The organism is Delftia sp. WSY_16, assembly GCF_043104415.1.
Classification (GTDB): Bacteria; Pseudomonadota; Gammaproteobacteria; order Burkholderiales; family Burkholderiaceae_C; genus Comamonas; species Comamonas tsuruhatensis.
The window spans coordinates 164,880-276,465 of the sequence record NZ_JBICKS010000005.1 but is presented as its reverse complement, the minus strand read 5'-3'; the positions used below and the strand labels follow the sequence as shown (position 1 = coordinate 276,465).

Annotated in this window: 108 protein-coding genes, 5 tRNA genes and 1 pseudogene (2 of these 114 only partly in view); 41 read left to right on the top strand and 73 right to left on the bottom strand. The window is 63.9% G+C overall.

Features of this window, described 5'->3' with window-relative positions; all coding sequences use genetic code 11:
* From ACF8O7_RS04460 to ACF8O7_RS04435, 6 genes are all read right to left on the bottom strand, one after another.
* Positions 1-321, bottom strand: the start of a protein-coding gene (locus ACF8O7_RS04460; RefSeq protein ID WP_236884656.1) for a YCF48-related protein. 588 nt of this gene lie to the left of the window's left edge; 321 of the gene's 909 nt are visible here — the first part of the coding sequence; it begins with the start codon at positions 319-321; its stop codon lies off the left edge, out of view.
* 83 nt (positions 322-404) lie between these two features.
* On the bottom strand, positions 405-2,786 hold the full coding sequence (locus ACF8O7_RS04455) for an RND family transporter (protein WP_016445432.1): 2,382 nt from the start codon (positions 2,784-2,786) through the stop codon (positions 405-407).
* Between the two features lie 13 nt (positions 2,787-2,799).
* Entirely contained in the window at positions 2,800-4,434 is a 1,635-nt protein-coding gene (locus ACF8O7_RS04450; protein WP_126312318.1) for a DUF1302 domain-containing protein, read from the bottom strand.
* A gap of 37 nt (positions 4,435-4,471) precedes the next feature.
* Positions 4,472-5,848: a DUF1329 domain-containing protein gene (locus tag ACF8O7_RS04445; protein WP_016445430.1), complete on the bottom strand. Its 1,377-nt coding sequence runs from the start codon at positions 5,846-5,848 to the stop codon at positions 4,472-4,474.
* 49 nt (positions 5,849-5,897) lie between these two features.
* Positions 5,898-7,079, bottom strand: a complete 1,182-nt coding sequence (locus ACF8O7_RS04440) for an MFS transporter (RefSeq protein ID WP_392442520.1) — start codon at positions 7,077-7,079, stop codon at positions 5,898-5,900.
* A 25-nt stretch (positions 7,080-7,104) separates the two neighbouring features.
* Entirely contained in the window at positions 7,105-9,168 is a 2,064-nt protein-coding gene (locus ACF8O7_RS04435; protein WP_016445428.1) for a PQQ-binding-like beta-propeller repeat protein, read from the bottom strand.
* A 727-nt stretch (positions 9,169-9,895) separates the two neighbouring features.
* Between ACF8O7_RS04435 and ACF8O7_RS04430 the strand changes: the two genes are divergently transcribed.
* Together ACF8O7_RS04430 and ACF8O7_RS04425 are read left to right on the top strand one after the other, a co-directional pair.
* Positions 9,896-10,756 (top strand): phytanoyl-CoA dioxygenase family protein, encoded by an 861-nt coding sequence (locus tag ACF8O7_RS04430; RefSeq protein WP_016445427.1) that lies wholly within the window; start codon positions 9,896-9,898, stop codon positions 10,754-10,756.
* A 226-nt stretch (positions 10,757-10,982) separates the two neighbouring features.
* Positions 10,983-11,654: a TetR/AcrR family transcriptional regulator gene (locus tag ACF8O7_RS04425; RefSeq protein WP_080649903.1), complete on the top strand. Its 672-nt coding sequence runs from the start codon at positions 10,983-10,985 to the stop codon at positions 11,652-11,654.
* A gap of 254 nt (positions 11,655-11,908) precedes the next feature.
* Here the strand turns inward: ACF8O7_RS04425 and ACF8O7_RS04420 are convergent, their stop codons facing one another.
* Positions 11,909-12,052 carry a hypothetical protein gene (locus ACF8O7_RS04420; protein ID WP_193615983.1) on the bottom strand — a complete coding sequence of 48 codons (144 nt, stop codon included), beginning with the start codon at positions 12,050-12,052 and terminating at the stop codon, positions 11,909-11,911.
* Positions 12,053-12,255: 203 nt separating this feature from the next.
* Between ACF8O7_RS04420 and ACF8O7_RS04415 the strand changes: the two genes are divergently transcribed.
* Positions 12,256-12,387 carry a biotin/lipoyl-containing protein gene (locus ACF8O7_RS04415; RefSeq protein ID WP_080650034.1) on the top strand — a complete coding sequence of 44 codons (132 nt, stop codon included), beginning with the start codon at positions 12,256-12,258 and terminating at the stop codon, positions 12,385-12,387.
* Positions 12,388-12,435: 48 nt separating this feature from the next.
* Here the strand turns inward: ACF8O7_RS04415 and ACF8O7_RS04410 are convergent, their stop codons facing one another.
* Positions 12,436-14,610: a TonB-dependent receptor gene (locus ACF8O7_RS04410; protein WP_280047845.1), complete on the bottom strand. Its 2,175-nt coding sequence runs from the start codon at positions 14,608-14,610 to the stop codon at positions 12,436-12,438.
* Positions 14,611-14,698: 88 nt separating this feature from the next.
* Positions 14,699-15,058 (bottom strand): DUF2946 family protein, encoded by a 360-nt coding sequence (locus ACF8O7_RS04405; protein WP_016452463.1) that lies wholly within the window; start codon positions 15,056-15,058, stop codon positions 14,699-14,701.
* 203 nt (positions 15,059-15,261) lie between these two features.
* Between ACF8O7_RS04405 and ACF8O7_RS04400 the strand changes: the two genes are divergently transcribed.
* The 10 genes from ACF8O7_RS04400 to ACF8O7_RS04355 all read left to right on the top strand — a co-directional run bounded on the left by ACF8O7_RS04400 (position 15,262) and on the right by ACF8O7_RS04355 (position 25,497).
* Positions 15,262-15,621: a hypothetical protein gene (locus tag ACF8O7_RS04400; RefSeq protein WP_016445422.1), complete on the top strand. Its 360-nt coding sequence runs from the start codon at positions 15,262-15,264 to the stop codon at positions 15,619-15,621.
* A 312-nt stretch (positions 15,622-15,933) separates the two neighbouring features.
* Positions 15,934-17,772, top strand: a complete 1,839-nt coding sequence (locus ACF8O7_RS04395) for a TonB-dependent receptor (protein WP_275826210.1) — start codon at positions 15,934-15,936, stop codon at positions 17,770-17,772.
* Positions 17,773-17,806: 34 nt separating this feature from the next.
* Positions 17,807-18,298, top strand: a complete 492-nt coding sequence (locus ACF8O7_RS04390; RefSeq protein ID WP_126312321.1) for a copper uptake system-associated protein — start codon at positions 17,807-17,809, stop codon at positions 18,296-18,298.
* A gap of 42 nt (positions 18,299-18,340) precedes the next feature.
* On the top strand, positions 18,341-20,401 hold the full coding sequence (locus ACF8O7_RS04385; protein WP_126312322.1) for a TonB-dependent receptor: 2,061 nt from the start codon (positions 18,341-18,343) through the stop codon (positions 20,399-20,401).
* 99 nt (positions 20,402-20,500) lie between these two features.
* Complete coding sequence (locus ACF8O7_RS04380; RefSeq protein WP_013803107.1) at positions 20,501-20,968, top strand: copper chaperone PCu(A)C; 468 nt, start codon at positions 20,501-20,503, stop codon at positions 20,966-20,968.
* Positions 20,969-20,978: 10 nt separating this feature from the next.
* A complete protein-coding gene (locus ACF8O7_RS04375; protein WP_017404965.1) occupies positions 20,979-21,464 on the top strand; it encodes a DUF2946 family protein in 486 nt (161 codons plus the stop codon).
* Between the two features lie 149 nt (positions 21,465-21,613).
* Positions 21,614-22,561: an MbnP family copper-binding protein gene (locus ACF8O7_RS04370; RefSeq protein WP_392442513.1), complete on the top strand. Its 948-nt coding sequence runs from the start codon at positions 21,614-21,616 to the stop codon at positions 22,559-22,561.
* Complete coding sequence (locus ACF8O7_RS04365) at positions 22,561-23,760, top strand: methanobactin export MATE transporter MbnM (RefSeq protein WP_133072683.1); 1,200 nt, start codon at positions 22,561-22,563, stop codon at positions 23,758-23,760. Before ACF8O7_RS04370 ends, ACF8O7_RS04365 begins: the two co-directional genes overlap by 1 nt.
* A gap of 1 nt (position 23,761) precedes the next feature.
* On the top strand, positions 23,762-25,000 hold the full coding sequence (locus tag ACF8O7_RS04360) for a hypothetical protein (protein WP_392442508.1): 1,239 nt from the start codon (positions 23,762-23,764) through the stop codon (positions 24,998-25,000).
* Positions 24,997-25,497 (top strand): copper chaperone PCu(A)C, encoded by a 501-nt coding sequence (locus tag ACF8O7_RS04355; RefSeq protein ID WP_374005492.1) that lies wholly within the window; start codon positions 24,997-24,999, stop codon positions 25,495-25,497. The genes ACF8O7_RS04360 and ACF8O7_RS04355 overlap by 4 nt, the downstream gene beginning before the upstream one ends.
* A gap of 85 nt (positions 25,498-25,582) precedes the next feature.
* On the opposite strand, the gene ACF8O7_RS04350 is transcribed toward ACF8O7_RS04355, so the two are convergent.
* Positions 25,583-26,485 carry a LysR family transcriptional regulator gene (locus tag ACF8O7_RS04350; RefSeq protein WP_016445413.1) on the bottom strand — a complete coding sequence of 301 codons (903 nt, stop codon included), beginning with the start codon at positions 26,483-26,485 and terminating at the stop codon, positions 25,583-25,585.
* Positions 26,486-26,616: 131 nt separating this feature from the next.
* Here ACF8O7_RS04350 and ACF8O7_RS04345 point away from each other — a divergent pair, with 131 nt between their 5' ends.
* The 3 genes from ACF8O7_RS04345 to ACF8O7_RS04335 all read left to right on the top strand — a co-directional run bounded on the left by ACF8O7_RS04345 (position 26,617) and on the right by ACF8O7_RS04335 (position 28,946).
* Positions 26,617-27,480, top strand: coding sequence for a pirin family protein (locus ACF8O7_RS04345; RefSeq protein WP_074923520.1), 864 nt, complete (start codon positions 26,617-26,619; stop codon positions 27,478-27,480).
* 139 nt (positions 27,481-27,619) lie between these two features.
* Complete coding sequence (ycaC, locus tag ACF8O7_RS04340; protein ID WP_126312327.1) at positions 27,620-28,246, top strand: isochorismate family cysteine hydrolase YcaC; 627 nt, start codon at positions 27,620-27,622, stop codon at positions 28,244-28,246.
* Between the two features lie 10 nt (positions 28,247-28,256).
* Positions 28,257-28,946 carry a hydrolase gene (locus ACF8O7_RS04335; protein ID WP_016445410.1) on the top strand — a complete coding sequence of 230 codons (690 nt, stop codon included), beginning with the start codon at positions 28,257-28,259 and terminating at the stop codon, positions 28,944-28,946.
* Positions 28,947-29,051: 105 nt separating this feature from the next.
* On the opposite strand, the gene ACF8O7_RS04330 is transcribed toward ACF8O7_RS04335, so the two are convergent.
* The 16 genes from ACF8O7_RS04330 to ACF8O7_RS04255 form a co-directional block, all read right to left on the bottom strand.
* Positions 29,052-29,465, bottom strand: coding sequence for a type IV pilin protein (locus ACF8O7_RS04330; protein WP_174538912.1), 414 nt, complete (start codon positions 29,463-29,465; stop codon positions 29,052-29,054).
* A gap of 80 nt (positions 29,466-29,545) precedes the next feature.
* Positions 29,546-34,024 (bottom strand): pilus assembly protein, encoded by a 4,479-nt coding sequence (locus tag ACF8O7_RS04325; RefSeq protein ID WP_227472586.1) that lies wholly within the window; start codon positions 34,022-34,024, stop codon positions 29,546-29,548.
* Between the two features lie 46 nt (positions 34,025-34,070).
* Positions 34,071-34,664: a PilX N-terminal domain-containing pilus assembly protein gene (locus ACF8O7_RS04320; RefSeq protein ID WP_126312329.1), complete on the bottom strand. Its 594-nt coding sequence runs from the start codon at positions 34,662-34,664 to the stop codon at positions 34,071-34,073.
* A complete protein-coding gene (locus tag ACF8O7_RS04315; protein ID WP_074923523.1) occupies positions 34,661-35,455 on the bottom strand; it encodes a prepilin-type N-terminal cleavage/methylation domain-containing protein in 795 nt (264 codons plus the stop codon). Before ACF8O7_RS04315 ends, ACF8O7_RS04320 begins: the two co-directional genes overlap by 4 nt.
* Before the next feature lie 28 nt (positions 35,456-35,483).
* Positions 35,484-36,005 (bottom strand): type IV pilus modification protein PilV, encoded by a 522-nt coding sequence (pilV, locus tag ACF8O7_RS04310; RefSeq protein WP_227472587.1) that lies wholly within the window; start codon positions 36,003-36,005, stop codon positions 35,484-35,486.
* Between the two features lie 23 nt (positions 36,006-36,028).
* Complete coding sequence (locus ACF8O7_RS04305; protein WP_126312331.1) at positions 36,029-36,541, bottom strand: GspH/FimT family pseudopilin; 513 nt, start codon at positions 36,539-36,541, stop codon at positions 36,029-36,031.
* Positions 36,542-37,005: 464 nt separating this feature from the next.
* A tRNA-His gene (locus ACF8O7_RS04300) sits at positions 37,006-37,081 on the bottom strand.
* 255 nt (positions 37,082-37,336) lie between these two features.
* Positions 37,337-37,412, bottom strand: a tRNA-His gene (locus ACF8O7_RS04295).
* 74 nt (positions 37,413-37,486) lie between these two features.
* Entirely contained in the window at positions 37,487-39,382 is a 1,896-nt protein-coding gene (locus ACF8O7_RS04290) for a SurA N-terminal domain-containing protein (RefSeq protein WP_126312332.1), read from the bottom strand.
* Between the two features lie 57 nt (positions 39,383-39,439).
* A tRNA-Val gene (locus ACF8O7_RS04285) sits at positions 39,440-39,515 on the bottom strand.
* A 14-nt stretch (positions 39,516-39,529) separates the two neighbouring features.
* Positions 39,530-39,802 (bottom strand): HU family DNA-binding protein, encoded by a 273-nt coding sequence (locus ACF8O7_RS04280; RefSeq protein WP_012204727.1) that lies wholly within the window; start codon positions 39,800-39,802, stop codon positions 39,530-39,532.
* A gap of 452 nt (positions 39,803-40,254) precedes the next feature.
* Positions 40,255-40,824 (bottom strand): CDP-diacylglycerol--glycerol-3-phosphate 3-phosphatidyltransferase, encoded by a 570-nt coding sequence (gene pgsA / locus ACF8O7_RS04275; RefSeq protein ID WP_026062576.1) that lies wholly within the window; start codon positions 40,822-40,824, stop codon positions 40,255-40,257.
* 77 nt (positions 40,825-40,901) lie between these two features.
* The gene (gene uvrC, locus ACF8O7_RS04270) at positions 40,902-42,854 is read right to left on the bottom strand and encodes an excinuclease ABC subunit UvrC (protein WP_312839951.1); all 1,953 of its coding nucleotides are present in this window, start codon (positions 42,852-42,854) and stop codon (positions 40,902-40,904) included.
* A gap of 58 nt (positions 42,855-42,912) precedes the next feature.
* Entirely contained in the window at positions 42,913-43,899 is a 987-nt protein-coding gene (locus ACF8O7_RS04265; RefSeq protein ID WP_392442501.1) for a Bug family tripartite tricarboxylate transporter substrate binding protein, read from the bottom strand.
* A gap of 51 nt (positions 43,900-43,950) precedes the next feature.
* Entirely contained in the window at positions 43,951-44,940 is a 990-nt protein-coding gene (locus tag ACF8O7_RS04260; protein WP_043789697.1) for a hydroxymethylglutaryl-CoA lyase, read from the bottom strand.
* The gene (locus tag ACF8O7_RS04255) at positions 44,937-46,154 is read right to left on the bottom strand and encodes a CaiB/BaiF CoA transferase family protein (RefSeq protein WP_392442498.1); all 1,218 of its coding nucleotides are present in this window, start codon (positions 46,152-46,154) and stop codon (positions 44,937-44,939) included. Before ACF8O7_RS04255 ends, ACF8O7_RS04260 begins: the two co-directional genes overlap by 4 nt.
* A gap of 168 nt (positions 46,155-46,322) precedes the next feature.
* Between ACF8O7_RS04255 and ACF8O7_RS04250 the strand changes: the two genes are divergently transcribed.
* The 5 genes from ACF8O7_RS04250 (at position 46,323) to ACF8O7_RS04230 (ending at position 51,295) form a co-directional block, all read left to right on the top strand.
* Positions 46,323-47,207, top strand: a complete 885-nt coding sequence (locus ACF8O7_RS04250; RefSeq protein WP_392442495.1) for a LysR family transcriptional regulator — start codon at positions 46,323-46,325, stop codon at positions 47,205-47,207.
* A gap of 5 nt (positions 47,208-47,212) precedes the next feature.
* Entirely contained in the window at positions 47,213-48,346 is a 1,134-nt protein-coding gene (gene earP, locus ACF8O7_RS04245; protein ID WP_392442493.1) for an elongation factor P maturation arginine rhamnosyltransferase EarP, read from the top strand.
* 163 nt (positions 48,347-48,509) lie between these two features.
* On the top strand, positions 48,510-49,064 hold the full coding sequence (gene efp / locus ACF8O7_RS04240) for an elongation factor P (RefSeq protein WP_016445346.1): 555 nt from the start codon (positions 48,510-48,512) through the stop codon (positions 49,062-49,064).
* Positions 49,065-49,217: 153 nt separating this feature from the next.
* Positions 49,218-49,826, top strand: coding sequence for a DUF2239 family protein (locus tag ACF8O7_RS04235; RefSeq protein ID WP_016453014.1), 609 nt, complete (start codon positions 49,218-49,220; stop codon positions 49,824-49,826).
* Between the two features lie 47 nt (positions 49,827-49,873).
* Complete coding sequence (locus tag ACF8O7_RS04230) at positions 49,874-51,295, top strand: MATE family efflux transporter (RefSeq protein ID WP_392442492.1); 1,422 nt, start codon at positions 49,874-49,876, stop codon at positions 51,293-51,295.
* A gap of 64 nt (positions 51,296-51,359) precedes the next feature.
* On the opposite strand, the gene adhP is transcribed toward ACF8O7_RS04230, so the two are convergent.
* Positions 51,360-52,388, bottom strand: coding sequence for an alcohol dehydrogenase AdhP (gene adhP / locus ACF8O7_RS04225; protein ID WP_016445343.1), 1,029 nt, complete (start codon positions 52,386-52,388; stop codon positions 51,360-51,362).
* A 150-nt stretch (positions 52,389-52,538) separates the two neighbouring features.
* Positions 52,539-53,933, bottom strand: coding sequence for a 30S ribosomal protein S12 methylthiotransferase RimO (rimO, locus tag ACF8O7_RS04220; protein ID WP_034368655.1), 1,395 nt, complete (start codon positions 53,931-53,933; stop codon positions 52,539-52,541).
* Here rimO and ACF8O7_RS04215 point away from each other — a divergent pair.
* The 5 genes and pseudogenes from ACF8O7_RS04215 (at position 53,932) to ACF8O7_RS04195 (ending at position 57,016) form a co-directional block, all read left to right on the top strand.
* Positions 53,932-55,587 carry a recombinase family protein gene (locus ACF8O7_RS04215; protein WP_392442491.1) on the top strand — a complete coding sequence of 552 codons (1,656 nt, stop codon included), beginning with the start codon at positions 53,932-53,934 and terminating at the stop codon, positions 55,585-55,587. The genes rimO and ACF8O7_RS04215 overlap by 2 nt on opposite strands.
* Before the next feature lie 114 nt (positions 55,588-55,701).
* The gene (locus ACF8O7_RS04210) at positions 55,702-56,007 is read left to right on the top strand and encodes a hypothetical protein (RefSeq protein ID WP_155524686.1); all 306 of its coding nucleotides are present in this window, start codon (positions 55,702-55,704) and stop codon (positions 56,005-56,007) included.
* 189 nt (positions 56,008-56,196) lie between these two features.
* A complete protein-coding gene (locus tag ACF8O7_RS04205; protein ID WP_392442488.1) occupies positions 56,197-56,457 on the top strand; it encodes a hypothetical protein in 261 nt (86 codons plus the stop codon).
* Between the two features lie 154 nt (positions 56,458-56,611).
* A pseudogene (locus ACF8O7_RS04200) lies at positions 56,612-56,716 on the top strand (hypothetical protein); the annotation flags it as partial.
* 48 nt (positions 56,717-56,764) lie between these two features.
* Complete coding sequence (locus ACF8O7_RS04195; RefSeq protein WP_016445339.1) at positions 56,765-57,016, top strand: hypothetical protein; 252 nt, start codon at positions 56,765-56,767, stop codon at positions 57,014-57,016.
* A 288-nt stretch (positions 57,017-57,304) separates the two neighbouring features.
* Here ACF8O7_RS04195 and ACF8O7_RS04190 read toward each other — a convergent pair whose 3' ends face one another.
* The 31 genes from ACF8O7_RS04190 to ACF8O7_RS04040 all read right to left on the bottom strand — a co-directional run bounded on the left by ACF8O7_RS04190 (position 57,305) and on the right by ACF8O7_RS04040 (position 85,254).
* Positions 57,305-57,763: a hypothetical protein gene (locus tag ACF8O7_RS04190; protein ID WP_080650032.1), complete on the bottom strand. Its 459-nt coding sequence runs from the start codon at positions 57,761-57,763 to the stop codon at positions 57,305-57,307.
* Positions 57,760-59,097 carry an AAA family ATPase gene (locus tag ACF8O7_RS04185; RefSeq protein WP_392442485.1) on the bottom strand — a complete coding sequence of 446 codons (1,338 nt, stop codon included), beginning with the start codon at positions 59,095-59,097 and terminating at the stop codon, positions 57,760-57,762. The genes ACF8O7_RS04190 and ACF8O7_RS04185 overlap by 4 nt, the downstream gene beginning before the upstream one ends.
* Before the next feature lie 191 nt (positions 59,098-59,288).
* Positions 59,289-59,822, bottom strand: coding sequence for a DUF2514 family protein (locus ACF8O7_RS04180; protein WP_392442483.1), 534 nt, complete (start codon positions 59,820-59,822; stop codon positions 59,289-59,291).
* On the bottom strand, positions 59,823-60,272 hold the full coding sequence (locus ACF8O7_RS04175; RefSeq protein ID WP_392442480.1) for a D-Ala-D-Ala carboxypeptidase family metallohydrolase: 450 nt from the start codon (positions 60,270-60,272) through the stop codon (positions 59,823-59,825).
* Complete coding sequence (locus ACF8O7_RS04170; RefSeq protein WP_139223868.1) at positions 60,269-60,595, bottom strand: hypothetical protein; 327 nt, start codon at positions 60,593-60,595, stop codon at positions 60,269-60,271. Before ACF8O7_RS04170 ends, ACF8O7_RS04175 begins: the two co-directional genes overlap by 4 nt.
* Before the next feature lie 60 nt (positions 60,596-60,655).
* Positions 60,656-61,090, bottom strand: a complete 435-nt coding sequence (locus ACF8O7_RS04165; protein WP_392442478.1) for a hypothetical protein — start codon at positions 61,088-61,090, stop codon at positions 60,656-60,658.
* Positions 61,087-61,860 (bottom strand): glycine-rich domain-containing protein, encoded by a 774-nt coding sequence (locus tag ACF8O7_RS04160; protein WP_016445332.1) that lies wholly within the window; start codon positions 61,858-61,860, stop codon positions 61,087-61,089. Before ACF8O7_RS04160 ends, ACF8O7_RS04165 begins: the two co-directional genes overlap by 4 nt.
* Positions 61,857-62,888, bottom strand: coding sequence for a hypothetical protein (locus tag ACF8O7_RS04155; protein WP_392442475.1), 1,032 nt, complete (start codon positions 62,886-62,888; stop codon positions 61,857-61,859). The genes ACF8O7_RS04160 and ACF8O7_RS04155 overlap by 4 nt, the downstream gene beginning before the upstream one ends.
* The gene (locus ACF8O7_RS04150; RefSeq protein ID WP_392442473.1) at positions 62,888-63,823 is read right to left on the bottom strand and encodes a hypothetical protein; all 936 of its coding nucleotides are present in this window, start codon (positions 63,821-63,823) and stop codon (positions 62,888-62,890) included. Before ACF8O7_RS04150 ends, ACF8O7_RS04155 begins: the two co-directional genes overlap by 1 nt.
* Entirely contained in the window at positions 63,820-68,880 is a 5,061-nt protein-coding gene (locus ACF8O7_RS04145) for a phage tail length tape measure family protein (RefSeq protein WP_392442470.1), read from the bottom strand. Before ACF8O7_RS04145 ends, ACF8O7_RS04150 begins: the two co-directional genes overlap by 4 nt.
* A 2-nt stretch (positions 68,881-68,882) precedes the next feature.
* Positions 68,883-69,251 (bottom strand): DUF1799 domain-containing protein, encoded by a 369-nt coding sequence (locus tag ACF8O7_RS04140; protein ID WP_373785915.1) that lies wholly within the window; start codon positions 69,249-69,251, stop codon positions 68,883-68,885.
* Positions 69,252-69,319: 68 nt separating this feature from the next.
* Positions 69,320-69,640: a hypothetical protein gene (locus ACF8O7_RS04135; protein ID WP_183017373.1), complete on the bottom strand. Its 321-nt coding sequence runs from the start codon at positions 69,638-69,640 to the stop codon at positions 69,320-69,322.
* Positions 69,641-69,720: 80 nt separating this feature from the next.
* Positions 69,721-70,641: a phage tail tube protein gene (locus ACF8O7_RS04130; protein ID WP_392442467.1), complete on the bottom strand. Its 921-nt coding sequence runs from the start codon at positions 70,639-70,641 to the stop codon at positions 69,721-69,723.
* Between the two features lie 50 nt (positions 70,642-70,691).
* Positions 70,692-70,874, bottom strand: a complete 183-nt coding sequence (locus tag ACF8O7_RS04125) for a hypothetical protein (RefSeq protein WP_392442464.1) — start codon at positions 70,872-70,874, stop codon at positions 70,692-70,694.
* Entirely contained in the window at positions 70,871-71,266 is a 396-nt protein-coding gene (locus ACF8O7_RS04120) for a hypothetical protein (RefSeq protein WP_392442462.1), read from the bottom strand. The genes ACF8O7_RS04125 and ACF8O7_RS04120 overlap by 4 nt, the downstream gene beginning before the upstream one ends.
* Entirely contained in the window at positions 71,263-71,895 is a 633-nt protein-coding gene (locus ACF8O7_RS04115) for an HK97-gp10 family putative phage morphogenesis protein (protein WP_392442460.1), read from the bottom strand. Before ACF8O7_RS04115 ends, ACF8O7_RS04120 begins: the two co-directional genes overlap by 4 nt.
* Positions 71,888-72,202 (bottom strand): head-tail adaptor protein, encoded by a 315-nt coding sequence (locus ACF8O7_RS04110; RefSeq protein WP_392442458.1) that lies wholly within the window; start codon positions 72,200-72,202, stop codon positions 71,888-71,890. The genes ACF8O7_RS04115 and ACF8O7_RS04110 overlap by 8 nt, the downstream gene beginning before the upstream one ends.
* A 43-nt stretch (positions 72,203-72,245) precedes the next feature.
* Positions 72,246-72,758 carry a hypothetical protein gene (locus ACF8O7_RS04105; protein WP_392442455.1) on the bottom strand — a complete coding sequence of 171 codons (513 nt, stop codon included), beginning with the start codon at positions 72,756-72,758 and terminating at the stop codon, positions 72,246-72,248.
* Positions 72,759-72,793: 35 nt separating this feature from the next.
* On the bottom strand, positions 72,794-73,138 hold the full coding sequence (locus ACF8O7_RS04100; protein WP_392442454.1) for a hypothetical protein: 345 nt from the start codon (positions 73,136-73,138) through the stop codon (positions 72,794-72,796).
* A 50-nt stretch (positions 73,139-73,188) separates the two neighbouring features.
* On the bottom strand, positions 73,189-74,502 hold the full coding sequence (locus ACF8O7_RS04095) for a phage major capsid protein (RefSeq protein ID WP_392442451.1): 1,314 nt from the start codon (positions 74,500-74,502) through the stop codon (positions 73,189-73,191).
* A gap of 68 nt (positions 74,503-74,570) precedes the next feature.
* The gene (locus ACF8O7_RS04090) at positions 74,571-75,524 is read right to left on the bottom strand and encodes a S49 family peptidase (protein WP_392442448.1); all 954 of its coding nucleotides are present in this window, start codon (positions 75,522-75,524) and stop codon (positions 74,571-74,573) included.
* Positions 75,524-76,795 carry a phage portal protein gene (locus ACF8O7_RS04085; RefSeq protein WP_392442445.1) on the bottom strand — a complete coding sequence of 424 codons (1,272 nt, stop codon included), beginning with the start codon at positions 76,793-76,795 and terminating at the stop codon, positions 75,524-75,526. The genes ACF8O7_RS04090 and ACF8O7_RS04085 overlap by 1 nt, the downstream gene beginning before the upstream one ends.
* A 3-nt stretch (positions 76,796-76,798) precedes the next feature.
* Positions 76,799-77,014 (bottom strand): hypothetical protein, encoded by a 216-nt coding sequence (locus tag ACF8O7_RS04080; protein ID WP_392442444.1) that lies wholly within the window; start codon positions 77,012-77,014, stop codon positions 76,799-76,801.
* Positions 77,011-78,768 carry a terminase large subunit gene (locus ACF8O7_RS04075; RefSeq protein WP_392442441.1) on the bottom strand — a complete coding sequence of 586 codons (1,758 nt, stop codon included), beginning with the start codon at positions 78,766-78,768 and terminating at the stop codon, positions 77,011-77,013. Before ACF8O7_RS04075 ends, ACF8O7_RS04080 begins: the two co-directional genes overlap by 4 nt.
* Positions 78,769-78,775: 7 nt before the next feature.
* Complete coding sequence (locus tag ACF8O7_RS04070; protein ID WP_392442439.1) at positions 78,776-79,300, bottom strand: P27 family phage terminase small subunit; 525 nt, start codon at positions 79,298-79,300, stop codon at positions 78,776-78,778.
* Between the two features lie 681 nt (positions 79,301-79,981).
* Positions 79,982-80,419 (bottom strand): hypothetical protein, encoded by a 438-nt coding sequence (locus ACF8O7_RS04065; protein ID WP_392442436.1) that lies wholly within the window; start codon positions 80,417-80,419, stop codon positions 79,982-79,984.
* Positions 80,420-80,421: 2 nt separating this feature from the next.
* Complete coding sequence (locus ACF8O7_RS04060) at positions 80,422-80,703, bottom strand: hypothetical protein (protein WP_392442434.1); 282 nt, start codon at positions 80,701-80,703, stop codon at positions 80,422-80,424.
* A 460-nt stretch (positions 80,704-81,163) separates the two neighbouring features.
* Positions 81,164-83,896 (bottom strand): VapE domain-containing protein, encoded by a 2,733-nt coding sequence (locus tag ACF8O7_RS04055; RefSeq protein WP_392442431.1) that lies wholly within the window; start codon positions 83,894-83,896, stop codon positions 81,164-81,166.
* A 73-nt stretch (positions 83,897-83,969) separates the two neighbouring features.
* Positions 83,970-84,149, bottom strand: a complete 180-nt coding sequence (locus ACF8O7_RS04050; protein ID WP_392442429.1) for a hypothetical protein — start codon at positions 84,147-84,149, stop codon at positions 83,970-83,972.
* Positions 84,150-84,259: 110 nt separating this feature from the next.
* A complete protein-coding gene (locus ACF8O7_RS04045; RefSeq protein WP_392442427.1) occupies positions 84,260-84,784 on the bottom strand; it encodes a hypothetical protein in 525 nt (174 codons plus the stop codon).
* An 11-nt stretch (positions 84,785-84,795) separates the two neighbouring features.
* A complete protein-coding gene (locus tag ACF8O7_RS04040; RefSeq protein WP_158528318.1) occupies positions 84,796-85,254 on the bottom strand; it encodes an ATP-binding protein in 459 nt (152 codons plus the stop codon).
* Between ACF8O7_RS04040 and ACF8O7_RS04035 the strand changes: the two genes are divergently transcribed.
* A complete protein-coding gene (locus ACF8O7_RS04035) occupies positions 85,253-85,570 on the top strand; it encodes a hypothetical protein (protein ID WP_183017390.1) in 318 nt (105 codons plus the stop codon). The genes ACF8O7_RS04040 and ACF8O7_RS04035 overlap by 2 nt on opposite strands.
* Positions 85,571-85,774: 204 nt before the next feature.
* Here the strand turns inward: ACF8O7_RS04035 and ACF8O7_RS04030 are convergent, their stop codons facing one another.
* Positions 85,775-85,984, bottom strand: a complete 210-nt coding sequence (locus ACF8O7_RS04030; protein WP_392442599.1) for a Cro/CI family transcriptional regulator — start codon at positions 85,982-85,984, stop codon at positions 85,775-85,777.
* Positions 85,985-86,055: 71 nt separating this feature from the next.
* On the opposite strand from ACF8O7_RS04030, the gene ACF8O7_RS04025 reads away from it, so the two are divergent.
* From ACF8O7_RS04025 to ACF8O7_RS03995, 7 genes are all read left to right on the top strand, one after another.
* Positions 86,056-86,739 carry a S24 family peptidase gene (locus tag ACF8O7_RS04025; RefSeq protein WP_392442425.1) on the top strand — a complete coding sequence of 228 codons (684 nt, stop codon included), beginning with the start codon at positions 86,056-86,058 and terminating at the stop codon, positions 86,737-86,739.
* 546 nt (positions 86,740-87,285) lie between these two features.
* The gene (locus ACF8O7_RS04020; protein WP_392442423.1) at positions 87,286-87,579 is read left to right on the top strand and encodes a hypothetical protein; all 294 of its coding nucleotides are present in this window, start codon (positions 87,286-87,288) and stop codon (positions 87,577-87,579) included.
* A 252-nt stretch (positions 87,580-87,831) separates the two neighbouring features.
* A complete protein-coding gene (locus ACF8O7_RS04015) occupies positions 87,832-88,170 on the top strand; it encodes a hypothetical protein (protein WP_052155259.1) in 339 nt (112 codons plus the stop codon).
* Positions 88,163-88,492, top strand: coding sequence for a hypothetical protein (locus ACF8O7_RS04010; protein WP_207444396.1), 330 nt, complete (start codon positions 88,163-88,165; stop codon positions 88,490-88,492). Before ACF8O7_RS04015 ends, ACF8O7_RS04010 begins: the two co-directional genes overlap by 8 nt.
* Complete coding sequence (locus ACF8O7_RS04005) at positions 88,489-90,999, top strand: ParB/RepB/Spo0J family partition protein (protein WP_392442420.1); 2,511 nt, start codon at positions 88,489-88,491, stop codon at positions 90,997-90,999. Before ACF8O7_RS04010 ends, ACF8O7_RS04005 begins: the two co-directional genes overlap by 4 nt.
* Entirely contained in the window at positions 90,996-91,526 is a 531-nt protein-coding gene (locus ACF8O7_RS04000; protein ID WP_392442418.1) for a hypothetical protein, read from the top strand. The genes ACF8O7_RS04005 and ACF8O7_RS04000 overlap by 4 nt, the downstream gene beginning before the upstream one ends.
* Positions 91,523-91,789, top strand: coding sequence for a hypothetical protein (locus ACF8O7_RS03995; protein WP_392442415.1), 267 nt, complete (start codon positions 91,523-91,525; stop codon positions 91,787-91,789). Before ACF8O7_RS04000 ends, ACF8O7_RS03995 begins: the two co-directional genes overlap by 4 nt.
* A 77-nt stretch (positions 91,790-91,866) precedes the next feature.
* Here the strand turns inward: ACF8O7_RS03995 and ACF8O7_RS03990 are convergent, their stop codons facing one another.
* Complete coding sequence (locus tag ACF8O7_RS03990; protein WP_183017398.1) at positions 91,867-92,127, bottom strand: hypothetical protein; 261 nt, start codon at positions 92,125-92,127, stop codon at positions 91,867-91,869.
* A 246-nt stretch (positions 92,128-92,373) separates the two neighbouring features.
* Here ACF8O7_RS03990 and ACF8O7_RS03985 point away from each other — a divergent pair, with 246 nt between their 5' ends.
* Together ACF8O7_RS03985 and ACF8O7_RS03980 are read left to right on the top strand one after the other, a co-directional pair.
* Entirely contained in the window at positions 92,374-92,661 is a 288-nt protein-coding gene (locus ACF8O7_RS03985; RefSeq protein ID WP_183017399.1) for a hypothetical protein, read from the top strand.
* Complete coding sequence (locus ACF8O7_RS03980; RefSeq protein ID WP_183017400.1) at positions 92,651-93,469, top strand: hypothetical protein; 819 nt, start codon at positions 92,651-92,653, stop codon at positions 93,467-93,469. The genes ACF8O7_RS03985 and ACF8O7_RS03980 overlap by 11 nt, the downstream gene beginning before the upstream one ends.
* A 344-nt stretch (positions 93,470-93,813) precedes the next feature.
* On the opposite strand, the gene phaR is transcribed toward ACF8O7_RS03980, so the two are convergent.
* The 7 genes from phaR to ACF8O7_RS03945 all read right to left on the bottom strand — a co-directional run bounded on the left by phaR (position 93,814) and on the right by ACF8O7_RS03945 (position 101,877).
* Positions 93,814-94,353 carry a polyhydroxyalkanoate synthesis repressor PhaR gene (gene phaR / locus ACF8O7_RS03975; RefSeq protein ID WP_016445296.1) on the bottom strand — a complete coding sequence of 180 codons (540 nt, stop codon included), beginning with the start codon at positions 94,351-94,353 and terminating at the stop codon, positions 93,814-93,816.
* Positions 94,354-94,598: 245 nt separating this feature from the next.
* Positions 94,599-94,675: transfer RNA gene (locus ACF8O7_RS03970), tRNA-Val, on the bottom strand.
* Between the two features lie 70 nt (positions 94,676-94,745).
* Positions 94,746-96,014: a Zn-dependent hydrolase gene (locus ACF8O7_RS03965; protein WP_047217671.1), complete on the bottom strand. Its 1,269-nt coding sequence runs from the start codon at positions 96,012-96,014 to the stop codon at positions 94,746-94,748.
* 24 nt (positions 96,015-96,038) lie between these two features.
* Positions 96,039-97,499 (bottom strand): dihydropyrimidinase, encoded by a 1,461-nt coding sequence (gene hydA / locus ACF8O7_RS03960; protein ID WP_280047844.1) that lies wholly within the window; start codon positions 97,497-97,499, stop codon positions 96,039-96,041.
* Positions 97,500-97,529: 30 nt separating this feature from the next.
* On the bottom strand, positions 97,530-99,023 hold the full coding sequence (locus ACF8O7_RS03955) for an NCS1 family nucleobase:cation symporter-1 (protein WP_392442411.1): 1,494 nt from the start codon (positions 99,021-99,023) through the stop codon (positions 97,530-97,532).
* 132 nt (positions 99,024-99,155) lie between these two features.
* Positions 99,156-100,475: an NAD-dependent dihydropyrimidine dehydrogenase subunit PreA gene (preA, locus tag ACF8O7_RS03950; protein WP_013803150.1), complete on the bottom strand. Its 1,320-nt coding sequence runs from the start codon at positions 100,473-100,475 to the stop codon at positions 99,156-99,158.
* A gap of 34 nt (positions 100,476-100,509) precedes the next feature.
* Entirely contained in the window at positions 100,510-101,877 is a 1,368-nt protein-coding gene (locus tag ACF8O7_RS03945) for an NAD(P)-dependent oxidoreductase (protein WP_392442409.1), read from the bottom strand.
* Positions 101,878-102,202: 325 nt separating this feature from the next.
* Here ACF8O7_RS03945 and ACF8O7_RS03940 point away from each other — a divergent pair, with 325 nt between their 5' ends.
* Positions 102,203-102,883 carry a TetR/AcrR family transcriptional regulator gene (locus tag ACF8O7_RS03940; RefSeq protein WP_160852597.1) on the top strand — a complete coding sequence of 227 codons (681 nt, stop codon included), beginning with the start codon at positions 102,203-102,205 and terminating at the stop codon, positions 102,881-102,883.
* 4 nt (positions 102,884-102,887) lie between these two features.
* The gene (speG, locus tag ACF8O7_RS03935; protein WP_016445275.1) at positions 102,888-103,418 is read left to right on the top strand and encodes a spermidine N1-acetyltransferase; all 531 of its coding nucleotides are present in this window, start codon (positions 102,888-102,890) and stop codon (positions 103,416-103,418) included.
* 146 nt (positions 103,419-103,564) lie between these two features.
* Here the strand turns inward: speG and ACF8O7_RS03930 are convergent.
* The 3 genes from ACF8O7_RS03930 to ACF8O7_RS03920 all read right to left on the bottom strand — a co-directional run bounded on the left by ACF8O7_RS03930 (position 103,565) and on the right by ACF8O7_RS03920 (position 106,962).
* Positions 103,565-103,641 (bottom strand) — tRNA-Val (locus ACF8O7_RS03930).
* A gap of 67 nt (positions 103,642-103,708) precedes the next feature.
* Complete coding sequence (locus tag ACF8O7_RS03925) at positions 103,709-105,958, bottom strand: bifunctional (p)ppGpp synthetase/guanosine-3',5'-bis(diphosphate) 3'-pyrophosphohydrolase (RefSeq protein WP_016453022.1); 2,250 nt, start codon at positions 105,956-105,958, stop codon at positions 103,709-103,711.
* Complete coding sequence (locus ACF8O7_RS03920) at positions 105,955-106,962, bottom strand: alpha/beta fold hydrolase (RefSeq protein WP_392442597.1); 1,008 nt, start codon at positions 106,960-106,962, stop codon at positions 105,955-105,957. Before ACF8O7_RS03920 ends, ACF8O7_RS03925 begins: the two co-directional genes overlap by 4 nt.
* A gap of 69 nt (positions 106,963-107,031) precedes the next feature.
* Between ACF8O7_RS03920 and ACF8O7_RS03915 the strand changes: the two genes are divergently transcribed.
* Positions 107,032-107,826, top strand: coding sequence for a 3-hydroxybutyrate dehydrogenase (locus ACF8O7_RS03915; RefSeq protein WP_016445272.1), 795 nt, complete (start codon positions 107,032-107,034; stop codon positions 107,824-107,826).
* 73 nt (positions 107,827-107,899) lie between these two features.
* On the opposite strand, the gene ACF8O7_RS03910 is transcribed toward ACF8O7_RS03915, so the two are convergent.
* The gene (locus tag ACF8O7_RS03910) at positions 107,900-108,646 is read right to left on the bottom strand and encodes an SIMPL domain-containing protein (RefSeq protein WP_074923012.1); all 747 of its coding nucleotides are present in this window, start codon (positions 108,644-108,646) and stop codon (positions 107,900-107,902) included.
* Between the two features lie 305 nt (positions 108,647-108,951).
* Here ACF8O7_RS03910 and ompR point away from each other — a divergent pair, with 305 nt between their 5' ends.
* Together ompR and ACF8O7_RS03900 are read left to right on the top strand one after the other, a co-directional pair.
* Positions 108,952-109,689 (top strand): two-component system response regulator OmpR, encoded by a 738-nt coding sequence (gene ompR, locus ACF8O7_RS03905; RefSeq protein ID WP_017404718.1) that lies wholly within the window; start codon positions 108,952-108,954, stop codon positions 109,687-109,689.
* Positions 109,690-109,931: 242 nt separating this feature from the next.
* Complete coding sequence (locus ACF8O7_RS03900) at positions 109,932-111,434, top strand: ATP-binding protein (RefSeq protein ID WP_012204699.1); 1,503 nt, start codon at positions 109,932-109,934, stop codon at positions 111,432-111,434.
* Between the two features lie 102 nt (positions 111,435-111,536).
* Here the strand turns inward: ACF8O7_RS03900 and ispF are convergent, their stop codons facing one another.
* Positions 111,537-111,586, bottom strand: partial view of a 2-C-methyl-D-erythritol 2,4-cyclodiphosphate synthase gene (gene ispF, locus ACF8O7_RS03895; RefSeq protein WP_013803157.1) — the final stretch only. It continues 430 nt past the right edge of the window; 50 of the gene's 480 nt are visible here — the last part of the coding sequence; its start codon lies beyond the right edge, outside the window; its stop codon occupies positions 111,537-111,539.

Sequence of the window (111,586 nt, the reverse complement as noted above, 5' to 3'; positions counted from 1 at the left end):
CACGGAGAACAGCGGCCGATCCTCCGTCGTGACGACCCGCTGAACGCGCCAAGTTTCTCCGCCATCGCGCGTCACGATCACCGACCCGCCGTGCCCTACGGCCCACCCATGCTGCGCATCGGCAAAGCTCACCGATGTCAGCGTGAAGGAGACCGGCACCGACCGCGCCTGACGCCACCGTGCGCCGCCATCGTCCGAAAGCAGCACAACGCCGCGATCGCCGACCGCCACGGCCCGTGTTCCCGCCCAGGTGCTGCCCAGGATGGCCGCCTGAGTCGCGATGGCAGATGTCATGGCCGGTACGGGTTTGACTTCGTCCATTGCCCAGGCCGCGGAGGCAATGGCCCCTGCCAGTCCCCAGGCCGCCCACTTGTACAAACGTCTTGTCATCGTCATCCCCGCGTTCAATGCGCCATCAGGCCCACGGACCGGACCGGCCCCCGGCGCGGCAGCGCCCTCTCAAGCCATACCGCGAATGCCGGCAGCACCGTCATGGCCATCACCATGTTCACCATGAACATGAAGGCCAGGAGCTTGCCCATGTCCGACTGGAACTTCAGCGACGAGAAGCTCCACGTCGCCACGCCGATGGCCAGCGTGATCGCCGTAAAAATGGTCGCTGCCCCGACCTCAAGGATGGAATGCTCCAGCGCCTTGACGATGCCTTGCCCGCTGGCCATGTGCAGCTGCAGCCGGTTGTAGATGTAGAACGCGTAGTCCACGCCAATCCCTACCGCGAGCACCATGACAGGCAACGTGGCAACGGTCAGGCCGATCTGCAGCTCCTTCATGAACCAGTAGCCGATGAAGGTACTGATCGCCAAAGGCAGGCAGCACACCAGCACGGCCCGCACATCCCGGTAGACCAGCAGGATCAGTCCGATGATGGCTGCGTAGACGTACAGCATCATGGGCAGTTCGCTGTGTTCGATCTCCTCGTTGACTGCGGCCAGGACGCCGGCGTTGCCCGACGCGAGGCGAATCGCGACGCCTGGCAGCTGTTCGCGCTGGCGGAACGCCTTGACCGCCGAAACCACGCCTTCGATGGTGGTGGCCTTGTGGTCCGAGAGGAACAGATGCACGGCCGTCATGCTGCAGTCCTTGCGCATGAGCCCTGGACTGCGCGCGATCTCCACGGCCAGCGCTGCGTAGTTGCCGCCGTCGATGGGGACCGCCCCCATCTTCGGGTTGCCTTCGTTGTAGCCTTCGTTGTACTGGCGCAGCGCCGACGAGAATGAGTTGATCGACAGCACGCCCGGCACACCTTGCATTGCCCAGACGAAACGGTCCTGGTACTGGCCGACAGCGACGTTGTCGCACGACTGCGGAGGCGCCTCGAAAATCACGCTCATCCAGTCCAGTCCCAGGTCGTATCCAGATGCGATCGCCAATGCATCGCGGTTGAACCGGGACTCGGGACGCAATTCGGGGGCGCCTGCTTCGAGCGTACCGACGACACGGTCGCGGCTGTTCCAGACTGCGGCCCCCAGCACCACAGCTGCAATGGCCAGCACCACGACCGCATTGCGCGGAACGGCTACTTGCGCCAGCAGGCGCAACCAACGCTGCCGGCGTACCGTCAACTGCTCGACGCGAAGCGCATAGGCCTGATCGACCTGCATCAGCGAGGCTGCCACGGGCAGCATCACCAGGTTGGTCACGATCTTGAATGCCACGCCCAGCGCAGCGGTGATGGCCAGCTCGCGAACCATGGGGATCGGGATCATCAGCAGCGTGATGAAGGTGACAAAGGCCGTCACCAGGGCCAGCGTCCCGGGGATCAACAAACCCGTGAAGGCCGAGCGGGCTGCTTCGTCGCAGCTCTTGCCATGGGCCACTTCACGCACGATGTGGTTGATCTGCTGCACGCCGTGCGACACCCCGATCGCGAACACCAGGAAAGGGACGAGCACACCCAGGGGATCGAGGCCATAGCCCAGAATCCGCAGGGCCCCGAACTGCCATACCAGCGAGGAGAGCGAACAGACGATGGGCAGCAGGGTCAGCCGCCATGAGCGGCAGTAGCCATACACCGCCAGTGCAGTGAGCAGCAGCGCCACACCGCAGAACAGCAGAACCGCAGAGGCACCGTCGGCAATGTCGCCGATCTGTTTGGCAAAGCCGATGATCTGGATCTCGAAGGCGTCGTCTTCAAATTTCGCACGCAAGACGCGCTCGAGCTCATGGTTGAATTCGACATAGTCCATGTGCCGGCCCTGGGCATCGACTTCGGACAGATCGGCCGTCACCATGGCACTGGACTGGTCGCGTGAGACCAGGGTTCCCACGAAGCCCCCCTGGGCCGTCGAACGCGCGATGGCCTGGATGGTTGGCTCGTCCAGCCGGTCGGGCGTCACGTCCCCTGGCACCAGGGGGTCGGCGCGGAAGCCCTCTTCCGTGATCTCGTTGACAAAGGCGTTTGGCGTCCACAGGGACTGCACGCTAGCGCGCTCGACGTAGGGCATGAACGTCACCGCCTGCGTCACGTCATACAGGCGCTGCAGTGCCGCCGGGCTCCATATGTTCCCCTTGCGGACCTTGACCGCGATGATCAGTCGGTTGGCGCCGAGCAGGTCGTTGCGGTAGTCGTTGAACGTCCGCACATACTCGTGCCCGATCGGCAATTGCTTTTCGAAGCCCGCATCCATCCGCAGCTGGCTGGCGAACCAGCCCATGCCTACCGTCAGCAAGGCAAGCACACCCAGCACCGCTACGCGCCGCTGAAACAACCAGCTTTCCAAACGCTTCAGCAGGCCGCGTTTGGAATTTCGCTCGGCAAAAGTCACGTTCGGCTCCCCATCAGAAATTTCGAGTCAGCACGGCGCCGACGAAGGCGCGGTCGCGCAAGGGCTGATCGAAAGGCGAGGAGCCGCCCCAGAAGCGTGCATAGTTGACGGCGAACTGCCATTTCGCGGGGTTTTGGATGAACGTCACGATCAGGTTCATCTGTTGGGCCCCCTTCATGAACATCGCCGACGCGTTCGGCGTGCGGCCCGTCAGTGCCCGCGAGTAGTAGATCTCCGGGATGACCTGCCAGCCTGGGATGAGGGTTCCGTCGTAAGTCACGCTAAAGTCGAGCGCGATACCCGCCGAGGTACGCGTTCCGCCGGTGAGCGGCGCCGCCGTGGGATCGGTTTCCTGGCCCCATCCCCAATAGCCGGCGGACACGGGATCCCCGCCATAGGATCGCCGCATGCCGGGGTAGTGCACCACGACGGTCTCGACCATCAGGTTCGCCGCCTGGGCGCGGATCAGCTTCAGAAAATCCGGCGTATTGGCGGGCGAGAAGGCATAGACCCCGGTCAGATGCCACTGAAAGCGCTTCTCATCCACCCAGCAGCGGCCGTCACGGTCAGCGCAGCCAGCCAAGGGGCTCAGGGCCACGGCATCCCGGGGCCGATACGACAGCTCGGTGCCCACGGCCCAATCGCCCACGGGGAAATTCGCGCTGATGCCGTACAGCCTGCGGTTCTCCGGATACACCCAGGACGGTGCGAAGGTCGCTTGATCAATCTTCAGCGCGGGCAGTTTGTCGTGGTAGTTCAGGGCATAGAGACCCAGGTTTAGCTCCGACCCCGGCGGCTGCCAGCGCAGCGACGCCCCCCATTGGCCACCATTGCGAGCCTTGCTGCCTGCGTATCCGAAGTCTTCCATCCCCTTGCCCAGGGAATTCGTCGAAGACCAGTAGCTCCCCACCGGAGGGAGATAGCTCTTGTTCCAGCCGAATTGCGCATAGGTTTCCAGATTAAGCCCGTGCCCCAATCCAGTCGCGAAGCTGGCCATGGGCGCCGGCAGCACGGCTTCCTTCAACTGCACGCCAGGCTGTGCCAGGCGCATGTAGTCCAAAGCGTTGGTGGCGTTGATACCACCAGGGAAAAAGAGACTCTCTCCCCAGTTGATTACCTGGTTGCCGACACGGACGCGCGCCTGCCGCTCGCCGATGGCAAAGGACTTGCTCACCCAGAGATCCAGCAAGCGGGCCTTGAAACGCAGATCCTCGCTTGCACTGCCGGTGAGGCCACCCATGCCGGGCGGCGTGGTCGCGCTGAGCACGCCTGTCGTATGTGTCGCGGAGAAATCACGCACCCAGTTGGCCCGCGCCATCACCGTGACATCCTCCGGGAACTTCAACAGCAGTTCGTGGCTGCCTTTAAGGTAGGTGGTGAAGGCATCGCCCCTGCCATAGTTCAGGTTGCCTTGATCGCCGATCCCGGATGTGGGCGAGAGGCAGCCCGAAGGCGCGCCGTTGCCCGTGGCCCCGGCAACGACCAATCCACAGGCCGACGACTGGGCGCGCACTCCCGTGCCCAGTGAAATGGAAGAATCGAAAGACCCCCTCAGACCTTCGGTCTCGAAATTGATAGCGTAGGCCCTGTGGCCGGTACCGGCGGCCATCAGGCCCACCAGAGCCGCCAGTCTCCAGTTGTGATGCATCGCAGTTCTCCTCGTTGCGCGGCGTGTTGTCGCCTGCTCAGCGTTCGCTGATGGCACGGAGGTTGTCCGAGGTGTAGAAGTCGCGCTTCAGGCGCGGGTTGCCCGCAGCCTCGGTGTAGTACTGGATGTCACTGCCTGCCCCAAGCGAGGTGTAGTCCAGGAAGTAGCGCTGGTCCGCCAGGTTGTATTGGGAGTACGCCGCGACGTCGCATGTGCCTGTCTCGTAGACAGGCATCGCGTAGCCCTCGCGCACCTTCCAGACCTTGCCCTGCGCATCCTGGTCCACCGCCAGCAATGGCGCCCAGCTGTCCTCGTCGAGGTAGAACGTGCGCTTGGGTGCCAGATGGCGCACACCTTGCTTGACGGTGGCCTCCACGATCCAGACGCGATGTGTCTCATAGCGACGAACGGCCGGCGCAGGCGCATCGCGCAGCAGCACGTCGTCCGCCTTGGCCGTGAAGTCGAAGATGCCCAGGGCGTTGTAGGGGACGATCAGTTCCTTCTTGCCGACGAGCTTCCAGTCGAAGCGGTCCATCGGTCCGCTGTATACGTACGACTCGTCGACCGTGACCTGGTTGTCCATGCCGATCTGGGGCGAGTCATAGGAATAGGTGGGCATGCGCCGCACGCGGCGCTGGCCGGGGAAGTAGTAGTGCGCCTCCTGGGGCTTGCCTGCGATGGTGGTCACCACCGCGGCCTGCCCGGCAAGCGCCGCCGGTGCGTTGTAGGCGAAGTAGACCGCCGCCTCCATGCGGTCCACCTTCGAAAACAGCGTGCTGCCTTTGACGCCCCAGGGGACGAACACCGTGATGTCGTTTGCCGCCTTGATCCATTCGTCGCTGCCCTTGCGTGGAGAGACGATGGTCTGGGAATTGCGCATGCCCGACGCCAGCCCGCGGTAGCGCAGCTTCATATTCCACATGGCCTCCGCGCCATTGCCCGGCATCGGAAAAGGGAATCCCGGAACATGGGCCTCTTCCAAGGAAACCCCGTCGCTCGCCATCCTGGCGAAGCCGACGTTCTTCCTGGTGTTCTCCGCCACAAAGTCCGGCGTGCCACAGGTCCTTCGGCTGGGGTACACGTCCATGCGGAAGCCCTTTGTGGACTTGATCAGTTCGACCTGGCCCGGCGCCAGCTTGTCGGCGTACTTGTCAACGTTGCCCGCATCAATGGCATACAAGGGCTTGTCGTCTTTGTATTTGAAGAATTCGATGCGCCGCTTGCCGAATGTCCAGCCTGCCCCCTGAGGCTCCGGCTGAGACCAGACCGGCACAGCACCGTCGGCAGAGGCGCTTTTTTCAGCGCCCGAGGGCGACAGGGTTGTGCCCAACTTGCCGGCATCGTCCGCGTAGGCAAACGACATCGACATGGCCGCGGCAATGGCAACCGCGCGGTGACAGTTCATGGGGTTCATGCTGAGGGTCCTTTCGAGCAGGGATGAAACGCAGGGCTGCGCTGTTGCGTCAGTTCGTTGAATCGCGAAGCGGGGCCTCGCCAATGACACTTCGTTGTGCGCCCCACCGGTGGGCCGCCAGCATCGAGACGATGGCCAGCACGGCGAAGATCGCGGAGATGTCGTACGCCACACCGAAGGCGGAAGAGGAGTCGATCAGCCCTCCTCCCACCAGCGATCCGACCGCAGAACCGATGCCGACGCAGGCAGGGATCAGCGCGATATGCCGGCCCACAGGGTCGAACCCCGGCAGCATTGCGTACTGCGCCACCCCGCTAGCCATCCAGGCGCCGGTGAACGCCGTTGCACCGACGGCAAACGTCCATGGGGTCAAAGGTGTGGCCAGCAGCAGCGCACCCGCCGCGCAGACGCTCAGAAGTACCGTCCCTGACGACAAGGCCCAGCCGCGACGAAGCAGTGCCGGCATGCACAGGCAGACCAGTACGGTAGGCACGGCAGACGCGCCAATGGCTTTGTGAACCTGGTCTAGCGCAAGACCCGAAGCAAGGCCCACGGCTTCCAGAAAGGTCCATGCCAGGCCGGCGCAGGCCGACACCAGAAAGATGGATGCAAGCACCAGCCACGCGGCGCCGGCGTTCACTGCGGGAAGCTCGCCATCTGGCGACTCCCCGACCACCCTGCATCCATCCATGAAGAAGAACAGCACGAACAAAGAGACGCCCGCCGTCGCCGCGCAGTAGATGAGTGAAGCGCCGATCGAACCCAGCCCCGGCACGATGACCGAGGTCAACAAGGTCATGCCGAGATACTGGCAAACCACCATCAGCGGCAGCAAGGTGTCGGCGCGCGGGTTCAACGACACGTAGCGAATGGCCGTGCCGAAGACGATGCCGCCGCCAATGCCTGCGAATACCCGCTCGCAGCAGGCGAGCCAGAACGCGGGGTCGCCATACATCGCCGCATTGCCCGCAAGCTGCATCAGCAAGCCGCAGGCCAAGGTGAAGCGCGCCGTTCGGCTGTGGATCACGTAGACGAGCAGCAGGGAGCCGATGGCATTGCCGACCACCTCGGCCATGGCGATCACGCCCTGTTGCGTCGCCGTGTAGTGCCAGTCCGCGGCCATCTGGACGACAAAGGCGGGCATACCTCCAAAAAACACATAACCCGCACATGCCAGCCAGAGCAACGCAGCGGCAAAAAGCTTGGGGAATCGTTCGCGTACCGTCATCATGGATCGCCTCCTCGATCTGTGCGGTTCAGGGCTTCGACTTGCCGGCATCGAGGTACCCGGCCCAGGCACGGTCGAGCACATACGCATGCAACGCGTTGACCTCTTCGATCGTGATGTCCTGGAATACCGGCATGCCCTGCTCTTTGCGCAGGCCGCCGATGACGATGCCGGCGAACAGTCCGTGCGTTTCAGCCGAACTGAATCTCAGGTCTTTCACGTTGCCGTTGGCACTGCCAGCTTCATGGCCGTGGCAGTACACGCACCCCTTGCCCTCCCACAGAATCGCCCCGGCGTGGATTTGCGCCTTGTTCGCAGGCCGCGGAAGAGGAGGTTCGGGAACCACTTGGGGTTCAGCCTTGACAAGCGTCGCGGTCCCTCCCAGCTTGAATGCCAGAAGGCGGGAAGGCGATGCACGGGTTTGTGCAGTCGATGCGACGCGCGTCAGGATCTGTCCGATGGACGCCGCGCCGCCGTTACCGATCGGCATGAGGACAATCTGTTCGCCATCTTGCGAGACAGTCGTGGGCGCTGCCATGCCCACACCTCCCGTGTCGAACGACCACAGACGCTTTCCGGTGTCTGCCGCAAAGGCCTCGAACTTGCCGTCGCCCGTTCCTTGGAACACCAGATTGCCCGCCGTGGTCAGCGTGCCGCCGCTGTACGGGATGTCGCGCCGAACCCGCCAACGGGCCTTCTGGGCAACAGGATCCCAGGCAATCAGCTCGCCATAAGGACGGTATTTCGCATTCGCGGCCTCGTAGCCGAAATAATCGTGCGTGACCAGACCTCCGATCATGTCCGGCTTCATTTCCGCCAGGGATGGCACCACGGCAGCGCCGAGATAGACCAGTCCGGTCTGCTCGTTGTAGGCCATCGCATGCCAGTTGTGAGCCCCTGACGTCGAAGGAATGATCACGGCCTTGCCATCCTTCTTTTCCCAGTAGCGTGCCTCGGCCTTGAAGATCGGGCGCCCGGTCTTGGGATCGATGCCGCTTGCCCAGTTGACCGGGACGATGTTGTTGGCCGAGATGAACTTGCCCGTCTTCGCATCAAGCACATAGAAGAAGCCGTTCTTCGGGGCCGTCATCACCACGCGCCGCGAACTGCCACCGATGGGCAGTTCGGCCAGCATCAAAGGGGCATTGGGCGAATAGTTCCAGCCGTCGTTCGGCGTTTGCTTGTAGTGCCAGAGGTATTTGCCGGTGCTCGCGTCGAGCGCGACGACCGAGTTCGTGTAGAGCTCGTCGCCCGCCCCCTTGCCCCGCAGCGTGGGGATCCAGGGCGCCGGGCCATCGACGGCGATGTAGAGCTGATGGAGCTTGGCGTCGTAGGTCATGCCGTCCCAGACGCTGCCGCAGCCGTTGGTTTTGGAGTGCCAGTCCTTCCCCCAGGTCTTCACGGCCCTTTCGAGCTCGGGCGTCTTCTGCTTGCCCTTCGCCGGATCGTCCGGCACGGTGTAGAAGCGCCAGACCGGCTTGCCCGTTTTCTCGTCGAAAGCATCGACGTGGCCGCGGCCGATGCCGCTGTCGCCGCAAGCGTTGCCGACGAAAACCATGCCACCGCCTATGCGCGGCGCCATGGTCATGGCATACCAGCCCGTCTCCTGAGAGGCGTCGCAGGCCTCCACCGACCAGGCGAGCGCGCCCGACTTGCGGTTGATCGCATAAAGCCTGCAGTCCGCCGAGGCGTAGAAGACATGGTCGCCGCTAACCGCGACGCCCCGGTTCACGTTGTATGCCCAACGCGGAACACCCGTTTCGTCAGGCATCTTGACTGGGGCTTCGAACTTCCAGAGCAGCTTGCCCGTCTTCAGGTCGTTCGCGAACACCTGCGTGCGAGGTGCGCTCTGATAGACGACCCCATCGACCACCAGCGGATTGCCGACCATGCCGTCCTTCGTCGGCATCTCGGCCGACCAGGCTAGGCCAAGGTTCGCCACGTTCTTGTCGTTGATCGCTTGCAAGGGGCTGTTGTGCTGCATGTCCGCATTGCGGCCGAGCAGCGGCCAGTCCTGGCTCTCGGCGGCTGGAGCGCCCGCCGCTGCCAAGGCGCCAATCGCAGCCACCACGAATCGTGTTGCTGGGGTCACGTGAACTACTCCTGTGATGTGTGGTTGTACGGAGGTCTCAGTCATCGAACGCGCCATCTGCGCGTCCACTCACGCTCTCTTCGGCGCATCTACGCAAGCAAAGTGAATAAATTATTGGTCACATGACCACATAAACAACATAGGGGAAATGCGGTTAGTGAAACTACCCCCCACAAGCGAACGGCAGGGAGCGTGGGCGTCCAGATTCATGCTGGTGCCGCTGCGGAAAAGTAGGTGGATGAGACGGCGCGCGCCCAAGCTTTTCCCGGGTCAGGGAGATCCCATCGAGAACAGCGCGGGGATCGACCCGGATCACCCACGGCAAGAAAAAATGGATCGACAGGTGGCTCCTCGCAGGCCTGCCTGTCCAAGCACGGTCAAGGTGAAATCACCGTTTTTCTCTCTCGAGAAGCTGTAACGAACACAGGTCAGGGAAACCCTTGCTGACAATTTCATGCGAGGCGAAGCTGACGTGCAAACGGGCGTCTCCATCGATCCGAGCCGCCTCGGCCGTTGGAGAAAACGTGCCGACAAGGAAGACGCGGCGGCCCTTCCCGCTGATGGGTGGGACGTCCGTTGTGCCCGGCACCGGAGCAGGTCCACCACATGCCTCAAGAGGGGTGTGGCCACCCTTGACAGCGCGGTGCGATGTATCCCATCATTTCAGAAGATTGGTCATATGACCAATCAAATTAATCAATACCAGCCGGCACAAAGGAGACGCTTCATGACCCCGACAATCAGCGCATTGCGCACCGCCACGACCTCGACGCCCATCGCCGAGATCCTCCGGATCCTCAAGGAAGACGGCGGCGTCATCATCAAGAACTTCCTTACCCAGTCACAGATCGACAGCTTCAATGCCGAGATCCAGGGACCGATGGACGCCCTCGCGCCGGGATCGACGCACGAAATCGAGTTGATTGCCGAGTTTCACGGCGCAAACACCAAGCGCCTGACAAATCTGGTCACGCACAGCAAGACCTTCCGCGAGGAAATCCTCGACCGCGACCTGGTGCACAACCTGCTCGATGCGATCTTCCTCGAGGAATCGGGCTCGTACTGGATGACCACCGCGCAGGTGATCGAGATCGGCCCTGGCAACAAGGCCCAGATGCTGCACCGCGACCTCGAGAACTGGTATCCGTTCATCGGCATGGGCCCCAAGGGCCCCGAGGCCGCCATGAATTTCATGATCGCCTTCACCGACTACACAGAGAAGAACGGCGCCACCCGCGTCATCCCCGGCAGCAACCACTGGGAAAATTTCGAAGATCGCGGTACGCCGGAGCAGACCATCCCGGCCGAAATGAATGCAGGAGATGTCCTCCTGTTCAGCGGCAAAACCGCCCATGGCGGTGGCGCCAACCTGACCACCGACCAGTACCGCCGAGGCGTTGCCTTCGCCTTCAACCCAGGCTTTCTCACCGGCGAAGAGGCCTACCCCTTCCTGGTCAGCATGGACATCGTTCGGCAGTTGTCGCCGCGCGTCCAGCGCCTGCTCGGGTTCCGCTCGCAGTACCCTATCGGATCGCCCGGCCTCTGGCAGGTCAACTACAGCGAACTGGGCGACCACCTCAAGCTCTGACACAGGACAAACATCACTTGCACGCTTCTTGACGCCCCGCTTGCCAGGCGTGTCGGCGGGGTTCGCCACGAGCACAAACTGAAGCCAACTCTGCTCGGCAAAAAGCGCTCGTTTCAAGCCCCGCATGCAGACCATGCGGGGCTTGAAACCTTAAATCAGACAGGAGGTGGGCGCTATCGAAGCGTCTCCATAATCACCAGAGATCCGACAGACTTCAATCCATGCCATGACAAAACCCAAAAACGAAAACGCCCCGTCCGCTGCCTCCGAAACAGGCGCGCCGGGCGTGCGAGCCGTACAGTCAGAACGTAGGCGTGCGGATATCCTGAAGGCGTCGAAAGAGGTCCTGGCACAAGGCTATGCAGATTTCTCGTTGCGCAAAGTGGCTTCAGCAGCAGGCGTTCGGCTCAACACCGTTCAGCATCATTTCGGCGATCTGGAATCGCTCATTCTTGCAACGATCACTTCCTCGACCGAGGAATTCATGCGGTACTCCAGGCAGTTGGCGGAAGGCCAGTACGAGTCCCCAACAGATGACCTGAAAGTTTTCCTCGACGACGCCTGGACATTTGTTCGCGACGTCAACGTGCGAAACCTCTACTTCGAAGTGTGGGCGATGGGCCGCCACCGTCCCATCGTTGCGGACTGGCTCAAGCAAATCTACGCGGAATACATCCAGGCTTTGGCCCCGATCCTGCGCAGAATCAACCCGAACTTGACGGAGGCCGAAGCGCACACGACAGCCACGCTGATCTCCTGCTTGACGGAAGGTGCGATTGTGATGGCCCACTGGAGTAACCAGGACGCAGCCTCTTTAGGCCTCCTGGGAGTTCGCTTGAAGGCTGCGTGCCTGGCACTTGCAGAAACCGCGAATGGGAGCAGCGGGAAGCTCACTTAGGTTCTGACTGCCTGTCATCGCTGCCTGGACTGCCCTCGCTCTGCTAGAAAGGCTACAACCTCAAGTCAAGGTGCTTGGATGCGCACTTTTTTCATGTTATTGAAGAATGGCTAGGCAACGGCATTGCCCCTGCAGCTGTCGCGCCGGCTCATGCTCCACTCAAGGTTACGGGCGACTCAGAGGCGCTTAAAGACGTCGCTTTCACAAGGGCCGCCCTGGCCCCAAGAGGGCAAGAAGTGCGGCCGAGGTTTGCGTCACCAGACCGCCATCAACAAGGCCTCGAGCGCCAGCTCTCTGCCCAGCGCTGCCTTCATAGACCGGCCCACGATCTTGCGAATGTAGAGGACCAGCACAACGGCCAGGTACAGCCAGCAGACAGACAGGAAAGCTGCTTTCATTTTTGTTGGTATTTATGTTGGTACTTTTTTTCTAAACTGATTTATCCGTAGATTTTTCCCTAGAAACAATCGATCAATTCGAGCCCCTCCGGGGGCCATCCTGGCATCCCAAGAAATCCCAATAGATCCAAAGAAGTCCAAGAGCCCGCGCTGGTCTCGGGCTTCAGGTACATCCAGCTTAGGACGTCGTCCATCGGCCAGCGATGAAGATGGAGTTCCAGGTGGTAGCCAGTCAGGCAGGCAGGATTGCTGCCGCGCATTGCCAAGCTGGAAAGGCTGTGGCTGCGGGAGATGCGTTGATGGAGCTGGAAGCGTCGCAACCGGCCGGCTCCTGAAGTCCTGTGCGGCATTCAAGGAGACCGACCTTTTCGCCAGCTACGCCTTCAGAAGCGGTGATGCAACGTGATCTCCGCGCGCCGCCCCTCGCCCACCAGCCACTGCGTCGTGGTGTAGTAGGCCGTGGAGAAATAGTGCTTGTCCAGAACGTTGAACCCGCGCAGCGTCAGCGTGGTATCTGCAGTGGCCTTCCATTGCAGTGCCATATCGAAGGTGGTGTACGCCCCCAGCTTCAAGGTATTGGCGTTGTCGGCATAGCGTTTGCCGACATGGCGCAGCCCTCCTGACAGTGTCCAGTTCGAAGCGAGGTTCCAGCCCACCCAGACATTGGCGACACGTTCAGGCACGTCGGTGGGCACGTTGCCATTGCGGGACACGGTGACGCCGCCAACCGACTCGCTGAAGTCGTCGTACCGCGCCTTGAGCAAGGCCAAGTTGGCATCCAGCCGGACCGTCTTGGCGACCTGCATCGACAGGGTGCTCTCCATGCCTTTGGATGACCGCTGCCCCACCTGGATGCGCAGCGCGGGGTTGGCAGGGTCACGCGTGAGCAGATTGTTCTTGGTGATGGAGTACATCGCCAGCGTCCAGTCGCCCTTGCCTTCCCAGAACGATTGCTTGAGGCCGATTTCGAACTGCCGCCCTGTGGACACGTCGAAAGCGGCGTTGGCTGCAGACAGCATCAGCAGGCCGCTCACCGGATCCGCCGCCTTGGATGCCTGGGCATACAGTGACAGGCCGGGGTGGAGTTGGTAGACCGATCCCAAGCGCCACCCCGCATTGGAGTAGCTGCGCTTGAAGGCCTGCGTACCAGCCACCAGGTCCTGGCGCGAGAGATTTGCATGGTCAAACCGCGCACCTGCCACCAATGACCAGCGGTCCGTCATCTCCAGGCGGTCCTCGGCGAACAGCGCATATTGCTCGGCCTTGTTGCGATAGCGGGGAATGAAGGGAATGGAGCTGGTGTATTGACCGGGATCGGGGTTGTAGGGGTCCACCGGACCGGAGCTGCCCGCATAGGTGTTGTTGGAATGCCGGAATGCCGCGTGGTTGACATCGAAGCCCAGGGACACTTGGTTCTTGCGGCCGAAGAGACTGCCGCTGAAGGTCGCATCCGTGGTGTTGCCGGTCTGCGTCTGGTCATGGGCGATCTCGGTGTTTCCGGATCGGTCGATCAGGCCGGTGGAGGCGTTGTACAGGTAGGTCTCGGCGTTGCGCCAGTAGCGGTCGCTGGCTATGTGATAGAGCTTGCTGCGCACGATCACGTTGCTGGAGAGCGTCCATTGCGCCGCCAGTTCGGTCCAGCGGTCCTTGTACTGGATGCGGCTGTCGGCCACGTTGTAGTTGCGTTCGCGCACCGCCGGATCCTGAACTCCATTGATCAACGGCGTGCCGAAGTAGCGCATGGGCTTTTGCCTGCCCAGTGCGTGGGACAGTTGCACGCTGAAGTCCTGCACCGGATCCCATCGCAAGGCTGCGGAGAGGGTGCGGCTGCTGGAATCACCCCGGTCAACCCATCCGTCGGAGCGGTCGCCACTGGCATCCAGACGGTAGGACCAGTGCTCATTGATTGCGCCGCCGCTGCCAAAGGCCAGGCCGCGTTTTCCGTCGGTGCCCACCGTGGCCTGGACCTCGTTGCGTATCGGACTGCGCGTGGGCTTCTTGGGAATCACATTGATGACCCCGCCAATGGCGCCATCGCCATAGATCACGGAAGCCGGTCCACGCAGCACTTCGATGCGGTCTACGGACCAGGTGTCGAAGGGAAAACTCACGCCCACACCGCCATATTGGCGAGTGCCGTCATACAAGCGCATGACCGATGTGGTGTCGGTGAAGCCCCGTGCCGACAGCGAACTGCCGCTGTTGCCCGGATGCCCCAGGCTGGTGATACCCGTGGAGCGGGTGATTGCATCGACCAGCGAAGTGTCGCCCCTGGCCTGCAGTTGCTCGCGCGTGATCACTTCGACACTGGCGGGCGTATCGCGTGCGCTGAGATCCAGTCGGCTGCCGGTGGCCAGCGGGCGCTCCAGGGCGCTGTCGCCGGATGAGCGCACGGTGACGGTGTCCAGGGTTGTGGAGGCCTGTCCCCAGCTTGCCGAGCAAGCGAACGCCATGGGGAGCAACACCACGGCCCGGGTCTGGCGAGAACGTTGCAAAAAGGTGGACGAAGAAGTGTGAACGATGCCTTCGGGCATCGCGGGGCCAATGGAACGGGTCATGAGCGATTTGCGTGCAAGTGAGACCTGCCGTGCCCCACAAGGCCCGGCGGCGAAGGTGAGGCAGGCATCGGGGCCCGCCGCACAAGGCTTACACGCGCGCCGGGGGACCTCTGGGCGGAAGCGGTGCCCCCACCAGCGCAGCAATGCGCGCAGACTCCACGGGCTGCACCGCCAATCCCAACGGCTGCGGCTGTTCAAACTCCGGCGAAGGATGAAGCAAGGCAGGCGTGACCACCAGGCACAAAGGACAGTCGAGCGAGTGGTGCGTGCCGGCACTCGCCTGTCCTTCGTCATCCAGAACGACCACCTGCATGCTGCCATTGCCCGTGCAAACCACTTCCAGGGAGCGCGGGTGCACGATGGGCGACGCCACGGCCATCGCCAATGCCAGCATGAACCACGCCAAAGCAAGGCGGGGCAGCATCAGGCAGTTGCGCAAGGTTTGCATGCGTACGCATTATGGGGGGCCATCGCCTGTTGAGCGAGGCAACTGCCTGGCAAGCTGTTGTGAGTTCCCTGCAAAACTGCCTTGCCATCCGCCGCCTTCAAGCGGCGGCAGCGCCTTGACCAAGATCAACCGGGCCGGATCTGCATCCGCCATTGCGCAAGAAGGTTGCTGTCGGTCCGATATCGCCGCCATAATCGCGGGCTATGCACACCCTTCGCACATCGTCATTCTGGAAGCGCCTCGCCCTGGCGTGGTTCCTGCTGACGCTGGGTGTTGCGGGCGCTTCGCCCTTCGTGAACCCCAAGACCATGGAGTTCATCTGCTCCAGCGGCGGAGCCATCACCATGGTGGTTCTTGACGACGAGGGCCAGGCCCAGGCGCCAGGTCAGCACACGCTCGATTGCTCGATGTGCCTGGCCCCTGCATTGCCTCTGCCTCCCGTCAGCCTGGCGGTGGCACAACCCCATCCTCTGGCGGCAGCCCTGCATCCGTTTGCAGCGGCCCATATCGCAGCCCTGGTCGGCGCGCCGCTTCCGCCCCGCGGGCCTCCCGCACAGGCCTGATTCCCTCGCATCGATAGCGCGGCTGCCTTGGCCGCGACACCATGGCAAGGCCTTGCGCCACGCCAGTTGCGAGGTCATTTCCTGGCCTGCCCCAAGCCCCCAATGCGCCCGCCTGTGACCAGGCCGGCGGTGCGGCGCACGGGCAATGGCCTGCCCTGGATCGTCCAACAATGATTTGCGCAGTTCAGACGGACTGCGTGCACACCCATGCCTGCCCAACGCTTCACCTGCATTCCGGCCGTTTTCCACAGGTCCTCCATCGCCTCGGCCCTTCTCACACTGGCTGCCGGCGCGCATGCCCAGGAGCCTCAGATGGCCCCCGTCACCGTCAATGCCCGCCCCGTGGTGGAAGAGATGGAGCTGGATGCGTTTTCCTCCAACTCGGCCGTGATCACCCAGGACCAATTGCGCGACCAGAACGCGGTGGACCTGGCCTCGGCCCTGCGCCGCACGCCCGGTGTCCAGATCTCGCGCTACAACCCCGTGGGTGCCTTTGGCGGCGATCAGGGCGGCGCCGTCTATATCCGCGGCATGGGTGTGAGCCGACCCGGCAGCGAGATCAAGACCTATGTGGACGGCGTGCCGTTCTACATGGGACTGTGGAGCCATCCCCTGCTGGACCTGCTGCCCGTCAACGGCATGCAGTCCATCACGGTCTACAAGAGCCCGCAGCCCCAGGTCAATGGCAACAACTTCGCCTCCATCGACTTGCTCACGCGCCGCGCCACCGAGGACGGCGTGCACGGGGATGCCAGGATCTCGGCGGGCTCCTACGGCACCCTCACCGAACAGGCCAGTCTGCTGGGCAGAAGCGGCAATCTGGATTGGAGCCTGGCCCAGGGCTTTGCACGCTCCGACGGCCACCGCGCCAATGCGGATGGCCGGCTCAGCAACCTCATGGGGCGCATTGGCTACAGGCTGGATGCGAGCTGGTCGGTGGCGGCCAGCTTCCTGCAGGTGGACAACAAGGCCAGGGACCCTGGCGATGCACGGCTTGCCGCTGCGGCGCAAGCCCCCCAGTACAACACCAAGGCGAGCATGTTCAGCAGCTCCGTGTCCCACGTGCATGGTGACTGGCGGGGCGAGCTCAAGCTGTACAGCAACCATGGCCGGGGCGACTGGCTGGACCAGCCCGCGCCGGACGGCGACAGCATCAACAAGTTCCGCATGAGCGGCCTGCGCTGGAAGGAACAGTTCTCGCCCTGGAAGGGGGCCACCGTCACTGCAGGCCTGGACCATGACCGCATTTCGGGCGATGCCGCTTTCAACCGCGTCGCACCAGCGACGCAGGGATTTTTCCAGGCGCCCACCTTCAGGATCACCTCTCCCTATGCGGGACTCAGCCAGGAGATCCCGCTGTCGGCGACATGGAGCCTGGTGCCGTCTGCCGGCCTGCGCATGTACGACCACAGCCAGTTCAGCTCCAAGGCGGCCCCCCATGCGGGCCTGTCGCTGGCCTCGGAGCAGTTCACCGTCTACGCCAACCTGTCGCGCGGCATCAACTACCCCGGACTGGAGACACCGCTGCTGGCATCGCTGATTCCGGCCCTGGGCTCCACGTGGCAGCAGCTGTCCGCCGAGGAGATGGACCACGCCGAACTGGGCTTCAAGTGGACGCTGTCGCAGGCCACACAGCTTGACGCCAGCATCTTCCACGACAAGGTCAAGAACCGCTATGTCTTCGGCTTTCCGCCCAATGTCCCGCCCCCGCCGCAGTTCATCAACCTGGGCGGCTACACCATGCGCGGCATGGAGCTGTCGCTGCGCCAGGCGCTGGGCGGCGGCTGGTCGGGCTTTGCCGGCCTGACGCTGCTGGACCCCAGCATGGACAACCTGCCCTACAGCCCGCGCCGCGCGCTGACGCTGGGCGTCAATGGCAAGGCCGGCCCGGTGCGGGTCGCCTTCGATGCGCAGTACCAGTCGGCAGTCTGGGCGCTGAGCCGCGCGCGGGGCGCCGATGCCGCCAACACCGAGCGCGTGGCCGGCTTTGCCGTGGCCAACCTGCGAGTGGCCTATCCGGTGCCTGCCCTGGGCAGCAAGGGAGAGGTTTTCCTGGCCGTGGAGAACCTGTTCGACCGCAACTACGCCTATCGCCCCGGCTACCCCATGCCCGGCCGCTCGGCACAGATCGGCGTGGCGGCCAGCTTCTGATCCCCCGCCCGCACAGCCCGCACAAGGAGCACGCATGAGACATCTTTCTTTGAGCAGCATCGCCCTGTCGATGGCCCTGGTCCTGGGCCTGCCCGCCATGGCGGCGGCCTCGGGCGCGACGCCCCGCGCCACGGCCGGATCGGCTGATGCGGCGACCATCCGCAGCGTCATGATGGCCACCTGGGACAAGCCCGAGGCCAGGCTGGAGGTAGCGCCCATTTCCATCGAAGGCGGCCATGCGGTCGCCGGATGGATACAAGGCGATCGCGGTGGCCGGGCCCTGCTGCGGCGCGACGCGCAGGGCCAATGGCTGGTGGCCGTCTGTGGCGGCGATGGACTCAAGGACCCCAAGATGCTGGCAATGGCTGGCCTGTCTGCATCGGCCGCGCGCAGCCTGGCCAGCAAGGTCGTGCAGGCCGAGTCCGCCATGCCCGCCCCGCGCCGCGCCCTGCTGTCCCTGTTCGACGGCATGGTCCATATGGACGCTCAGGGCCAGCATCCCCCATCCGCACATCCGGCCCATTGAGCCGATCGCCTCCTCCACACCATCCACCGTCTGCCTCACGTGATGTCTGTCTCCCTCTCCTTCTCGCGCAGCCCCCTGGTCCTGTCCATCACCCTGGCACTGGCCTCGGCGGCCCATGCCCAGGGCCTGGTCGCCCCCCAACCGTTGAGCCAGGACGACTCCGCCCTGACGCTGGGCACCATCAGCATCACCTCCAAGGCCTCCGGCCCGCTGTCCACACGCAGCGTGTTCAGCTCCGTGGACATCGTGGGCGCGGACATCCTCGAGAACGAGCATGTGGACTACAGCTGGGAGCTGCTGTCCAAGGCGCCCGGCGTGCAGGTCACGCAGTTCAAGCAGGGCACGGATGCCGGGCGCTTCTCCTTCCGGGGCTTCAACGGCGAAGGCCGCATCAATGCGGTCAAGCTGCTGATCGATGGCATCCCCAGCAATGACAACGCCGGGGGCATGCCCTTTCTGGACGCAGTCTTCCCGCTGGACATCGAGGCCATCGAGATCGTGCGCGGCACCAATGACGCGCGCTACGGCCTCAACAACATCGCCGGCAATGCCAACGTGATCACCCGCACGGGCGGCAACGAGGGCCGTGCCAGCGTGACCGTGGGCAGCTTCGGCACCAAGGAGCTGCAGGTGTCCAAGGGCATCGAGAGCGGCAACTGGAGCCAGAACTATTTCCTGGCCTGGCGCGATTCGGACGGCTACCGGGACCATGCCGATGCCCGCAAGCTGTCCCTGTCCGGCAAATGGTTCTACACCTCGGACGATGGCCGCTGGCGCACCGGCGTGATCGCGCGCTACTACCGCAACAAGGCGCTGGAGTCGGGCTACCTCAGCTACGAAGAAGCCATCAAGGCGCCGCGCAGCTCCCCGGCCTACGCGGCGGCCGACCGTGGCGAGCGGGAAACCGGCCAGCTCAGCGCCCACCTGGATGGCGAACTGACGCCCGAGCTGTCGCTGTCTGCCAAGGTCTACGCCAACCAGTACGAGAACCAGCGCTGGGTGCGCTTCTCGGCAGCGGGATCGCAGCAGGAGCGCTACAACGACGAGCAGCAGCAAGGCGCCATCACCACCCTGACCTGGCGCCCCAAGGTGGCCTGGGCGCATGAATTCACGCTCGAAGGCGGTCTGGACGCCCAGCGGCAAAGCAACCTGGGCCAGCGCTACCGCACCACGGAGCGCGTGCGGACCTCGCAGTTCCGCGACTGGGACTTCGACCTCCATACGCAGGGCGCCTACGTGCAGGCCGTGATCCGCCCCATCGAAGCCCTGCGGATCATCCCGGCGCTGCGCATTGACGACGTGGATGGCCACTTCATCGACCGCCTGGCCGGCACGCGCGCCCCCGTGCATGACTACGGCCTGATCAAGCAGCCCAAGATCAGCATCGCCTACACCCTGAGCCAGCAGGCCAGCGTCTACGCGAACTGGGGCCGGACCTTCCAGATCGGCTCGGGCATCGACGCCTACCGCACGCAGGATCGCAACCTCAGGCCCTCCATCAATGATGGCTGGGAAACGGGTGTCAAGTTCTCTCCCCTGCCCTGGCTCAACGGCCGCGTGGCCTACTGGGAGCAGCGCGCCTCGGGCGAGGTGGCCCGGGTGCTGGGCGTGGACGGCCTGCCCGACCCCGGCGGCCTGGGCAACGTGGGCAAGACGCTGCGCAAGGGCTACGACATACAGCTCAACATGAAGCCCCATGCCCGCACCACCGCCTGGATCGCCTACTCCCATCAGGTGGCGCGCATCACCGCGCCCGACCCCAGCGCTCCCGCCACCCTGGGCAAGGAAATCGAGAACGTGCCGCACTACCTGGTCTCGGCCGGCGCGGACTGGCAGGCCACGGACCGGCTGAAGCTGTCGGCCTGGGGCAATGCCCAGGGTGACTACTACCTGGAGCGCACCAATACCCAGGGCCGCGCAGGCAAGTTCGCCGTGCTGAACCTGGGTGCCAGCTACCGGCTCTCGGACACCATGGACCTGGGCCTGCAGGTCAAGAACGTCACCAACCGCAAGTACGTCTACGCCTGGTATGACAGCGGCTCCTCGGGCTACTCGCCCGCCGACGGGCGCGGCGTCTATGCCAGCATGAACCTGCGCTTCTGATGGACACCTTCCAGCCGTCCACCGCACCAGTCACGCACCAGTCGCGCACCAGGCACGCACCCGACACACACGACATTTTTGCCAACGAAGGAGAAACCCATGAAACGCCACGTCCGTTTGCTTGCCCTCGCCGCCGCCATGATCAGCGGATTCGCCAATGCCCAGGTCAGCGTCAGTGATGCCTGGGTGCGCGCCACCGTGCCGCAGCAAAAGGCCACCGGCGCCTTCCTGAAACTGCAGGCCGCCCAGGACAGCAAGCTCGTCGCAGCGACTTCGCCCCTGACGCCGGTCGTCGAAGTCCATGAGATGGCCATGCAGGACAACGTGATGAAGATGCGCCAGGTGCCGTCCATCGCCCTGCCGGCAGGCAAGACCGTGGAGCTCAAGCCCGGCGGCTACCACGTGATGCTGCTGGACCTCAAGCAGCAGGTACAGGAAGGCCAGACCGTGCCCCTGACCCTCATCATCGAAGGCAAGGACGGCAAGCGTGAATCCGTTCAGGTGCAGGCGCCCGTACGCCCGCTGGCCACCAAGGCGGCGCCCTCGGGCCACGATCACAAGCACTGACACAGGGCCCATGCGCTGCAGCAGCCTCCGCATCAAGCGCTGGGTGGCCTTCGGGCCACCCGCCTGGCCGTGGGCGTTGCCGGGCGCACGACAGCGGCGCGACCAGGGCCGGCGCTTTGCCGCCTGGATGGCTGCGGCGCTGCTGTTCGCCTTTGTGCACCCTGCCCTGGCGATGGTGCTGGCATCGGGCCAGGGCAGTGGCGACCCGCTGGCGCGGCTGGCCATGGAAGTCTGCACGCCCCTGGGCCTGCAGCAGGCGCAACCGGCATCTGCTGCGGGGGAGCCTGAAGCCAAGGAGCAGACCACGGCAGCCGGCCAAGCGCATTGCCCGCTGTGCCGGGTCGTGGGCGATGCCCCTCCTGATGTGTCCCGCGCGGACCTGCGCTTTGCCGCGCCGCCGCCTCCCACCCCGCTGCCGCCCCAGGCCCTGCGCCCGCGGGACACCGTGCTGCGCGTGGTGCTGAGCACTCCCCCCAGGGCGCCTCCCCTTCCCTGAAGCCCGAAAGGGCCGCACGGGCGGCATGCCGTCGCCCATTCCCCAAATCCTCTCCCATGCCAAGCCGCGACCCGTGTCGCAGCCTGCAGGGTTACCCACGCCTGCGCGCCACCATGGCCCCAGCGCAGGCACCAAGAAACCGTTTACCCATGCGTACCACTTACTTTGACAACTCCCGCTTTCCCCTCGCCCTGATCGCCACCGCGCTGCCGCTGCTGCTGGCCGCCTGCGGTGGCGGCGGAGGCGGTGACAACGGCCAGCCCACCACGCCCACCACGCCCACGGGCCCCCAGCCCGTGGCCATCGAGTTCGCCGCCAAGGCCGGCAGCCTGCCCGCCAAATGCGGCACGCCCATCGCCGGCATGGGAACCAGCCAGGCCACGGTGGACCTGCATGACCTGCGCTTTTACGTCAGCGGCGTCTCGCTGATCAATGACAAGGGCGAGGCCGTGGCCGTCACCCTGGACGTCAACGACTGGCAGACCAAGGAGGTGACGCTGATCGACCTGGAGGACGGCACCGGCGCATGCGCCGACGCAGGCACGCAGGCGCAGAACACGCAGGTCAGGGGCACGGTGCCCGCAGGCACGTACAAGGGCATCAAGATGACCGTGGGCGTGCCCTCCTCGGTCAACCACACCGACTATGCCGTCGCACCCAAGCCGCTCGATGTGCAGGCCCTGGCCTGGTCCTGGCAGGCCGGCCGCAAGTTCGCCCAGATCGAGGTCAACCCCGTGGGCGGCGTGGCCCGCCCCGCGCCGGCCGCCCCCGGCAAGACCTTCTACGTCCACCTGGGCTCCACCGGCTGCACGGGCAACCCCGTGACCGGCGAGACGGTCAGCTGCGCGCGTGCGGACCGCATGGATTTCGGGTTCGGCGATTTCAATGCCGGCACCCAGAAGGTGGTGCTGGACATTGCGCAGCTGCTGCAGGGCTCGAACGTCAAGGAAGACCTGGGCGGCGCCGCCGGCTGCATGTCCGGGGCCACCGATCCGGAATGCGTGCCCATCTTCAGCGCGCTCAAGATCGATCTGACCACGGGCCGCTCCATCAATGAAGGCAGCGGCCAGACCGTGTTCCGTACCGAGGCCAAGTAATGCACAAGCCCCATTCGCTTCGGCGGGTGGCGGCATGGACCGCCGCCCTGTGCGGCCTTGCCGGGGCCATCGCCCTGGCGGGCTGCGGGGGCGGCGACACCGCCGTCCACGATGACTCCGGCAGCAGCACGGGCTGGTCCTGGGTGCTGCCCTCCTTTTTCCCCACCCCCAAGGTGCCCGACACCAATCCCATGACGGCGGAGAAGGCCGCGCTCGGCCGCTTTCTGTTCTATGACAGGCGCCTTTCGGGCAACGGCACGCAGGCCTGCGCGAGCTGCCACATACAGTCCAAGGCCTTCACCGATGGCCTGACGACATCACTGGGCTCCACAGGGCACGCACATCCGCGCAACGCCCAGAGCCTGGCCAACGTGGTCTACAACGCCACGCTGACCTGGGCCAACCCCTCGCTGGTCACGCTTGAAAAGCAGATGGAGACGCCGCTGTTCGGCACGGACCCGGTGGAGATGGGCGTCAACGACAACAACAAGGAGGAAATCCTCGCGCGGCTGGCTGCCGACACCGGCTACGGCCCGCGCTTCGCCAGGGCCTACCCGGGCCAGGCAGCGCCCATCACCTGGGGCAATGTGATCCACGCCATCTCGGCATTCCAGCGCACCATTCTTTCGGGCAACAGCAAATATGACCAGTACCTCAAGGGCAGCACGGCACTGAACCCGGCCGAGCAGCGCGGCATGAACCTGTTCTTCGGCGAAAAGGCCGAATGCTTCCACTGCCACAGCAGCTTCAACTTCAACGACCAGATCGTGCACGCGGGCAGCCGCATCGTCGAGACCCCGTTCCACAACACGGGCCTCTACAACATCGGCGGCACCGGCGCCTTCCCCGAGCCCAACCGGGGCGTCTACGAACTGACCCAGCTCTTCAAGGACATGGGCAAGTTCCGCGCGCCCAGCCTGCGCAATGTGGAAGTCACCGGCCCCTACATGCATGACGGCAGCATCGCGACGCTGGAGGAAGTGCTGCAGTTCTATGCGGCCGGGGGCCGCAACATCACCTCCGGCCCGCATGCCGGAGACGGGCGCGCCAACCCCAACAAGAACGACTTCATCAACCAGATCGCCCTGACGGCCGACGACCGCGCCGACCTGCTGGCCTTTCTCAAAACCCTCACGGACCATGAGCTGCTCACCAACCCCAGGCTCGCCGATCCCTTTGCACAGCAGGCAGGCCAATAGCATGCAACGCAGCTTCCTCGCGCAACGCACACCGCTGGCAGCGGCCATCGCCGTCGTCATCGCCTTGTCGGCAGGCAGCGCCGCCGCCCACACCCTGGATGACGGCATACCGCAGACCAACGGCCTGCGCATCGACATGGCGGCGGTGGCCGCCTATCTCCATGGCGACTCCACCTTGCCGGCGCCCAGGCTGGCCGGCACGCTGGGCCTGGGCGACACGCCTGACGACCAGCGCGGCTGGCGGCTGGAGCATGGCACCCTGGGCGCCGGCCTGCGCGTATCTCCCCAACTGGGGGCCAACATCGCGATGGGCTGGCACGACAGCGACCCAGCCCACGTGGAGGCCGCCTGGATGGAGGCGCGCAGCGGCTCAGACGCCGAGCTGACCCTGGGCGCAGGCCGCAACCGCGTGCCCATGGGACAGGTGCTCACGCGTGCCGGGCACTTCGACCGCTACGGCCAGATGCCGCTGGCCAAGCGGGCGGCCTTCAACGGCGACTGGATCGAGGATGGCGTCAACGCCGCCTGGCGTCCCCACCTGCAAGGCGCCATGTCCTGGCTGCAGGGCATTGACCTGGGGCTTTGGCGCGCCCGGCGCTTTCCCGGCAGCGACAACGCCGCCTGGGCGCCCGTCGTGCATGCCAGCGCCGCCTGGACATCGGTGCAAGCTGACGCCTTCTACAGCCGGATGCAGCCCAAGGGCCGCGGCGCCTATGTACAGCGCTCCAACAGCGGCCACATTCACACGGCGCCACAGTGCAACGCCAGCCTGCGCGACATCACCTGCTTCGACGGCACCGTGGACCTGGCCGGGGCCAGCGCTACCTGGACCACGCCGCTGCAGGGCGTCCAGCTCACCGGAGCAGGCATCTGGCGGCGCGAAAGCGGAAACCTTTATTCCCAGAACGGCGACACCCGCTACCAGGGCCGCACGCTGGGCGGCTGGCTGGAAGTACTCTGGCAGCCGCACGCGCGCTGGGAATTCGGCGCCCGCCAGGAATGGCTCAGAAGCACCAATCGCGTCAGCGGGCCGGGCGCCCTGCTGGTGGCCACGGACGCCAACCTGCTGCCCAACAACCCATCGCGCCGCTTCACGGCCATGGCCGGCTGGCGCCCCGTCAAAAGCGTTCTGATCGCGCTTGAAGCCGGGCGCGAGCACATCGCCGGCAAAGGCCATACGGTGGCAGGCCTGCGGCTGATCTGGACCCCCGATGCCCTGTTGGAAAGGAACTGGAAATGACCACGATGCTTCGCCGCCAGGCGCTTGGAATGCTGCTGGGCATGGGCTGTGCCCTGACACTGCCCCTGACGGCACGGGCCCATGACTTCCGGGCGGGAGACCTGGTCATAGACCACCCCTACGCCACGCCCTCCATCGCCGGCTCCAGCAACGGGGCGGCGTATTTGCGGGGGATCAGGAACAAGGGAAAGAACGCCGACCGGCTCATCGGGGCCAGCACGCCAGCGGCCGCACGCGTGGAGCTGCATGAGATGAAGATGGAGGGCGACATCATGCGCATGCGCGAAGTGCCCTTCATCGAACTGCCCGCAGGCCGGGAGGTGCAGTTGCGCCATGGCCAGTCACACCACCTCATGCTGATCGGACTCACGCAGCCCCTGCGCGAGGGTGATCGCTTCGATCTGACGCTGCAGTTCGAAAAGGCTGGCGAATACAAGGTCAAGGTCTGGGTGCAGCAACCCAAGCGCATGCCATCCGGACACCAACACCCGCATTGAACGGACATGCGGCAGGAGCCGTGCCCCACAAGGCGAGATGCAGCCATGAGCTGCTGCAACCGCCACCATGGGGCTTGCCGGCAGCTCAGTCTTCGTCCAGCGCCTCAAACCGCTCTGCCAGGAAATCCAGCAGCGCCCGCACGGCCGGCAGCAGCCCGCGCCGCGAGGCGAACACCGCATGGATGATCTCGCGCCGTGGCGCCCAGCCCGGGATGACGTGGACCAGTTCACCGCGCGCGATCTGCTCGCGCACCATCATCGAGGGCAGTTGCACCACGCCCACCCCCGCCAAGGCCGCCGCGCGCAGCGCCAGCATGCCGCGCGTGACCAGACGCGGCCGGTGGCGGATGGCCGCCTGCGTGCCGTCCGGGCCGATCAGGTGCCACACATGCTCGTGCTGCGGCAGGCCCAGGTCCATGCTCGGCAGGCCTGCCAGGTCGGCGGGCACCTGGGGGATGCCGCCTGTCAGCAGTTGCGGGCATGCCACCAGGCATTGCCCGCGCTCGGCGAGCATGCGCATCACCAGGTCGCTGTCCTCCAGCGGCGGCGGGCGCACGCGGATGGCAACGTCGATTCCCTCGCCCACCACGTCGACGCGGCGGTTGGTTTCCTCGAGGTGGATCTCCACGCGCGGGTACGCGGCCATGAAGGCCGCCAGCATGTCGGCGATGCGCGCATCGAGCAGCGCCACCGGGCAGGTCATGCGCACGATGCCACGCGGCTCGGCGTGGGTCAGCGCGATGGCCTCGTCGGCGGCGTCGGCCTCCACCAGCATCGCCTTGCAGTGGCCATAGTAGGTCTGGCCGGTCTCGGTGACGGCAAATCGCCGCGTGGAGCGCTGGATCAGGCGCGTGCCGAGACGCTCCTCCAGCTGCGCGATGCGCCGGCTCAGCTTGGATTTGGGCATCCCCAGCGCGCGGCCCGCGGGCGCAAAGCCGCCGTGGTCCACCACCTGCACGTAGTAGTAGAGGTCGTTCAGGTCTTTCATTGCACACCGCCTTCATCGTTCCTCAGATAGGACTCTGATGGCAAATATTAACGACTACCGCGTTCATCGTTCAAATCCTATTCTCTATCCGTCAGCCAAGACCTTTGTCTCGGCGACACAAGGAGATCAGCATGAAGAAAATCCTCGGTGTCTACAGCGCCCCCCGCATGCACTGGGTAGGCGACGGTTTTCCGGTGCGCTCGCTGTTCGGCTACGACGGGCTGGGCAAGCACCTGAGCCCGTTCCTGCTGCTTGACCACGCGGCGCCGACGCCCTTTGGGCCGACCGACCGGCCGCGCGGCGTCGGCCAGCACCCGCACCGTGGTTTCGAGACCGTGACCATCGTCTACCAGGGCGAGCTGGAGCACCGCGACTCCACCGGCGCCGGCGGCCTGATCGGCCCCGGTGACGTGCAGTGGATGACCGCTGGCGGCGGCATCCTGCACGAGGAATTCCACTCGCGCGCCTTCACCGAACGCGGCGGAACCATCGAGATGGTGCAGCTCTGGGTCAACTTGCCCGCCAAGGACAAAATGACCGCGCCGGGCTACCAGACGCTGCTGGATGCGCAGATTCCCTGGGCGGACCTGGCGGAAGGCGCGGGCCGTGTGCGGGTGATTGCCGGCGAGTTCGGCGGCCACCGCGGCCCGGCGCAGACCTTCACGGCGATGGACGTGTGGGACATCCGCATCCGCCATGGCGGCGTGGGCCGGTTCGACGCGAAGGACGGCCACACGCTGGCCCTGGTGGTGCTCCACGGCTCGGTGCTGGTCAACGGCGCCATCGCGCGGGAAGGACAACTGGTGCACCTGGAGCGCGCCGGCAGCGGCGTGGAGATCGAGGGCAGCAGCGACGCCACCGTGCTGTGGCTGTCCGGCGAGCCCATCGATGAGCCGGTGGTGGGCTATGGCCCGTTCGTGATGAACAGCGAGGCCGAGATCCGTCAGGCCATGACCGACTTCAACAGCGGGCGCTTCGGCCAGATGGCGCAATGAGCGCCGCAGGGCTCCCGCCGGGAGCCCTGCATGTTTCCCCCGACGCGGCTTTGTTCAGCCGGGGCCTGCTGCCCCGGTCGTGCACGGCTGCGCCTGAACCGCCCATCCCGGGCACTTTGCAACCCCAAGGAGATTCACCATGACCAAGCCCTACGTCCGCCTGGACAAGGACAACGCCGCCGTGCTGCTGGTAGACCACCAGACCGGCCTGCTCTCCCTTGTACGCGACATCGACCCGGACAAGTTCAAGAACAACGTGCTGGCCCTGGCCGACATCGCCAGCTATTTCAAGCTGCCCACCATCCTGACGACCAGCTTCGAGAACGGCCCCAACGGACCGCTGGTGCCGGAGCTCAAGAGCCAGTTTCCCCAGGCGCCCTACATCGCCCGGCCCGGCAACATCAACGCCTGGGACAACGAGGACTTCGTCAAGGCCGTGAAGGCCACGGGCAAGAAGCAACTCATCATCGCCGGCGTGGTGACCGAGGTGTGCGTGGCCTTCCCGGCACTGTCGGCCATCGAGGAAGGCTTCGACGTCTTCGTGATCACTGACGCCTCCGGCACCTTCAACTCCATCACCCGCGATGCGGCGTGGAATCGCATGTCGCAGGCCGGCGTGCAACTGATGAGCTGGTTCGGCGCTGCCTGCGAACTGCACCGCGACTGGCGCAACGATGTGCAGGGGCTGGGCACTCTGTTTTCCAACCACATCCCCGACTACCGCAACCTGTTCACGAGCCACACCACATTCACCCAGGGCAATTGAGGAGAAGACCGTGAGCACACCCCAAACCATTGCCAACTTCAACGGCGCCCGCCCGGTCATCGATCCCGACAATGCGGCGATGCTGCTGATCGACCATCAAAGCGGCCTGTTCCAGACCATCAAGGATATGCCCTTCACCGAGGTGCGTGCCAATGCCACCACACTCGCCAAGGTAGCGACACTGGCGAAGATCCCGGTCATCACCACCGCATCGGTGCCGCAGGGTCCGAACGGCCCCTTGATCCCCGAGATCCACCAGTACGCCCCGCATGCCCGGTACGTTGCGCGCAAGGGCGAGATCAACGCCTGGGACAACCCGGAGTTCGTCGCTGCCGTCAAGGCCACCGGGCGCAGGCAGCTCATCATCGCGGGGACGATCACCAGCGTCTGCATGGCCTTTCCCAGCATCGCCGCGGTGCACGAGGGCTACCAGGTCTTCGCGGTGATCGACGCCTCGGGGACCTACTCGAAAATGGCGCAGGAAATCACGCTGGCGCGCATCGTGCAGGCTGGTGTCGTGCCGATGGACACGGCGGCGGTGTGCTCGGAGGTGCAAAAGACCTGGAACCGCGAGGACGCGTTGCAGTGGGCGCAGGCCTACAGCGCAGTCTTCCCGCCGTACCAGTTGCTGATCGAAAGCTACTCCAAGGCGCAGGAAGTGGCCAGGAACGGTGAGCAGCTGGATTCGCAACGCACCTGACTGCGGTAGCACGGCACGGGTACGAGGCCGCTTGCCCAAGGTGTCGGCGGCCATGGTGGAATTTGTGGATGAGGCGCAGGACTGAGACCCCGGCCCCGGTGGCGCTCAGCGCCAGCAGTCCTCCACCGTTCCCAGGGGCGAGATGCCTTTCACGCCCAGGGCGTTCAGGGTGTAGTCGCCGCAGCGCCTGTCCGATGCCTGGCGGCCGGTGCGCGTGGCCTTGAGCGTGTAGCCGCCGTCATTGGCGGCCGTGGCCATCGTCAGGGTGTAGTGGCCGTTCTCGGACTTGTCCCCCCAGGGCAGTCTGAGGTTGGCGACGGAGCTTGTGTAGCCGCCGTTCTGCGCCCGCCAGCGCTCCTGCCGGGCGGCGGCCTCGCCCAGCAGGCTTTGCGCTTCCACGCGCCGCGATCGCAGCACGTATTCCTGGTAGGAGGGGTAGGCGATCGCCGAAAGAATGGCGACCACCGCCACCGTGATCATCAGCTCGATCAGCGTGAATCCATGTAGCTTGCTGCGCACGCATTTCTCCTCGGGGGCCCGCAGGGCCAGCCAGACGGCCGGGGCCGGCAGGCCCCTGTGTGTTGTGGATGGCATGGCGGTCACGGGTTCGCGGGCTGGCGGCGCCAGCTCTGTCGCCCCCGGTCCACTCCGCTGTTGATATCGTCGCCCCCGGTCTTGACTGGGTCTCCCGCCCCGCTTGGCTTTCCGCTGGAGTCGAAGATCTTCGCGCCGCTGATGGTGGGCCTGCCCGGCCCCACCTCGCGGCCGTTGACCTGCTGGCCTGCCAGGTTGTCGGAGGCGTTGAAGATGCCGTCGCCGTTCACATCGAAGGCGACATAGTCGGTCTTGCCCCCGGTGTCGGGATCGATGGCGTAGATCGTGCTGGCCAGACCCGCGGAGCAGGGGTCGCCCAGCGGCGGCCGGATGGAGGTGAACACCAGTCCCCGCCCGTACAGGCTCATGTCGTAGACCAGTCTTTCGCCGTCGCGCGGCAGATCGACGTACCAGCCCCAGCTGTGCACATTGGAGTCGGCGGTGCTGGTGGCGTCCTTGTACCAGGTGACCGGGTTGGCCGACAGGGCGAACTTGCCCGGAAAGCCGCTCACCTGGGTGAACTGCTGGGCCTGCAGATCCCCGCGTCCCTTGCCGGCGGTAGGCAGCGGCTGCGGCGCAGTCGTAGCGGGTGTGCCGTAGCGATCCCAGATACCGAACACCGATTGCCGGCGCATGTCCAGCTTGTCGTCATCCGTCATGAAGCGGCCCGTGCCGAAGGCCACCACATCGCCCTTGCCGCTGGAGTGCCGCACCACGTAGGGGGCGGTGGTGATGGACAGCCGCTTGCCGCCGCTGCGTTCGGACTCGCGTGCCACAAAGAACAGTTGCGCATTCCATGAGCCGCTGGCACCGCTGGCCAGGTCCACGCGCCATACATTGCCCGCAAGATCACCGGCATAGGCCACGTCCACCTTGCCATCGCCGTTGTTGTCCACCACGGCGGCGCGCGACAGGCCGTTCTTCGGCGCAGGCAGCGCGCTCAGCTCTGCGGCCGTCATGCCTGCCGCGAAATCAAAGCGCCGGATGACCTCGCCACTGGAGACATCCAGCACAAACAGGCTGGACTCGCCGGAGGCGCTGTTCGACGCCTGGTAGCCATTGGACAGGAATACCACCCACCTGCCCTTGGACCGGCCGGCGTCGTTGAGCCGCGCAACGACGGGCGTTGGCATCGAGTAACCCATGCGTTCGTCCTGTTCAACGCCGAACTCCCACAGCAACCGGGGGGAGGTGGGGTCCGTGACGTCCAGCGCGAAGACCTGCCGCCCGCCCGCGCCCAGGCTGCCGACCAGCACCCTGTGCCAGGCGTTGCCGAAGTAGACATCGGAGACCACGGGCGTCCCGTCCACGAAGTAGCGGTGGGGAGCGCCGCCCGCGCCATACCGGGACGTCAGGACATTGAGCGAATTCTTCACCCCCGATGGAATGAAGGCGAACTCCTCCTTGCCAGATGCCGCGTCGAAGGCGTGCAGCATGCCGTCGTTGGCGCCCACATACAGCATCTCCTTGGCAGCCTGTTTCGCGGCAAAGGCGGCATAGGTGGTGCTGCCCTCCAGCTTGTCCGCAGCGGAGGCGCGGTACAGGCCGCCCTTGACCCGCACCAGCGAGGAATTGACGATGTCGCCCAGCACATTGGGCTTTCCGCTGGCCAGGGGCTTGCGCACGCGCAAGTCATCGCGCACCTCGCCACGCAGGAACTCGATGCGCTTTTTTGCCTGGCCATCGGCGGAGTTCGTGGCCGGGTCCGTGTTGAGCACGGCCAGCCAGGACGCATCGGAACGCTGCCCGCTGAGACTGGAGTACGTGAAAGGGCTCAGCGACACGGCACTGCCGGTCCTGCTGGGGTAGTAGATCTTGCGGTCATCGGCGGACCGCTCCGACAGTAGTTCCGCCGCGCTCCACACCAGCGTTCTGTCGCTGGTGGTGAGCTTCTCGCGGATGACATCGCCGCTCCAGTACTGGACCTCGAACGTGGTCCGGTACAGGTCGGCGCCTTCGCCCAGTGTCGCCGTGGGCATGTCCACGCTGACCGCCGTCACGGAACTGATGTTCTGCAGGATGTCGTTGAACGCCTTGGTCAATTGGTCCTTGAGCGTGCCGGCATTGGTCACCAGAAAATAGTTGTCCGGATCTCCCGTGATCTTGGAGGGGTCGCGGTCCGGCACGCCGTACTTGGCGGCATACCACAGCGGGCCCTTCAGGAAGCTGCCCGCGTCGGTCGCATTGCCGGGAGTGAAGCTGCGGGTGGCCGTGAGCCCCAGGTTCGAGCATTCCGTGCGCTGCTGGGCCGAGATGCTGCCCCGGCAGTAGCCCGGATCGCGATTGGGGGGCGTGTTGTAGGCGTAGTAGGCCGAGGCCGTGTCCTTGTCACGCACCTCCAGGTACATGCCGTCCTTGGTGGTGCCCGAGATCACATAGCCCATGTGCTGCCCCAGGCCGCCAGCGGCGTACTCGGACACCATGTCGATCTTCACCTTGCCATCGGCCTGCAGCGCGATCGTGTAGCGCGCGATGGCGTCCATGTCATGGTCGGCGCCCTGCTCCACGTCCTCGTAGTTGATGCGGAACTCCGCATAGGGCCGCCCGCCATTGACCGAGGCATCGATGTCCGCCTTGCCCGTGTTGGCAATGTTGACCACGTAGTAGTCGACGATCTGGTTGGTCGGCGTGAAGACCGCATTGTTCACGGTGCTGCCACCGGCACTGCCGGAGACGGTCTTGGCAAACGGTGCAATGGTCACAAAGCGCTTGCCGCCGATCGGAAATCGTATTTCCGGCAGCGGTGACGCAATGGCCACGGAGTAGGTCCTCAGCGCATTCTTGCCCTGGCTGTTGCCGAAGATGGCATTCCTGGCGCCGAAACGGGCCACGCCTGCGGCATAGTAGGTGCCTTCCTTGCTGGGCTCCTCGGGAGACAGGCCGCGCGCCCATGACAGGTCTGCAATGGTCTTGACCGAAGGAGCCTGGTCGGCATTGGCCGACGTTGACTGGCCGATGAAGAAGTTCTTCCCGTCTATGCGCTCGGCCGAGCCGATGGCCGCCACCTCGTCTGAGACATTGAAGCCATTGAGGGCGCTGGCGCCGACGCTCGCGTAGCGGCTGCCGGGCAGCTTGCCGTCGTAGGAGGGATTGATGTCGCTGAGCACCGTCATGACGGGACGGGAGCAGTACTGGTAGCCGCCCCCGCCTTCGGCCTTGGCCCTGTAGGGCGTTTCCCAGGCGGGCTTGGACAGGCCCAGGGACGCATCCTTGGAGGAGCCGCCGGCGTAGTCATAGATGCCGAGGGCCTGGGATGCGCCGCCGAAATAGCGCATGGTCTCGAACATCATCTCGCTGATGGGGTTGCCCCACATGGCGCACTTCGAAGGCTTGTCCAGCGAACTGATGGGGCCGGACGTGATCCAGCCGCATTCCACGTATTTGCCGCCGGTGTAGCCGATCAGCCGCTGGCGGTCTATGTTGGCGACCACGCCATTGACACCCGTCTTGAACTGGCCCGTCTGAGGGTCGACTTCCTCTGCGAAATTGCCGATATTGCGGCGCAGCACGCCGCCGGCGATGTTTTTCTCGTACGAGCCTGTGAGCAGGCCGAAGTACATCTTCCCGTTCTCCCCGAAGTCGTGCAGCAGCCCCGTGGGCTTGTAGACGGTCTTGCCGCCGTTGGGATAGGCCTTGCAGCTGGGCTCGAGCAACTGGACATTGCTGCTGGAGCAGGCCTCCACAAGCAGGTTGTAGTCGGTGATCCTGCTGCTGGCCCGCGCGCACGAATTGCCGCCTGCACAGTTGCTCTGCCCTGCAAAGCCCTCCTGGGACACCCAGTCCCAGATCTGGAACGAGGAGTCATTGAGCACGCGCAACTGGGTGATGACGCCAGCGGCCTCCCCCAGCGTGGTGACGGCAAACAGATGGCGCGTGCCGACCGCCGGCGGGCGCAGCGGCGCATAGTCCGAAATGCTGTAGACCTTGGCATCCCGCGCAGGGTCATAGGCCTTGCCCCAGCTGTGCGCATCCCTGGGAATGTAGGCGGTCTGCAAAACGGTGCGCGAAGCCGTGTCCTCCGCACGCATGCCGCCATAAAGCACGCGGCGTATGGCGTCCATGCGCGATGTGCCCAGATAGTTCAGGAAGTCGCCGCTCCAGTGGTTCGAGCACTTTTTCCTATTGCTTCCGGTCGCTGCCTGCGAGGGCACGAAAACACCCTTGGAATAGCTGTAGCAGACGTTGTTGTTGAAGTAGCCGTAGTAGTCGATCTGGTCCGGCTTGTACCCGACATCGATCACACCGTCGCCGTTGAGGTCGGAGGCATCGTTGTAGGCCTCGTAGTACAGCTTGTGGTCACGCCCCATCACCAGCATGTTCAAGGGCGCCAGCGCCTGGTTCACGAACAGCGGCATCTGGGACAGCACGGTGTCCGCGCGCCCCTGGGCATGCGCCGGCGTACTGGCCAGTGCCAATGCGCACGTCCACAGCGCCAGGGCCGGCCACGCGCGTGCCCGGCCCTGGCGCCCCCTCGGGCCATGCATGGTTTTCCAACTTGCAATGCGAGCCATTGAAGCTCCCTCCCCCTGCTTACTTTATGAACATGTTGACGCTGGACCGCAGGCACAGCGCATCCGCTCCGCAGGCCTGGGCCTGCTCCTTTTCCGTGGCCTGGGCATTGACCTCATAGAAGTCCGTGCAGCCGGTGGCGGGTGCATCCAGCGCGGACGTCGCACTACCCGACTTGGGACAGGCGGTCGTGATGTATCGGGGATACCAGTACCCATCGGGCTTCTGAAACCCGGCCGCCTTGGCCTTGGTCGTCCGGAAATCCGTACCGAGCCCGATGGAGTCCGTACGCACATCGGATACCGAGCAGGGAATGCCGCTGCTCTCGGCCACCGGAGTGCCGGCGCCATTGCAAGGCTTGAGTGCGACGGCATGCTCCAGCAGCTTGCGCTCACCTTCTCGCAGCGTGCCATCCGCGGTTTCATACAGCCGCTGGCTATCCACCATGTTGGCTGCGATGCGCGCCTCCAGCGTGGCCACGCGCATGCCGACCACCGCCAGCAGCAACACCAGCAGCAGCATGATCATGGATACCAGCAAGGCATTGCCGCGCTGGCACCCGTGCAGGACACAGGACATGCAGCGGCGGCTCCGGGCTCCGATCAGCGCGGTCATGGCATCAGATTCCTCAGGGTGAGCGTGCCGGTGGCCAGTTGCAGCAGGGAGCCGGCATTCGCATCGCATCGGGCCGGGACACCGCCCAGTTGCGCCCAACGCTCGCAGACGGTGGAGGTCATGCCCTGCGTCACCTTGCCGGAGCTTTCCAGCAAGAGGGCAAGGCGCAGGGAACGGATGGCTTCCTGCGTCCCGGGCAACGTGGCCGTGAAGGCATCGACCCTGCGTATCGCGCCGGGCGCTGTCTGCCGATCGATGCCGAACTCGAAATGCACCGCCCGCACGCCATCGGCGAGCGGCACAACCTCCTGCGCGGCCCGGCAGACCAGCACACCACTTTCGACGGTGTATTTCTCCGCGAACATGCCGGTCGCCGGCGCCGGAGCGTCATAGGGGCCCGCGGCCCCCAGGTTCGCCGGCGTGCCCGCACAGTCGGTTTCCGCAGCGTCCCGGGGCTGGAAGCGAAGGCAGATGGTCTGCGCGTCAGCCGCGTAGAGCGCCTGTCCCTGGGCGAACTGGCAGCCGTTGGGATGGGGCGAGGAATCGGCAGGAAATGCGTCGAACATCGCCTGCGAAGGATCTCTCCTGTAGCCTGCCTTGGAGAACTCGGAGTCCAGCACGGCCAGCGCCAGCCGGCTGTTGCCGAGGTTCTCGCTCTGCCCCACGCGAAAACCGAAGCTCGACAGCCCCTGCATGTAGATGGTGGTGGCAATCAGCACGAGGAACAGGCCGATGGCCAGCGCCACCAGAATCTCCACCAGGGACAGGCCCGCCTGGGACGGCATGCGCATGCGGCACGCCCGTGCGCCCGGCCCGCGCTCAAAGCCGCGACCGCAGCGTGAATGTGCAAAATTCATTGTCGCTTCCATCCAGACATTGGCCTTTCTTGACCGGCCAGGCCACCGTCACGGACACCAGGCCGTCGGCATCGGCGCTCACGGCGAAGGAGGTGTCGATGCGGTCCTCGGTGAGATCGGGCACCAGCTTGCGGGCCCGCTCGCCCCAGCAGGCCAGGCGCTGCGCCCGCGGCTGCGGCAAAGGCTGGCAGGCCACGGGTGCCGCGGGCATCGCGGCACCCTCCAGCTTCTGGTAGCCGCCCAGTTCCGCCACGGGCGCGCCCTTCGCGTCCAGGACCGTGGCCGTGTCCCCCCGCAGGGTCTCCAGCAGTTCGGAAGCCAGCATGGATGCCATCTGGCGACGCTCGGTATCCACGGTGTATTCAATGGCACGCACATGGATGCGCACGGCGCCCAGCAGCCCCACGGCCACCAGCAGCACGGCGACGAGTACCTCGACAAGGCCTGCGCCGCGTTGCCTGCGAGAAGGAAAAGGAATGGACATGTTGCAGACCCGTTGCACGCGCATCAGCAACTGCCGCCGGCAGGCAGCCGCTGCTGGCGCACAAGCCCGGCGCGAGTCACTCTCAGGCATTGCATGCGCGTGGCATGGCGAGCCGTGACGGTCAGCGTGTACAGCGTGCTGGCGCCGGAGAACTGCCTGGCGGTCCCCGTGGTTTCGAACAGGACACCCTGGGAAGAATCACCGGAGGGCGAGACGGTCACGGCATCAGGCACCCGGGCCTCGCGCACCAGTTGCCCACCCGTCTTGGCGGACCATGTCTGCCCCGCGCCCACGAAGCTGCTTTCCACCCGTTTGTAGACCGCTTCGGAGCGAGCCAGCTGCAGCAGCGACTGCAACTCGAGCGCAGCCGAGCTGACGCGCTGGTTGGCTATTTGGGCGATGAAGGAAGGAGCGGCCAGAGCGGCCAGAATCGCGACCAGCGCCACCACCACCATCATCTCGATGAGGGTGAAGCCACGGGGCCATTGCCATGTGCTGCCTGGACAGCCGTTGCGCGTGTAACCGGGGTTTTTCATGCAAGCGTGCTTCTCGTTGCCGGGGAACCATGCGACAGGCCTGCAAGTCCTGCGCCATTGCTCTTGATTGATGTTTGCAATCGTAATTCAAAGGCAATTTGGAACACCTATTGACACAGGTTATGGGACAAATATAGGACTTGTCTTATAAAAACCTGCGCAAAGCGCAACACCCCAGCCAGCAAGCCCGGCCCGCCGTCCGCGCACGCAAGCTTGGCGGGACGGCCCGCGCAACGGGCATGGCATGGCATGGCATGGCCACGGTGGCGATAGGGCAGGTCCCGAAGTCAGGAGGCAGGCCTCGCACCAAGCGCCTGAAAATCCACCGCAGCATGCGCGGTTGCAATCCAGCCGCAGCGCAATTGGCGATGCGAATATCCCGTCTGCTTTCAGCCCGAGGAAGAAAAAGTTTTCGCCCAAAGCAAAAATCCCCAGTGCATTTCTGCACTGGGGATTTTCTTGTTTGGGGTGGCTGATGGGGCTCGAACCCACGACAACAGGAATCACAATCCTGGACTCTACCAACTGAGCTACAGCCACCGTTGAAGCATTCGATTATATGCCAAAAACCAGCAGGCAAATGCTTTGGAACAGGCGTTGCGTGACGCATCGGGAGCAGCCGGAACAAAGGCGCATCGGGGATGCGGGCAACGGGCAGGATGCCGCCATCCTCCATGCAGCCGCAGCCGGCAGGAGCCTTGCCAGGCGTCCCTGGACGCTTTCGGGGGCAACCAGTCCCCCTGCCGCCCAAAGCAAAAATCCCCAGAGCATTTCTGCTCTGGGGATCTTTTTATTTGGGGTGGCTGATGGGGCTCGAACCCACGACAACAGGAATCACAATCCTGGACTCTACCAACTGAGCTACAGCCACCGTAGAAGAACGCTATTCTATTCCAAAAAACTGCTTGATTTCTGAAATTTCTGTTTTTCTAGAAATTTCCCTCATCAGGGGCGCGGGACCTTGATCTGCACCTTGAGCTGTTTCTTGAGAAGCTCGTAGTATGCCATAGCTTCCGCCACGGCCGAGCTTCGCAGGAAGTCCTGCTTCTGAGCGGCAGCCGCCTGCGCATCATCGGCCGGACGCTCGACGATGCGGTTGATCTTGACCACGGCATAGCCTTGCGCGCCCAGGTCAACACCCGTCCACGCAGGCAGCTGGGCCGTGGGCGCACGCAGGGCAGCGTCCACCACTTCGCGCGACTGGCCTTCGGGCTGGTCACGGCTGATCACCTTGGCTGCGGGCAATTGCGCCGCGTCAGGCTTGGCCTTCCATGCGGCGAGCTTGGCTTCGCCATCGGCCTTGGCCAGTTCGGCGGATTTTTGCACCACATACAGGGTGCGCAGCTTGTCGCCGACCTCGGCCATGGGCAGCGTGCGGGCAGGCGTGTACTCCACCACGCGGCCGGCCACCAACTGGTTGGAACCCAGCTCCACCGCATCGGTGTTGCGCTTGTTGTTGAGCGAATCGCTGGAGAACAGCGCCTCCAGGAAACGGGGATTGGCCAGGGGGCCCTTGACGTTGGGGCCGGGCTGGCGCGTCACATGGTCTGCCTTTTGCACGGTGAGCTTGAACTTCTCGGCCACGGGCTGCAGGCTGTCCGACTGCTCGTAGACCGCGTTGGAGAAGCCTTCCGCCAGTTCGGCGAACTTGCGCTGCGCCTGCTGCTGCTTGAGTTCGGCCTCCAGCTTGGGACGCATCTGCTCGAAGCTCGGTGCCTTGGGCTTCTTGATGTCCACCAGCGAGATGATGTGGTAGCCGAAGTCGCTGTGCACCACGTCGCTGATGTCGCCGACCTTCATGCCGAAGGCTGCGTCCTCGAACGGCTTGACCATGGCACCACGGCCGAAGTAGCCCAGGTCGCCACCCGATGCAGCGGAGCCGCCGTCCTGCGAGTTGGCCTTGGCCAGCTCGGCGAAGCGCTTGGGGTCCTTGCGCAGCTCGGCCAGCAATTCCTCGGCCTTGGCCTTGGCTTTCTCCTGCTCTGCCGCGGGGGCATCCTTGGATGCGTTGATCAGGATGTGGCTGGCGCGGCGCTCCTCGGGACCGGCCAGGCGCTCGGCGTTCTGGTTGTAGTAGGAACGCACATCGTCTTCGCTCAGCGTGATGCCGGCCTCGATGCTGGGCACATCCAGCAGCAGGTATTCCACCTTGGCCTGCTCCAGTTGCTGGAACTGGCTGGTGTGGGCGTCGTAGTAGGCCTTGAGGTCGGCCTCGGTGGGCTGGACCTTGCTGGCGTAGGCGCTGGCTTCGAAGCGTGCCACCTGCACTTCGCGGCGCTGGTACAGCGCATCGATGGCCTGCTTGACCTGGGCGTCGGTCGCAAAGGCCGTGCCCGTGACGCCACCCATCACCTGGTTCATGGACAGTTCGCGGCGCAGATTGGCCTCGAAGCCCTCAGGCGTCAGGCCCTGCGATCCGACCAGGGCGCGGTAGGCTTCGGCATCCATCGAGCCATCCGGCTTCTTGAGCGCGGCAATCGCGGGAATCTCCTGCAGCGTGCGCACCAGCTGTGCATCCGATGCGGCCAGGTGCATCTTCTGCACGGCAGCGGCCAGCACCTGGTCACGCACCATCTTCTCCAGCGTGGCGTAGCGCGCCTGCGGCGAATCCAGCAGCTTGGGGTCGACGTTGGGGTTCTCGGCGCGCAGGCGGTCGCTTTCCATGCGGTGCGCGTTCTCCCAGTCGGCCTGTTTGATCTCATGTCCATCCACACGCGCGACGATCACGCTGGATTCGGTGAAGTAGTTCTGGTTGACCCCCACGAAGATGAACGAGGGAATGATCAGCAAGAACAACAAGATCATCACGAACTTGGAATGCTTGCGGATGGATTCGAACATGGTCTGTCTTTCAGTGGCAGAAATAGAAAAGGCGAACTTTCGTTCGCCTTTTGTTCTTGGTGGGTGCTGACGGGGTCGAACCGCCGACCTACGCCTTGTAAGGGCGCCGCTCTACCAACTGAGCTAAGCACCCCACCTTGACTGGTGTCAGTTCAGGGCATCCTTCAATGCCTTGCCCGGACGGAACTTGGGAACCTTGGCGGCCTTGATCTTGATGGTCTCACCGGTGCGGGGGTTGCGGCCCGTGCGGGCGGCGCGCTTGCCAACGGCGAATGTACCAAAACCAACGAGCGACACTGTACCACCCTTTTTGAGGGTTTTCTTCACAGCCTCAATCGTGGAATCCAGTGCGCGAGCAGCCGCAGCCTTGGAGATGTCGGCGTTGTTAGCGATGTGCTCAATCAGTTCGGTTTTATTCACAAGATGCCTCTGGAGAAATAAGTGAATGGAATGTCTCTGCGGCCACCAACTTGGCGCGACCAGAAACCCGGCGCGACGGATACGGAATCTGGCTTGCCGTTCGACGCTTGCCTCGGGGCAGGCATCGGTGAATTAAAGCCATCGACCTTCCAGGTGTCAATGCACGCTGTGCATCGCAACGACAGGGCACGATTCTATGCGGTTTTGGCGCCAGCTTTGGCTTTGCGGCCGGTTTTTTGCGCGCAGCGGGTGCTAGCGGCTTCACGAATTGACAAGGGTTGACAATGGACTTGCCCGCCGCAGGCCTTGCCAGTGCTGCAATGCGCCTCACCGCTTCGCATCCACGACGCCGCAGCCGCTGCCCTGCCTGATTCAAATGCTTCCAAAAATATAGCAACGCCAGACAGTTTGACGTGTCTGGCGCAGGATCCCGGGAACGGCCGGAAAGGCCCTCAGTGCGTGACCCGCGCGCGGATCTCGGGCAGGGCTTTTTGCAGGTAGTAGACCATCGACCAGACGGTGAGCACCGCCGCCACCCAGATCAGCACCTGGCCCCAGACGCCAGTGTCGATCATGCCGAACACACGGCCGTCGTACAGCAGGAAGGGGATGGCCACCATCTGCGCCGTGGTCTTGAGCTTGCCCAGCATGTGCACGGCCACGCTCTTGCCCGCGCCCAGGTGGGCCATCCATTCGCGCAGGGCCGAGATGGCGATCTCGCGGCCGATGATGATCAGGGCCACGAACACATCGGTGCGCTGCAGATGCACCAGCACCAGCAGCGAGGCGCAGACCAGGAACTTGTCGGCCACGGGATCGAGGAAGGCGCCGAAGGCCGATGTCTGGTTGAGCTTGCGCGCCAGGTAGCCGTCCAGCCAGTCGGTGGCCGCGAAGACGATGAACATGACCGTGGCGACCAGGTTGCGGGTCGCCACGTCGAAAGGCGCATAGAACACCCCGACGATCAGCGGAATCGCGACGATCCGCGTACAGGTCATCAAGGTGGGGATTGTGAGAAACATGGCCGCCATTGTGTCACGTACCTTGGTGTTTGAGGTTCTGTTTGCGGGCCTGCGGTGCAGCCCGCGGGACAGTCGTTTCAATGCAATGCACGGTAGATATCTTCAGCCAGCGCGGCCGAGATGCCGTCCACGCTGCACAGGTCTTCCACCGTGGCTTCCGACACGCCGCGCACGCCGCCGAAGCGCTGCAGCAGGCGCGCGCGCTTCTTGGGGCCCACGCCCGGAATCTCCTCGAGCTTGCCGCCGCCCACGCGCACCTTGGCGCGCGCCGCGCGCATGCCGGTGATGGCGAAGCGGTGGGCCTCGTCGCGGATCTGGGCCACCAGCATCAGCGCGGCCGAGTCGTAGCCCAGGTAGATCTTCTCGCGCCCGTCGGCAAAGACCAGTTCTTCCAGGCCGACCTTGCGCCCCTCGCCCTTTTCCACGCCCACGATGCGCGAGACATCGAGCCCCAGCTGCTCGAAGACTTCGCGCGCCATGCTGACCTGGCCCTTGCCACCGTCGACCAGCACCAGGTCCGGCAGTTGCGGCTGCTTGCCGGTGAGCTCGGCACCGCCCGCCTCTCTTTGCGCCTCGGCCACGCGGCTGTAGCGGCGCGTCAGCACCTGGCGCATGGCGGCATAGTCGTCACCGCCGGTGATGCCTTCGATGTTGAAGCGCCGGTATTCGCTGCTTTGCATCTTGTGGTGATGGAAGACCACGCAGGAGGCCTGCGTGGCCTCGCCTGCCGTGTGCGAGATGTCGAAGCACTCGATGGTGAGTTCGTCCAGGTTCTCGCAGGCCAGGTCCAGCGCCTCGACCAGGGCGCGCGTGCGCGCCTGCTGCGAGCCTTCTTCGGCCAGCAGGCGGGCCATCTGGATGTCGGCGTTCTTTTGCGCCATCTCCAGCCAGATGCGCCGCTGCTCGCGCGGCTGCTGCACGGCGGTGATGCGCACGCCGCCTTGCTCGCTCAGCAGCGCCAGCAGTTTCTTGTCCACCGGGTGGCTGACGATGAGCACGGGCGGCACGGCCACGCCGGTGTAGTGCTGGGCGATGAAGGCCTCCAGCACGATCTCCTCGACCGGCCGCGCGGACTCGGCAAGACTGGCCTCTTCCTCGCCGGCGTAGACCGAGGCGGCATCGCCCAGGTTGGCGGGAAAGTACGGCCGGTCGCCCAGGTGGCGGCCGCCGCGCACCATGGCCAGGTTCACGCAGGCGCGGCCGCCCTGCACCTTCACGGCGAGGATGTCCACGTCGCGGTCGTCGGCGGTTTCTATGACCTGCTGGTGCAGCACGCGCGACAGTGCCGTCATCTGGTTGCGCACCTCGGCGGCCTGCTCGTATTCCATGCGCCCGGCGTGCTCCATCATGCGGGCCTCCAGCTGGCGCAGCAGTTCCTGGGTCTCGCCGCGCAGCATGGCCTCGGCATTGCGCACATCCAGCGCATAGGCTTCGGGCGAGATCAGGTCCACGCAGGGGCCGGAGCAGCGCTTGATCTGGTAGAGCAGACAGGGCCGCGAGCGGTTGGCGAAGACCGTGTCCTCGCAGGTGCGCAGCCTGAAGACCTTTTGCAGCAGCTGGATGCTTTCCTTGACGGCCCAGGCATTGGGATAGGGGCCGAAGTAGCGGTGGCGCTTGTCCACGGCGCCGCGGTAGTAGGCCATGCGGGCGAAGAGCTGGTGGGCCGGCTCGCCATCCCGGCCGTCGCGCGCGGCCACGCCGGTGATCTTCAGATAGGGATAGCTCTTGTCGTCCCTGAACAGGATGTTGTACTTGGGTTGCTGCGTCTTGATCAGATTGTTTTCGAGCAGCAGGGCCTCGGCCTCGGAGCGCACCACCGTGGTCTCCATGCGGGCGATCTTGCCCACCATGTGGCCTATGCGCGTGCCGCCATGGTTCTTGGTGAAGTAGCTGGAGACGCGGCGCTTGAGGTTGATGGCCTTGCCCACGTACAGCAGCGCGCCTGCCGCGTCGAAATAGCGGTAGACGCCGGGCAGACCCGGCAGCGCTGCCACCTGGGCCAGCAGTTCATCGGAATGGGGTTCGGACATGCGCCTATTGTGGCCGCTGCCCGGGCCCGCCGCAGCGGGCCTGCGGGCCCTCGGGCTCTTACTCGGCCTCGATCTTCGAGGACTTGACCACCTGGGCCCAGTTGGCCCAGTCGGTCTTGACCATGGCGCCGAGCTGCTGCGGGTTCATGTAGTCGGCCGTGGCGCCCTGCTCCTGCGCCTTTTGCTTGAAGGCCGGGTTCTCCACGACCTTCTTGAGGTCTGCCGTGAGCTTGTCGATCACGGGCTTGGGCGTGGCGGCGGGCGCGAACACAGCAAACCAGGAGGTGGCGTTGACGCCTGCGTAGCCGGCCTCGGCCGTGGTGGGCGCATCCGGCAGGCTGGGCAGGCGCTGCGTGCCGGTGACGGCCAGCACGCGCAGCTTGCCGCTTTGCACATGGGGCATGAAGGGCGGCGCCGTGCCGAAGGTCAGGTCCACCTGGCCACCCAGCAGGTCCTGCAGCGCGGGGCCCGTGCCCTTGTAGGGGACGTGGACCATCTTGATGCCGGCCTGCTGCTCCAGCATGGCGCCGGTCACGTGCTGCAGCGATCCGTTGCCGGAAGAGGCGTAGTTCAGCTTGCCCGGGTTGGCCTTGGCATAGGCCACGAGTTCGGCCAGCGTCTTCACGGGCAGCTCGGACCGCACCACGATGATCTGCGGCGCCGACAGCACATTGGCCACGGGCTGGAAGTCGCCCTGCTCCCAGGTGCGGGCCTTGGTCAGGTGTGGCGAGATCACGTGATAGCCCGAGTACTGCATGAGCAGGGTGTAGCCATCGGCCTCGGCACGCTTGACCAGGCTGGCCGCGATGGAGCCGTTGCCACCGCCCTTGTTGTCCACCACCACCGACTGGCCGATCACCGGCGCCAGCGCCTGGGCCGCCATGCGCGCGGCCAGGTCGGTGGTGCCGCCGGCTGCGGCCGGCACGATCATGGTGATGGTCTTGGCGGGGTAGCCGCCCTGGGCCAGCGCGGCCGTGCCGCCCAGGCCCAGTCCTGCGATGGCCATGGCCACGGCTGCGATCTGTCTGCGTTGAATCTTCTTCATCTTTGTCTCCTTGGTTTGCTCGGTTCTTGTGAATGAGAATGCGCGCCGGCCTCAGCCCTTGGCCAAAGCCCGTTCGCGGATGGCTGCGAACTCGGCCGGTGGCTGGTGCAGGTCCAGCCGCGCGCCGGCCTTGGCGATCTGGCTGGCCGTGTCATGGCCGATCAGCGCGGGCAGGCTGCGCGCGGCCGCGACGATCTGCGCCAGGTCCACGCCGGTGTCGTAGCCCATGAGCTGCAGCGCGTGGACGATGTCCTCCGTGCAGGCATTGCCCGAGGCGCCCGGCGCATAGGGGCAGCCGCCCAGGCCGCCGATGGAGGCGTCGAAGCGGTCGCCGCCCGCCTCGATGGAGGCCAGCACATTGGCCAGCGCCATGCCGCGCGTGTTGTGGAAATGCAGGGTCATGCCCAGCTGCGGCCAGCGCTGCCGGAAGGCGGCCACCATGGCGCGCACCTGGGTCGGGAAGGCCATGCCCGTGGTGTCGCACAGCGTGATGCCCTGCACGCCCAGATCGGCAAAGCGCTGCACCCAGCCGAAGACTTCCTGCTGCGGCACATCGCCCTCCATGGGGCAGCCAAAGCAGCATGACAGCGAGACGTTGACGGGCACGCCCGCCTGCTGCGCCGTGGCCACGACCTGGGCCAGCGCCGCGAACGACTGGCTGCGCTGCATGCGCAGGTTGCACAGGTTGTGGGTCTCGCTGACCGACATGACCAGGTTGAGTTCGTCCGTGCGCGCCTCGATGGCGCGCTCGGCGCCCCGCGCATTGGGCACCAGGGCGGTGTAGACGGTGCCGGGGCGGCGCTCTATCTCACGCATGACGATTTCGCCGTCGCGCAGCGCGGGAATGGCGGTGGGCGAGACAAAGGCCGTGACCTCGATCTTGGACAGGCCGGCCTGCGACAGCGCATTGACCAGGGCGATCTTGTCCTCGGTGGGGACGAAGGCCTGCTCCATCTGCAGCCCGTCGCGCGTGCCGACCTCGTTGAAGAAGACGCGGCGGCCCGCGCCCTGCCAGACATCCGTGGTGTGGACGGCGTTCATTGGATCACTCCCTTGCTGCGCAGCAGCGCAATCTGTTGGGCCGTGAGGCCGGCCTCGGCCAGCACGGCATCGGTGTCGTCGCCCACATGGGGGGCGCTGGTGCGCACCGTGCCCGGCGTGAGCGAGAGCTTGGGCACGATGCCCGGCACCTCGATGTCGTCGCCGTCGCGCGTGTGCTGGCTGAGGATCATGTCGCGGGCGCGGTAGTGCGGGTCCTCGGCAATGTCCTTGGCGGTGTAGACCTTGCCGGCCGGCACGCGTGCGGCGGCCAGCTGGTCCATCACGGCCTGCACGCTCTGCGTGCGCGTCCAGCCGCCGATGACGGCATCGATCTCGGCAATGCGCGCCACGCGGCCCGCGTTGTCGGCCAGTTGCGGATCGTCGGCCAGGTCCTGGCGGCCGATGGTGGCCATCAGGCGCTTGAAGATGGAGTCGCCATTGCCGGCCACCAGCACCCAGCCGTCCTGGCAGGGATAGGCGTTGGACGGCGCAATGCCCGGCAGCGCACTGCCCGCCGCCTCGCGCACGGCACCGAAGGCGCTGTATTCGGGCAGCAGGCTTTCCATGACGTTGAACACGGCCTCATGCAGCGCCACGTCGATGACCTGGCCGGCACCGCCGTTCACCTTGCGGTGGTACAGGGCCATCATCACGCCGATCACGCCATGCAGCGCGGCCAGCGTGTCGCCAATGGACACGCCCACGCGTACCGGCACCCGGCCCGGCTCGGCCGTCAGGTGGCGCAGGCCGCCCATGGCCTCGCCGATCACGCCAAAGCCCGGTAGGTCGCGGTAGGGGCCGGTCTGGCCGTAGCCCGAGATGCGCAGGATGACCAGGCCGGGGTTGAGTGCATGGAGCTCTTCAGGCGACATGCCCCAGCCTTCCAGCGTGCCGGGGCGGAAGTTCTCGACCAGCACATCGGCCTCGGCGATCAGGCGCCGGGCGATGTCCTGGCCCTCCTGCTGGCGCAGGTCCAGCGCCACCGAACGCTTGTTGCGCGACTGCACCTGCCACCAGACCGAGGTGCCGTTCTTGATCAGGCGCCAGTTGCGCAGCGGATCGCCCGCGCCCGGCGCCTCGATCTTGACCACGTCGGCGCCGAACTCGCCCAGCGTCTTGCCGCAGAACGGCCCGGCGATCAATTGCCCCATCTCGACCACGCGCACGCCGCTGAGCGCGCCGGGTGTGGGGGCCTGCCTTGTCTGTTGTGTCATGGGTAAGCGCTTCCTCTTTGTCTCCTGCGGCCGGCCTCCGATGGCATTGCCGCGGCGCCGATCTTGCCGCCGTCCGCGCCGGCCGCAAAACGCTCAAGCGCGACGCTGCCATCGCAAACCGGCATGGCAGAACCCAGCCGGGCGGGGCCGGGCGATAATCGCCACCCCATGAAACTCGACCCGATCTCGCTGCGCCTGTTCGTGGCCGTGATGGAGGAAAGCGCCATCGCCCGCGCCGCCGCACGCGAACACATCGCCCCCTCGGCCGCCAGCCGGCGGCTGGCCGAGCTGGAGAGCCAGCTGCAGGTGGAGCTGTTCACCCGCAGCAACCGCGGCAGCGTACCCACGGCCGCCGCCTTTGCACTGCTGAACATGGCGCGCGGCGTGCTCAATGACCTGGACGGCATCGGCGAGCAGATGCGCGAGTACGGCAGCGGCCTGCGCGGCCATGTGCGCGTGATGGCCAACATCTCGGCCATCACGCAGTTCCTGCCGTCCCAGCTGCAGCGTTTCCTGGACCAGCATCCGCATGTGGACGTGCGCCTGCAGGAGCGCGTGAGCAGCGACATCGCGCGCGCCGTGGCCGACAACGAGGCCGATATCGGCATCCTCAACCAGGGCAGCTACGGCGAGAAGATCCGCCTGCGCCCCTACCGGCGCGACCGCCTCATCGTCATCGTCCCCCAGGGCCATGCGCTGGCGCGCCGGCGCTCGCTGCGGCTGGCCCAGGTGCTGGACCATGACCTGGTGGGCATGCACGCCGGCAGCGCGCTCAACCACCAGATCACGCGCGCCGCGGCCGACCTGGGCCTGCAGCCGCGGCTGCGCATGAAGGTCACGGGCTATGACGCGCTGTGCCTGATGGTGGCCTCGGGCCTGGGCGTCGGCATCCTGCCCGAAGGCAGCGCACGCCTGTACCTGGGCGCCCTGCCGCTGCGCTGCCTTGCGCTGGACGAGCCCTGGGCCGAGCGCCAGCTGATGTTGTGCGTGCGCTCGCAAGAGGCACTGCCGCCAGTGGCGCAGTTGCTGGTCGAACACCTGTGCGAACCCTGATTCCGATGCTTGCCTTCAACCCCATCCCCCCGGACCCTCTGCCAGAGCAGGCCGCCGCACGGACCTGGGACATCTTCTGCCAGGTCATAGACAACTTCGGCGACATCGGCGTGTGCTGGCGCGCGGCGGCCGACCTGGCCTCACGCGGCCAGCGCGTGCGACTGTGGATGGACGACGCCAGCGCCCTGACCTGGATGGCGCCCCGGCCGCACCCGGCCGGACTCAGCGTGCACGGCTGGCCCACGCAGGCGCAGGACATTCCGCAGGCCGTGGGCGATGTGGTCATCGAGGCCTTCGGCTGCGAGATTCCGCCGCCCTTTCTGGCGGCCATCGCGCGCCGCGCACCGCTGTGGATCAACCTCGAATACCTGTCGGCAGAGGACTATGTGGAGCGCTGCCACCGCCTGCCCTCGCCGCTGATGTCGGGGCCGGCTGCGGGGTTGACGCGCTGGTTCTTCTATCCGGGCTTCACGGCCGCCACGGGCGGCCTGCTGCGCGAGCCGGACCTGGCCGCGCGCCAAGCGGCTTTTGCTTCCGGGGGCCGGCAGGCCTGGCGCACACGCCACGGCATAGGCACCGGCGATTGCGCCATCTCGCTGTTCTGCTACGAGCCCCCTGCCCTGCCGCACTGGCTGTACCAGCTGCATGCAGCGCCCCCTGCGCCGCAGGCCACGCATTTGCTGGTGACCCCGGGGCGCGCAGCCGCCGCCGTGCAACAGGCCATGACCAGCGTGCCCGCCACGGAACAAGGCGCGGTGACCCGGCATGCGCTGCAGCCCTGCCCCCAGCCGCAGTTCGACGAGATGCTCTGGGCCTGCGACCTGAACCTAGTGCGCGGCGAGGATTCGCTGGTACGTGCGCTGTGGGCCGGCCAGCCCCTGGTCTGGCACATCTATCCCCAGCACGACGACGCCCATCACGACAAGCTCGACGCCTTCCTGGACTGGCTGCAGGCGCCGGCCAGCCTGCGCGCCTTCCACCATGCCTGGAACGGCATGGCACCCGCAAGCACCCTGCCCGCAATCACGCCTGCGCTGCTGCAGCAATGGCAGGAATGCGTGCAGGCGGCGCGCCTGCGGCTGCTGCAACAGACCCCATTGATTGAGCAGCTGCAAGCTTTCGTGACCGAAAAAAGCTAGAATGCACGTTTTGCCTCCCTGGAGGCGCCGTTGCGGGCGACCGCCAGCCGGCCGCCATCGACCAACCAGGGTTGCACCCGCCGCGGAACTGCGGCAGGCGCACCGTCCCAGCGACTTCGCTTGCCTGCCCTGTTGAGCGGCTTCAACCTCAGCCAAGCAAGCTATGAAAATCGCTCAAGAAATCCGCGCCGGCAACGTGATCATGCACGGCAAGGACCCGATGATCGTCCTGAAGACCGAATACGCTCGCGGTGGCCGCGGCGCCGCCACCGTGCGCATGAAGCTCAAGGCCCTGCTGTCGAACATGGGCACCGAAGTCGTGTTCAAGGCCGACGACAAGATCGACAACGTGATCCTGGACAAGAAGGAGTGCACCTACTCCTACTTCGCCGATCCGATGTACGTCTGGATGGATGCCGAATACAACCAGTACGAAGTGGAAGCCGCCAACATGGGCGACGCCATCAACTACCTGGAAGACGGCATGCAGGCCGAAGTCGTGTTCTACGACGGCAAGGCCATCTCCTGCGAACTGCCCACGTCCGTGGAACGCGAAATCACCTGGACCGAACCCGCCGTCAAGGGCGACACATCGGGCAAGGTGCTCAAGCCCGCCAAGATCGCCACCGGCTTTGAAGTGCCCGTGCCCCTGTTCGTGAGCCAGGGCGACAAGATCGAAATCGACACCCGCACGGGCGAGTACCGCAAGCGCGTCTAAACAACGCTTGCAGTTCCCTCTGCGAAGCCCCTGGCAGTCTCTGCCAGGGGCTTTTTCTTTGGGCGCGCGGCATCCATGCAGATATTTACCCGGGTTTAATTGACTTGCAGATTTTACCCGGCTAATATCCAGCACATGACTACCGACTCTTGCATGGCGGGCGCCGAGCCCGCACCCAGCTACACCATCTTCCAGGGCCATGGCCGCCTGCTGCAGGGGGACAGGCCTGCCGTCCTGCAGTTCCTGCAAAGCCATGAACAGCAGCCGCAAGGCAGCGGATCGGCGCCGCCGCTGTGGGTTTTCGACGACCACAGCGGCATGCGGCTGGACCTGGACTGGCGCAGCGAACTGGCCGCATCGCCCGCACCCGGACAAGCCGCCGCACCGCGCAGCGTGGGCCGCCCCAAGCTGGGCGTGGTGGCACGCGAAGTCACATTGCTGCCACGGCACTGGGAATGGCTGAACCGCCAGCCCGGCGGCGCCTCCGGCGCACTGCGCAGACTGGTGGACGAGGCGCGTGGCAAGCATGCCGCACAGGATGCCGTGCGCGCCGCCACCGAGGCCGCCTACCGATTCATGAGCGAGATGGCGGGCGACCTGCCCCATTTCGAGGACGCCAGCCGCGCCCTCTTTGCACACCAGGCCGACGCCTTTGCAAGGCACACCGCCACCTGGCCCGAGGATGTGCGAAGCTATCTGCAGCAACTGAGCAGCGCTGCCTGGTCCTCGCCGCCATCGCCGCCATCGCCAGCGCAGGACTGAAGCCCCCGCCTTCCATTGCATTTTCTCGTCGCATTAACAGACACAACATGACGAAACCTAACGAACCTCTGCCCCAGGCTGCTGCGCCTGCCGCATCCAGCCCCGCCGGGCCGCCCATCGCCCACGGCACCCAGCCGCTGTGGCGCACCTTCCTGGTGTTCCTGGGCCCCATGGTCCTGGCCAATATCCTGCAGTCGCTGTCGGGCACCATCAACAGCGTCTTCATCGGCCAGATGCTGGGCGTGCAGGCCCTGGCGGCCGTCGCGGCCTTTTTTCCGGTGATGTTTCTCTTCATCGCCTTCGTGATCGGCCTGGGCGCAGGCTCCTCGGTGCTGATAGGCCAGGCCTACGGTGCGCGCATGCACGACAAGCTGCGCGCCATCGCAGGCACGGCCATGTGCATAGGGCTGCTGTTCGGCGCCGTCGTGGCCCTGTTCGGCGGACTGTTCACCGAGCCGCTGATGCGTCTGCTGGGCACGCCGCCCGACATCATGGAACAGGCCACGCTGTATTCGCGCATCGTGCTGCTGGGTATGCCGGGGCTGTTCGTGTTCCTGCTGGCCACCTCGCTGCTGCGCGGCGTGGGCGACACGGTCTCGCCCATGCTGGCCCTGCTGATCTCCACCGGCACGGGCCTGGCCTGCACGCCGGCGCTGATCGCGGGCTGGGGCGGCCTGCCGCGCCTGGGCGTGGCCAGCGCGGGCGTGTCCATGATCCTGGGCTTCACCCTGGCCCTGGCCTGGCTGGGCTGGCGGCTGCGCCGCATCGGCAGCCCGCTGGCGCCCAATGCCGCGCTGTGGAAGGCGATGCGCATTGACCGGACCCTGCTCAAGAGCATCCTGCGCGTGGGCATTCCCACGGGCGTGCAGATGATTGCCTCGTCCATGGCCGGGCTGGTCGTCGTGTCGCTGGTCAACGGCTTCGGCTCCAGCGCCACGGCCGCCTATGGCGCGGTCAACCAGATCAACTCGTTTGCGCAGTTTCCCGTGATCTCGGTGGCCATCACGGCCTCCATCCTCGGAGCCCAGGCCATTGGCGCGGGACGCAGCGAGCGCCTGGGAGCCATCACGGCCACGGCCATCCGCATGAACCTGGCATTGGGCGCCGCCCTGGCCCTGATCGGCAGCCTGTTCGCGCGGCCGCTGCTGGGCATGTTCATCACCGACGAGCAGGTGCTGGTGCTGGCCATCGAGCTGCTGTACATCGTGCTGTGGAGCGGCCTGCTGCTGGGCTGCTTCATTGCCCTGTCGTCCATCATGCGTGCCAGCGGCGATGTGGTCATTCCCACGGCCATCACCATCACGGTGCTCGCCGTGCTGGAGCTGCCCCTGGCATGGTGGCTGAGCCGCAGCTTCGGGCTGATGGGAATCTGGATGGCCTTTCCGCTGTCCTACACCCTGACGCTGTGCCTGCAGACCGCCTACTACAAGCTGGTCTGGAAGAAGCGCCCGATCCGCCGCATGGTGTAAGGCGTGCGCCATGCAAAACAGGCTTCCCGAGGGAAGCCTGTTTTTTTTTGGGGTGGGCAAAGCGTCAGGCGTTCAGGTCCAGCACCACGCGCCCTTCGATCTTGCCTTCATGCATGCGCGCGAAGATGTCGTTGATGTTCTCCAGCCGGTCGGTGGACACGGTGGCCTTGACCTTGCCCATGGCCGCGAAATCCAGCGACTCCTGCAGGTCCAGCCGCGTGCCCACGATGGAGCCGCGCACCGTCACGCCGCTGAGCACCATGTTGAAGATGGGCAGCGGGAAGCTGCCGGGCGGCAGGCCGTTGAGCGACACCGTGCCGCCGCGTCGCACCATGCCCAGCGCCTGCTCGAAGGCCTTGGGCGAGACCGCCGTCACCAAGGCGCCGTGCGCGCCGCCGATCTCTTTTTTCAGATAGGCCGCAGGGTCCGTGGTCATGGCATTGACCGTGACCTGTGCGCCCAGGCGCCGGGCCAGCGCCAGCTTGTCGTCATCCACGTCCACCGCCGCCACGTTCAGGCCCATGGCCTTGGCATATTGCACGGCCATGTGGCCCAGGCCGCCGATGCCCGAGATCACCACCCAGTTGCCGGGCCTGGTGTCGGTGACCTTCAGGCCCTTGTAGACCGTGACGCCCGCGCACAGCACGGGAGCGATCTCGATCAGGTCCACGCTGCCGGGCAGCAGGCCCACGAAGTTGGCATCGGCCAGCGCGTACTGCGCAAAGCCGCCGTTGACGGAGTAGCCGGTGTTCTTTTGCTGCTCGCACAGTGTCTCCCAACCGCCCAGGCAATGCTCGCAATGGCCGCAGGCCGTGTAGAGCCAGGGAATGCCGACGCGGTCGCCCTCCTTCACATGGGTGACGCCTGCACCCACGGCGGCCACATAGCCCACGCCTTCGTGGCCGGGAATGAAAGGCGGATTGGGCTTGACGGGCCAGTCGCCCTGCGCCGCGTGCAAATCGGTATGGCAGACGCCGCAGGCCTCGATCTTCACCAGCACATGGCCGGGATCGGGCCTGGGCACCGGGACTTCCTCGATGGTGAGCGGCTTGCCAAACTCCCGCACCACGGCGGCCTTCATGGTCCTGTTCATTCGCGCCATCCTTTCTTTGCGTCAAAGTAGGTACAGCATTTCAGCGAAGCGACCTGAACGCCTTGATCAAAATCAGGCCTTGAACCATCAAGGACAAAAAAAGCGGGCAAGGAAAACCTTGCCCGCTTTTCAGGGATGCGAATGCAGGCCTTACACAGGCTGGCCCACCAGGTCGTGGCCCTGCGTGCCCACGATGCGCGCCTTCACGAAGTCGCCCACCTTGTAGGTCTTGCTGGCCTTCTCGGGCGGCAGCAGGTGCACCAGGCCATCGATCTCGGGGGCATCGGCATAGCTGCGGCCCACGCCACCCTTCTTACCCAGGCCCACGGACTTGTCCACCAGCACCTGCATGGTCTGGCCGACGCGCTTTTGCAGGCGCGCAGTGGAAACCTCCTCGGCCACGGCCATGAAGCGCGCGCGGCGCTCCTCACGCACTTCCAGGGGCAGCATGCCGGGAATCTCGTTGGCGGCAGCGCCTTCGACCGGGCTGTAGGCAAAGCAGCCCGCACGGTCGATCTGCGCCTCGCGCAGGAACTGCAGCAGGTGCTCGAACTCCTGCTCCGTCTCGCCGGGGAAGCCGGCGATGAAGGTGGAGCGGATCACCAGGTCGGGGCAGATTTCGCGCCAGCGCTGCAGGCGCTCCAGGTTCTTTTCACCGTTGGCGGGGCGCTTCATGCGCTTCAAGACATCGGGATGGCTGTGCTGGAAGGGCACGTCCAGATAGGGAAGCACGCGGCCCGTGGCCATGAACGGAATGATCTCGTCCACGCTGGGGTACGGGTAGACATAGTGCAGGCGCACCCAGGCGCCATAGGGCTCGGCGATCTCGGCCAGCGTCTGCACCAGTTCGAGCATGCGTGTCTTCACCGGCTTGCCGTCCCAGAAGCCTGTGCGGTACTTCACGTCCACGCCATAGGCCGAGGTGTCCTGGCTGATCACCAGCAGCTCCTTGACGCCGCCCTCGAACAGCGCACGCGCCTCCTTGAGCACATCGCCCACCGGACGCGAAACCAGATCGCCGCGCATGGAAGGGATGATGCAGAAGGTGCAGCGGTGGTTACAGCCCTCGGAAATCTTCAGGTAGGCGTAGTGCCTGGGCGTGAGCTTGATGCCCGCCTCGCCAAAGGCGCCCGGCACCAGGTCGATGAAGGGATCGTGCGGCTTGGGCAGATGGGTGTGGACGGCATTCATCACCTCCTGCGTGGCGTGCGGACCGGTCACGGCCAGCACGCTGGGATGCACTTCCTGGATCAGGTTGCCGCCGTCCTTGCCCGCCTTGGCGCCCAGGCAGCCCGTGACGATGACCTTGCCGTTCTCGGCCAGCGCCTCGCCAATGGTGTCCAGGCTCTCGCGCACGGCGTCATCGATGAAGCCGCAGGTGTTGACGATCACCAAGTCAGCGCCCTCGAAGGTCTTGGAGGTCTGGTAGCCCTCGGCGCTGAGCTGGGTGAGGATGAGTTCGGAGTCCGTGAGTGCCTTGGGGCACCCCAGGGATACCATACCTATACGGGGTAGCCGATCCACTTTGACAGCAGTTTCATTCATGGGAAAAACTTCTAAAGGTCTTGTCTATAGCTACCTGCGGTTCTCGGACCCCAAGCAGTCAACGGGGGGCAGCACGGACAGGCAGCTGGCATACGCGGAAAAATGGGCCTCAGAGCACGGCCTGCAGCTTGACAGCAGCCTGACCCTCCGCGACGAGGGCCTGAGCGCTTACCACCAACAGCACATCAAAAGTGGCGCGCTCGGGGTGTTCCTGCGGGCCGTGGAGGACGGACGTGTACCGCATGGATCTGTGCTGATCGTGGAGGGGCTGGACCGCCTCTCTCGCGCAGAGCCCATCCAGGCTCAGGCGCAACTGGCCCAGATTGTAAATGCGGGCATCACCGTGGTCACAGCGAGCGACGGAAAGGCCTACAGCCGCACCCGGCTCAAAGAAAATCCCATGGATCTGGTCTACAGCCTGCTGGTGATGATCCGCGCGCACGAAGAAAGCGACACGAAGAGCAAGCGGGTCAAGGCCAGCATCAGGCGCCTGTGCGAGGGGTGGCAGAACGGCACGTACCGGGGGCACGTGCGCCAGGGACATGACCCGGAATGGGTCAAGGAGGTGAAGGGGGGTTGGGAGATTGACGCCGACCGTGCGGCCGCAGTACGCCGGGCTGTGCAGCTGTATGTCCAGGGGCACGGCGGCAAAGGTATCGTCCAGCGCCTTGACGCCGAAGGCCTGCAGCTCTACACCACGTCCGCCGAAAACAGGACACACCAGATCTACCGCCTGCTCAAGATGCCGCAGCTCGCTGGCATCAAGCCCATCTCCATCGATGGCGAGGAGTACCAATTGCGTGACTACTACCCTGCCCTATTGAGTGCAGACGAGTGGACGGAACTGCAGCGGGTGGCAGCGCAGAGCGGCCGACGGCGGGTGAAGGGGGATTTGCCGCACGTCATCACTGGACTGGGCATCACGATCTGCGGATACTGCGGCCGCCCGATGTCTGGCCAGCACCTCGCCACCAAGAATCGACTGCCAGATGGGCGCCTGCGCGACGGAAACCGGCGCCTACTCTGCGCCTCGGCAGCCGCCTATGGTGGCGGCTGCCCTGTGTCGGGCAGCACAAGCGCGGCGCCAGTGGAGCGGGCCATCATGTCTTACTGCAGCGACATCGTGAACCTGCAGGCCCTGTACGGGGCAGACCGCAGCCAGGCGCCGCGCGCCCAGGTGGTAGCAGCACGCCAGGAGGTGGACCAGATCAGCGCCCAGCTCGACAAACTCACCGATGCCATGCTTGCAAGTGCCGACGAGGGCACGCCAGCCGTTTTCGCGCGCCGCGCACGACAGTTGGAAATCGAGTTGGATGCCGCCCAGACTAGGCTACAGGCTGCCGAACTGGATCTGGCCGGCGCGGCGCGCACCGACATTGCAGGAGCCGACGCCGCATGGCGCGCATTGGCGGCCGGCGTCGAAGCGCAACAGATTGAGCCCAGGCTGCAGGCCCGCCAGCTGGTGGCGGACACGTTTGAACGCATCGTTGTGTACGCGCGCGGGGTCAACCCTGACCCTGAGGCCGAGCGCGACTACAAAATTGACCTAGTGCTGATTGCACGCGGCGGCGTAGCTAGACTGTTAACGATGGACCGCCGGGGCAATTGGATCGCAGGGGAACAGTCAGCAACCCAAGATCAAGCACATCAATAATCCAAAAGCAATGGCCACATCTAAAGACTTTCATTTCAGTAGGGAAATATAGCACAAATAGACAACATTCCTACTTCTCGTATCATGAACTCGCTATTCACAGTGAAGGAAGATATGGCTGAGTTCAAGAAATCTGACCTGTATTACACCGACTATTCGGACATCGCAGTGGAGGGAGACGATCCAACGAAAGTGCGACTTGATCGCACTCGTGTTAGTCGACATGAATCTTATGAAGTAGTAACTCTGATCAATTCGATCAACTTCACGGGAGGCACAGAGAAGGGGATTCACAGAAGCAGGCAGATTATTGAGTGGATGATCCACGATCATCTGCCCTCAAATATTCAAGGTCGCGACAATGTCAAAAAATGGATTTATGATAATTTCAGTGAAATGAAGAAAAGCTTTCCACGCTAAATCCTACGCCCATATAGAAAGAGCTCTTCAAAGGCTCTTTTTTTAACAGATGAAATTCACTTCAATCTGACTAAATTTCCTGAAAATCCCACCCAGGCGCAACTAGCCCAGATTGTAAATGCGGGCATCACCGTGGTCACAGCGATTGACGGAAAGGCCTGCAGCCGCGCACGGCTCAAAGACAACCCCATGGATCTGGTCTACAGCCTGCTGGTGATGATCCGCGCGCACGAAGAAAGCGACACGAAGAGCAAGCGCGTGAAGGCCAGCATCAGGCGACTGTGCGAGGGGTGGCAGAACGGCTCCTATCGAGGACGTGTGCGCCAGGACATGATCCCGAATGGATCAAGGAGACGGAGGCAGGATGGGATATCAACCCCGCGCGTGCGGCGGCCGTGCGCCGGGTGGTTGAGCAGTACACGCAAGGGCACGGGGGCAAAGGCATCGTGATCTGCGCGGCTACTACCCTGCTCTACTGAGTCCAGATGAGTGGACCGAGCTGCAGCGCGTCGCCGCGCAGAGCGGTCGCCGGCGAGTCAAGGGGGATCTGCCGCACGTCATCATAGGTCTGGGCATCACGATCTGCGGTTACTGCGGCCGCCCGATGTCCGGTCAGCACTTGGCGACCAAGAATCGACTGCCAGATGGCCGGCTGCGCGACGGAAATCGGCGCCTACTCTGCGCCTCGGCTGCCGCTTACGGCGGGGGCTGCCCAGTGTCTGGGAGCACTAGCGTGGCACCCGTGGAGCGCGCAATCATGTCTTACTGCAGCGACATCGTGAACCTGCAGGCGCTGTACGGGGCAGACCGCAACCAGGCGCCCCGCGCCCAGGTGGTGGCAGCAGCACGCCAGGATGTGGACAAGATCAGCGCCCAGCTCGATAAACTCCCCGATGCGATGCTGGCCAGCGCCGACGAAGGCACGCCTGCGGTGTTTGCAGGGCGCGCCCGACGACTTGAGATTGATCTGGTGATGCGGCTCAAAGCAAGCTGCAGGCGGCCGAGCTAGACCTGGCCGGCGCGTCAGGCACAGACATCACAGGAACCGATGCAGCTTGGCGGGCGCTGTCGGCCGGCGTGGAGGAACAAGAAATCGGGCCTAGGCAACAGGCCCGCCACATAGCGTTAATAGCAGATACCTTTGAGCGTATCGTGGTTTACGCAAGGGGCGTCAATCCAGGGCTCGACTCTTCGGAGCGCAACTACAAAATTGATCTTGTGCTAGTGGCTCGCGGAGGAATAGCCCGGATATTAACTATAAACAAGCAGGGCAATTGGGTAGCTGGAGAACAAGCCATTACCCAGGCACCCGATCCAAGCCCGCGAGATCAGCATCAAGCGTCCACACTCTAACTCGACTCATGCCATGCTTACTACACAAAGCTTCCCACTCCTTTTTTATTGATAAATCCCCTACACCCATACCATGAGTTGCGGCATCCGTGAAAGTGTCCAGCCATCCGAGCACCTCATGATTGGCGGGAAAATTTATCGGCTTCCATGGTGCTTCATCATTTAGCGCTTGACGGACATGAGAAACAAATCTCTCTGCGGCAGACCTTCTATGAGAGCCATTAGCCAATTGGGCAATATGATTCCCCGTCTCAACAATGGCAGCCATAGGTATGAAAAGATGATCACCATCCTCAACAAGTTGCTGCAACTCTTCAATTACAACATCCCATTGATCATTTAAACCAGGAACATTGAGAATGTTTAAAAAAACAGATGTGTCAACGATGACGATTGAGCTCATTTTCCGTCACCCTCTTTTTGCGCCTTAAGCGACTCCAGCCAAGCTTGAGCCTTACGTTTCCTTGACGCAGGTCCTTTATGATTCTTCACAAATCTTTCCAAAGCACCTGAAGTCATCAGCTGACCCAGCGGTCCTTGTATCAGCAGATCAGGAACATCAGGAATACCATTCATGCGAATCAACTTACTATCCCCAGCCTTCGGATCGCGATAGCAAAAAACCACATCAGGCACAGCGACATCAGGCAGCGCATCTAGCATGGCAGGATTATGAGTAGACAGTAGAACTCGCAATTTCCTTCGCTCGGCAATTGCTCGAATGCTATCCAATAAATGCCTAGCTCGGCTAGGATGCACACCGTTATCAATTTCCTCTATTACGACTAGACTGCCTTCAGCGGCAGATAGCATTGCTGCAGCAACAGCAAGTACGCGTAAAGTCCCATCGGATAAAAGTGATGCATCGTAATCCCTTGGCTCACCTCCAAATGTCTCTCGAACTTGGACCATTACTTCATCGCGCGGTCCCGCTAAGAAGCTAAGCCCAGATATATCCTGCTCTGGCAAGCTCTGGATGAAATCCAATATATCCCTACGCTGTGTGAGATATGGCTCCTCATGGGCCACCATATCTTCACCCCAAAGTTTGTAGAGAACGCTCGACAAATTCGTCCCATCCCCAAGCAATCTTTTGTCATTCGTAAAGCTATACTCCCGCATACGAGCGGGAACTGGATCCAAGAACAGAATATTTGATAATATCTTCTGAAGTCTTTTAGCAACCTTGGGAATAACATCTTGTGCTCTTTTATGACCAGCCTCAAATCTTGCAGCACTTTCAAATTGAACAAACACTGCCATTTGATCGCTAACAGTAACATGCGGTTTATTCCCACCTCTCGCGAAATTATTGTAAGCAACACCTGCATCGGTGCTCAAATTAATCGATGGACGATCCATTACATAGAGAGGAAGACTTTGCATATAATCGTCAACCTTTTCGCCCGTTATATGCAACTCTCCATCCCGAAGTGTTAATTGCATTTCAAGCCGATTCCAATCCTTGTCATCGGTTCTACAACCCAATGTGAACTTGGTCTCGCCTCGATGAGACAGGTCATCTATTCTTCCTCTAACAACCCTATCTGCTTTATTAACCTCATACTGAATTGATGCAAGTTTCTGCCCCTGGGCAAGCCAAGACAACAATCGCAGAGCCTCTATTGCATTACTTTTCCCTGCCGCATTTGCCCCAATTAGAACTGTCAAAGGACCAAGAGGCAATGTAGCCTCCCGGAAACTCTTGAACTCTTTCAAATTGAATTCGATCAGCATAAAATTTACCAAAGAAAGTTAGCTCAGATATTTTTTTAACCGCATTGATGACCAACAACCTAGCCGGCCACCCAAAGCGCTGGAGAGAAAGATTAGATCTCATCCTGACGTCCTACGCCTAGTTCTAGTCTAACGGCTGAAAGTCTCGAAACAATTAAGAATTTTCTGCATGCAGCAGGAAAAGCACATTCTTACCTGTACACGGCTGCACTCATTTCCAAGCTTGCTTCAAACGCGCGCTCGCAAGCGCTGCCCCGACCTCGGGCCTCATCAGCAATGCGCGCCAGCTCTCCCGCTCGCTCGTCAGCGCGACGCTGCAGTTCGGCAAGCAGATCGAGGGCGCTGGTGTCTGGCGCGCACTGTCCTGCAGCGGCGCGAGCATTGGCGGCCGCACGGTGGGCGGTGATGTAGTCGGCGAGGTCGCCGCGCAGCCGGCCAGCAGCAGCACGGGCAGCGTCAGCGTCAGCAGCAGCGCGGGCTTGTGCCTGGCCAGACTCGCGGGTGATGATGTCGAGGTTTTCACGGTAGGTGCCTTCCAGTTTTCGATAGCGCTCGGAGGTTTCGGCGGCCGCTGCAGTTGCGGCGGCTCGTTCGGTTGCCAGGTCAGTGCGGGCCCTGTCGGCCGCGCGCAAAGCGAGCAGATGGCCAACGCTCTGCCAAAGCAGCAGCGCGGCCAGCACAAGGGCCAGGAACTGCCAGGCGCGGGATTTGAGTAGGGCCAGCATCTAGACCTCCTGAATGCCCACCAACGTGCTTTTGCCGCTGACGGTAATCACGCGATTGACGGGCTTGTCCGGCGTGCGTGTGGACAGGTGCACCCATCGCTTGCTACCGACACTCTCATAGATGATTTGCCCGATGCCCAGCGCGTTGACATGCGGGGCCAGGGCCTTAGCCACGGCGTGAGGCGAACCGAACTTCGGCGCCACGATGTCAGCGGCCGCGCCTATCGCGTGATCGCTGCTCGTGACGCCACCAACGGCTGCATTGACAGCGCGCGAGCGGTAGCCGCTGGTCACGATGATGGGCACGCCCAGGTGCGCGCGCACGCGCTCCAGCATTGCGGCCGTGAGCGCCAGGCGCTGCAGGGCCTCAGGAGTGGGCGTGTTGTCCAGGCCCTGGCGCTGCGCCGTGGCACTGGCCGTGAGTTCTGCAAGGCTGAAATGGGGAGTCATACAGCACCCCCATCCTTTGGCGGCAGGCCCAGGCGCTTGCGCACCCACTCATTGAGCAACGGACCGAGTGCGAACTGATCCCACGCCCGGAACACCCAGTCGGCCGCAGTCATCGAGAACATGCCGACGACGAAGCCGGCGAGCCCCTCAGAAAGGCCTGTCGCCACCACGAAGTCAGGCGTACCGTAGTTGCTCGCTGCGATCCCGAGCACCAGCATTGCGCCCTTACGGGGCCATGTACCTTGCATCCACATAAGCGCTCCTGCACTGCCGAGAATCCCCGGCACTTTGGGTAGAAGTTGATCGAACCAGTTGTTGTCCATGTGCCCTCCTCCGGGCATGAAAAAACCGCCCGAGGGCGGTTTGTTGTGGGATGTCATCTTTCAGGGCAGCTCGTGCGGCTGGATCGGCGCGTCGAGGATCGCACCAGGATCGATTGCGTGCCCGGCAGCCTGCAGAATTGCCAGGCCTGCCGGCAAATCCGGGTTGTCCAGGTCGATGTACTTGCGCACGCTTGCGTCCATCACCACTGCTTTGCAGTTTTCGTCTGGGTCTCGCAGGATCGCCCATTTCATCGTGCCGAACCTGTCAAAAAATGCGCCCACGCTGATGTGGCGCACGGGCGTAGGCTGCGGCCCAGGGTCTGGCACAGCGGGCGCAGCGAATGCCTGGCCATCCCATGACCAGCCAATGCCGACGCCTTCAGGCGCCGGTTCTACGTGGTCCCACTGCGCGCGGACCACGTCCGCAAAATCTGCGTCAGCAACGATGACTTGCTCGACACAGCCGCTTTTGACGAGTGCGTAGTTTTCGGTCATTCGTACCACCAGATCCTTACAAAGCCAGAGCCACCGGCACCGCCAACGGCGGTGTAGCCGCCACCACCACCGCCGCCACCACGATTTGTCGCACCAGCGCTACCAGGCGCACCAGGGTTGCCTTCCGCGCCGCCACTACCACCGCCAGACATACCCAGTCCAGGACCGTTGGTGGCCGAATCCCCACCACCTCCACCACCCCCGCCATAGCCGTTGATGCCCAAACCACCAACGCCACCATTGCCAGAGCCACCGACGCCCCCACCCCCGCCCCAGAGGCCTTCACCACCGCGCCCCTGACCGCCCGCCCCGGTGCCGCTGCCATTGCCAGGACCACCGGCACCACCACCACCGCCTCCTGTACTTGCCCCGCTGCCACCGCCGCCTGCCCCCCCGTTGCCACCTCGCTGGTATCCAGACAAACCGCCAGCGCCATACCCGCCACCGGGCACAGACACAGATCCAACCGCCGTGGCTCCCCCCGCAGTGCCGTTGCCAACTCCCGATGCAGTCCCGCCAGCACCACCCGCGCCGATAGTGACCGCAACAGGCCCGGTAAACGTCATCGGCAGTGTCAAGACAGCACCTCCACCGCCGCCGCCACCACGCGAGCAACCGCCACCACCCCCGCCACCAACCAGCAATACCCAGCCCTGCCCACCACTCGCCAACAGTGCCGCAGGAGGGGTAAACGGTCCAGACGCCAAGAACTCCTGGTAGCGCAGTTTTCCCCCGCCACCACCGCCAAAGTAATCCGAGTAAAAGCTCATGCTGCCTCCATAAATCCATCCGTTGCATTGACCCAGCGGCATACCGCTGAATCGTTTTGGGACAGCAGTTGCATCACGCCAGGACTGCGGCCCTTGAGCTTGTTTGACTGCCAGTCAATGTTTGCGGCCCAGATGCCGCGCGACATCCCAAACCCAAAGGCCTGGCCTGCAGCGAAATTGATTGGCACGGTCAGCGTGATTCCGGCAGCCGCGAGAACGTAGAACACCCCCGGCACAGCGACAGTCGATGCAGTGATGACTTGCGTTGTCATCCAGGCTGAAGCACCTGGCGCAGCCACACCAATCACCCAGTCCGCTTTTGCGGAAAGGCCTGCGAACGTGTCAACTCCAATGACCAGAGCGCCGGTGCTTGGGTTGTAGCTCTGGACGTAGCCGCTCATACGTGTACCAGGGTCGCTTGCGGACGTGGCCACAAGGTACATGCCCGCCACAAACGAGCGCGATGACTCCATGCCGAAGGTCTTCGCGCCAGCGCCAGGTGTGACGCTGGTCGTGCTGCTGCCCTTTAGCTGAGCAGACGCGAATACTTCAGCTTGGTCGCGGTAGGCCTTGGATGAGTCGCGGGCAGCTTCCGATGCATTCTTCGCAGCGACGGCAGCATCTCGGGCCGTTTCGGCCCCGCCCTTGGCCGCGATGGACAAGTCGCGTGCTGCTTCAGATTGCCCCTTGGCTGTGATAGAGCCATCGCGTGCCGACTCAGATCCACCTCTTGCCGAGACCGACGCATCGCGTGCAGTTTCGGACTGCCCTTTGGCTGTGATCGCGTCGTCTCGCGCCTTCTCTGCCGCAAGCTTCGCATCCCCGGAGCCGCCCGCCGCAGCGACTGCTTCCTGCGCGTTGTGCTGGACATTGGCAGAGAGCGCATTGATTTCAGGCACAAACGGCCCTGGCCCGCCCATGTGCGTGCCGAATGCATAGGCCTTGCTGTTGTAGGTGCCTGCCGCTCGATCCGACAGCGCCGGGAATTCCGGCACCGGGGAGAGCGTGGCTGCTGGTTGTATTGCCATCAGATGGCACCTTTCACAATGAGATTGAGAGATGTCTCACCCCAGTTGTCAGCCCGGATAGATCCGGTCACAAAACCACGGGTGTTGAGATAGCCATAGCGCGGCAGACCTGATGCTTCAAACGGCACCACGGTATCGATGATTTCGCCAAGGATGGCGTCCGCATACATGGCCTGTTCGGCGTCGATTACCACCCTGCATGTAACGTCGCGGACGTTGCCGCGGGGGATCTGTCTAAAGGTCCCGTCGTCATTGACCTGGCGATAGGTGTAGGACTTCCTCTGCGCCTCTGCCCCGTACTCGGCACCGCCAAAGTTGGCTTCACCTATGAGTTGCCGCCAGTCCCCTACCTTGATATCACCCACAGCGATGGCGCCATTCCCCGGCGCCCGGATCGTCACGGACACCTCGGCATTTGGCGCTATCGGAATTTCATCCATGCTGATTTTTTCCAGCGCTGGCAGCGGCGTAAAAAGCAACTCCCAGAGCCCTGCGGCTTGGGCGTAAAGATCGCCGTGCTGCTCCCGGATAACATCTCCACCAGGGGCATCACGGACGACAAGTGAATAGGTCGCCCCCTCGGGTCCATAGACGCTGACGCCGTTGATAAAGCCTGGAGTCAGCACGAACGTGATGGACCCCTTGCCCCGAGATTTCGTCGCCGAATAATCATCGAAAGGGGCCATGCGGTCAGTTGGCCCCTTGCGGAGCCAATAGCCAGGATCAGCCTCAGGTTGCGCCGTACGGCCCGAGTGCGCCCGGGAGCACGAGTAGACAGATCCATTTGAGGTGCGCAGGTCGTCAATGGCATAGCTGCCACTGGCGACCCATGCGACTTCGCCATTTGCCGTATTGGGCTCGGGCACTGTCGTGCCTGCGGCGACCATGGCATCGGTGATTTTCACCGGCACCATGACGCGAGCGGATACGTTCATGCGATCTCCTTTGCTATTGCTTGCGCCAGGGCCGACACATTCATGATTTCCGTCCGCGTGGCGTTACCACCTTCGGTCACGTCGTCGGTTAGCTCCTGCATGGCGGACACACTCACAGAGATTTCCGAGACATGCGAGGTCAAGCGATCAACGACCAAGAGCAGACGCTCAAGCAGAGCCACCGACCTCCCCGAGTCCTCTCCACGCGGCCGCTGAAAACCGCCAGCCCAGGGATTAAAGGCCTTTGGCACAATGGCTTCGCCTTCGTGGATCTGGGCCAACATGTCGCCGGGAACGTAGTTCGTGCCCACGTCAAAACGCGGGATGCCAGCCCGGTCAAGCGCAGCGTTCACGTCATTGACTGAAAAGCCGTACAGGTAAGCCAGGTCCTGAGCCGTCCCACCAGCTTTCTGGAAGTCCGTTGCAAGCCCTGCAAAATCGCCCGTGCCAGACCATTTATTGAACGTTGGAGCGAGGCCATCCAGCCGGCGTTCGTAGTCAAGATCGGCGTAGTCATAGATGACTGCGCCGCCCGACAAGATCGCAGTAGGCGTCTTGTATTTACCGTTGTTGGCGGGCGCAAACCCACCGCCCCCGGGCCCCCAATCCGGCGTCGGTGTCTTGCCCCCACTGCCGCCCCCGCCGGGCGTGGGTGACTTTTCCGGAAATAGCAACGCCTCAAGGCGCTTGATCGCAGCTTCCACGGATAGCGTCGCATCGATCTGCTTTTCGTTGCCTTCAAGCAGGTCACGCCAATACGCCAGCGTCTTATCGAGCCGATCAATCTGCTCTTGCGAGTTTTTGAACAGCCGCTCCTCTACGCTGAGCTGCTCATCGCCCAGGTCTGCAAGATCCGACAACTGGCCGGCCAGCACCAGGGCGTCACGCTCCCTTTCAAACTGGGTCGCATAGACGCCCGCAGAGATGCCCCCTCGCGCTGCCGCGATGGCTTCGCTCAATTCGTTGTAGCTGGAAAGCTTCTTGCCGTTTCGCACACCCGCCAGCGCGCTTTCTACATAGACCATGCCCTGCGCGGCCACCCATTGAGCGGAAGCATCCGACATACCCTGCAGATCTCGCGCATTTGAGCGAAGCGAGGAAATCGAGCTGGATAGCGCCTGGATCGCCTCCTGCGAGGAGGAAGCGATGGCACTCCAGTAATCGCGCTCACGGCTGACGGCCGCCTCAAAATTGGCACGCGCCTTGGTGTCCGCAGCCTTGGCATCCTCCAGCGCCCAGATGCGTTCTTGCAATGCGCGATTGCTGGGGTCCAATGCCGCCAGTTCGCGTCGGCGCAGCTCGGCGGTGTCGCCATTCAGTTCCAGCCACCGGCGCTCCAGATCCATCTGCTTGTCTCGGGCAGCGATTTCGGCGCGCAGCGCTTCGTTGTAGTCCCACGCGGCACGTTCAGCCTCGCTCATGCCCTCGGTCGCAAGCCTGCGCAGTGCCTCACGGTACTTGTCCGTTTGGCCCGTGGCTCGCAGGTACTCGGCTTCCAGCTTGGAGCGGTCATCCTTGAGCCCATCCAGCACACGGCCTGCAGCGTCAGCGACTTCGCCAAACATCTGGGCCAGGGGCAGCAGCTTGGCGAGCAGCTCCACGTCGCCGGCGGCCATCGCCGCTTCGACCAACTTGCGGAACTGCTCTTTTGCAGCCTGGCCCTGGCGCGGATCAATCTCCAGCTTCAGATCCTTCAGCGACTTGTCCAGCACCTTCGCGGCGTTCTCGACCCGTTCGCTTTCCGAATAGAAGCCGGTGTAGAAGGCATCCATACCTGCAATCAGGTTCTCGATGCCGTCCATGTCCTTGATCAGCTTCGCGATGGCTTTGTCGCCCAGCTCCCCGAAGTTGGTGATGTTGCGTGTCCAGCCCTCAATAGCCGAGGCCGTGAGCTGCACCTTTTGCAGCATCGCGTTGAAGCTCTCCAGGGTGATGTCGTCGCCCAACTCCTCGAAAGAGTCCCGCATCCAGGCCGGGATGTCGGCCTTTTTCAGCTCACCAATGAGGGCGCCGCCCATGTCGGCCACGAACTGCGCCCAGGCCTTTTCCGGGTCATTGCCAAGCCCGCCATCCCGCTTGGTGTAGCTGGTCAGGACTTCGCCAGTGATCTTGTCGATCAGCTTGAAGTAGCCGTAGGAATCTTCATCGCCATACTTGGGATTGCTTGCGAACCCCGCAACGATGTCGATATCGCGTGCACTGTCGCCAGCGTATTTGGCCAAGGACTTGTAGACATCGGACAGGGCCTCAACCGTCGTGCCGAGCTGCTTGCCAAGATCCTTGTTGCCGCGCTTGGTCAAATCGTCATACCAATCGCCGGCCGCACGCCCAAACAGCATTTCTGCCGCCTTGTCGTTATCCGCGCCCGTGGTGCTGTATGCCGCCCCGACGTGATTTGCCCCACGCGACCCGAACAGTCCGCCCTTGAGCAGAGAGAAGATTGCAACAGCCCCCGCAATCCAAGGCAGCGCAGTGGTGAGCGCCGCACCAAAGCTGCTACCAACCCCAGCCCAGCCACCATTGCCGGCAATGAGAGCACCCATTGCATCGCCTCCAGCCAAGCCCACAGCATTCGCGCCAGCCAGACTTGCGGCAGAAGCACCGGGCATGAAGCCCCACATTGCCTGCGCACCAGCGCCCAGCGTGCCGAGGTTGTTGAGCACTCCCATGCCCGCGCCGCCCGACTGCTTTCCACCCAGGTCCAGACCCAACGCGCCGGCAGCACTGTTCACCGCCAGTTGCACGGTCGCCATGATCAGCGGCCGGAAAACCAGCGTGCGGGCCAGATTCTTGAGGTAGTCGCCAAACGAGCGGCCACCGGCCATGAGCTGGTCGCTCAGGCTCTGACCAATCTGCTCGACACCCTTTTGCCATTCGCTCACACTCGCAGCCGCAGCCTGCGCCGAGGTCTCGCGGGACTCCTTCAGGGACGTGAGGCCCAGCCGCTCGCGCAGCAGCTCGATCTCCTGCTGCAGGGCGATCTGCTCGCGGGTCATCGTGCCGGTCAAGGCAGCAGCGCGCTCCATCTCGGTAAGCTGCTGCTCTTTGACCAGGATGATTGCCAGCTGCCGCTGCGTGAGGATCTGGGACTGTTGCTCAGCGTTGAGGCCGATCAGCTCGATCTCTTCTCGCAGCGTCTTGTTGCTCTCCAGCAAGCTGGCAACGGTCTGTTCCGCAGCGGATGCGATGGCCACCCGGCGCGTGCGCTCCAACTCGGCGATGCGCAGGAACTCCTTCTGTGCCGCGTTCTCTTTCTCCAACGCGGCCAGGCTGTCGATCTTCGCAAGGACGTTGGCACGCTGCGCCTCGCTCAACCCTTTCAGCGAGTCCTTGAGGTCCTCGTTGAACTTGATGCGGATCTTGTCGGACTCGGCCAGCTTCTCGCCGCTCTTCAGCTCCTGCTGCTGCTCGCCGACTTTTTCAGCAATGGACTGCAGCAGGTTGTCATAAGCTGTCTGCAGCTGCTTGGCCGACTGCGCGCTCGCCTTTGCGCCAGCGTCCTGCTTCGCATAGGTCTCTTCGACCTGGCGCTGCATCTCGGGCGTGAATGCAGAGCCGAGCTTGCGTTTCCACTCCTCGACCTCCAGCGCTGCTTTCTGGGCCGCTGTGCCGTACTTCTTGATCCAGTCTTCCGACTGGCCCAAAGGAACCTGTGTGCTATTCGCGGCGGCGGCCACACCAGCAACCTCGGTCGCCACGTCTTCCACTGCCGGCTTTGCCGCGCCGGCGGCCGTTCGCAAGACATCCAGATGGCTCTTGATGCCGGCAATGCGCTCTTCAAGCTTGGCCGTCATCTGCCCCTTGGGGCCACCAGCGCGCGCAAGCAGGGCCTCGGCCTGTGCCAGGCGCTCGGTCTGAAATTCGATTTCCTTGCTGAGCCTGTCACCCACTGGGTCGCCCAGGTTCGATGCAATAGCCGCGCCCGTGGCCGCACCAATGCCCAGCAGCACCAGGGTGGCCGGGTTCGCCGCGAGGGCCAGGCTCAGCGCGATCACCGCGCCGCGCACCTTGGTCAATGCCCCCCACACCCCGCCAGCGGCGCCGATGGCATTGGCAACCTGCAGCGCCCCGGCCGCCGTGGCCGTGCCGGCGATCATGCCCAGCACAACTCCGATCTCGCCCTTGTGCTCGGCCACGGCCTGGCCCAGCTTGACGATGCCCGCCATGCTGCTGGCGGCAAAGCTGCCCACGTCGATCAGCCCGCTGATCAGGGTCTGGAAGCCGTTGCGCACGTCATCGCTGTTGAGCGTGCTGTTGAGTCCCTCGACGCTATCGCGCAGGCCTGGCAGGCTCGCGCTGTCCGCCGTCATGAGGCTGTTGATGGTGTTGCCAACAGCCGTCAGCGAACCGCCCAGCGTGTCGCGCGCCGCCTGGGCGGCGCCGCCGTAGCTGGACTCCAGGGCCTGCAGGATGATCTCCTGCGCCTTGGCCGTCTGGCCCGTGCGCTCGAACTGCTTGACCAGTTCCTTCTGAGCATCCGTGAACCGAAAGCCCTGCTTGGACAGCGCAGTCAGGCCCTCGCCGGGCACGTCCAGCGCCTTGCCGATGGTCTCGGCCGAGGCCGTGACTTCATAGCCCATGCGCTCGGACATGTCGATCACGGCCTGCATGGCGCGCGGGAACTGCTCGCCCACCACGCCTGCATAGCTGAGCATGCGGGTCTGCGCCTGGTTGATCTGACCCGCGCTGAATGTGCTGGTCTTCTCCATGGAGTCGGCCATGGCGTTGAGCCGCTCAATGCTCCAGCCAGCGGCGCCGCCCGTGGACTTGATCGCGGCCGCGAGCTGGGTCTGCTCCTTTTCGGCGTCGATGGTCTCCTGCTTGATCTTGGAGATGGCCGAGGTGATGCCGACTACGCTGATGGCGCCACCGATAGCCCCCAAGATGGAGCCCTTGAGGCTGTCCATGCGCGACGACACGCCGGCGGCCATGTTGTCATAGGCATCCTGCACGCGCTTGGCGTGCTGCTTGACCTCCTGCTCAGATGACTGCAGCCCCTGGCTGAACTGCGCATATTCCAGCGCGAGCTTGACGACCAGCGATCCCAATGCCGACATAGCTAGCCCTCCTCTTGTTTTCGAATTTCAATGAGCGCTGCCATGCCGGCTCGCTCCATCAACATCAGCCCTTGCATGACGCTTCGCCGTTGCCGAACAGGCACAAACAGCTCAAGCCAGGCAGCCACGCCGGCATAGTTCAAGCCGGTGCGCACAGGCATGCCAACGCCTGCAAACGCACTGACGGGTGGCGATAGCCAGTTCCATTGGGTTTCCAGGGCAATCCAGGCCTGCACCGTGGCCCAGTTTTCGCGGTACACCCCGAACTCCTCGGGCTGCGTCGGCACGGCCGCGCGCTGCTGCTCGATGGCCTCGGCCACACGCTCGATGTCTTTCGCCGGCGCGCCCATCGCGCGCATAGCCTCCAGCATGGATTCCTGCGGCGCGAAGGGATCGACGGTTTGCGGGCGTACGCCCGCCCACCAGCGCGCGGCCTCGATCAGTTTTTTTCTTTGGCGCCCGCGTTGGTGCGCAGATAGGTGATGGCCGTTTCACGCACGGCGGCGGGGATCTGCAGGAACGCAGCCTTGTTCTCGGGCGTGAATTCCACGGGCTTGCGCTGCAGGTCCACCATGTCCCAGCCCACCAGGACTTCATCCACGACCTCGCCGAACGGCTTGTTGTGCAGCTCCTGGCGGCGCTCCTCGGCCGTGCGCTTGAAAACGGCGGTGAAGGACTCTTCGCGCCACAGGCCGCTTTCGGTCTTGGTCTGGATCTTGACGGTTTCCTTGAATGTTTCCGAGGGGGTGAGGTTGAACATGGATTAACTCCTGATGAGATGGGACAGAAAAAGAAAAAGGCCGCATAGAGCGGCCTCAGGTGAGGGAAAAAAGGGACTGGTCAGCGCACGATCAGCACCAATTCGTCATCGCCGACGATGGGCACCAGGTCGAAGGGCAAGGCCATCATTGCCACGCCCTGGTCATCGCTGAGCGTGAAGGGGCCGGGCTGGATGTTGGGCATCTGCAGCTCCACGATGTTGCCGGGGTCCACGCCGTGGACGATCACGGCCGGGCCGCGCTCGCTGTTGCGCACGATCTCGGTCCAGTCCTTTGTCGTGACCTTCGGAAACTCCATGGTGATGGAGCCCGTGGGCTGACGGTCGGGGCTTGCGGCGCCTGCGCAGTTGATCAGCTCGCGCCAGTTCAACTGATTGGCCAGGTTGACCGAAAACGCGCTGGTGCAGGCGCTGTGCCCGAAGATCGTGAGCGTGGGCGTGTTGGTCTTGCCAACGACCTTGGGCTGCATGAACTTCGAGTAATCCACGCCCGTGGGCATGGCGCCCTCCTCCGGCTTGGAGTAGGCGCCCAGGAATTCGAATTTCATGACCGGGATGCCCTTGGGGTTCAGCTCGAAGCTGACCGTACCCTTGGCGTCCACGATCTTGAACAGCGTGCCATCCAGATAGCCATACAGCGTCAGCAGCGGCTCACCGCCGCTCACCAGCGTGTATTGCACGTCAGTGCCGGCCGTGATGGTCTCCGCGAACCCGCAGGCCTGCAGCAGGTCGCCATAGGCAGGTGCCACACCCGGGGTGCCGCTGCCCGCGATTTCCACTTCGCACGTCAGCTTGCGATGCTCGCCGGACGTGAGCTTGCCGCTGTTGCCTTTGTACGGGCGAATCAGGTCGCGTGCAACCTGCTCGGCCGTGATGGGCTCGGGCATCAACGCGCGGCACAGGATGGCATTGGCCGCCGCCGTGGGCGTGGCCGCAGTGCCCGCCGCCGTCTGGACCATCGCCAGCAGCAGCATCTGTTTCATGGACTTTGCCATGGGGGTTCCTTTCAGGGGTTGAGGGATGGAGCCAGGGCTCAGGGTTGCGGCACGCGCAGGCCGGTCGCAGGGTCGCGCACGTAGCGGCCCGCCTTGCCGTGGAACTCATCCCGGGGCGGCAGCGTGGTGGCCTGGTGGTGCGCCGGCTTGGCCGGCTTGGTGCTCTGCGGGGCCGGTGCAGACGTGTGCACTACCTCGTCCTTGTCTTTCTTTGCCGTCATGGCGTGTCCTTTGCTGTAGTGAATCGGGGCGTGCGCAAGCGCACGATCAGGGCACGGGCGTAGACCTGCGGATCGTCTTCATAGTCCGCGTCCTCGCAGCCCACTTCCCATTGGTAGTGCTCCATGGCCTCGACAGCCGTGCGCACGCTGCCGCCGCCGCTGGTGGGCAGCAAGGTGTCCAGCTCGACCGCGCTGCGGCTGAGCACGATCACCGTGGCGTCGTGGGCGTCATAGCCGCCGCCGGCGCACCATCCGAGCTCAGGCGCCGTCTCGACGCTGAAAACTGCCGCCGGCCAGGTAGGGCGCGCCGGCAGTTCAAGCCACCATGTATTGCCCAGCGCAGACTCCAGTACAGGCAGTAAACGCTGGTGGATGCTCGGGGCTGCCGTCATGCGCCTCCCTTCTTTCTTTCGCTGGCCAGGTAGCGCTGCAGCGCCCGGTCCATGGCCGTGATGGCGTTGTCACGCTCCTGCTGCAGCGCAGGCTCAATGAACGGCTTGCGGCCGACCACGCCCTGCGATGCAGCACGCCGGCGAGCACGCAGGCTTGAGGCCTCGTACTTGCGCGAGCGCACCACCACGCGGCCATTGCGCAGCCGCTGGGTGTATGTCGTGGTGCCGGACTTGACCGATGCGGGGACCACACGGCGGCCGGTCTCGACCCACTTCCAGTAAAACGGATCGTTGTCACGCCGCACCTTGATGCGGCCACGACTGACGACCAGTCGTTTTTGGCCCTTGGCTTGCACGCGCTTGCTCTGGTAGCGGCCGTGGCGCACACCGATGTGGTATTGCGCCGTTCCGTCCGGGGCGTTGGGCTCGCGCTTGATGGCGATGTTTTCGACCATGGCGCCGCTGATCACCGATCCGTTTGCCTTGGCAATCGCTTTGGCACGTTCCGTGATCACCTTGCCCCCAGCGACCACCATGCGGCGCGAGACCTTCTGCGCCATGTCCTCGCGGACTTCGCGGAAGGCTGCGGTCAGGTCGGGAACGCCTGTGACATCGGGTTTGTTAGCCATCACGCACCCCCGTTTCGCAGGTCAGGATCAGCGTTTCATGGCGATCCGCCAGATCTTTGACATGTCGAATCTGGTAGTACAGACCACGACTGACCACGCGCATGCCGGCCTTGATGCCATCGCGCCACCGGAGTGTGAACACCTCCGCAGACACGGCAACCTCGCCCCCCGCCGCCTTGGTGGCAGGGCGCAATGTGCCCGAATCGCTGGTGTGCCCGGCATAGATGCCATCGGTCGGCGTGACTGGAGTCCATGCCCGCACAATGCCGCCTGATCGGTCTTTGCCCTGCTGGAGAGCCTCGATCACGATAAGGCGCCTGAGCCTTCCTGATTGCAGCATGGGCCACCTTTCAGAATCGGGGCGGCACGGCGATCTCCGCCAACATGCTGCCCAGGAATTTCAAGGGAAGTTCGGAAACAATGGTTCCGGTCACCAGGGCTTCCCGCTGCTGATACAGCGTCCCCGCCTGCAGTAGCAGCCAGGTGCGTACCGATGGGTATGCGCCAAGATCGACCCCGGCCACGTACTCGATGCGCAGACGGCCAGGCGGCCGGCCGCCCGCAAAAACGATGCGGCCGACACGCTGGTCCACCTCCAGCTCGAAGCCCTCAACCGGGATCGGATCTGCCCCAGCGCGCAGCAGGCTCATGCTGCTGACGGACCGCACCTGGCCGACATCCAGCACATTGCCCAAACGGTCTTGCGGCCAGTCTTCGACGTACTCGGCCGGCCGGATGGCTGCGCCTGTTTCCGCCTCGCACATCTGCGTCACGCCCGGCACGATGATGTTTTCAACCAGCGAGCGCTGCAGGTCATCGATGTGCTCGCGGCACCATTGCGCGACCTCGGCGGCAGTCAGCACGGGCTCGCCTGCGTAACGCTTGCGCCGAGCCATGGTCAGGGCCGGTCAGCGTTGAGGTTGCCTGCAGCGCCCGCACCTGCCTCCGTGCTGGCAGCAGCAGGTGCAGCGACAGGTGGCGCGCCGTCACCACCGCTTTCGGGGTCCCCCGTTTGCGCCTGATCACGCGCTGCGGACTTGCCGCCACGCCCCGCACCCCGTGCACTGCGTCCGCTGGTTGCTGCACCGCTGGCCGTGCCCGATTTCTCGGCCACCTCGCCCGCTTCCAGGCGGTCCGCCTGGTCCGCCGGAAATGCTGCGGTTTCGCCCGGGTTGTAGCCGCGCCAGTGCTTCAGGAACACCACCGCAACAATCTCTTGTTTGCCTGCTTCTTGCTTGCTCATCGCCTTGTCCTTTCGATTGGTTGCGCCCCGGCGCCTGCCGGGGCGTCATCTCACATGCCCGCGCCCCACTTCACCTTGGCGCCGACCGCAACGGACTCGACGTGACGCACGCCGAAATCGTTGTGCGCGATCACACGCACCAGGGTCTGGTCGCGCTGGAAAGCGGACACCATGTTTCCGCCCGCGTCCTTGTAGGAGGCCTCGGTGCTGTAGGCGATGGACAGCTGCCCCGTTTCACCGATGTAGCAATCGGAGAAGTCCACGAAGTAGATTTCCGATTCATCGCCGCCGGCGCCCAGGTTCACCGGGATCTGCGTGGACAGGCCGAAGCGGTAGCCCTTGAGCTGGCCCTGGTCGATCTCGGGATAGGCCTTGTTGCCGTTGCCGTCGCGCAGCGACTGCAGCCAGCGGATGGTGCGCGGATGCATCAGCCAGCCGCAGTTGGCCATCGCGGCATTGGCGGCTTCCAGGCGCAGCATCAGGCCGCCCAGGAACAGGTCGATGGCCTTGAGGTCAGGATCGACGGGAGCGTCCACCACGTTGCCCGGCAGCGCCCAGTAGCGCAGGCCTTTGGGCAGCAGGGCACTGCCTGCCGAGCGGATGTAGTGCAGATCCTCGGCCAGGCCGGTGCTGATCAGCAGGTCATTGGCGACGATGCTGTCCACACGCGGATTGATGCCAGCGAACGACAGCAGGTCATTGCTGATCGGCACCAGGGCGCCCATCTTCTTGGCCTGCAGCTTCATGTCCGCGAAGGTCATGTCGGTCACCGGGATGTCGGTTTCGGTGCCGATGTAGCCCACCACCGTGGAGTCCTTGATGCGCGGCAGCGTCATGTTGCCGTTGACCAGGGGCAGGCTGACCGCCCCCATGGACCGCACGACAGAGCGAGGGCGCAGCGCCTCGATCACCGAGGCGGCCATGTTGGCGGGGATCAGCACACCACCCGCGCCCGGGGTGACCGTGCTCAGGGTCTGCACGATGTCTTGGCCGAAACCGCCCTCTTGCGCCATCTGGGCCGCATGCTGCTGGTTGCCACCAGCAGCGGCCAGCAGCCGGGCCACCTGCGCGACGGATGCGCCCGGCGGGGCGTTGTCGGTGACAGTGACGTGGGCGCCGGCAGGCGGGCCGTTGATGCCGCGCGCACTTTCGTTGACGGGCACCGCCGCCGCAGCATTGAGGCGTTCGGCAGATTCGGCGCGTGCAATCTTGGCGGACAGTTCGCCGATTTGGGTTTCCAGCGATGTGAACTGCTGCAGCTCTTCTGCAGACAGTTGCTCGCCGGCGGCATCCTTCTTTGCGAGGGCCTGCAGCGTTTCATTGAGCTGGGCGCGTTCGCTACGCAGTTGGGTCACAAGGGACATGGTTTTGCTTCCTAAAGAGCAATGAAAAAAGCCCGCCGAGGCGGGCCGGAAAACTGCCGCGAACGCGGTCAGATCTGGGCTTGCAGATGGGCTGCAGCAGCACGCACAGCCAACCGGCTAGGCGCGGGGCGATTGGCGCGGCTTTCGGCCACGGCGCGGGTGATACCGTCCAGGGCATCAGTGGGGGTCTGCAGCCGGTCGGCCAGGCCAGCGGCGATAGCGGCCTGGCCACGGTAGAGACCGGCCTCGGTGGCGCGCACGACAGAGGCGCTCAGGCCCCGGTACTCGGCCACGGCATTCACAAACATGTCATAGCCTTCGTTGACCAGCTCCTGCAGGAACTTCATGGACTGTTCTGTCAGCGGCTCATGCGGCGACAGGTCGTTTTTATGCGCGCCGGCATACACGGTCGTGACCTTGATCCCTTCGCGCTCCAGCATGGCCGAGCGGTCCATGTGCTTGGCAATCACTCCGATGCTGCCCACGCCGCTGGTGCGGCTTACCACCAGTTCGGTGCACGCCGCACCGATCAGGTAGCCGCCGCTGTAGGCCGAGAAATTGACCAGGCCGATGATTTGCTTTTGCAAAGCCATGGACCGCAGATCCGCCGCCAGCTCAAAGGCGCCGGTGGCAGCGCCCCCCGGGCTGTCGATGTCCAGCACGATGCGCTCGACCAAGGGATCAGCGACCGCCTGGCGCAGCTGGCTGCGCAGATCCTCGTAGCTGGTCATGGTCTCGCAGACATTGAGGTGTGCCGCACGGCTGACCAGCAGCCCATGGACCGGGATCACCTGCACGCCCGTGGCCTGCAGGTTGGCCCGGCGCCGCTCTTCTTCGCGGGCAATGCGCGACTCATAGTCGTCATCGTCGTGCCACATGCGGGACTCGGTCACCGGGGCCATGTTGATGATGTTGAGGCTCATCACCTGATTGGCCCAGCGCACCGCCATGTCCATGGCATCCGGGGTAGTGAGCAGCGGCTGATTGAACAGCAGGCCCGCTGCGCGAAGATAGCTTTTCATTAGGTCAGGAGCCTTTCGATTTCTTGCCGCTGGATCTCCAGCTGTGCCCGCACTGCGGGATTCTTCGGATCGGGCGCCGCAGCACCCGCCGCAACCATGTTGAGTGGCTGGAGGTAGGTATCGCCCCCGGCCACGGGCGGCAGGTTCTCCAAGCGCCGGATGTCGTTGACCGAGAGCCAGCCCCATTGCCGCCCGATGGCATAGGCCTCATAGCGGCTCTTCTGATCGCCCCGCATGAGGCCCGACAGGTTGAATTCGATGAAGTAGCGCGGCCGCTCATCGTCCAGCAAAAAGTCGCGCATCATGGCCTGCTCATGCCGCTTGGCCCAGGGCAACAGTGCGAACACCACGAAGTGAATCAGCAGCTGCTCGATCGTGTTGTAGTTGGCCTTGTCCAGGTCGTTGACCATGGGCAGCGGCACCTTGTAGATGCGCGCGGCATCCACGCCCGACAGCTTGAGGATGGCCGCCACGTCCGCGTCCACATTGCTCATGGACACCGGCTTGAACGTCATGCCCTCCTGCAGCAGCGCCACCTTCCTGGCGTTGTCCACGCCACTGAATTTGCTGCCCCACTGGTTCACGATGGAGTCAATGGTGCCCTGCTCCTTGATCGCGGCCACTTCCTTGGGCCGCTCGATCACCCCCGACAGCGTGACGCCATTGGCGAACGACTTGCCGGTGTACTGGCGCACCGCTTGGGCGAGGCCGATGGAGTCGGCGTGCAGCTCAATGGGGGACAGCCCGACATAGCCATTGTGGGAATGCCAACGAACGTGATGGACCAGGCGCATAGGCAGAGGATCGGACACGCCAGCCACCTGGTAATACGGCAGCATGTCAGGCCCCTTGAGCACCGTCACCTTTGCCGTATCCAGGGGCCACAGCTGCGCCACCTGGCCGTCCCGCCCACGCTCAATGAACGTGTACGAATTGCCGCGCAGGCCTGCGGACATCTGCGACAGCTCCACCCGGTCATACGGTGTCTGGAACGGGTTGGGCCTGTAGCGCAGCACCTGATACAGCGGATGGCTGCTCGCCGACTCACGTTGCCCTCCGCCCTTGCGCTCGTAAAGCTCCAGGGGCAATTGCGCCAGGCTTTCGGCCAGCAGCGTGACGCAGTTCTGAATAATCGGCAGGGCCAGCGCAGTTTCTGGCGTCACACGCATGCCGGAGCTGCTGCGAGCAGCCCCGATCAGTCCACGCCAAAAGCCACTGGAGCCGTTAGACACCAGGCCCTCATTGGCGCCAACCAAGGAAGAAAAGAACATGTCTTACCCCTCCCCGCGTGCAGCCGCCAACGCAGCCAAGCCAGATGCGGCGCGGTCAACGCGCCAAGCGTAGGCAACCAGGGCCACGCCTGCCACCACCATGGCCGATGGGGGGTGCATGCGCCATATGCCCGCCACCACCAAGCCGAAGCCCAGCAGGCCGCACAGCAGCGACAGCAGCACCAGTGCCACCCGAAAACTCGGCAGCTGAAACTTCATATCTTTATCCCCTTGTCATAGACGGACGGGCCGCCCAACTTGCGACCCTTGCCGCTGATGCCACAGGCCATGATTGAGGCCACAACGCCGTCAATCCGGCCCACGGACTTGGCTTTGTCCACCTTGCGGTTATTCGCCGGGTCATGTGTCAACACCGCATTGGCGGCGTTCCATGTCAGCACCGGGTTGCCGTCATGACGCAGTTGCTCCACTTCGGCGAGCGGCTCGGCCAGCTCGTCTGCACTTCCCGAATCCACAGGCGCACCCAGCAGCCGGCGCTCAAATTCATCGACGGCCGGCCCGAAAGACTCATACCCCTGACCGAAGCCAACCAGGGGCGGCAGCGTTATCCCGTGCTCGGCCATCAGCTGAATCACATCTTCGATACGCCAGCGGTCGAACGCGATGCGCTCCAGCCCCGTGAAATAGGCGCTGATGGCCTGCAGGCGCCGCAGCACAAACAACCGGCTCACCGCTCGGCCTGGCGTTGTCTCCAGCCAGCGCTCGGCAATCCACTGCCGATACGGCACCTTGTCGCGCTTCTCCCGTTCGTCCAGGTCGTGATCTGGAATCCAGAAATACGGCATCAGCCGCCAATAAGGATCTTCCAGCGTCGGAAAGAACAGCAGAACGAATGCCGTCAGGTCGGTCGTACTGGACAGGTCCAGCGCGCCCACCGCCTTGCGATGTCGCAGCAGCTGCAGCGGCACCGTCCCCTCGGCCGCCGCCCATATCTCCCAGTCGAGCCATGGCGATTCGGCCTGCGTCCATACACAGAAATTGAGGCGCAAGACCTTGGCCAGCTTCGCCGGCATGCCGCGCGCGTTCTGCACCTGGGCACGCAGATACTGATAGCCAGGGATGCCCTCGCGCTGCCCTGCCAGGCGAAAGCGCAGCGATGGGTTGACCTTCGGCCAGCACCATTCATCGTTGATCGGGTCATCGCCCTTGTCCAGTGAGCAGATGAAGCCAAAGAAATGGTCATCCTGTGCACGCCCAGTACACACGTCTGCACCGTAGTCGTGGTACTGCCCGCACGGCGTCGTCTTGTCGCTGCCGCTGTTAGTGATCATCACCACCATGGCACGGCGGCGGCTCTTCATGCCGGCCACCATCATGTCGATCACAGTCGCAGTCTTGTGCTCATGAACCTCATCGATCAGCCCGACATGCGGACGCGGGCCGGACTGTCCCTCATCTGCAGAAATGCATTTGAAGAAACTGTTGGTCTCCGCATAGAAGAGGTTCCAAACCTTCTCATCACGCCCCGACTGCACCAGGCGCGATTGCAGATGCGGCGATTGGTTGACCATTGCCACGGCATCGCGGAACAGGATCTGTGCCTGGTCTTTCTTGGTCGCGGCAGCGTAGATCTCGGCGCGCTGCTCTTTGTCGGCCGTCAGGCCGTACAACCCGATTCCAGCGACAAGCGGGCTTTTGCCCGACCCCTTTCCGGTTTCGATGTAGACAACGCGGAAGCGCCGGTAGCCGTCCTCGGTGTACCAGCCGTACAGACTGCCCACGATGAACGCCTGCCAGGGGGCCAGCAGGAAAGGCCTGCCTTCGTATTCGCCGCCGTTGAGCTTGAGCACATCCTCGAAAAATCCGATGGCTCGATCTGCTGCCGACTGATCCCACACCAGGCCACGCTTGTGCCCCTGCTTCAGGTCCTGCAAATGGCGCTTGCACGCGGCCCGCACATACGGCCCCGCAATGATTCGCCCCTGCAGCACGCGGCGGGCGAACTTCTTCACTCGGCAGTCAGAAGTAGCGAGCGGCAGCGTCCTTTTCGTCATTGCCGAACAACTCCCCTTGCGGCGCCGCTTGGGCCTTCATGTTTCGTCGCGCCAGGGGCGACATACCGAACAACGCGCCGGCGGCGTTTGCCCGCTTCTCGGCATCGTTGGCGAGTTGCCGCCACACGCTGATTTGCTTGGCGCCCGTCGCATAGGTCTGCACATCGCCCGCCTCGGCCTGCTCTGCATTCTTCTTGACGATCAGCGCACGAAAGCGCCGCCAGTCGGCCACCGCCTCGCAGTAGGACGAAAGCGCCATGACATCGATACGGTGCACCCAGCCCAGCAGCAGCAAGTCGGGCATCACGCGCCTCCACTCTTCCCGCGCTTCCGGCGTGAGCACCTCGGGCATGTCAGGCTCGCTGGCGGAAACCGTGTTGGCCTCCTGCTCGCGCAGCAGAGCAGCCGCGTCTTTTTTTCCGGGATTGCCACCCGCCAGATGCAGGAACGGCGGTTTTGCACTGCGCCCGGAATTGGCGTTTCCAGCCATTGGGGTGCCTCCTGTCGTATACCCCCCCTCCCCATATTTCCCGCATTTTGCGTACGGAGAGGAACGGTCGGTCTCTTGCTAAAAAGGGCGAAAGTTTTTCACCCCCCTACCCCCTCGGAGCCGGTTTTGGGCCGGATCGGGTCAAAAACGCCGAAATCGTCGATGCAGCGGGCCGATTCCACGGGTGACGCGGGTCCAACGGCCGACCATCAGGTGCACAGCCGGCAATGCGCCCGGACTTCTCAAGGCGCTGCTTGTCAGAGTCGTGGCACAGCTTGCACAGCGGTTGCCAGTTGGACCGACTCCAGAAAAGCCGCTGCGCTTCGCCCATGCGCTCCGGGTCTCCAGATTCCCGGGCTTCAGCAAGGCGAGGCGCGACGATGTGATCCACGACCTGGGCCGGAATCGAATCGCCACGCTTTCCGTGCTCAGCACACAGCGGGTGATCCCGCAAGAACTGGTCCCGAGCAGCGCGCCAGGCGGCACCGTAGCCACGCGAAGAGGCGGAACCTCGCCGCTCATCGTGGTCCTGGCGGCTGATGGCTCGGCGGGTCTCCGGCGTCATAGATGCTCCGAGGGGGACAAAAAGAAAACCCCGCCAGGCTCGCGCTTGGCAGGGTTGGACTTGGGTCAGTGGGTTGGGACACCTTCCACAAGTTGCCTGAAATGTACCAAGACTCTCTAAGGTGTAAAACTCCCTGGCCGATCTTTCACGGCCCACAATTGCGCCAACTTGCGCTCGCGCTCCTGCACCATCTCGCTCAGCCAGTCCTCAATCGCCTTGTCGGCCGCATCGAGCTGGGCATGCACGGTTGACGGTGCGCGCCCGATGCGCCGGGCAGTCCCCTGAATGCCCAGATCCCGGAGGTAGATCAACTCCAGCACCAGGAACAGATGCGGCTTGGAGTGCTTGAGTGATTGCACAGCTTGGTCGGTTTCCTCAGCCTCCAGATGCAGCACCGGGATAGTCGCCTCACGCACCTTGGGCGGCTGCTTCACGCTTGCCATCCAAGCTGCAAGGATGTTCTGCGTTGCAAAGCCCAGGCCATTGCCGTCACGGCGAGCGCGCCACATGGCCCAGTTGTTCAAGCGTTGCTTGATGTGTTCGCGGCGCGCCATGCTCAGGCCCCCACATCGGGCAGCGGCCCCAGCATGCAGGCGAACTCGGGTTGCGCCATCTGCTGCAGCAAGTCTGCAATGCGGCCCATGCTGGCCCACGCGACAAAGGGCGTGCCCACCGCTTGGGAACCTTCAACCGCCCAGAAGCAACCAGGGCGCCCGGCCAACCCCTGCCGCACCAGACCCCATACCCGGCGATCCGCTTTGGCTTTCTGCTGAATGTGTGCATAGACCCCGGGCATGCGGGTCTTGATGACCTGCTGCCCCGCCTCGATCCTGCCCATCTCTTCCAGGGTCCACTGCGCCGATGCCGCTTGGATTGCAGGCCCTGAGATCCTGTTCTGTGTCCTAGTGTCCATCCTGTCCATCCCAACCTATAGAGTTAATGAGGAATCGCCCGATTCCGCGCGAGCGCGAGCGCGCCCGCGCCCATGCCTGCCAGCCTGCGCCCAGAAGCTGGGCCTAGATCCGGCCACAGACCACCACACAGGCAATGCAGCAGCCTCAACCCCAGAAAATGGGGAAGTAGGTGGCCAATGGAGTCCAATGCAAAAGCTTGGACACCTTGGACACTTGGACACTCAAGTCATAGGGGAATGGCAGGCCATCCCCGCCACCGCACCGCATCGGGGCCGCATAGCGACCACCGGCCCGCAAGCGGGCACACTGCAGCGAATCTCGCCTCCAGCAGTGCATGCAGCACGGCGCGTTTCAGGCGCCGCCGGCATCGAAAGGGGTTGAAGATCAGAACGGTTCATCGTCCTGCAGGGAAGGCTTGTCAGCCACCAGACCAGGCGGCAGCGGTGGCGCCACGAAAGTGACAGGCGTCTGACCTGCGGCTGACTCAGGGACAGCAGGAGGAGGCGGCGGCAGATCGCCATCCAGACCAGTGGGCCGGTCTTCAGGCGGCCAGTCACGCGGCCGGGCAAAGCCCCAGGCACGCACGCCATTGATCTGCTTCTTGACCCGCTCCCAGCCCTCATGCTTGAGCCATCCCGTGATCTGCGTTTGCAGACCAGGCGGCGCCTTGGCGGCATCAATGGCCAGGGCCTGCACCAGTTGAGAAATGGTCACGAACTCGGTTTGGCTGCTCACCACGGACGCCATGCCAGCGGTCTGGTACGGCCGAGTCAGTACATGCAGCAGTTCACTCTCCACGGCCGTCTCCACAAGGCGGCTGTCCTGCATCGGCTTGAATAACCTCACCTCTTGCTCTGCCGTTGGAATGAAGGGCTCCCCCTGCAGATACAGGGCATAGGCTTCGGCCAGCAACTGGTCGCGCACCTTGAGCACCCAATCAGTATTGATGCAGTGACGCACAGGCACGGGCCAGAAGCGCCGATTGCCGGTGCGATCACGCAGGTACGTGTCCTCATTGGTCGTGCCCACCAGCACGCATTGACGCGGGAAACTTTCCACGTTGGTTCCGTAGGCCACGCGATAGCGATCCACCTTGGCCGAGATAAAGGCCTTGATCGCCCCCACCTCGGATTTGCTGAAGTGGGACAGCTCGGCAATCTCATACACCCAGATGCCTTGCACCTGCTCTTGCGCTTCTTTCCCGCGCCCCACCTCGAAAGCGGTATCGCTGTAAAACTCGCTGCTTGCCAGCACCTCGACCAGCGTCGATTTGCGCAGGCCGCCGGCACCCTCAAGCACGGGGCAATAGTCGAACTTGCAACCGGGCTCCATCACCCGATAGACCATGCCCAGTACCCAATATCGGCTGACCAGACCGAGATACTCCAGCATGGCCGGCCGCAACGATTCAGGCGACTCGCCCAGGGCGTGAATCAGCCACTTGCTCAAGCGGGGCTTGCCATCCCACTCCAGGCCCGCCAGCCACTCGCGCACCGGGTGAAAGCGCCGTGTGCTGGCAACCGTGTGCATGGCTTCCTCAAGCGCTGCCTTGCTGATGCTGGGCAGGCCGTACTGATCCGTGAGCCAGTCACCCAGCAGCAGCGCATCGGAATTGCGCACCTCGCCCGCCTTGGCATTGGGCCAAGGCCAGGGCTTGCGGCATTGCACGGTGTTGCGCAATTCATCGAAGCCCAGCACATCGCGCAGACCTGGCAGGCGCCGCAGACACGCAATCACGAACTTGCGAGAGACGTTCCAGCGGGATTTCTCAGCGTCGTAGTAGTACGTCATCCACTCGGGCACCAGCTTGCCGCCGATGCGCACCACGATGCCGTCATCCTCGTCATCCTCGTCATCAGCATCAGCGGCAGGGCCACCAAAGGCCGGCGGCGCATCACCACCGCCGCCCGTGCCAACGGGGGATCGCGCAGGTTCAACCTGGCCCGCATTCTCAGACGCAGGAGCCAATGGCTGCGCCTGGCCGAAGAAAGCCAGCAGCCGCTTGCCGCCCCAGCCGTCCGTCTCGATGGCATCACGCGCATCCCAGCCATCCACCAGCACACCCGGCTCAGGGATTGGCAAGATGCTCACAGCACAGCCATGTTCATCACGCAGCAGCGCGCCAATGCCCAGCATAGCCAGCATGCCCGGCTGCTTTTTGGCAGGCAACAGCGGCTTGCCATCCTCCAGCGCTTGCCGCGCCGCGTCATCGCCCTTGACACTCTTGCGCTCTGCAGCAGTCAGCGCCTCCCGCTTGGAATCGCAGTCAGGCCACTGGATCACGGTCGCCCCGGCGAGCCAAGACCAATCAGCCCGCTTCCATGCCTTCGAGCCTCCCGGCCAGCTCGCCACACAGTAGATGCCCGGCGCCACTCCATCAAGCGCAGCCTGCAGCACTTCGCCTTTCAGTTCGCCCTCTACCAGCACCACGGTGCGGCCCTCGGGCAGGCGCTTGGACGGCAGGAACAGCGGCCGGGGCTCGTCCCACTGGCGCCAATGCCATTTGCTGGCCCCATCCTTTGCTGACAGACAGAACGTGTACGGCAGCGTGTCTTTGCCGCCATCGCTCGTCCCGAAGCGCACCACATACCCATGCAGATCACCACCCAGCCGGTACTCTGCCGTGTGCTGCAGGTCCGCAGGCAGGCGGTGGTAATGCTGGAAAGTAGGTTCAGGGGCATAGTCCGGAACAGGCGCCAGGGTCTTCCATTCAGACTCCCGCGTGCGCTTGGGCGCCGCCTCCTGCGGACGTGGATTTGCGGCAGCGGCCACGGCACCCGCACCGCCGCCATGCTTGACCAGGCCGGCCACGCTTTCCAAGCCCTCTTCCTTCGCAACCTGCACAGCAGCCTTTGCCAGCGACAGGTCATGGATCTGCGCGTACAGGTCCAGCAAATCGCGGCCGGACTCACCTGTGTGGAAATCGCTCCACTTGCCATTGTTCAGATTGACGCTGCAACTACCACCCTTGCCGCCCGCCAGGCTCCCGCACTTGTATTCGTGTCCAACGACTTCACCGCCCTGGAGCCACGCGGGCACCAGGCGGTCACTACGTGCCAACAGCGCCTCTGCGAGCTCCGCGTATTTAATGGGGGGCAGATCCTCACGCTGCTGCATGCTCACCTCCCAAAACGCGCAAGACTCCCCAAGCCAGCGTCCCAACCGCCGGCAGCTTGTTCCAATTCATTGATTACCCCCAGACCCGCAGCGCTTGTGCCAGGCCAACATTTCCACAGTCATTGGCCGCTGCTGCGGCCTTTGGAATCCACAAAGCCACAGGCCGATTGCGATAGCTCACGGTCTGCTCACCACCCTTTGCCAGCACACCCGCGCGGCTCAGGTTTTTGATCGTGTCGGTCGCAGCTTTCAACCCCACTCCTGCCTGCCTTGCCAGCTCGCGGGTAGGGGCTCCCTGGCCCGTGTCACGGTGGATGCGCTCGCAGGCCTGCACTAGCGCCAGGCGCACGTCTCCGGCCGGCCTCATGTGAAGTCCTCCGACCGGCCAGCGGCACGGCGCGCATTGCGGCGCAGGCGAAACACCAGCTCGATGATTTCCATGCAGCCGGCTTCCAGTTCATCGCACTCAGTGCCGTCGATCTGGTTGTCTTCAGTGACGCGGGCGCAAATACCGGCGAGCAGTCCGTTTTTCGCGGTGATCTGCATGACCTTCTGCCGTATCGCCGTGGCCTCGCAGGCCCACCCACCCTCTGGCGGGGGCGGCAGATAAGCGGAGGCCATGGAGAAACGAGCGTTGAACGACTGAAGCCAGCGCCGAGCGTCTGGGCGTGCCATATCGATCAGCCACTCGCTCAGCAGCTCAAGCATTTCTGTGCTCAGCGACTCGCCATCAGCACCACGCAGACGTCTGCGCAGATCCTCAGGATGAATCGCCTTTTCGCGGCGGTCGGTCAGGAATGCAGCGGCGGCCGTCACGCCGCCAGGCGCCTCACGCACCGCGTTGTAGAAGATGTCGCGCCAGTCGGTCGCGGAGTAGCGGCGGGTCATGGGGCAACCAATCAGAGCGGCAGGCGCGAAACGTGCAGCGGCACCACCTCTGCAGCCTTGCTGTACGGCCGACGCATCCGAGCCGTGACAAACAATTCACCATCCGGCAGATGCAGTGATGGGTCTACCGTGGCCGCCAGCAACTGATCGCGTGTTGCTCGGCGGATGCGGTCCTGAGCGCTGGAAAGCGCATCACGCACAATGGCCTCGCCATCATTGCCACGCGCCAAGGAAATGACCTGGTCGCACGGCAAAGCCTTGAACTGCTCCCCTGGCAGATGCTCCAGAAAAATCACGTCCGCTTCGGGCCAGTGCTTCATAGCGCCATCACGGTCCTTAACGAACTCCGAGTCGGGATCGTCCACCCCCGCACACCTGAGGCCTTGCGCTTCAAAAAACTTGCTCAGCATCTGAGCATGCGTAGACTTTCCGCTGCCCTGTGCACCAACCAAATGAAAGATCTTGACCATGAGTTTTCCCCTTAAAAAGAAACAGGAACTGCCCTACTCGCTGCTGCTTGACCCGGACACGAACCGCGCAGCCGCGTACACCTTCAATCACCGCCTGATCACAGAAAACGCCAGCCAAACGCTGGTGCGGTTCGCGCTCGAAAACACCGCGCAAGAAGCGGCCTTCGACCGAAGCAAGCACGACCCGAAATCCGAATGGCGCCCGCTACCTGGATGGGCATCCGATGACCTGTTGGACCGGCTCAAATTGGTGTGGATCAAGCGCCCGGACGGAGAGGCACCGGACGAAGAGTGGCAAGCCATCCCCGCGCGATGACGCCAGGGCCGTTCCCCTTGAACGGCTGAAATTTCAGGATGGCGACAACCCGCAGTGCGCAAGACACTGCTGGCATGACGAAAAGAAAGCCCCACTCCAGCCAGCAACGCAAGCCGCACACGCCTTCCCGCGCGTGCGGCACCCAATCGGGGAAGGAGACGAATCCCAGGCGGCGTGGCCGAGCGGCTGGAGTGGATAGAACAGTTACGCACTTGCGCCTTCGCTCACATCGACAGCGGCCGACTCCTGACGCTGTGCTTGATGCATCCGCCAAAGTGCTGCCTGCACACGGTCCGTAAGCCGGGCGGGCAGATCCTCCGGCCACTGTGATATGGCCTGAGAGTTGACGCCGATGGCCTCTGCAGCCTTGGCAACAGAGCCTCCAAGCAAACAAATGGCCTCTGACTTTTTCATGCCGCGCATGTTAGCACTCTTACATGCAAACAACAAGCACACTAACACGCCTCACAAGTAAGCTTCCTTACATGACAACGCTTCAAGACCGCATCACAGAGATCATGGAAGTCACCGGCCTGAAGGTTGGCGAGATCTCGCGGATCACAGGCGTGTCGTCGTCGGCAGTCACACAATGGAAGGATGGCCCGACCAAGAGTCTGAAAACATCACCGGCCACCAAACTGGCAGAGGCAACCGGCTTCAACGCGATGTGGATTGCGACGGGAGACGGGCCTAAAGGTGCACCGCTTGAGAAAAAATCCGGGCCTGTTGAAATCAATCTTGACAACAATCCAGATTACCCCTCCATACGGCGGGTCAGATTTAAGCTTTCAGCAAGCGCTTCTGGATTTGGCATCGATTACCGGGATGATGACGGACCGCCAATTCCGTTTCCGAGGCAGTGGTATGAGCGCAGAGGCCTAAAGCCCGAGAACCTATTTGCAACCATGGTTGCTAATGGGAGTATGGAGCCAGGTCTTTTTGACGGCGACACCGTTGTTGTTAATACTGCCCAAGCCGAGCCAAAGGATGGATACGTATTTGCAGTGAACTATGAAGGCGAGTTGGTCATAAAGCGCCTACTCCGCGACAACGGGCAATGGTGGTTAACCTCCGACAACCCCGATCAGAGACGGTATCCGAGAAAGGTTTGCCACGAAGGTGTGCGACTTCTCGGGGAGATAGTGCACAAACAGAGCGAACGTATTTAGGCGCCTACGCTAGCAATGAAATCATTTTATCTATCTATATGCTTGACCTTGGGCCTAGCTTTATCCACATCAAATTCGCACGCTGAAAGAGTGGACTTAAAGTTAACAGGTCAACAAGGTGATCATTATTTCTTTACTGTCCCGAAATCCCACTCTAATAATCGTGCCTATCTAAAAGGCGTAGCGACAAATTTCTGCACAAACAAGCGGCACTGCTATGTGCATTTTTGGGAGTCGGGGACTGCGGCGCCCTCGCGCTTCCCTCTAAGCTCCCGCGAAGTGGACACAGAGATCGCCTCATACACCAGCAATCGGGCTACCGGAAAAAATCAAATGCTCTGGAGCTGTACGCGGTTCCCAGAAGCCTCGAAAGCAGAGTGCTTCTAGCGGAGGCTTGGCTTCGATTCACAAGCATACTTACACAATCATGTAAGTACACTTGACACCACAATGTTAGAGGACTTACATTTCACTCGTCTCAGCAATCGCTGAGACGGGCGCACTGGCTGCTTCGCCGCGCGCTCTCCACAGCACAGGAGACCCGGCATGCAATGCAGCAGTACAGCAGACAGTGCACACGTCTGCACCCTCTCTCTAGCCGTAGACACGACGCCGCTGCAGCGGCACATCCAGCAGCCTGAGCGCCTGCTCTGGCACCATCGACTCGCGGCCATGTGCGACGCCGCCAATGCGCGGGTGCATCAAGGCATCCTGCAAGCAGCCGGCGAGGCATACATCGCCCTCGACATCCCGCCCCCGGACTGCCACGTCATCGACGTGCTGATGTCCATCCCCGGCCTGGCCGGCGTCGAGCTGACGGACGACGCAAGGGGCGAGTGATGACCCTCTACACCGTCACATGCGGCCGGACTCGCCACACGATCCGCGCCACGGGCGCAGCGGATGCCATCGCCCGCGCCATGGTCCTCTTCGGGCACGGACATCCCATCAGCGCAAGGGCAGCACGATGAGCCGCCCGCCCATCCAGATGGAAGGCCCATACCTGCCGCGCCGCGTCCGCCGCACCGTGCTGCGCTGGCTGGTCCTGGCTATGTTCGGCGCCCTCGTTGCCATCAAGTTCGGGGGCGCGCCATGGCTCTGATCCTCATCACCGGCACCCTGGTGCAGGACGCAGAAGTGCGCACGCTGCCCCAAGGCGTGGACAGCACACCCATGCCGGTCCTGTGTCTGCTCATCGACAGCGACGGCCCCGGCCAATTGCCTGTCAAAGCAGAGCAGGTCTACCCGCCAGCAGCCCGCGCGCAGGCCCAGCAGCGCGCCAAGTCATTCAAGCGCGGTATGCGTGTATCCATCACCGCGCCCGTCCACCAGATCCGCCACACCTTGGGCCACTGCAGCGACATACAGCCCCTGCATGAGCCCGCCCCCATCCAACCCCAAATGCAACTTCTGGAGGCCGCTCATGGCTAAAGCAATCGTCATCGAAATCAAGCATGTCGGCCCCGGTGCTGTCCAGGTCGAATCGGATCTGCGCACGCCCCGCGTTGGCGCCCCTCTCGCGCCCCAGGAATCCGCAGCACTGGAAATGATCCAGCACATCCAGCGGCAACCGGCCTGCCGGCGCGTGATCTATGACAGCCCGCGCGTCGATCCCGACACAGCCGCCTGCGTTGCCCTGGTGCGCGATCTGCTGGACCCGGAGGAGTTCGGGTACAGCGTCAGCGCCGAGGTCCGCAACGCGGCGCGGCGCGCCTTCGGCATCAAGGGGCAGCAGGAAGGACTTGCAGCATGACAAGCACACACGACACCCAAACCGCTGCCATGCCCACGCCTGGCGCAGGCGCCCTGATGCTGCATGTGCCCGTCATGAGCATTGCACGAAGCCTGCGCAACCCGCGCAAGCACTTCGACGCCGCAAAGCTGCAGGAGTTGGCAGACTCCATCAAGGCCACGGGCGTGCATCAGCCCATCCTGCTGCGCCCGCTGCCCGAGTCGCGCATTGCCGATGAGCAGGCGTGGGCCAAGGCCGAAAAGCGCGAGCGTGCGCAGTATGAGCTGATCGCCGGTGAGCGCCGGTGGCGCGCCAGCCAGCTGGCCGGTCTGGCAGAGATCCCCGCGATGATTCGCCCGATGTCCGACGCCGACGCACTGCGCGCGGCCGTGATCGAAAACCTGCAGCGGGCCGACATCACGAAGCTGGAGGAGGCCGAGGGCTACCGCGAACTGCTGGACCTGGGCGAGACCACGGCCGAGAAAATCGCCGAGGACGTGGGCAAGAGCCGCACCTACGTTTTCAACGTACTCAAGATCCTCGACTTGTGCGAGATGGGCCGTGACATGGTGCGCAGTGGCGCGATGGACTGGTCCATCGCACAGGCCGTGGCACGCATCCCCATCGAAGCGCTGCAAGTCAAGGCCCTGGAGAAAATCAAAGATCAAGCTAACTACGGCCAGCCATACACCGCACGCCAAGCCCAGCAGATGACTCAGCGCGAGTTCATGCTGCGCTTGGATCGCGCCCCCTTTGACCGCAGCGATGCCCAACTGTGCCCGCGAGTTGGCGCCTGCGACTCTTGCAGCTACCGTACAGGTGCCGACCCCGAATCGTATGCAGATGTGGATAGTGCAGACGTCTGCACGAACCCGCCCTGCTATCACGAAAAGGATGAGGCTCACACGGCCAAGGTGCGCCAAAAGGCAGTGGACCAGGGGCTGGAAGTGATCGACGGCCGCGCGGCAAAGGAGTTGATTCCGCACGCATACGGTGGCGCCGTCAACGGGTATCTGCGCCTGGACAACGCCTATGACAGCCCCGTCACCGGCAAGACACTGCGCAAGCTGGTGCACAAGGCACTGGACACATCGGGCATCAAGCCCACGATGATCATCAATCCGCACGACAAGAAAGAGATGATCGCCGTCGTGACGAAAGAGCAGGCTGCGGAACTGCTCAAGATCGCAGGCAAGGCCGAGGCCCATCAGAAGCAAAAAGAAGCCAACGAGCGCCAGGCCAAGGCTGACACCGAGGCAGAGAAGAAAGCATCTGTCGAGGAATATGAGCGGGCATGGCGGCGCGAGATAGTCCGCAGGGTTGCTGTGCAAAGCAAGACGCCCACAGAGAACCTGCTGATTGCGAGCCAGAAAATTGCAGCCATCAACATCGTCAACACGCTCAACGGGGACGACGCAAAAGAGCTTTGCAAGATGCTGGACCTTGGCAAGGTTGCGCCCAAGGATGCCATGCGCGACCTGGTCGCCGAATCAGCGTCACCAATTGCCGTTGCCGGACTGGTGCTGGCCCTGCGCGACTCGGCCTATTCGCCGTGGTACTGGGAGCACAACCCCGAGGCCCCGCAAAACCCCAATCTCATGACCATGGCCGAAGCCTGCGGCGTGGACATCGAGGCCGTGAAGGCGGAAACCAAGGCGAACCTGCGTGCAGCCAAGACCCAGGCAAAAGCAGCCGCGAAGGCCTCCGAACCTGCAGCCCCGAAGGGCGATCTACCCCTGAACCCCGCTGCGCGCGCTGGCGAGAGTCGCGCGAAGGGCAAAGCCAAAAAATCCCCCGCTGCGCGTGCGAGCGCCGAGCCGAAAACGACTGCCGCCGAAGCCTCGGCCGCTATCGCGGCCGCGCTCCAAGACCAAGAATCAGGCGCGGCCGCAGCCGCGCAAGGCGACGAGGGGGCGCCTGTCGCTGACGCGCAGGCACCCATTCAATGTGCGGCTGCAGCCGTACAGGGCGACGATGCAGGCCCAGTCGCAGCTGACGCTGCGCAGGGCCTGCCGCCCTCCCCTGCGGGCGCTGATGCTGACCAGGCCGAGACCCCTGGCACACAGCAGTCTGCGCCCGCGCAGACTGCCACCGCTGCCGATGGCCAGGACAGTGCGGACGCCGGCACCGGGGCAGCAGATAAAGCAGCCACCAGCCAGGTGCCCACGTTCGCGGCCGGTGACCTGGTGCGCGTCAAAGTCGGACTCAAAGGCCCGACGGGGAGGCCCCGCAAAGAGTGCGGCCGCGTAGGCGTGGTGCGGCCTGGCCATCTGTCGCTGATCGTGGAATTCGGCGCCGGCGTGGGCCAGCGCGCGGGCTTTGAGCCCGAGGAGCTGGAGCCCTACACGGCAGACCCCATCGTGGGCAAGCGCGTGCGTGTGCTCAACCCCGATAGCGCACATCGCTGGCAAGAGGGCGCCGTGGCCGCGCTGACGGCCGAGGGCTGGAAAGTGGAGTTTGCGGGCAAGCCTGGCTCTGTGGCCAAAGCCGCGATTTTTGAGACCAAGGAACTGGAGAGCCTGGCATGAGCAGCCGACGCAAACCATTCCGCAGCCGCTGGGCTGGCCGCCCTGACACGTTTGCCGTGATCAACCACCACGGCACCAAGCTGACCGGCGAAGAGGTCGCATCGATCATCGACCCGGTGCGCGAATGCTTCGCACAGATCCGCGCCGGCACGGCCACCGAGGTGCACGCGACGGTCATGCACAGCACCATCCAGGTCGCACAGGAGATCGAGCGCGGCGGCATCGTGCGGGGCCTTGCCGAGCACTTCGACAGCGCCCTGGCCGCGTGCGATGCCTACTACGCTCGGGGCATGGCCGCTGGCACCTGGCGCCCCAGCGCCGTGCACTTCTACGAGCTGGACGCCCTCACGACAGCGATTGATCTGCACGTCTACCAGCTGCAGCACCTCACGGCCGGAGAGATCCACGAAGTGACACGCCGGCTTGTCGCCCGCACGCAGAGCAGCGGCGGCGAAATGCTGCAGGCAGAGACGGACCTCAGCGCAACCGGCCCCTACCACCCAAAGCGCAAGGAGGTGCACGCATGATCGGCACACAGCCCACAGGCGCCATCGCCGGCGTGCAAATCAGCGCAGTCAGTCATGAGGGCCTGAGCGTCAGCATCAACGGCAAGCCCGGGCGCTTGGCCATAATCTCAGAGGACGGCCAAGTCATCGCGGCAGGTAAAGACGTGGCCCGCGAGGCCCAGGCCGTGGCCGTTAACTGCTACCGCAATTTCCTTCAGGGCAAAGGATTCCTGCGCATCCTGAGCAAGCCCATCCAGCCAGGTGCAGTCGATGCTCCCGAGTAGACGCTACACCACCCCAACAAAAAGCCCGCCCGGTTACCCTGGCGGGCTTTTTTGAAGTTCACGGACAGCTGGATAACTTAGTCAAACAGGCTCTTCACAAAAGAAACCGCTCCGGCAGCAACTGCCAATGGAACCACGATAGGTGCGGCAACAGCAGCAACACCCGTCAGCCCAACTGCAGCAGCCCCGACAGTTAAGGAGCCAGCAGCAACTGCCCCCATACCGGCTCCCAGAGCCGTCGAAGTAGCAGTTCGGCCCACACTCACTTCCGAACCTGCTATCTTCTTTCCAAGTTCATCACCAGCAACACCAAGAGCTACGGCTTGAGGAATTGTCATTTGATCTCCATATGTATGCGATTGAGAAACATTTGTCGATAGGCTCAGAACTTGAGAACCAGATCCACCGAAATTATTGTAACTCCCGGTATCAGGAATTCAACCACCTGTTGAGACGCCGCCCTCATCGTTGCCTATCGAGGCTATGCTGAACATTGCCATATTTAATTACCAACATAACTACTCTATCGGCAAAATGCGCTTCATTTAATCAAAGTTTCCCATACACACCCTTAGGAGAAGATAGTGCTGAAAATCACTGGATTAGATGCCATGTCAAAAAACTTGAACGCCCTATCAGCGGCTCTAGAAAGCCTAGGCACTATGAACGTTGAGTTCGATCCTAACGACCCAGCATCTATCGATGCTGCTGTCAAAAACATCGAATCCCAAGTCGATGAGCGAGTGGCGCCATGGGCTGGCACACCCTTTGTAGATCAGATCGTCGCCGACACCAAAGAAAAGCTAGCCGATATGATCTTTCGTCGCGCGGCCGAGCTTCGCCGTGAACAGGGAGCAGACAATGTCGAATGAAAAGGCCCTGTTCAACCGCATTAACAATGCGGTACTCGACCTACAAGGGGCTGACTATCAATCTCTCCCAAGACCTTACCGCGTGCTGGTGCAGACTCTAGATTCGGAGGAATTTCACCCTTTCACCAAGGAACTCACAAGGCAAGTAGATCTTGAAGCATTCTTAGCCCAAAGCGAACGCTCTGCCGCAAGCATTGTAGGCAGCGCAAGGCTTGCTTGGCCCGATGACCATCGCCAATACCTCGGCTTGTGCCTATTGCTGCTTCGCAAGTTTCGCGATCAACCTGACCAGCTCATCCCCTTTGCACACACCTACTTTAATGGCAACAATCTAACTCAGAGCTTACGAAAATTTGTTAGCTCTCTGGTTCTCCCGTTTGTTCGAGATTTCAAGGAGCATGTTGAGTATCACTTGGAAAAATCACCTGAATCCGCTGAGAAATTCAACCCAAGCAAAACCTCAATGACATCCACAATTAATATTGAAAATTTTCAAGGTATTCTTGGTGACATTAGCGGAAGCACAATCCAGCAGACCTTGAACATGGGCTTATCCGCCAGCGACTTGGAGGGCCTGTTAACACATCTTCGCAAACACAATGTTGGCGAACCAGAGCTGACCGAACTTAAATTGGCGATTGAGGCTGACCCGAAACCTACTTCGACGGGCGCGTTCGGGGAAAGGGTGAGCCTGTGGATAGGAAAAATGCTGAGCTTGTCTGCATCGGGTGCCTGGGCAGTGAGTCTTGGAACTGCTAGCAATCTTCTATCTAGCGCTATTGCGACTTATTATGGAATTGCAGCATAGATAGACTTGCCGAATTAAAAATGGGCATCAGACATACCCAGAAGAACTATAAGGTCGCCCGACTCGCAAGCACGCCGTCAAGCGTGGTCACCTTGAACATGCTTGACGAGCAGAGATGGGGCGATCGCTGTTCATCAACAGACCCACCTTACAACGGTAGGACATATCAACGCGTATAGACAGGCTATCCTATGGGCACCCGAGGGAGACGAAGCCCACGCGCGGAGCGGCCGCGCCGGCAGGGGTTGTCATGGTTGTTGCGTCGCTCGTGGGGGTCATAGGGGCGATATTGTCCCAGTTCTGCGCGAACTTGGTAAACCGCCCCCGAACTTATCCCTGCAAGCTCAGCTATTGCGCTTGATCCCGAGCGCGCCCAGCATCTGCTCGGTCTGCTTTTGCATCTGCTCCTGCATCTGGGCGAACATGTTCTGCGACTGCTCCATGTAGCTGCTCATCATGTTCTGCATGGCGGGCGGCTGCATGCGCATGAACTGGCTCCAGGCCTCGGGCGAGGTGCCCTGGGCCTGCTCGGCCAGCTTGTTCTGGAAGTCGGTGAACATCTGCACGTTCTTTTCCAGGTAGGAGCCCATGTAGCCCTGCATGGCGTGGCCGTAGAAACGGATGATGTTGGCCAGCACGGTCTCGGAGAACATGGGGGCGCCGCCCGCCTCTTCTTCCAGAATGATCTGCAGCAGGATGCTGCGCGTGAGGTCTTCGCCCGTCTTGGCGTCCTTGACCACCACGGGCTCGTTGCCCATCACCAGCTGCTTGACTTCCGTCAGCGTGATGTAGGAGGACGTGTTGGTGTCGTAGAGACGGCGGTTGGGGTATTTCTTGATCACGCGCTGTGCGCTGGGGGCGGCGGCTGTTGTCGTCTCTTGCATTGCAATGCTTCTCCTCTTGTACCTGCTGTACCTGTTTGCGCCTGCTTGCACCGGCTCGTGCGGGCAATCGGCTATTGCACTGCAACAGATTCTAGGCAGCGCCTGCAGCACCCGGCGCAGCAGTAACCCTGATGGGGATCAACGCATGCGACACGGCAAATGGCCGCCATGCAACCGTTGAGGCAAAAAAAATCCCGCTTGAAGCGGGATTTCTTTTTTGCAGCCCCTGGTGAGACTGCTTTGTTTGGTAGGCGCGATTGGACTCGAACCAACGACCCCCACCATGTCAAGGTGGTGCTCTAACCAGCTGAGCTACGCGCCTGTCGTTTGTTGAAGCCGCAAGTATAGCAGTGCAAAACAGGGCTTCCGGGCAAGTTGCGCAGTTTTTTGGATCAACCCGCCACCCTGGCCCGTTCCAGCATGGCGTGCATCAGCACATTGCAGCCTGCGGTGATGTCGGCGGGCGTGGCGTCCTCGATCTCGTTGTGGCTGATGCCGTCCTTGCAGGGGATGAAGACCATGCCGGCCGGCGCCAGCCGCGCCATGTAGACCGCATCATGCCCGGCGCCCGAGACGACGGGCATGTGCGAGTAGCCCAGGGCCTTGGCGGCGCGCGCCACCGCATCCACGCAGTCGGCATGGAAGGGTTGGGCGGGGTAGCTGGACACCAGGTTGATCGCTATGGGCAGGCCCGTCTCCCGGCTGATGCGGTCGGCCACTGCGCGGATGTCGGCGTCCATGGCTTCGCAGTCGGCATCGGTGGCGTTGCGCAGGTCGATGCTGAATTTGACCTGGCCCGGGATCACGTTGCGGCTGTTGGGATGGACCTGCACCATGCCCACGGTGCCGCGCCCGTGGGGCGGATGGCGGTGGGCGCAGGCCACCACTTCCTGCATCAGCTGCGCGGCCACCTGCAGCGCGTCCTTGCGCAGGGCCATGGGCGTGGGGCCGGCATGGGCCTCCATGCCCGTGACCACGCAGTCATACCAGCGGATGCCCAGCACGCCGGTAACCACGCCAATGGTCCTGGCGTTGTCCTCCAGCACCGGGCCCTGTTCGATGTGGGACTCGAAGTAGGCGCCGATCGGGTGGTCGCCAGGCTCCTGGCTGCCCACATAGCCGATACGCTCTAGCTCGCCCTTGACGGTCTTGCCTTCGGAGTCGGTGGCTGCATAGGCATGCTCCAGCGTGAAGGCCTTGGCGAACACGCCCGAGCCCATCATCACCGGCACGAAGCGCGAGCCTTCCTCGTTCGTCCAGAAGGCCACTTCGATGGGCGCTTCGGTCTCAATGCCGTGGTCGTTGAGCGTGCGCACTACCTCCAGCCCCGCCAGCACGCCGTAGTTGCCGTCGAACTTGCCGCCCGTGGGCTGGGTGTCGATGTGGCTGCCCGTCATGATGGGCGGCAGGCTGTTGTCGCGCCCGGGCCGGCGCATGAAGCCGTTGCCGATCTTGTCGATGGTTACCGTCATGCCCGCCTCGCGCGCCCAGCGGGTCACCAGATCACGGCCCTGGCGGTCCAGGTCGGTCAGCGTCAGGCGGCAGACGCCGCCCTTGGGCGTGGCGCCGATCCGGGCCAGCTCCATGAGTGAATCCCACAACCGGCTTCCGTTGACGCGCAGCTGCGCGATGTCCTGCTTCACTTGGGTATCTGTATCCATTGCGGTCTCCTTGTCATGCGGGCTTCAGCGCGCCACGGCCGTGGGCTGCAGCGTGGCGGCGCGGCGCTGCACCGCGTCGAAGTTGGGGCCGAAGGCCGGGCGCTTGATATAGCGCCCCTTGCCCATCTCGGCACGCAGATCGCCCTGCGCATAGGCCACCACGCCCTGGCTGATGGTGTGGCTGGGCATGCCTTGCACGGTGCGCCCCTCGAAGATGTTGTAGTCGCCCTTGGAATGCTGGGTCCTGACCGACAGGGTGTGCGTGGCGGCAGGGTCCCAGACGACCAGATCGGCATCGGCGCCCACGCCGACCAGGCCCTTGCGCGGATAGATGTTGAAAAGCTTGGCCGTGTTGGCCGAGGTGATGGCCACGAATTCGCTGGGCGTCAGCCGGCCGGTGTTCACGCCCGCATCCCAGATCACGGCCAGGCGCTCCTCCACGCCGCCGGTGCCGTTGGGGATCTTGGCGAAGTTGTCCCGGCCCATGGCTTTCTGCGCGGCACAGAAGGTGCAATGGTCGGTGGCCGTGGTGTGCAGCTGGCCCGACTGCAGGCCCTGCCACAAGGCCTCCTGGTGGCCCTTGGCGCGGAAGGGCGGGCTCATCACGTGGGCCGCAGCCTTCGCGAAGTCGGGGTCGCGGTACACGCTTTCGTCGATCACCAGATGGCCGGCCAGCACCTCGCCATACACGCGCTGGCCGCGCGCACGGGCAGCGGCAATGGCCTGCGCCGCTTCGGTGCAGCTGACGTGCACCACGTAGATGGGCACGCCCAGCACGCCGGCGATGGCGATGGCGCGGTTGGCCGCCTCGGCCTCCACCATGGGCGGGCGGGCCAGCGGGTGGCCTTCGGGCCCGGTGATGCCCATCTTGGCCACTTCCTGCTGCAGCAGGTAGACCAGCTCGCCGTTCTCGGCATGCACCGTGGGCATGGCGCCCAGCTCCAGCGCGCGCTTGAAGCTGTTCACCAGGGTTTCGTCGTCGCACATGATGGCGTTCTTGTAGGCCATGAAGTGCTTGAAGCTGTTGACGCCCTCCTCGCGCACCAGCGTGCCCATGTCGGCATGGACGCTGTCGCTCCACCAGGTGACGGCCACGTGGAAGGAGTAGTCGGCCGCAGCCTTCTCGGCCCAGCCGCGCCATTTGCGGTAGGCGTCCAGCAGCGGCTCCTGCGGATCGGGAATGACGAAATCGATGATGCTGGTGGTGCCGCCGGCCAGCGCCGCCGCCGTGCCGGTGTAGAAGTCATCGGCCGTGACCGTGCCCATGAAGGGCAGTTGCATGTGGGTGTGCGGATCGATGCCGCCGGGCATGACGAACTGCCCCGAGGCATCAATCACCTGCGCCCCGGCCGGCACCAGGGCCGCCACATCCGGCCCCACGGCCGCAATCGCCCCATCCACACACAGCACATCGGCCTTCTCCTGCCGGTCTGCATTCACCACCGTGCCGCCACGCACCCATACCGAACCCTGTGATTGACCCATAGCGTCATGCCTCCTGTTGGTTGGTCCGGCCTATGCCTTGCTCAGCGCGGGAGCGCCCTTGGTCACCTGGCCTGCCATGCCGATGCGGTAGACCACGCCGGCAATGAACAGGCCGATGAACCATGCGTAGTCATAGGCATGCTTGAAGAAATCACCCACGTTCGGGAATGCAGCGGGGAACGCCGCGTGCAGGAAGCCGGGCAGGTTGGGCGCCACGCCCAGGGCGAAGGCCGCCACGGCCACCCAGTTCCAGCCGTTGGAGTAGCGGTAGACGCCCTCTTCCCTGTACAGGTCTTCCACCACCAGCTGCTTTTTGCGCACCAGGAAGTAGTCCACCATCAGAATGCCCGCGATCGGCCCCAGCAGGGCCGAGTAACCGATCAGCCAGGTGAAGATGTAGCCCTCGGTCGATTCCAGGATCTTCCAGGGCATCATCACGATGGCAATGGCCACCGTCATGTAGCCGCCCACGCGGTAGCTGATCTTCTTGGGCGCCAGGGCGGAGAAGTCATAGGCCGGCCCGACCAGGTTGGCCGCCAGGTTCACGCTCACGGTGTCGATCAGCAGCACGATCAGCGCGATCAGAACGGCCGCGCCCGTCATGCGGCTGGCGACATCCACGGGGTCCCACAGGGCCTTGCCGTAGATCACCACGGTGCCCGATGTCACCACCACCGCCAGCATGGCCAGCAGCCCCATGGGCACCGGCAGGCCGATGGCCTGGCCCACCACCTGGTCCTTCTGCGACTTGGCAAAGCGCGTGAAGTCCGGAATGTTCAAGGCCAGCGTGGCCCAGAAGCCCACCATGGCCGTCAGCGACGGCCAGAACACCGACATGAACTGGCCCGCCTTGGGGCCGCCCGGCGCGTACTGCGAAGGCTGCTCCATGATGGGGCCAAAGCCGCCGGCCTTCTGGTAGACCCATCCCAGCAGCACGAAGCAGATCAGGATCTTGAGCGGCGCTGTCCAGGTCTCGAGCTTGCGGATGGACTCGATGCCATGCACCACGAAGTAGAACTGGATCGCCCAGAACACCAGAAAGCACACCAGTTGCCCCACATTGATGCCCAGGCCCGCGATCTTCTCGCCTTCCAGCGGATGGCCCAGCAGCACGCCCAGCAGGGTGTAGATCATCATGCCGCCGAACCAGGTCTGGATGCCGTACCAGCCACAGGCCACCAGGGCCCGCAGCATGGCCGGCAGCTTGGCGCCGTGGGTGCCGAACGAGGCACGGGCCAGCACAGCGAAAGGAATGCCGTACCTGGCCCCGGCATGGCCGATGAGCAGCATGGGAATCAGCACGATGAGATTGCCCAGGAACACCGTCATCACCGCCTGCGACCACGACATGCCGTTCGTGATCATGCTGGCGGCCAGCGTGTATGCCGGGATGCACATCACCATGCCTATCCACAGGGCGGCGAAGTGGTACCAGGTCCAGGTGCGCTGGCTCGGCAGCGTGGGTGCGAGGTCGTGGTTCCACAGGCTGCCTGTGGACTCACCGGAATGCGGGGCATGCGACATTGCGAAGCTCCTTCTCGAAGAGAGAAATCACCAATCCATTGCTGATCCAGGGTCTGACTTTTTCCATCAAGCGCATTTCGTGCCAGGTCGGCCCGGATGCGGGCCGTGCGCCGACCTGCCGCAATGCCCCCTCTAGCCCTGCGCCGTCACGGCCTGGCGCATGGGGTTGTTCGGGTGCGTGGTCCAGTTCGCATACTCCCCGGTGACCGTCTGGCCGGTGCGGGGGTCCACCTCGCCCGGCTGCAGGCTGCGCATGGTGATGCACTCGGGCACGGGGCAGATGGACACGCACAGGTTGCAGCCCACGCATTCGGTGTCATCCACCTCGAAGCGGCGCACACCGCCCTCCTTGCTGAAAGTGATGGCCTGGTGGGAGGTGTCCTCGCAGGCCACATGGCAGCGCCCGCACTGGATGCAGCTGTCCTGGTTGATGACGGCCTTGTCGATGTGGTTGAGGTTGAGGTCCTTCCAGTCCCTGACCGTGGGCACGGCCCGGCCCTGGAAGTCCTCGATGCGAGCAAAGCCGTGCGCGTCCATGTAGTTGGACAGCCCGTCGCACATGTCCTGCACGATGCGAAAGCCGTAGACCATGGCCGCCGTGCACACCTGGACATTGCCGCATCCCAGCGCGATGTATTCGGCCGCGTCCTTCCAGGTGGTGATGCCGCCGATCCCCGAGATGGGCAGGCCCGCCGTCTGCGGATCGCGCGCGATCTCGGCCACCATGTTCTGGGCGATGGGCTTCACGGCCGGGCCGCAGTAGCCGCCGTGCGAGCCCTGGCCGTCGGTGCTGGGGTGCATGACCAGGGTGTCCAGGTTCACGCCCATCAGCGAGTTGATGGTGTTGATCAGGGACACCGCATCCGCCCCGCCGGCCTTGGCCGCCCGCGCGGGAAAGCGCACGTCGGTGATGTTGGGCGTGAGCTTCACGATCACCGGCAGCCGGCTGTACTGCTTGCACCACTGCGTGACCATCTGGATGTACTCGGGCACCTGGCCCACGGCCGCACCCATGCCGCGCTCGCTCATGCCGTGCGGGCAGCCGAAGTTCAGCTCCAGCCCGTCGGCGCCGGTATCCTCCACCATGGGCAGGATGCGCTTCCAGCTTTCCTCCACGCAGGGCACCATCAGCGAGGCGATCAGCGCGCGGTCAGGCCAGGCCTTTTTCACGCGGGTCATTTCCTCCAGGTTGGTGCGCAGCGGCCGGTCGGTGATCAGCTCGATGTTGTTCAGGCCCATCACGCGCCGGTCCTGCGCCATGAGGGTGGAGTAGCGCGGCCCGTTCACGTTGACCACATGCGGGTCCTCGCCCAGCGTCTTCCACACCACGCCGCCCCAGCCGGCCTCGAATGCGCGGGTGACGTTGATCTCCTTGTCCGTGGGCGGTGCCGAGGCCAGCCAGAACGGATTGGGGCTGGAAATGCCCAGAAAGCGGCTGCTGATGTCTGCCATGTCGATGCTCCTTGAAAAGCGCGGGCACAGCCGCTCAAACCCCGGCCGCCACGGCGCTGGTCAGCGCCTGGTGCATGGCCCGCGCGGCGACCTTGCCGTGCTCCACCGCCTGCACGGTCAGGTCCTGGCCACCGGCGCGGCAGTCGCCGCCGGCCCACACGCGCGGCACGCTGGTGCGGCCTTCGTCGTCGGTGTCGATGCGGCCGTCACGCAAGGCAATGGCCGCGCCCGCCGGCGTGGCGACATAGGTCTGGCCAATGGCCTTGAGCACCATGTCGGCCGGCACGTCGAACACCTCCTGCGTCACCTGCAGCCTGTCGCCCTCCATGCGGGTGCAGGCCATGCGCACGCCGCAGACCTTGCCGTCCTGCACCAGGATCTCCTGGGGCGCGGCCCACAGCCGCAAGTTGACGCCATGGGTCTGCGCCCATTCCTGCTCCACCCAGGAGGCGGACAGCGCATCCTTGCCCCGGCGGTAGAACATGGTGACCTCGTCGGCCCCCAGCAGCCGGGCCTGCACGGACGCATCCACCGCCGTCATGCCGCCGCCGATCACCACCACGCGCCGGCCCACCGGCACCGTGGATTTGTCGGCCGCCTGGCGGATGTCGGCAATGAAGTCCACCGCATTGCGCAAGCCTTCGGCCTGCGGCTCGGCCGCGCCCAGCGCATTGACGCCCGCCAGGCCCAGGCCGAGGAATACGGCGTCATGCTCTGCCAGCAGCGAATCCAGCGTGAAATCTCGCCCCAGCCGCTGGTTGTTGCGCGGCGTGATCCCGCCCACGGACAGCAGCCAGTCGATTTCCTTTTGCGCAACATCACCGGGGGTCTTGTAGCTGGCCAGGCCGTATTCATTGAGCCCGCCCAGCTTGGGCCGGGCATCGAACAGCACCACCTCATGGCCCTGCAGCGCCAATTGGTGCGCGCATGTCAGGCCGGCAGGGCCAGCTCCGACCACGGCCACCTTCCTGCCCGTGGCGGCGGCACGCTGGAACAGCGGTGCACCACCGGAGGCCATGAAGGCATCGGTCGCATAGCGTTGCAGTGCACCAATTTCGACCGGCTTGTCTTCCTGGGTGTTGCGCACGCAGGCCTGCTCGCACAACTGCTCCGTGGGGCAGACACGGGAGCACATGCCACCCAGCGGGTTGGCCGTCAGGATCTCGCGCGCCGCGCCACGGACGTTGTCCTGGGCGATGCGGGCGATGAAGGCCGGCACATCGATGCTGGTGGGGCAGGCCGTGGTGCACGGCGCGTCATAGCAGTAGTAGCAGCGCTCGGCCTCGATCAGGGCCTGGGCGCGGTTCAGCGGGGGGTGGGCGTCGGAGAAATTGGCCGCGTAGTCGGCCAGGTTCAGGCGGCCGGCGGCAATGCCGCAGGCGCGGTGCGAGGGGCTATCCATGGTGCATCCTCCAGAGTCAGGATTGAGGGCGTGAAGGGGGACACGGCATGCAGGGCCATGCCGGGCCATCTCGGACAACGCAAGGCGGCCCGCAGGAGGAACTCCTGCAAGGCCCCGGATCCAGCAACACAGTCTTCGGAGGTTTCATCGTGGTCCTCGCATGTGCAAGTGACGCCTCTTGTCGGGCGCACTGGGGGGTGGAACGGAATTTACGCGGGTGAAAAAATTTACCAATCAGTAAAATCACCCAGAAAGTCGTCAGCAAGAAAGATGCCAGACAATCGCACCAAAATGGCGCCACTTATCTCCACTTACCATCTGCGCAATGGCAACCCTTTCTGACAATGCGCCCTCCCCCCAGGCCCGATCGGCCACGCGCAAGCCCACCGCTGCACGGCTGCGCAAGGAGCTGAACATCCTGCAGACGGCCGAACTGCACTTTGCGCAATACGGCTTCGAAGGCGCATCGCTGGAACTGATCGCGCACGACGCCGGCCTCAGCCGCCACAACCTGCTGTACTACTTCGCCAGCAAGGAGGAGCTGTATCTGCGCGTGCTGGGCGATGTGCTGACGCAGTGGCTGACCGGCATGTCCGACCTGCTGCGCGGCGACGACCCGGCGGAGGCCTTGCGCATCTACATCCGGGCCAAGCTGCAGTCCTCGCGCGAGCGGCCCCATGGCTCCCGTGTCTTCACGCGCGAGGTGATGGCCGGCGCGCCCCGCTTCGGGCAGGCCATATCGAGCCAGGTAGGCCCGGCACTGGCAGCCGACGTGCAGGCCTTCGAGCGCTGGGTGGCGCAGGGCAAGATTGCCCGCGTGGATTTCACCCACCTGATGTTCATCCTCTGGTCCGTGACCCAGGCCTACGCCGACCAGCAGGCCCAGTTCGCGCTGCTGCTGGGCCGGCCGGAACTGACCGCCGACGACTACGACACGGCGGCCGATCTGATCTACCGGCTGGTAATCCGTGGCCTGCAGCCGGATACCGCGGCTCTCGCACAATGAGCGCATGAATCACAGCATCCGCCTGAGACCCCTGGAGCGCGAAGATCTGCGCTCCGTGCATCTGCTCAACAACAATGCCGCCATCATGCGCTACTGGTTCGAGGAGCCTTACGAGACCTTCGACGAGCTTTCCGCGCTCTACGACGCGCACGTGCACGACCAGACCGAGCGCCGCTTCATCGTCGAGCACCAGGGCGATCGCGCCGGTCTCGTCGAGCTGGTGGAGATCGACCTGATCCACCGGCGCGCCGAGTTCCAGATCATCATCGCCCCCGAGCAGCAGGGCCAGGGCATCGCAGCCCAGGCAACGCGGCTGGCGCTGGACTATGGCTTCAAGACGCTCAACCTGCACAAAATCTTTCTCCATGTGGACCAGGAGAACGAGAAGGCCATCCACATCTACGCGCGCATAGGCTTCGTGCAGGAAGGCGTGCTGATCGACGAGTTCTTCGCCAACGGCCAGTACCGCAACGCCATCCGCATGTACCTGCTGCAAAACGACTACCTGCAGGCACAGGCCGGAGTCGGCACCTGACCTCCTGACAGAGGAGCGCGGGCCCTGCCCGCCTCCTTGACCGGCAAGTCTCCCCATCGTTGCCGGGCGCACAAACAAAAAAACCAAACAAAAAAGCCTTCTGAGTGATCAGAAGGCTTTTTGCATTCCATCTGGCAATGGAAAATTGGTAGGCGCGATTGGACTCGAACCAACGACCCCCACCATGTCAAGGTGGTGCTCTAACCAGCTGAGCTACGCGCCTGTGTTTGTTCGAGAAAGCGATTCTAGCACGGGTTTTCCAGGGCTCCGGCAAAAATACCCGAACAGGCTCAGCGCCGCCGTGCCGAACGCACGCCCGCCACGGCGGCCACGATACCCAGCACCTTGTTGAGGCGACCGGAATCGGCCACTTCCACGGTGAAGGTCATCCAGGCCGTTCCCTTGACGGATTGGGTCTGCACGCCGATGACATTCGTCTTCTCCCGCGCAAAGACTTCGGAGATATCGCGCAGCAGGCCCTGCCGGTCGGCCGCTTCCACGGACACATCGACCGGGTAGACGGCCGAGGCCACGGCCGCCGCCTTGGGCTGGCCCCAGGCCACGTCGATCACGCGCTCGGAATTGCGCGCTGCCATTTCACGGAAGTTGGAGCAGTCGCAGCGGTGCACGCTCACGCCCTTGCCGCGCGTGACAAAGCCCCGGATGTCGTCCGGCGGCGCAGGCTTGCAGCACTTGGCCAGCTGCGTCATCAGCGAATCCACGCCCACGACCAGCACGCCGCCCTTGGGCGAGTCCGTGCCACGTGCCTTGCGCACCGGGGAGAATTCCTCGACTTCCTCCTCCGCCTCGGCCGGTCGCAGCACGGTCTCGATGTTGCGCAGCGAGTATTCATCCTTGCCGACGACTTCGAACAAGGCATCGGCCGATTTGAAGCCGAGCTGAACGGCCAGCTCCTCCAGCTTGACGGCCGTCTTGCCCTCGCGCTGCAGCAGTTTCTCGACCGCCTCGCGGCCGCGCGCCACGGTCTCGTGCGTGGCCTGGGCATTGAACCAGGCACGCACCTTGGCCTTGGCCCGGTTGCTGGTCAGGTAGCCGAGGTCGGCGTTGAGCCAGTCGCGCGAGGGGCGCCCCTCCTTGACCGTGGTGATCTCCACGGTCTGGCCGTTTTGCAGCGGCGTGTTCAGCGGCACCATGGCGCCGTCCACGCGCGCGCCGCGGCAGCGGTGGCCCAGGCTGGTGTGCACCGAGTAGGCAAAGTCCACGGGCGTTGCGCCCTGCGGCAGCTCGATGACGGCCGCATCGGGAGTGAGCACGTAGATGCGGTCCTCGAACAGGCCGCGATGATGGGCGCCCGCCAGGTCGCTGCCCCAGGCCAGCAACTGGCGCAGCACGGCGATCTTGGCGTCGTACTCGCTGCTGGCGGTGACGCCCGCGTATCCCTTGGTGCCCGCCTCCTTGTAGGCCCAGTGGGCGGCCACGCCGTGCTCGGCATGGTCGTGCATGGCCTGGGTGCGGATCTGGATCTCGATGGCGCGGCCCGTCTCGTCGCGCACCACGGTGTGCAGCGACTGGTAGCCGTTGGGCTTGGGCTTGGCGATGTAGTCGTCGAATTCCGCCTCGATGGGCGTGAACTGCTCGTGCACCCAGGACAGGGTGGCGTAGCAGTCCTTGATCGTGGGCACGACGACACGCATGGCGCGGATGTCGAAGACCTGGTCGAAGTTCAGCGACTTGCCTCGCATCTTCTTGACGATGCTGTAGATGTGCTTGGGCCTGCCTTGCACGGTGGCGCTGATGCTGTGCGCGCGCAGGTCGGCCTCCAGCCGTGCGCGCATCTGCTCCATATAGGCTTCACGCTCCACGCGCTTTTCATCGAGCAGGCGGGCCACTTCGCGGTAGGTCTCGGGCTCCAGGAAGCGCAGGGACAGATCCTCCAGCTCCCACTTGATCTGCCAGATGCCCAGCCGGTTGGCCAGCGGCGCAAACACCGTCAGCGCCTCGCGCGCAATGCCGGGCGAGACCGGGCGCTTGCTGGCTGCGTAATAGCGCAGCGTCTGCAGGCGCGACGCCAGCCGCAGCAGCACCACGCGCAGGTCGCGCGAGAAACCCAGCAGCATCTTGCGCACGTTCTCGGTCTGCGTGGCCTCATCGTCCAGGTACTGGCCGCCCAGCTCTGCACCGCGCGCCTGCTCCTGCACGCGCATGAGCTTGTTGGTTTCCACGGCCAGGGTGGCGAAATTCTCGCCAAAGGCCTTGGCGATCACTTCCTGCGGGCGATTCAGGTGCACGCTGGCATGCACCAGATAGATCGCCGCCTGCATGGTTTCGGAGCCGCCGATGGTCTTGAGGATGGCAGCCACCGCATCGGCATGGGCCATGGTGTTCTCACCGGACTCCATGGTCTCGGTGGCGATCAGCGGCTCGGCAAAGCTGCGCGCGCGCGCCAGCGCGTTGACCTGTTCGGGCAGGGTCTGCGACGTGGCCGTGATCAGGTGCGGCAGCACCGACGGCACCTGGCCCGGCGCGGCTGCGGCGGGCGAAGGCGCCTGCACGGCGGCCTCGCTGCTGGCAGTCTTCATTCGTCACTCTCCCTGGCCTGCTCGGCAAGATTCATGGTGCTTGGCAAGCGCTCTTCTCCCCATAAGAACCGGCACAGCAAGGCCACCTGCCCTGCTGCGACGAAGGTGGGCGCATGCCCCACCCCTTCAAATTCCACGCAATGCGCCTTCGGGCCGCGCTGCGCCATGGCCTGTGCCGTGGCCGCCGTCAGCAGATCGGACTGCGCACCACGAACTAGCAAGACGCGTGCCTTGATCTGGTCATACAGTTGCCACAGCAGCGCTTCGCCGGCCTGGGCCATCTCGCGCGTCATGTGCTGCAGGGGCACCGCAATCTGAGGGTCATAGTGCAGGACAAGGCCGCCATCGGCGGCCGGCCGCATCATAGGTCGCGTCAATCGCAACCATTGCCCTTCGCTATGTGGGCCAAAGCCTTCGGAAATCAAGAGCAGCGCATGGGCTGCCTGCTCAAGATTTTCAAAATGCGCGCCCTTGCCCAGGTACTGCCCTATGCGCTCCAGGGCAGACCACTCGATGACAGGTCCCACATCGTTGAGCACCAGCCTGCGGATGGGCGCCGGCAGCGGCAGCCCCGGCTGGCCCGCAAGCGCCATGCCGATCAGCCCGCCCATGCTGGTGCCCACCCAATCCAATTGTTCGACAGGCGCCTGCGCATGCACCTGGGCCAGCAAGGCCAGCATGTCGGCTGCGTAAAGAGGCACCTGGTAGGCGGCCGGATCCTGCAGCCAGTCGCTTTCGCCACGCCCGACCACGTCGGGGCAGATCACGCGGGCACGTTCGCTGAGCCGATCGGCCAACGCGTCGAAGTCACGCCCCTGGCGCGAAAGGCCGTGCACGCAGACCACGACATGGGGATGGTGCGGATCGCCGGTGCGATTCCATTCCCAATAAGCCATGCGGTGCGAAGCATTCTCTTGAGCAGCCGGGCTGGCAGTACGGCTCCAGGGTGAGGCACGCCCGGCAACCCCCGGGCAGGATACGTAGTTCAGCGTAGGATGATTCATGGAAACGCATTCGCGGAGCCGGCGCCGATAATGGCTGTGTTGCATCGTACATTCATTCGGAGACTCTCTATGTTGAAAGGCAAGACCGCCCTCGTGACCGGCTCGACCAGCGGCATCGGCCTCGGGATCGCGAAGGCGCTGGCCCGCCAGGGCGCCAATATCGTGCTCAACGGTTTCGGCGATGTGGACGGCCCCCGTGCCGAAGTGCTGGCCGCAGGCCAGGCCGCCGGCGCCCAGGTCGCCTATCACGGCGCCGACATGAGCCGCGTGGCGGACATCGAGGACATGGTCCAGTACAGCGTGCGCAATTTCGGCCAGATCGACATCCTCGTGAACAATGCCGGCATCCAGCACGTGGCGCGCGTGGAAGACTTCCCGCCCGAGCGCTGGGACGCCATCATCGCCATCAACCTGTCCAGCGCCTTCCACACCTCGCGCCTGGTCCTGCCCATGATGCAGGCGGCCGATGGCGGCAAGGGCTGGGGCCGGATCATCAACGTGGCCTCGGTGCACGGCCTGGTGGGTTCGGCGCAGAAGTCTGCCTACGTGGCGGCCAAGCACGGCATTGTCGGGCTGACCAAGGTCACGGCGCTGGAGAACGCCACCTCCGGCATCACCTGCAACGCCATCTGCCCCGGCTGGGTGCTGACGCCACTGGTGCAAAAGCAGGTGGACGCCAAGGCCGAGCAGCACGGCATCAGCAACGAAGAAGCCAAGAAGCTGCTGCTGGGCGAGAAAGAGCCCTCCATGCAGTTCACCACGCCCGAGGAACTGGGCGAACTGGCGGTGTTCTTCTGCTCGCCCGCCGCAGCCAATGTGCGCGGCGTGGCCTGGAACATGGATGGCGGCTGGGCGGCGCAGTAAGCGCGCCAGCACCGGTTCACGTCAAAAAAGGAGCGCCACGGCGCTCCTTTTTTCATGGGCGGCCCACGCCTGCTCAATACATCTGCACCGAGCCCGACACGTGGACCATCACCTGCGCCTTGCCCGCTTCCACGGACACGGCATCCATTTCCGCGCCGGCGGCCTTGGCGGACATGGCCATCATGCGCGGACGCGGCATGGGCACGGAGGTGTCGCTGCTGCTGACATTGACCTCGCGCAGGCTGTAGTTGGCAAAGCCGAAGCTCTTGGACAGCGTGGTGGCACGCTGTTTGAACTGCTCGATGGCCTTGGCCTGGGCCTCGCCTTCGACCTTTTCACGGGCCTCGCGCGACAGGCCGAAGCCCACTTGCGACAGCGTCATGTCCTGCACCTGGGCCGCCGTCTGCGTGATGCGCGCGAAGTCGCGGCCCTGCAGAAGAATCTCGGCGCGGCCCTGCCAGCCTTCCACCTTGTTGTCCTTGCCATAGCGCGGATAGATGCCGAAGCTGCCGGTGCTCACATCCATCTGGCCCGGCTGGGCGCTGCGCTTGGTCACGGCCATGGCGGCCTCGACCACCTTCTGCAGCTGGGACTGGACCGTGGCGGCATCACGCCCTTCGCGCGTGGCCGACAAGGTGGCGGTCAGCAGGTCCTGCACCACGTCCACCGAGCCTTCTGCAGACAACTGCACCACGTTGGCAGGCTGTGCCGGCGCCGTGCCGGCGTTCTGCGCCCAGGCACCGCTGGCACAGGCCAGCGCAGTGGCCGCGACCACGGACTTGACCCAGGGGCGGGACAGCTGTTTGGAAAGCTTGCTCATGCGTTCACCCTTTGAAATGAAAGGTAGTTCAGGGATACAACTGCATGCCGCCCTTTCGCTACGGCATGCCGCCAGATGGTGACAGGTGTGGAGCCAAGCAGGCCTGCCGGCTCCTCCATTGACAACATTATTGCAACGATAAATGCATCAGGATGGAAAACCCATAGTTAAATATTCTAAAGACACATTTTCCGTTCTAAATTTAAACGCAACATCTGTAACACACGGCAATATTTCGGGGGTTTGTCCAGACTTTTCGGCGCAAGCTGGTAACAATGGCGGCTGTTACAAATGACCGACCGAGGATGAACATGGCCACTACGACCAACCGCACCGACAAGATCCTGGTGGTGGATGACGATGCGCGCATCCGCGACCTGCTGCGCCGCTACCTGACGCAGGAAGGCTTCGAGATCATGATTGCCGAAGATGGCAAGGCGCTGAACCGCATCCTGCTGCGCGAAACGGTGGACCTGATCGTGCTTGACCTGATGATGCCCGGCGAAGATGGCCTGTCCATCTGCCGCCGCCTGCGCTCGGCCAACGACCGCACGCCCATCATCATGCTGACCGCCAAGGGCGAGGATGTGGACCGCATCGTGGGCCTGGAAGTGGGCGCCGACGACTACCTGGGCAAGCCCTTCAACCCGCGCGAACTGCTGGCCCGCATCCATGCCGTGCTGCGCCGCCGCCCGCCGCAGGAAGCGCCGGGCGCGCCTTCCGGCGACAACGAGGTGGTGAGCTTCGGCCCCTTCACCTTCGACCTGGGCACGCGCGTGCTGCAAAAGAACGGCGAGGAACTGCCGCTGACCACGGGCGAATTCGCCATGCTCAAGGCCCTGGTGCGCCACCCGCGCCAGCCGCTGTCGCGCGAGAAGCTGGCCCTGCTGGCGCGTGGCCGCGAATTCGAGCCCTTCGACCGCAGCCTGGACGTGCAGGTCTCGCGCCTGCGCAAGCTGATCGAGGAAGATGCCGCCGCTCCGCGCTATATCCAGACGGTCTGGGGCGTCGGCTATGTGTTCGTACCGGACGGCGCGAACTGAAATGCATCACCCCCTGAGGCGCTGCGCGCCTTCCCCCTCTCTCGCTCCGCGGGAGGGGGACGACGCCCTCGCCGCGAGGCGGCTCTTGCTCGGCGTCCCTGGGTTGGGGCCGTAACGTTTTATGTGCCGTTGACAATGCGCAGCGCCAAAACCTCACCCTGTCGCCCGAGACAACCGGTAACGCAGGCTGGCCGGCACAGGCGTAATCTCGCAGCCGGCCCCTAGAATGACGAACCGCTTCCATGAGTTCCTTCACCGTCCCGCCCCATGACGCCACCAGCCCTGCGCCGCTCGACTACGAGCGGCGCATGACTGCGCGCTCTCCGCTGGGACTCAACCTTTTTTGGCGTACCTTCTGCCTGCTGGCCCTGCTGTTGGTGGGCAGCATCCTGGCGTGGCTGCAGACGCTGCGCGCCTTCGAATTCGAGCCGCGCACGCTGCACACCGCCCAGCAGATCGCCTCGCTGGTCAACCTCAGCCGCGCGGCCCTGGTGCATTCGGATGCCATCAACCGCGTCTCGCTGATCAAGACCATGGCCGACCAGGAAGGCGTGCGCATTCTGCCGCGCGAGCCTGGCGACAGCTTCGAGCTGCTGGACCAGAGCACGCTGGGCAAGCGCCTGACCGAGGAGCTCACGCGCCGCCTGGGCTACGGCACCATCGTGGCGCGCAGCGTCAATGGCGAACCGGGGCTGTGGGTGGGCTTCACCATCAATGGCGACCGCACCTGGCTGCTGATGGACCGCTCGCGCTTCACGCCGGCCAGCGGGCGCACCTGGCTGATCTGGCTGATCACGGCCGGCCTGCTGTCCCTGGCGGGGGCGGCAGCCATCGCGCGCCTGATCAACCGGCCGCTCAAGCAGTTGAGCTATGCGGCCAACCGCGTGCGAGATGGCGACTTCGACGCCAGCCAGCTGGACGAGGAAGCCGTCACCAGCGAGATCCGCGAGGTCAACATCGGCTTCAACCGCATGGCGCAGAAACTGGCCCAGCTGGAGCAGGACCGTGCGGTGATGCTGGCTGGCATCTCCCACGACCTGCGCACGCCGCTCGCCCGCCTGCGGCTGGAGACCGAGATGAGCGTGGTGGACGACGTGGCGCGCGAGCACATGGTGGCCGACATCGTGCAGCTGGACGCCACCATCGACAAATTCCTGGACTACGCCCGTCCCGACCATGTGACCCTCAACCCGGTGAACCTGCATGCCGTGGTGTCCTCCTGCGTCTATGCGGTGCAGGACCACCGCGAGCTGCAGATCAGCATGGCCGTGCCCGAAGGCGTCTATGTGCTGGCCGACGAGGTGGAACTAGCGCGCGTGATCTCCAACCTGTTCGAGAACGCACGCCGCTACGGCAAGACGCCCGAGACCGAAACCACCCACGTGGATGTGACGGCATCGGAACGCGAAAGCTGGGTGGTGATCCGCATCCGCGACCATGGCCGTGGCGTGCCGCCCGAGCAGCTCGCCAGCCTGACCCAGCCCTTCTTCCGTGGCGACTCCGCGCGCACGGCCGCAGCGGGCGCGGGCCTGGGCCTGTCCATCGTGGACAAGACGGTGCAGCGCATGGGCGGCGTGTTTGCGCTGTCCAACTCCTCCACGGGCGGGCTGGTTGCCCATGTGCAGTTGCAGCGTGCCTCGGGCGTGGCCAAGGGTGCCGAGCCCGAGCAGCGTCTGCAGCGCCCGCAGATCAAGCGCCAGCTGCCCCCGCGTGCGCAGGACGGCGCCCTGGACGGCGAGGACTGAGCCCGCAGCGCGCGTTCGGCAGATACGTTCGGCAGATACAAAGGCCCCGGCGATCGTTGACCGATCGCCGGGGCCTTTTGCATGGGGATGGCACCCCGCTGGTCAGGCGCGGAACAGCAAGGCGGCAGCGCGCGCTTCCATGGCCTGCTGCT

Bases quoted from the DNA above. Each gene is read 5' to 3' on its own strand.
- speG (WP_016445275.1), top strand. From the start codon at position 102,888: ATGAATCACAGCATCCGCCTGAGACCCCTGGAGCGCGAAGATCTGCGC.
- ompR (WP_017404718.1), top strand. From the start codon at position 108,952: ATGAACATGGCCACTACGACCAACCGCACCGACAAGATCCTGGTGGTG.
- ACF8O7_RS04215 (WP_392442491.1), top strand. From the start codon at position 53,932: ATGGGAAAAACTTCTAAAGGTCTTGTCTATAGCTACCTGCGGTTCTCG.
- ACF8O7_RS04085 (WP_392442445.1), bottom strand. From the start codon at position 76,795: ATGTTCTTTTCTTCCTTGGTTGGCGCCAATGAGGGCCTGGTGTCTAAC.
- preA (WP_013803150.1), bottom strand. From the start codon at position 100,475: ATGGCAGACATCAGCAGCCGCTTTCTGGGCATTTCCAGCCCCAATCCG.
- ACF8O7_RS04210 (WP_155524686.1), top strand. From the start codon at position 55,702: ATGGCTGAGTTCAAGAAATCTGACCTGTATTACACCGACTATTCGGAC.
- uvrC (WP_312839951.1), bottom strand. From the start codon at position 42,854: ATGTCCGAACCCCATTCCGATGAACTGCTGGCCCAGGTGGCAGCGCTG.
- ACF8O7_RS04445 (WP_016445430.1), bottom strand. From the start codon at position 5,848: ATGAACCCCATGAACTGTCACCGCGCGGTTGCCATTGCCGCGGCCATG.
- ACF8O7_RS03940 (WP_160852597.1), top strand. From the start codon at position 102,203: ATGGCAACCCTTTCTGACAATGCGCCCTCCCCCCAGGCCCGATCGGCC.
- ycaC (WP_126312327.1), top strand. From the start codon at position 27,620: ATGACCAAGCCCTACGTCCGCCTGGACAAGGACAACGCCGCCGTGCTG.
- hydA (WP_280047844.1), bottom strand. From the start codon at position 97,499: ATGGGTCAATCACAGGGTTCGGTATGGGTGCGTGGCGGCACGGTGGTG.
- efp (WP_016445346.1), top strand. From the start codon at position 48,510: ATGAAAATCGCTCAAGAAATCCGCGCCGGCAACGTGATCATGCACGGC.
- ACF8O7_RS04390 (WP_126312321.1), top strand. From the start codon at position 17,807: ATGAGACATCTTTCTTTGAGCAGCATCGCCCTGTCGATGGCCCTGGTC.
- ACF8O7_RS04000 (WP_392442418.1), top strand. From the start codon at position 90,996: ATGAGCAGCCGACGCAAACCATTCCGCAGCCGCTGGGCTGGCCGCCCT.
- ACF8O7_RS04030 (WP_392442599.1), bottom strand. From the start codon at position 85,984: ATGAAAAAGTCAGAGGCCATTTGTTTGCTTGGAGGCTCTGTTGCCAAG.
- ACF8O7_RS04265 (WP_392442501.1), bottom strand. From the start codon at position 43,899: ATGAAGAAGATTCAACGCAGACAGATCGCAGCCGTGGCCATGGCCATC.
- ACF8O7_RS04360 (WP_392442508.1), top strand. From the start codon at position 23,762: ATGCAACGCAGCTTCCTCGCGCAACGCACACCGCTGGCAGCGGCCATC.
- ACF8O7_RS04155 (WP_392442475.1), bottom strand. From the start codon at position 62,888: ATGGCAATACAACCAGCAGCCACGCTCTCCCCGGTGCCGGAATTCCCG.
- ACF8O7_RS04175 (WP_392442480.1), bottom strand. From the start codon at position 60,272: ATGACTCCCCATTTCAGCCTTGCAGAACTCACGGCCAGTGCCACGGCG.
- ACF8O7_RS04055 (WP_392442431.1), bottom strand. From the start codon at position 83,896: ATGCAGCAGCGTGAGGATCTGCCCCCCATTAAATACGCGGAGCTCGCA.
- rimO (WP_034368655.1), bottom strand. From the start codon at position 53,933: ATGAATGAAACTGCTGTCAAAGTGGATCGGCTACCCCGTATAGGTATG.
- ACF8O7_RS04380 (WP_013803107.1), top strand. From the start codon at position 20,501: ATGAAACGCCACGTCCGTTTGCTTGCCCTCGCCGCCGCCATGATCAGC.
- ACF8O7_RS04315 (WP_074923523.1), bottom strand. From the start codon at position 35,455: ATGCGCATGCCGTCCCAGGCGGGCCTGTCCCTGGTGGAGATTCTGGTG.
- ACF8O7_RS04365 (WP_133072683.1), top strand. From the start codon at position 22,561: ATGCACAAGCCCCATTCGCTTCGGCGGGTGGCGGCATGGACCGCCGCC.
- ACF8O7_RS03980 (WP_183017400.1), top strand. From the start codon at position 92,651: ATGTCGAATGAAAAGGCCCTGTTCAACCGCATTAACAATGCGGTACTC.
- ACF8O7_RS04320 (WP_126312329.1), bottom strand. From the start codon at position 34,664: ATGACCGCGCTGATCGGAGCCCGGAGCCGCCGCTGCATGTCCTGTGTC.
- ACF8O7_RS04415 (WP_080650034.1), top strand. From the start codon at position 12,256: ATGAAGATGGAGTTCCAGGTGGTAGCCAGTCAGGCAGGCAGGATTGCT.
- ACF8O7_RS04185 (WP_392442485.1), bottom strand. From the start codon at position 59,097: ATGCTGATCGAATTCAATTTGAAAGAGTTCAAGAGTTTCCGGGAGGCT.
- ACF8O7_RS04015 (WP_052155259.1), top strand. From the start codon at position 87,832: ATGGCTCTGATCCTCATCACCGGCACCCTGGTGCAGGACGCAGAAGTG.
- ACF8O7_RS04160 (WP_016445332.1), bottom strand. From the start codon at position 61,860: ATGAGCTTTTACTCGGATTACTTTGGCGGTGGTGGCGGGGGAAAACTG.
- ACF8O7_RS03990 (WP_183017398.1), bottom strand. From the start codon at position 92,127: ATGACAATTCCTCAAGCCGTAGCTCTTGGTGTTGCTGGTGATGAACTT.
- ACF8O7_RS04070 (WP_392442439.1), bottom strand. From the start codon at position 79,300: ATGGCTGGAAACGCCAATTCCGGGCGCAGTGCAAAACCGCCGTTCCTG.
- ACF8O7_RS04255 (WP_392442498.1), bottom strand. From the start codon at position 46,154: ATGACACAACAGACAAGGCAGGCCCCCACACCCGGCGCGCTCAGCGGC.
- ACF8O7_RS04400 (WP_016445422.1), top strand. From the start codon at position 15,262: ATGCACACCCTTCGCACATCGTCATTCTGGAAGCGCCTCGCCCTGGCG.
- ACF8O7_RS04410 (WP_280047845.1), bottom strand. From the start codon at position 14,610: ATGACCCGTTCCATTGGCCCCGCGATGCCCGAAGGCATCGTTCACACT.
- ACF8O7_RS04040 (WP_158528318.1), bottom strand. From the start codon at position 85,254: ATGGTCAAGATCTTTCATTTGGTTGGTGCACAGGGCAGCGGAAAGTCT.
- ACF8O7_RS03965 (WP_047217671.1), bottom strand. From the start codon at position 96,014: ATGGATACAGATACCCAAGTGAAGCAGGACATCGCGCAGCTGCGCGTC.
- ACF8O7_RS04405 (WP_016452463.1), bottom strand. From the start codon at position 15,058: ATGCAAACCTTGCGCAACTGCCTGATGCTGCCCCGCCTTGCTTTGGCG.
- ACF8O7_RS04060 (WP_392442434.1), bottom strand. From the start codon at position 80,703: ATGGGCAGGATCGAGGCGGGGCAGCAGGTCATCAAGACCCGCATGCCC.
- ACF8O7_RS04385 (WP_126312322.1), top strand. From the start codon at position 18,341: ATGTCTGTCTCCCTCTCCTTCTCGCGCAGCCCCCTGGTCCTGTCCATC.
- ACF8O7_RS03915 (WP_016445272.1), top strand. From the start codon at position 107,032: ATGTTGAAAGGCAAGACCGCCCTCGTGACCGGCTCGACCAGCGGCATC.
- ACF8O7_RS04190 (WP_080650032.1), bottom strand. From the start codon at position 57,763: ATGAGCTCAATCGTCATCGTTGACACATCTGTTTTTTTAAACATTCTC.
- ACF8O7_RS04080 (WP_392442444.1), bottom strand. From the start codon at position 77,014: ATGAAGTTTCAGCTGCCGAGTTTTCGGGTGGCACTGGTGCTGCTGTCG.
- ACF8O7_RS04350 (WP_016445413.1), bottom strand. From the start codon at position 26,485: ATGAAAGACCTGAACGACCTCTACTACTACGTGCAGGTGGTGGACCAC.
- ACF8O7_RS04450 (WP_126312318.1), bottom strand. From the start codon at position 4,434: ATGCATCACAACTGGAGACTGGCGGCTCTGGTGGGCCTGATGGCCGCC.
- ACF8O7_RS04150 (WP_392442473.1), bottom strand. From the start codon at position 63,823: ATGAACGTATCCGCTCGCGTCATGGTGCCGGTGAAAATCACCGATGCC.
- ACF8O7_RS04005 (WP_392442420.1), top strand. From the start codon at position 88,489: ATGACAAGCACACACGACACCCAAACCGCTGCCATGCCCACGCCTGGC.
- ACF8O7_RS04260 (WP_043789697.1), bottom strand. From the start codon at position 44,940: ATGAACGCCGTCCACACCACGGATGTCTGGCAGGGCGCGGGCCGCCGC.
- ACF8O7_RS04125 (WP_392442464.1), bottom strand. From the start codon at position 70,874: ATGACGGCAAAGAAAGACAAGGACGAGGTAGTGCACACGTCTGCACCG.
- ACF8O7_RS04180 (WP_392442483.1), bottom strand. From the start codon at position 59,822: ATGCTGGCCCTACTCAAATCCCGCGCCTGGCAGTTCCTGGCCCTTGTG.
- ACF8O7_RS04035 (WP_183017390.1), top strand. From the start codon at position 85,253: ATGAGTTTTCCCCTTAAAAAGAAACAGGAACTGCCCTACTCGCTGCTG.
- ACF8O7_RS04170 (WP_139223868.1), bottom strand. From the start codon at position 60,595: ATGGACAACAACTGGTTCGATCAACTTCTACCCAAAGTGCCGGGGATT.
- ACF8O7_RS03955 (WP_392442411.1), bottom strand. From the start codon at position 99,023: ATGTCGCATGCCCCGCATTCCGGTGAGTCCACAGGCAGCCTGTGGAAC.
- ACF8O7_RS04250 (WP_392442495.1), top strand. From the start codon at position 46,323: ATGAAACTCGACCCGATCTCGCTGCGCCTGTTCGTGGCCGTGATGGAG.
- ACF8O7_RS04395 (WP_275826210.1), top strand. From the start codon at position 15,934: ATGGCCCCCGTCACCGTCAATGCCCGCCCCGTGGTGGAAGAGATGGAG.
- ACF8O7_RS04020 (WP_392442423.1), top strand. From the start codon at position 87,286: ATGCAATGCAGCAGTACAGCAGACAGTGCACACGTCTGCACCCTCTCT.
- ACF8O7_RS04430 (WP_016445427.1), top strand. From the start codon at position 9,896: ATGACCCCGACAATCAGCGCATTGCGCACCGCCACGACCTCGACGCCC.
- ACF8O7_RS04120 (WP_392442462.1), bottom strand. From the start codon at position 71,266: ATGACGGCAGCCCCGAGCATCCACCAGCGTTTACTGCCTGTACTGGAG.
- ACF8O7_RS04165 (WP_392442478.1), bottom strand. From the start codon at position 61,090: ATGACCGAAAACTACGCACTCGTCAAAAGCGGCTGTGTCGAGCAAGTC.
- ACF8O7_RS04095 (WP_392442451.1), bottom strand. From the start codon at position 74,502: ATGTCCCTTGTGACCCAACTGCGTAGCGAACGCGCCCAGCTCAATGAA.
- ACF8O7_RS04425 (WP_080649903.1), top strand. From the start codon at position 10,983: ATGACAAAACCCAAAAACGAAAACGCCCCGTCCGCTGCCTCCGAAACA.
- phaR (WP_016445296.1), bottom strand. From the start codon at position 94,353: ATGCAAGAGACGACAACAGCCGCCGCCCCCAGCGCACAGCGCGTGATC.
- ACF8O7_RS04290 (WP_126312332.1), bottom strand. From the start codon at position 39,382: ATGTTCGAATCCATCCGCAAGCATTCCAAGTTCGTGATGATCTTGTTG.
- ACF8O7_RS04130 (WP_392442467.1), bottom strand. From the start codon at position 70,641: ATGAAACAGATGCTGCTGCTGGCGATGGTCCAGACGGCGGCGGGCACT.
- ACF8O7_RS04235 (WP_016453014.1), top strand. From the start codon at position 49,218: ATGGCGGGCGCCGAGCCCGCACCCAGCTACACCATCTTCCAGGGCCAT.
- ACF8O7_RS04010 (WP_207444396.1), top strand. From the start codon at position 88,163: ATGGCTAAAGCAATCGTCATCGAAATCAAGCATGTCGGCCCCGGTGCT.
- ACF8O7_RS04205 (WP_392442488.1), top strand. From the start codon at position 56,197: ATGGATCTGGTCTACAGCCTGCTGGTGATGATCCGCGCGCACGAAGAA.
- ACF8O7_RS04025 (WP_392442425.1), top strand. From the start codon at position 86,056: ATGACAACGCTTCAAGACCGCATCACAGAGATCATGGAAGTCACCGGC.
- ACF8O7_RS03910 (WP_074923012.1), bottom strand. From the start codon at position 108,646: ATGAGCAAGCTTTCCAAACAGCTGTCCCGCCCCTGGGTCAAGTCCGTG.
- ACF8O7_RS04145 (WP_392442470.1), bottom strand. From the start codon at position 68,880: ATGTCGGCATTGGGATCGCTGGTCGTCAAGCTCGCGCTGGAATATGCG.
- ACF8O7_RS03925 (WP_016453022.1), bottom strand. From the start codon at position 105,958: ATGAAGACTGCCAGCAGCGAGGCCGCCGTGCAGGCGCCTTCGCCCGCC.
- ACF8O7_RS03995 (WP_392442415.1), top strand. From the start codon at position 91,523: ATGATCGGCACACAGCCCACAGGCGCCATCGCCGGCGTGCAAATCAGC.
- ACF8O7_RS04305 (WP_126312331.1), bottom strand. From the start codon at position 36,541: ATGAAAAACCCCGGTTACACGCGCAACGGCTGTCCAGGCAGCACATGG.
- ACF8O7_RS04345 (WP_074923520.1), top strand. From the start codon at position 26,617: ATGAAGAAAATCCTCGGTGTCTACAGCGCCCCCCGCATGCACTGGGTA.
- ACF8O7_RS04090 (WP_392442448.1), bottom strand. From the start codon at position 75,524: ATGAAAAGCTATCTTCGCGCAGCGGGCCTGCTGTTCAATCAGCCGCTG.
- adhP (WP_016445343.1), bottom strand. From the start codon at position 52,388: ATGAACAGGACCATGAAGGCCGCCGTGGTGCGGGAGTTTGGCAAGCCG.
- ACF8O7_RS04325 (WP_227472586.1), bottom strand. From the start codon at position 34,024: ATGCATGGCCCGAGGGGGCGCCAGGGCCGGGCACGCGCGTGGCCGGCC.
- ACF8O7_RS04115 (WP_392442460.1), bottom strand. From the start codon at position 71,895: ATGGCTAACAAACCCGATGTCACAGGCGTTCCCGACCTGACCGCAGCC.
- ACF8O7_RS04065 (WP_392442436.1), bottom strand. From the start codon at position 80,419: ATGGCGCGCCGCGAACACATCAAGCAACGCTTGAACAACTGGGCCATG.
- ACF8O7_RS04230 (WP_392442492.1), top strand. From the start codon at position 49,874: ATGACGAAACCTAACGAACCTCTGCCCCAGGCTGCTGCGCCTGCCGCA.
- ACF8O7_RS03900 (WP_012204699.1), top strand. From the start codon at position 109,932: ATGAGTTCCTTCACCGTCCCGCCCCATGACGCCACCAGCCCTGCGCCG.
- pilV (WP_227472587.1), bottom strand. From the start codon at position 36,005: ATGTCCATTCCTTTTCCTTCTCGCAGGCAACGCGGCGCAGGCCTTGTC.
- ACF8O7_RS04135 (WP_183017373.1), bottom strand. From the start codon at position 69,640: ATGTTCAACCTCACCCCCTCGGAAACATTCAAGGAAACCGTCAAGATC.
- ACF8O7_RS04440 (WP_392442520.1), bottom strand. From the start codon at position 7,079: ATGATGACGGTACGCGAACGATTCCCCAAGCTTTTTGCCGCTGCGTTG.
- ACF8O7_RS03920 (WP_392442597.1), bottom strand. From the start codon at position 106,962: ATGAATCATCCTACGCTGAACTACGTATCCTGCCCGGGGGTTGCCGGG.
- earP (WP_392442493.1), top strand. From the start codon at position 47,213: ATGCTTGCCTTCAACCCCATCCCCCCGGACCCTCTGCCAGAGCAGGCC.
- ACF8O7_RS04195 (WP_016445339.1), top strand. From the start codon at position 56,765: ATGTCTTACTGCAGCGACATCGTGAACCTGCAGGCGCTGTACGGGGCA.
- ACF8O7_RS04045 (WP_392442427.1), bottom strand. From the start codon at position 84,784: ATGACCCGCCGCTACTCCGCGACCGACTGGCGCGACATCTTCTACAAC.
- pgsA (WP_026062576.1), bottom strand. From the start codon at position 40,824: ATGTTTCTCACAATCCCCACCTTGATGACCTGTACGCGGATCGTCGCG.
- ACF8O7_RS04100 (WP_392442454.1), bottom strand. From the start codon at position 73,138: ATGAGCAAGCAAGAAGCAGGCAAACAAGAGATTGTTGCGGTGGTGTTC.
- ACF8O7_RS04140 (WP_373785915.1), bottom strand. From the start codon at position 69,251: ATGCTGGAGGCTATGCGCGCGATGGGCGCGCCGGCGAAAGACATCGAG.
- ACF8O7_RS04375 (WP_017404965.1), top strand. From the start codon at position 20,979: ATGCGCTGCAGCAGCCTCCGCATCAAGCGCTGGGTGGCCTTCGGGCCA.
- ACF8O7_RS03945 (WP_392442409.1), bottom strand. From the start codon at position 101,877: ATGGATAGCCCCTCGCACCGCGCCTGCGGCATTGCCGCCGGCCGCCTG.
- ACF8O7_RS04420 (WP_193615983.1), bottom strand. From the start codon at position 12,052: ATGAAAGCAGCTTTCCTGTCTGTCTGCTGGCTGTACCTGGCCGTTGTG.
- ACF8O7_RS04355 (WP_374005492.1), top strand. From the start codon at position 24,997: ATGACCACGATGCTTCGCCGCCAGGCGCTTGGAATGCTGCTGGGCATG.
- ACF8O7_RS04370 (WP_392442513.1), top strand. From the start codon at position 21,614: ATGCGTACCACTTACTTTGACAACTCCCGCTTTCCCCTCGCCCTGATC.